At 63.0% G+C, this 113,769-nt stretch carries 107 protein-coding genes and 1 pseudogene (1 of these 108 only partly in view); 45 read left to right on the forward strand and 63 right to left on the reverse strand.

Going from position 1 to position 113,769, the window contains the following annotated elements:
• The first annotated feature begins 3 nt into the window (after positions 1-3).
• Positions 4-999 (forward strand): alpha/beta hydrolase, encoded by a 996-nt coding sequence (locus FHS49_RS02750; RefSeq protein ID WP_184014975.1) that lies wholly within the window; start codon positions 4-6, stop codon positions 997-999.
• A 158-nt stretch (positions 1,000-1,157) separates the two neighbouring features.
• Here FHS49_RS02750 and FHS49_RS02755 read toward each other — a convergent pair whose 3' ends face one another.
• From FHS49_RS02755 to FHS49_RS02765, 3 genes are all read right to left on the reverse strand, one after another.
• A complete protein-coding gene (locus tag FHS49_RS02755; RefSeq protein ID WP_184014977.1) occupies positions 1,158-2,270 on the reverse strand; it encodes an ATP phosphoribosyltransferase regulatory subunit in 1,113 nt (370 codons plus the stop codon).
• A gap of 172 nt (positions 2,271-2,442) precedes the next feature.
• Positions 2,443-4,026 (reverse strand): phosphoglycerate dehydrogenase, encoded by a 1,584-nt coding sequence (serA, locus tag FHS49_RS02760; RefSeq protein WP_184014979.1) that lies wholly within the window; start codon positions 4,024-4,026, stop codon positions 2,443-2,445.
• A gap of 105 nt (positions 4,027-4,131) precedes the next feature.
• Positions 4,132-5,265 carry a phosphoserine transaminase gene (locus FHS49_RS02765; protein WP_184014981.1) on the reverse strand — a complete coding sequence of 378 codons (1,134 nt, stop codon included), beginning with the start codon at positions 5,263-5,265 and terminating at the stop codon, positions 4,132-4,134.
• A 183-nt stretch (positions 5,266-5,448) separates the two neighbouring features.
• Here FHS49_RS02765 and FHS49_RS02770 point away from each other — a divergent pair, with 183 nt between their 5' ends.
• Together FHS49_RS02770 and FHS49_RS02775 are read left to right on the forward strand one after the other, a co-directional pair.
• Complete coding sequence (locus FHS49_RS02770) at positions 5,449-6,096, forward strand: extensin family protein (protein ID WP_246350223.1); 648 nt, start codon at positions 5,449-5,451, stop codon at positions 6,094-6,096.
• 38 nt (positions 6,097-6,134) lie between these two features.
• A complete protein-coding gene (locus FHS49_RS02775) occupies positions 6,135-7,001 on the forward strand; it encodes an LOG family protein (protein WP_184014985.1) in 867 nt (288 codons plus the stop codon).
• Positions 7,002-7,128: 127 nt separating this feature from the next.
• Here FHS49_RS02775 and FHS49_RS02780 read toward each other — a convergent pair whose 3' ends face one another.
• The 3 genes from FHS49_RS02780 to FHS49_RS02790 all read right to left on the reverse strand — a co-directional run bounded on the left by FHS49_RS02780 (position 7,129) and on the right by FHS49_RS02790 (position 8,786).
• Positions 7,129-7,449, reverse strand: coding sequence for a hypothetical protein (locus tag FHS49_RS02780; RefSeq protein ID WP_184014987.1), 321 nt, complete (start codon positions 7,447-7,449; stop codon positions 7,129-7,131).
• A 78-nt stretch (positions 7,450-7,527) separates the two neighbouring features.
• On the reverse strand, positions 7,528-8,136 hold the full coding sequence (locus tag FHS49_RS02785) for a GNAT family N-acetyltransferase (RefSeq protein WP_184015958.1): 609 nt from the start codon (positions 8,134-8,136) through the stop codon (positions 7,528-7,530).
• Positions 8,136-8,786, reverse strand: coding sequence for a c-type cytochrome (locus FHS49_RS02790; RefSeq protein ID WP_184014989.1), 651 nt, complete (start codon positions 8,784-8,786; stop codon positions 8,136-8,138). The genes FHS49_RS02785 and FHS49_RS02790 overlap by 1 nt, the downstream gene beginning before the upstream one ends.
• A gap of 116 nt (positions 8,787-8,902) precedes the next feature.
• Here FHS49_RS02790 and FHS49_RS02795 point away from each other — a divergent pair, with 116 nt between their 5' ends.
• On the forward strand, positions 8,903-9,790 hold the full coding sequence (locus FHS49_RS02795; RefSeq protein WP_184014991.1) for a prephenate dehydratase: 888 nt from the start codon (positions 8,903-8,905) through the stop codon (positions 9,788-9,790).
• 116 nt (positions 9,791-9,906) lie between these two features.
• Here FHS49_RS02795 and FHS49_RS02800 read toward each other — a convergent pair whose 3' ends face one another.
• The gene (locus tag FHS49_RS02800) at positions 9,907-10,749 is read right to left on the reverse strand and encodes a S1/P1 nuclease (protein ID WP_184014993.1); all 843 of its coding nucleotides are present in this window, start codon (positions 10,747-10,749) and stop codon (positions 9,907-9,909) included.
• Positions 10,750-10,781: 32 nt separating this feature from the next.
• Positions 10,782-11,735, reverse strand: a complete 954-nt coding sequence (locus FHS49_RS02805; RefSeq protein WP_246350226.1) for an isoaspartyl peptidase/L-asparaginase family protein — start codon at positions 11,733-11,735, stop codon at positions 10,782-10,784.
• 198 nt (positions 11,736-11,933) lie between these two features.
• Between FHS49_RS02805 and FHS49_RS02810 the strand changes: the two genes are divergently transcribed.
• Positions 11,934-13,049 (forward strand): DUF3089 domain-containing protein, encoded by a 1,116-nt coding sequence (locus tag FHS49_RS02810; protein WP_184014997.1) that lies wholly within the window; start codon positions 11,934-11,936, stop codon positions 13,047-13,049.
• 82 nt (positions 13,050-13,131) lie between these two features.
• Positions 13,132-14,745: an MFS transporter gene (locus tag FHS49_RS02815; RefSeq protein ID WP_184014999.1), complete on the forward strand. Its 1,614-nt coding sequence runs from the start codon at positions 13,132-13,134 to the stop codon at positions 14,743-14,745.
• On the opposite strand, the gene FHS49_RS02820 is transcribed toward FHS49_RS02815, so the two are convergent.
• Positions 14,684-15,913, reverse strand: coding sequence for an acyltransferase family protein (locus tag FHS49_RS02820; protein ID WP_221240343.1), 1,230 nt, complete (start codon positions 15,911-15,913; stop codon positions 14,684-14,686). The two genes, FHS49_RS02815 and FHS49_RS02820, sit on opposite strands and share 62 nt — an antisense overlap.
• 55 nt (positions 15,914-15,968) lie before the next feature.
• On the opposite strand from FHS49_RS02820, the gene ispG reads away from it, so the two are divergent.
• On the forward strand, positions 15,969-17,093 hold the full coding sequence (ispG, locus tag FHS49_RS02825; RefSeq protein ID WP_184015001.1) for a flavodoxin-dependent (E)-4-hydroxy-3-methylbut-2-enyl-diphosphate synthase: 1,125 nt from the start codon (positions 15,969-15,971) through the stop codon (positions 17,091-17,093).
• A gap of 4 nt (positions 17,094-17,097) precedes the next feature.
• On the opposite strand, the gene FHS49_RS02830 is transcribed toward ispG, so the two are convergent.
• Entirely contained in the window at positions 17,098-17,484 is a 387-nt protein-coding gene (locus FHS49_RS02830) for a PIN domain-containing protein (protein ID WP_184015003.1), read from the reverse strand.
• Positions 17,474-17,800: an AbrB/MazE/SpoVT family DNA-binding domain-containing protein gene (locus tag FHS49_RS02835; protein WP_246350228.1), complete on the reverse strand. Its 327-nt coding sequence runs from the start codon at positions 17,798-17,800 to the stop codon at positions 17,474-17,476. Before FHS49_RS02835 ends, FHS49_RS02830 begins: the two co-directional genes overlap by 11 nt.
• A gap of 23 nt (positions 17,801-17,823) precedes the next feature.
• On the opposite strand from FHS49_RS02835, the gene FHS49_RS02840 reads away from it, so the two are divergent.
• The 7 genes from FHS49_RS02840 to FHS49_RS02870 all read left to right on the forward strand — a co-directional run bounded on the left by FHS49_RS02840 (position 17,824) and on the right by FHS49_RS02870 (position 23,015).
• Positions 17,824-18,717 carry a DMT family transporter gene (locus FHS49_RS02840; protein ID WP_184015005.1) on the forward strand — a complete coding sequence of 298 codons (894 nt, stop codon included), beginning with the start codon at positions 17,824-17,826 and terminating at the stop codon, positions 18,715-18,717.
• The gene (locus FHS49_RS02845) at positions 18,714-19,196 is read left to right on the forward strand and encodes a GNAT family N-acetyltransferase (RefSeq protein WP_184015007.1); all 483 of its coding nucleotides are present in this window, start codon (positions 18,714-18,716) and stop codon (positions 19,194-19,196) included. The genes FHS49_RS02840 and FHS49_RS02845 overlap by 4 nt, the downstream gene beginning before the upstream one ends.
• On the forward strand, positions 19,193-19,555 hold the full coding sequence (locus FHS49_RS02850) for a TfoX/Sxy family protein (protein WP_184015009.1): 363 nt from the start codon (positions 19,193-19,195) through the stop codon (positions 19,553-19,555). Before FHS49_RS02845 ends, FHS49_RS02850 begins: the two co-directional genes overlap by 4 nt.
• 66 nt (positions 19,556-19,621) lie before the next feature.
• Positions 19,622-20,050, forward strand: coding sequence for a protein tyrosine phosphatase family protein (locus FHS49_RS02855; RefSeq protein WP_184015011.1), 429 nt, complete (start codon positions 19,622-19,624; stop codon positions 20,048-20,050).
• Positions 20,047-20,454, forward strand: coding sequence for a hypothetical protein (locus tag FHS49_RS02860; protein ID WP_184015013.1), 408 nt, complete (start codon positions 20,047-20,049; stop codon positions 20,452-20,454). Before FHS49_RS02855 ends, FHS49_RS02860 begins: the two co-directional genes overlap by 4 nt.
• A complete protein-coding gene (locus FHS49_RS02865; protein ID WP_184015015.1) occupies positions 20,447-21,394 on the forward strand; it encodes a sterol desaturase family protein in 948 nt (315 codons plus the stop codon). Before FHS49_RS02860 ends, FHS49_RS02865 begins: the two co-directional genes overlap by 8 nt.
• A 40-nt stretch (positions 21,395-21,434) precedes the next feature.
• Complete coding sequence (locus FHS49_RS02870) at positions 21,435-23,015, forward strand: GMC family oxidoreductase (RefSeq protein WP_184015017.1); 1,581 nt, start codon at positions 21,435-21,437, stop codon at positions 23,013-23,015.
• Between the two features lie 194 nt (positions 23,016-23,209).
• Here FHS49_RS02870 and FHS49_RS02875 read toward each other — a convergent pair whose 3' ends face one another.
• The 7 genes from FHS49_RS02875 to FHS49_RS02905 all read right to left on the reverse strand — a co-directional run bounded on the left by FHS49_RS02875 (position 23,210) and on the right by FHS49_RS02905 (position 28,348).
• Positions 23,210-24,673 carry an ammonium transporter gene (locus FHS49_RS02875; protein WP_184015019.1) on the reverse strand — a complete coding sequence of 488 codons (1,464 nt, stop codon included), beginning with the start codon at positions 24,671-24,673 and terminating at the stop codon, positions 23,210-23,212.
• Between the two features lie 14 nt (positions 24,674-24,687).
• Positions 24,688-25,026 carry a P-II family nitrogen regulator gene (locus tag FHS49_RS02880; RefSeq protein WP_184015021.1) on the reverse strand — a complete coding sequence of 113 codons (339 nt, stop codon included), beginning with the start codon at positions 25,024-25,026 and terminating at the stop codon, positions 24,688-24,690.
• A 184-nt stretch (positions 25,027-25,210) separates the two neighbouring features.
• Positions 25,211-25,411: a putative signal transducing protein gene (locus tag FHS49_RS02885; protein ID WP_184015023.1), complete on the reverse strand. Its 201-nt coding sequence runs from the start codon at positions 25,409-25,411 to the stop codon at positions 25,211-25,213.
• Positions 25,412-25,547: 136 nt separating this feature from the next.
• Positions 25,548-26,090: a DUF924 family protein gene (locus FHS49_RS02890; RefSeq protein WP_184015025.1), complete on the reverse strand. Its 543-nt coding sequence runs from the start codon at positions 26,088-26,090 to the stop codon at positions 25,548-25,550.
• Positions 26,087-27,511: a metalloprotease TldD gene (gene tldD / locus FHS49_RS02895; RefSeq protein ID WP_184015027.1), complete on the reverse strand. Its 1,425-nt coding sequence runs from the start codon at positions 27,509-27,511 to the stop codon at positions 26,087-26,089. Before tldD ends, FHS49_RS02890 begins: the two co-directional genes overlap by 4 nt.
• Before the next feature lie 48 nt (positions 27,512-27,559).
• Positions 27,560-27,757, reverse strand: coding sequence for a zinc-finger domain-containing protein (locus tag FHS49_RS02900; protein WP_184015029.1), 198 nt, complete (start codon positions 27,755-27,757; stop codon positions 27,560-27,562).
• A 51-nt stretch (positions 27,758-27,808) separates the two neighbouring features.
• Entirely contained in the window at positions 27,809-28,348 is a 540-nt protein-coding gene (locus FHS49_RS02905) for a DUF4402 domain-containing protein (protein ID WP_184015031.1), read from the reverse strand.
• A 333-nt stretch (positions 28,349-28,681) separates the two neighbouring features.
• Between FHS49_RS02905 and FHS49_RS02910 the strand changes: the two genes are divergently transcribed.
• A complete protein-coding gene (locus FHS49_RS02910; RefSeq protein WP_184015033.1) occupies positions 28,682-29,608 on the forward strand; it encodes an ABC transporter ATP-binding protein in 927 nt (308 codons plus the stop codon).
• Positions 29,609-29,751: 143 nt separating this feature from the next.
• A complete protein-coding gene (gene nadB, locus FHS49_RS02915; RefSeq protein ID WP_184015034.1) occupies positions 29,752-31,338 on the forward strand; it encodes an L-aspartate oxidase in 1,587 nt (528 codons plus the stop codon).
• Positions 31,339-31,368: 30 nt separating this feature from the next.
• Here nadB and FHS49_RS02920 read toward each other — a convergent pair whose 3' ends face one another.
• Together FHS49_RS02920 and FHS49_RS02925 are read right to left on the reverse strand one after the other, a co-directional pair.
• Complete coding sequence (locus FHS49_RS02920; RefSeq protein ID WP_184015036.1) at positions 31,369-32,016, reverse strand: CAP domain-containing protein; 648 nt, start codon at positions 32,014-32,016, stop codon at positions 31,369-31,371.
• Positions 32,003-32,878: an alpha/beta fold hydrolase gene (locus tag FHS49_RS02925; protein WP_184015038.1), complete on the reverse strand. Its 876-nt coding sequence runs from the start codon at positions 32,876-32,878 to the stop codon at positions 32,003-32,005. The genes FHS49_RS02920 and FHS49_RS02925 overlap by 14 nt, the downstream gene beginning before the upstream one ends.
• 202 nt (positions 32,879-33,080) lie before the next feature.
• Between FHS49_RS02925 and FHS49_RS02930 the strand changes: the two genes are divergently transcribed.
• Positions 33,081-34,313 carry a TCR/Tet family MFS transporter gene (locus tag FHS49_RS02930; RefSeq protein WP_184015040.1) on the forward strand — a complete coding sequence of 411 codons (1,233 nt, stop codon included), beginning with the start codon at positions 33,081-33,083 and terminating at the stop codon, positions 34,311-34,313.
• 13 nt (positions 34,314-34,326) lie between these two features.
• Here the strand turns inward: FHS49_RS02930 and FHS49_RS02935 are convergent, their stop codons facing one another.
• Complete coding sequence (locus FHS49_RS02935) at positions 34,327-35,190, reverse strand: alpha/beta fold hydrolase (protein ID WP_221240344.1); 864 nt, start codon at positions 35,188-35,190, stop codon at positions 34,327-34,329.
• Between the two features lie 113 nt (positions 35,191-35,303).
• On the opposite strand from FHS49_RS02935, the gene polA reads away from it, so the two are divergent.
• Positions 35,304-38,075: a DNA polymerase I gene (gene polA, locus FHS49_RS02940; RefSeq protein WP_184015042.1), complete on the forward strand. Its 2,772-nt coding sequence runs from the start codon at positions 35,304-35,306 to the stop codon at positions 38,073-38,075.
• Between the two features lie 40 nt (positions 38,076-38,115).
• A complete protein-coding gene (locus FHS49_RS02945) occupies positions 38,116-39,618 on the forward strand; it encodes a lipopolysaccharide biosynthesis protein (protein WP_184015044.1) in 1,503 nt (500 codons plus the stop codon).
• A 30-nt stretch (positions 39,619-39,648) separates the two neighbouring features.
• On the opposite strand, the gene purH is transcribed toward FHS49_RS02945, so the two are convergent.
• The 5 genes from purH to htpX form a co-directional block, all read right to left on the reverse strand.
• Positions 39,649-41,238, reverse strand: coding sequence for a bifunctional phosphoribosylaminoimidazolecarboxamide formyltransferase/IMP cyclohydrolase (purH, locus tag FHS49_RS02950; protein ID WP_184015046.1), 1,590 nt, complete (start codon positions 41,236-41,238; stop codon positions 39,649-39,651).
• 124 nt (positions 41,239-41,362) lie between these two features.
• Positions 41,363-43,096, reverse strand: coding sequence for a heparinase II/III family protein (locus tag FHS49_RS02955; RefSeq protein WP_184015048.1), 1,734 nt, complete (start codon positions 43,094-43,096; stop codon positions 41,363-41,365).
• Complete coding sequence (gene rpe / locus FHS49_RS02960) at positions 43,096-43,755, reverse strand: ribulose-phosphate 3-epimerase (protein ID WP_184015050.1); 660 nt, start codon at positions 43,753-43,755, stop codon at positions 43,096-43,098. Before rpe ends, FHS49_RS02955 begins: the two co-directional genes overlap by 1 nt.
• Before the next feature lie 56 nt (positions 43,756-43,811).
• Positions 43,812-45,095 (reverse strand): RsmB/NOP family class I SAM-dependent RNA methyltransferase, encoded by a 1,284-nt coding sequence (locus FHS49_RS02965; protein ID WP_184015052.1) that lies wholly within the window; start codon positions 45,093-45,095, stop codon positions 43,812-43,814.
• 11 nt (positions 45,096-45,106) lie between these two features.
• Entirely contained in the window at positions 45,107-46,045 is a 939-nt protein-coding gene (gene htpX / locus FHS49_RS02970) for a zinc metalloprotease HtpX (RefSeq protein ID WP_184015054.1), read from the reverse strand.
• Positions 46,046-46,110: 65 nt separating this feature from the next.
• Here htpX and FHS49_RS02975 point away from each other — a divergent pair, with 65 nt between their 5' ends.
• Positions 46,111-46,281, forward strand: a complete 171-nt coding sequence (locus FHS49_RS02975; RefSeq protein ID WP_184015056.1) for a DUF1674 domain-containing protein — start codon at positions 46,111-46,113, stop codon at positions 46,279-46,281.
• A 71-nt stretch (positions 46,282-46,352) separates the two neighbouring features.
• Positions 46,353-46,481, forward strand: coding sequence for a hypothetical protein (locus FHS49_RS19800; protein ID WP_281397020.1), 129 nt, complete (start codon positions 46,353-46,355; stop codon positions 46,479-46,481).
• A 36-nt stretch (positions 46,482-46,517) separates the two neighbouring features.
• On the opposite strand, the pseudogene astD reads toward FHS49_RS19800, so the two are convergent.
• The 4 genes and pseudogenes from astD to FHS49_RS02995 all read right to left on the reverse strand — a co-directional run.
• Positions 46,518-47,939: pseudogene (gene astD, locus FHS49_RS02980) on the reverse strand (succinylglutamate-semialdehyde dehydrogenase); the annotation flags it as partial.
• A gap of 21 nt (positions 47,940-47,960) precedes the next feature.
• Positions 47,961-49,184, reverse strand: a complete 1,224-nt coding sequence (locus FHS49_RS02985) for an aspartate aminotransferase family protein (protein WP_221240345.1) — start codon at positions 49,182-49,184, stop codon at positions 47,961-47,963.
• Positions 49,185-49,187: 3 nt separating this feature from the next.
• A complete protein-coding gene (locus FHS49_RS02990; protein ID WP_184015060.1) occupies positions 49,188-50,603 on the reverse strand; it encodes an FAD-binding oxidoreductase in 1,416 nt (471 codons plus the stop codon).
• Complete coding sequence (locus tag FHS49_RS02995) at positions 50,600-51,616, reverse strand: 2-oxoadipate dioxygenase/decarboxylase family protein (protein ID WP_184015062.1); 1,017 nt, start codon at positions 51,614-51,616, stop codon at positions 50,600-50,602. The genes FHS49_RS02990 and FHS49_RS02995 overlap by 4 nt, the downstream gene beginning before the upstream one ends.
• Positions 51,617-51,700: 84 nt before the next feature.
• On the opposite strand from FHS49_RS02995, the gene FHS49_RS03000 reads away from it, so the two are divergent.
• Genes FHS49_RS03000 through FHS49_RS03010 form a run of 3 tightly spaced genes read left to right on the forward strand, consistent with a single transcriptional unit; the run spans position 51,701 to position 55,887 of the window.
• A complete protein-coding gene (locus FHS49_RS03000) occupies positions 51,701-52,642 on the forward strand; it encodes a LysR substrate-binding domain-containing protein (RefSeq protein ID WP_184015064.1) in 942 nt (313 codons plus the stop codon).
• A 43-nt stretch (positions 52,643-52,685) separates the two neighbouring features.
• Positions 52,686-55,631, forward strand: coding sequence for a PAS domain-containing protein (locus tag FHS49_RS19530; protein ID WP_246350233.1), 2,946 nt, complete (start codon positions 52,686-52,688; stop codon positions 55,629-55,631).
• Between the two features lie 25 nt (positions 55,632-55,656).
• Positions 55,657-55,887, forward strand: coding sequence for a hypothetical protein (locus FHS49_RS03010; RefSeq protein WP_184015066.1), 231 nt, complete (start codon positions 55,657-55,659; stop codon positions 55,885-55,887).
• 7 nt (positions 55,888-55,894) lie between these two features.
• On the opposite strand, the gene FHS49_RS03015 is transcribed toward FHS49_RS03010, so the two are convergent.
• The 7 genes from FHS49_RS03015 to FHS49_RS03045 all read right to left on the reverse strand — a co-directional run bounded on the left by FHS49_RS03015 (position 55,895) and on the right by FHS49_RS03045 (position 65,630).
• On the reverse strand, positions 55,895-56,578 hold the full coding sequence (locus FHS49_RS03015) for a response regulator (protein ID WP_184015068.1): 684 nt from the start codon (positions 56,576-56,578) through the stop codon (positions 55,895-55,897).
• On the reverse strand, positions 56,575-59,235 hold the full coding sequence (locus FHS49_RS03020) for a DUF4118 domain-containing protein (protein ID WP_343052881.1): 2,661 nt from the start codon (positions 59,233-59,235) through the stop codon (positions 56,575-56,577). Before FHS49_RS03020 ends, FHS49_RS03015 begins: the two co-directional genes overlap by 4 nt.
• Positions 59,236-59,469: 234 nt before the next feature.
• Positions 59,470-60,048, reverse strand: coding sequence for a potassium-transporting ATPase subunit KdpC (kdpC, locus tag FHS49_RS03025; protein ID WP_184015070.1), 579 nt, complete (start codon positions 60,046-60,048; stop codon positions 59,470-59,472).
• A gap of 42 nt (positions 60,049-60,090) precedes the next feature.
• Entirely contained in the window at positions 60,091-62,118 is a 2,028-nt protein-coding gene (gene kdpB, locus FHS49_RS03030; RefSeq protein ID WP_184015073.1) for a potassium-transporting ATPase subunit KdpB, read from the reverse strand.
• A gap of 133 nt (positions 62,119-62,251) precedes the next feature.
• On the reverse strand, positions 62,252-63,952 hold the full coding sequence (gene kdpA / locus FHS49_RS03035; protein ID WP_184015075.1) for a potassium-transporting ATPase subunit KdpA: 1,701 nt from the start codon (positions 63,950-63,952) through the stop codon (positions 62,252-62,254).
• 17 nt (positions 63,953-63,969) lie between these two features.
• Positions 63,970-64,092: a K(+)-transporting ATPase subunit F gene (gene kdpF / locus FHS49_RS19955; protein ID WP_221240346.1), complete on the reverse strand. Its 123-nt coding sequence runs from the start codon at positions 64,090-64,092 to the stop codon at positions 63,970-63,972.
• Positions 64,093-64,247: 155 nt separating this feature from the next.
• Positions 64,248-65,630, reverse strand: a complete 1,383-nt coding sequence (locus FHS49_RS03045) for an aminotransferase-like domain-containing protein (protein ID WP_184015077.1) — start codon at positions 65,628-65,630, stop codon at positions 64,248-64,250.
• Between the two features lie 81 nt (positions 65,631-65,711).
• Here FHS49_RS03045 and FHS49_RS03050 point away from each other — a divergent pair, with 81 nt between their 5' ends.
• Both FHS49_RS03050 and FHS49_RS03055 read left to right on the forward strand, forming a co-directional pair.
• On the forward strand, positions 65,712-66,176 hold the full coding sequence (locus tag FHS49_RS03050; protein WP_246350236.1) for a DUF983 domain-containing protein: 465 nt from the start codon (positions 65,712-65,714) through the stop codon (positions 66,174-66,176).
• 140 nt (positions 66,177-66,316) lie between these two features.
• Entirely contained in the window at positions 66,317-66,439 is a 123-nt protein-coding gene (locus FHS49_RS03055) for an LPXTG cell wall anchor domain-containing protein (protein ID WP_184015079.1), read from the forward strand.
• Positions 66,440-66,509: 70 nt separating this feature from the next.
• Here the strand turns inward: FHS49_RS03055 and FHS49_RS19535 are convergent, their stop codons facing one another.
• The 3 genes from FHS49_RS19535 to FHS49_RS03070 all read right to left on the reverse strand — a co-directional run bounded on the left by FHS49_RS19535 (position 66,510) and on the right by FHS49_RS03070 (position 69,163).
• Positions 66,510-67,073 (reverse strand): DVUA0089 family protein, encoded by a 564-nt coding sequence (locus FHS49_RS19535; RefSeq protein ID WP_246350239.1) that lies wholly within the window; start codon positions 67,071-67,073, stop codon positions 66,510-66,512.
• A gap of 170 nt (positions 67,074-67,243) precedes the next feature.
• Positions 67,244-67,963, reverse strand: a complete 720-nt coding sequence (locus FHS49_RS03065) for a hypothetical protein (protein ID WP_184015081.1) — start codon at positions 67,961-67,963, stop codon at positions 67,244-67,246.
• A gap of 3 nt (positions 67,964-67,966) precedes the next feature.
• Positions 67,967-69,163 (reverse strand): toxic anion resistance protein, encoded by a 1,197-nt coding sequence (locus FHS49_RS03070; RefSeq protein WP_184015083.1) that lies wholly within the window; start codon positions 69,161-69,163, stop codon positions 67,967-67,969.
• A gap of 163 nt (positions 69,164-69,326) precedes the next feature.
• Between FHS49_RS03070 and typA the strand changes: the two genes are divergently transcribed.
• Positions 69,327-71,156, forward strand: a complete 1,830-nt coding sequence (gene typA, locus FHS49_RS03075) for a translational GTPase TypA (protein WP_184015086.1) — start codon at positions 69,327-69,329, stop codon at positions 71,154-71,156.
• A 9-nt stretch (positions 71,157-71,165) separates the two neighbouring features.
• On the opposite strand, the gene FHS49_RS03080 is transcribed toward typA, so the two are convergent.
• A complete protein-coding gene (locus FHS49_RS03080) occupies positions 71,166-71,471 on the reverse strand; it encodes a UBP-type zinc finger domain-containing protein (RefSeq protein WP_246350240.1) in 306 nt (101 codons plus the stop codon).
• Between the two features lie 49 nt (positions 71,472-71,520).
• On the opposite strand from FHS49_RS03080, the gene FHS49_RS03085 reads away from it, so the two are divergent.
• Positions 71,521-73,188, forward strand: coding sequence for an FAD-dependent oxidoreductase (locus tag FHS49_RS03085; RefSeq protein ID WP_184015088.1), 1,668 nt, complete (start codon positions 71,521-71,523; stop codon positions 73,186-73,188).
• Here the strand turns inward: FHS49_RS03085 and FHS49_RS03090 are convergent.
• From FHS49_RS03090 to FHS49_RS03100, 3 genes are all read right to left on the reverse strand, one after another.
• Positions 73,169-74,449: a sensor histidine kinase gene (locus FHS49_RS03090; protein WP_184015090.1), complete on the reverse strand. Its 1,281-nt coding sequence runs from the start codon at positions 74,447-74,449 to the stop codon at positions 73,169-73,171. The two genes, FHS49_RS03085 and FHS49_RS03090, sit on opposite strands and share 20 nt — an antisense overlap.
• Positions 74,449-75,159 (reverse strand): response regulator, encoded by a 711-nt coding sequence (locus FHS49_RS03095; RefSeq protein WP_184015092.1) that lies wholly within the window; start codon positions 75,157-75,159, stop codon positions 74,449-74,451. Before FHS49_RS03095 ends, FHS49_RS03090 begins: the two co-directional genes overlap by 1 nt.
• Positions 75,160-75,265: 106 nt before the next feature.
• Complete coding sequence (locus FHS49_RS03100) at positions 75,266-76,159, reverse strand: dioxygenase family protein (protein WP_184015094.1); 894 nt, start codon at positions 76,157-76,159, stop codon at positions 75,266-75,268.
• Positions 76,160-76,357: 198 nt separating this feature from the next.
• On the opposite strand from FHS49_RS03100, the gene FHS49_RS03105 reads away from it, so the two are divergent.
• The 5 genes from FHS49_RS03105 (at position 76,358) to FHS49_RS03125 (ending at position 78,842) form a co-directional block, all read left to right on the forward strand.
• Complete coding sequence (locus tag FHS49_RS03105; protein ID WP_184015096.1) at positions 76,358-76,738, forward strand: hypothetical protein; 381 nt, start codon at positions 76,358-76,360, stop codon at positions 76,736-76,738.
• Positions 76,739-76,789: 51 nt separating this feature from the next.
• Positions 76,790-77,179, forward strand: a complete 390-nt coding sequence (locus FHS49_RS03110) for a YbaN family protein (RefSeq protein WP_184015098.1) — start codon at positions 76,790-76,792, stop codon at positions 77,177-77,179.
• Positions 77,180-77,242: 63 nt separating this feature from the next.
• On the forward strand, positions 77,243-77,656 hold the full coding sequence (locus tag FHS49_RS03115) for a DUF350 domain-containing protein (protein WP_184015100.1): 414 nt from the start codon (positions 77,243-77,245) through the stop codon (positions 77,654-77,656).
• A gap of 4 nt (positions 77,657-77,660) precedes the next feature.
• Positions 77,661-78,521, forward strand: a complete 861-nt coding sequence (locus FHS49_RS03120; RefSeq protein ID WP_184015102.1) for a S1 family peptidase — start codon at positions 77,661-77,663, stop codon at positions 78,519-78,521.
• A 39-nt stretch (positions 78,522-78,560) separates the two neighbouring features.
• On the forward strand, positions 78,561-78,842 hold the full coding sequence (locus FHS49_RS03125; RefSeq protein WP_184015103.1) for a DUF3297 family protein: 282 nt from the start codon (positions 78,561-78,563) through the stop codon (positions 78,840-78,842).
• 103 nt (positions 78,843-78,945) lie between these two features.
• Here FHS49_RS03125 and FHS49_RS03130 read toward each other — a convergent pair whose 3' ends face one another.
• The 3 genes from FHS49_RS03130 to FHS49_RS03140 form a co-directional block, all read right to left on the reverse strand.
• A complete protein-coding gene (locus FHS49_RS03130; RefSeq protein ID WP_184015105.1) occupies positions 78,946-79,482 on the reverse strand; it encodes a CHAP domain-containing protein in 537 nt (178 codons plus the stop codon).
• Positions 79,483-79,619: 137 nt separating this feature from the next.
• On the reverse strand, positions 79,620-81,533 hold the full coding sequence (locus FHS49_RS03135; protein ID WP_184015107.1) for a M1 family metallopeptidase: 1,914 nt from the start codon (positions 81,531-81,533) through the stop codon (positions 79,620-79,622).
• A 132-nt stretch (positions 81,534-81,665) separates the two neighbouring features.
• Positions 81,666-82,385 carry a glutathione S-transferase family protein gene (locus FHS49_RS03140; RefSeq protein WP_184015109.1) on the reverse strand — a complete coding sequence of 240 codons (720 nt, stop codon included), beginning with the start codon at positions 82,383-82,385 and terminating at the stop codon, positions 81,666-81,668.
• Positions 82,386-82,450: 65 nt separating this feature from the next.
• On the opposite strand from FHS49_RS03140, the gene FHS49_RS03145 reads away from it, so the two are divergent.
• Positions 82,451-83,101, forward strand: coding sequence for an MOSC domain-containing protein (locus tag FHS49_RS03145; protein WP_184015111.1), 651 nt, complete (start codon positions 82,451-82,453; stop codon positions 83,099-83,101).
• Between the two features lie 5 nt (positions 83,102-83,106).
• Here the strand turns inward: FHS49_RS03145 and FHS49_RS03150 are convergent, their stop codons facing one another.
• From FHS49_RS03150 to FHS49_RS03180, 7 genes are all read right to left on the reverse strand, one after another.
• Positions 83,107-83,529, reverse strand: coding sequence for a type II toxin-antitoxin system VapC family toxin (locus tag FHS49_RS03150; protein ID WP_184015113.1), 423 nt, complete (start codon positions 83,527-83,529; stop codon positions 83,107-83,109).
• Entirely contained in the window at positions 83,526-83,768 is a 243-nt protein-coding gene (locus tag FHS49_RS03155) for a type II toxin-antitoxin system Phd/YefM family antitoxin (RefSeq protein WP_184015115.1), read from the reverse strand. Before FHS49_RS03155 ends, FHS49_RS03150 begins: the two co-directional genes overlap by 4 nt.
• A gap of 61 nt (positions 83,769-83,829) precedes the next feature.
• Entirely contained in the window at positions 83,830-85,851 is a 2,022-nt protein-coding gene (locus FHS49_RS03160; protein WP_184015117.1) for a 3-hydroxyacyl-CoA dehydrogenase NAD-binding domain-containing protein, read from the reverse strand.
• A gap of 16 nt (positions 85,852-85,867) precedes the next feature.
• On the reverse strand, positions 85,868-87,091 hold the full coding sequence (locus FHS49_RS03165; RefSeq protein ID WP_184015119.1) for a serine hydrolase domain-containing protein: 1,224 nt from the start codon (positions 87,089-87,091) through the stop codon (positions 85,868-85,870).
• A gap of 85 nt (positions 87,092-87,176) precedes the next feature.
• The gene (locus tag FHS49_RS03170; protein WP_184015121.1) at positions 87,177-87,980 is read right to left on the reverse strand and encodes an SDR family NAD(P)-dependent oxidoreductase; all 804 of its coding nucleotides are present in this window, start codon (positions 87,978-87,980) and stop codon (positions 87,177-87,179) included.
• Between the two features lie 68 nt (positions 87,981-88,048).
• Positions 88,049-89,116, reverse strand: a complete 1,068-nt coding sequence (locus FHS49_RS03175) for a phosphotransferase family protein (protein ID WP_184015123.1) — start codon at positions 89,114-89,116, stop codon at positions 88,049-88,051.
• Positions 89,116-90,393: an acyl-CoA dehydrogenase family protein gene (locus FHS49_RS03180; protein WP_184015125.1), complete on the reverse strand. Its 1,278-nt coding sequence runs from the start codon at positions 90,391-90,393 to the stop codon at positions 89,116-89,118. The genes FHS49_RS03175 and FHS49_RS03180 overlap by 1 nt, the downstream gene beginning before the upstream one ends.
• A gap of 261 nt (positions 90,394-90,654) precedes the next feature.
• Here FHS49_RS03180 and FHS49_RS03185 point away from each other — a divergent pair, with 261 nt between their 5' ends.
• The 4 genes from FHS49_RS03185 to FHS49_RS03200 all read left to right on the forward strand — a co-directional run bounded on the left by FHS49_RS03185 (position 90,655) and on the right by FHS49_RS03200 (position 95,147).
• Entirely contained in the window at positions 90,655-91,812 is a 1,158-nt protein-coding gene (locus tag FHS49_RS03185; protein ID WP_184015127.1) for an acyl-CoA dehydrogenase family protein, read from the forward strand.
• Positions 91,813-91,953: 141 nt separating this feature from the next.
• On the forward strand, positions 91,954-93,090 hold the full coding sequence (locus FHS49_RS03190; protein ID WP_184015130.1) for an acyl-CoA dehydrogenase family protein: 1,137 nt from the start codon (positions 91,954-91,956) through the stop codon (positions 93,088-93,090).
• On the forward strand, positions 93,091-94,233 hold the full coding sequence (locus FHS49_RS03195) for an acyl-CoA dehydrogenase family protein (protein WP_184015132.1): 1,143 nt from the start codon (positions 93,091-93,093) through the stop codon (positions 94,231-94,233).
• Positions 94,234-94,355: 122 nt separating this feature from the next.
• Positions 94,356-95,147 (forward strand): SDR family oxidoreductase, encoded by a 792-nt coding sequence (locus FHS49_RS03200; protein ID WP_184015134.1) that lies wholly within the window; start codon positions 94,356-94,358, stop codon positions 95,145-95,147.
• A gap of 131 nt (positions 95,148-95,278) precedes the next feature.
• On the opposite strand, the gene FHS49_RS03205 is transcribed toward FHS49_RS03200, so the two are convergent.
• Complete coding sequence (locus FHS49_RS03205; protein ID WP_184015136.1) at positions 95,279-95,668, reverse strand: PaaI family thioesterase; 390 nt, start codon at positions 95,666-95,668, stop codon at positions 95,279-95,281.
• Positions 95,665-96,090 carry a PaaI family thioesterase gene (locus tag FHS49_RS03210; protein WP_184015138.1) on the reverse strand — a complete coding sequence of 142 codons (426 nt, stop codon included), beginning with the start codon at positions 96,088-96,090 and terminating at the stop codon, positions 95,665-95,667. Before FHS49_RS03210 ends, FHS49_RS03205 begins: the two co-directional genes overlap by 4 nt.
• 138 nt (positions 96,091-96,228) lie before the next feature.
• On the opposite strand from FHS49_RS03210, the gene FHS49_RS03215 reads away from it, so the two are divergent.
• Positions 96,229-97,776: an acyl-CoA synthetase gene (locus tag FHS49_RS03215; protein ID WP_281397022.1), complete on the forward strand. Its 1,548-nt coding sequence runs from the start codon at positions 96,229-96,231 to the stop codon at positions 97,774-97,776.
• Complete coding sequence (locus FHS49_RS03220) at positions 97,773-98,561, forward strand: crotonase/enoyl-CoA hydratase family protein (RefSeq protein WP_184015142.1); 789 nt, start codon at positions 97,773-97,775, stop codon at positions 98,559-98,561. Before FHS49_RS03215 ends, FHS49_RS03220 begins: the two co-directional genes overlap by 4 nt.
• A gap of 626 nt (positions 98,562-99,187) precedes the next feature.
• Here the strand turns inward: FHS49_RS03220 and FHS49_RS03225 are convergent.
• The 3 genes from FHS49_RS03225 to purD all read right to left on the reverse strand — a co-directional run bounded on the left by FHS49_RS03225 (position 99,188) and on the right by purD (position 101,924).
• Positions 99,188-99,580 (reverse strand): ribonuclease HI family protein, encoded by a 393-nt coding sequence (locus tag FHS49_RS03225; RefSeq protein ID WP_343052897.1) that lies wholly within the window; start codon positions 99,578-99,580, stop codon positions 99,188-99,190.
• Positions 99,577-100,530, reverse strand: a complete 954-nt coding sequence (locus FHS49_RS19960) for a hypothetical protein (RefSeq protein ID WP_184015144.1) — start codon at positions 100,528-100,530, stop codon at positions 99,577-99,579. Before FHS49_RS19960 ends, FHS49_RS03225 begins: the two co-directional genes overlap by 4 nt.
• Before the next feature lie 116 nt (positions 100,531-100,646).
• Complete coding sequence (gene purD / locus FHS49_RS03235; protein WP_184015146.1) at positions 100,647-101,924, reverse strand: phosphoribosylamine--glycine ligase; 1,278 nt, start codon at positions 101,922-101,924, stop codon at positions 100,647-100,649.
• On the opposite strand from purD, the gene xseA reads away from it, so the two are divergent.
• From xseA to FHS49_RS03250, 3 genes are read left to right on the forward strand one after another with little or no spacing between them, the layout of a single operon-like run.
• Positions 101,923-103,299, forward strand: coding sequence for an exodeoxyribonuclease VII large subunit (gene xseA / locus FHS49_RS03240; RefSeq protein ID WP_184015148.1), 1,377 nt, complete (start codon positions 101,923-101,925; stop codon positions 103,297-103,299). The two genes, purD and xseA, sit on opposite strands and share 2 nt — an antisense overlap.
• Before the next feature lie 14 nt (positions 103,300-103,313).
• On the forward strand, positions 103,314-103,514 hold the full coding sequence (locus FHS49_RS03245; RefSeq protein ID WP_184015150.1) for a DUF2093 domain-containing protein: 201 nt from the start codon (positions 103,314-103,316) through the stop codon (positions 103,512-103,514).
• Positions 103,511-104,404 (forward strand): M23 family metallopeptidase, encoded by an 894-nt coding sequence (locus FHS49_RS03250; protein ID WP_184015152.1) that lies wholly within the window; start codon positions 103,511-103,513, stop codon positions 104,402-104,404. The genes FHS49_RS03245 and FHS49_RS03250 overlap by 4 nt, the downstream gene beginning before the upstream one ends.
• On the opposite strand, the gene FHS49_RS03255 is transcribed toward FHS49_RS03250, so the two are convergent.
• On the reverse strand, positions 104,401-104,901 hold the full coding sequence (locus FHS49_RS03255) for a hypothetical protein (protein WP_184015154.1): 501 nt from the start codon (positions 104,899-104,901) through the stop codon (positions 104,401-104,403). The two genes, FHS49_RS03250 and FHS49_RS03255, sit on opposite strands and share 4 nt — an antisense overlap.
• A 307-nt stretch (positions 104,902-105,208) precedes the next feature.
• Between FHS49_RS03255 and FHS49_RS03260 the strand changes: the two genes are divergently transcribed.
• Positions 105,209-108,349: a TonB-dependent receptor domain-containing protein gene (locus FHS49_RS03260; RefSeq protein WP_246350242.1), complete on the forward strand. Its 3,141-nt coding sequence runs from the start codon at positions 105,209-105,211 to the stop codon at positions 108,347-108,349.
• Positions 108,350-108,459: 110 nt separating this feature from the next.
• Here FHS49_RS03260 and FHS49_RS03265 read toward each other — a convergent pair whose 3' ends face one another.
• Positions 108,460-110,106, reverse strand: coding sequence for a tetratricopeptide repeat-containing sulfotransferase family protein (locus FHS49_RS03265; RefSeq protein ID WP_184015158.1), 1,647 nt, complete (start codon positions 110,104-110,106; stop codon positions 108,460-108,462).
• Between the two features lie 335 nt (positions 110,107-110,441).
• The gene (locus FHS49_RS03270; protein WP_246350244.1) at positions 110,442-111,500 is read right to left on the reverse strand and encodes a hypothetical protein; all 1,059 of its coding nucleotides are present in this window, start codon (positions 111,498-111,500) and stop codon (positions 110,442-110,444) included.
• A gap of 20 nt (positions 111,501-111,520) precedes the next feature.
• On the opposite strand from FHS49_RS03270, the gene FHS49_RS03275 reads away from it, so the two are divergent.
• Positions 111,521-112,813, forward strand: a complete 1,293-nt coding sequence (locus FHS49_RS03275; RefSeq protein WP_184015160.1) for an aspartyl/asparaginyl beta-hydroxylase domain-containing protein — start codon at positions 111,521-111,523, stop codon at positions 112,811-112,813.
• Here FHS49_RS03275 and FHS49_RS03280 read toward each other — a convergent pair.
• A protein-coding gene (locus FHS49_RS03280; RefSeq protein WP_184015162.1) for a hypothetical protein crosses the window boundary here: on the reverse strand, positions 112,803-113,769 show its 3' portion. 2 nt of this gene lie beyond the right edge of the window; the window shows 967 of its 969 coding nt (coding positions 3-969); only part of the start codon is in view: it crosses the right edge, with 1 base visible at position 113,769; the stop codon is at positions 112,803-112,805. The genes FHS49_RS03275 and FHS49_RS03280 overlap by 11 nt on opposite strands.

A 113,769-nucleotide genomic window follows, 5' to 3' on the forward strand; every position in this document is an offset into this window, starting at 1 on the left:
ACGATGATGCGTTTCATGTCGATGCTGATGGCGGCCGGGCTGGCCGCCTTGCTGGCCTGTTCCAATGGCGGCGCGGCTGCCGCCCCCAAGCGGCCTTGTCTGGCGGACGTAAAGAAACTTTGCGGCCTGTCGCGCGATCGCGAGAAGATCCGGGCATGTCTGATCGAGAAGCAGGATCAGTTGAGCCAAGGCTGCCGCGCGAAGATCAAGGAGATGCGCGGGGCAAAGGATGGCGCGGCGATCCCGGCGCAAAAGCAGCCTTATGGCAATGATCCCAAACAGATATCCTATGTCTATCCAGCCATGGTTGGCGGACGTCCACCCTTGATCGCCTTCATCCACGGCGGCGGCTGGATCCATGGCGATCCGGTCAACACGGTGTGGAACAAGCCTGCGCATTTCACCCAGGGCTATGCCTTCGCCTCGATCGGCTACCGGCTCTCGCCGCAGGTCTCGATAGAAGAAGAGGCGCGCGATGTGGCTGCGGCGATCGGCGCGCTGCGCCGCGATGCCAACCGGTTGGGTTTCGATCCAGACCGGATCATCCTGATGGGGCATAGCGCGGGCGCGCATCTGGCCGCGCTGGTCTCCACCGATTCGCGCTACCTCGGCAGCGATTTCGGCGCGGTGCGCGGCGTCGTGCTGCTGGATGGCGCGGGCTATGATGTGGCCAGCGTGATGAAGGGGCACGGGATCGAACAGCGCATCTATGCCCGCGCCTGGGGCAGGGACGAGGCGGAATGGGCGCGGCTCTCCCCGATCCATCATACCGCCGCACCCAATGCGCCGCATTGGGCAATCCTCTATGTTGGTAGCCGTGAGGAATCAGGCAATCAGAGCAAGGCGTTCGTGGCGGCATTGCAACAGGGCGGGGCGGACGCGGTGGTGACCGCGATTCCCGATACGACGCATGGACGGCTCAATCATGAACTGGGCACGGCAGGGGATTATGCAACGGACGTGGTGGATGCTTTCGTCAAAACCGTGGTCGCGGGCTAGGTTGGCAACGCTGCACGCAACGTGTTTGGTGCCTATTCCGTCGGACCACCCCCTGCCGTCATGCTGAACTTGTTTCAGCATCCATTCGTCCGTTGGGCCAATGGTCGCGACTTTGAAATGGACCCTGAAACAAGTTCAGGGTGACGGCCGTTTGATACCTATACCGGAACCGCCACGCCATCACGCAGCACATGCGAGCAGATCTGCGCTTCCGCGCTATCGCTTGCCGTCAACGCCGCAACAGTTACCCAGCCATCGGCGCGAATCTTGGCCGAAATCGCCGGATCGGTGCCAAAGGGGATGAACAGGCGCCGGCGTTCCCTGGCGCCGATGCCGGCGTCCACCAGCGGATCGCAATAAAGCGAAAAGCCGATCGCGGGTTCTTCGCGGCCGTCCTCATGCGCGATGGCATAGGATCCGCCGCGGCCGATCTCACCGCTGACGCCTGCTGCAAACAGCGAGAATCCGAACCAGCTCTGATATTCGAAGCCATGCCGTTCCGTGGGATCGAGCGTGAGCGTCACGCGGCCCTTCAGGGGCGCTGCGATCTGCTCCAGCGCATCGAGCCGGCTGGTGAGCGCACCGCCCATGTCGAAGGCCCGCAACCGCGCCAACGCCGTTTCAAAGGGTCCCGCGGCTTCCACGAGCGGCAGGAACGCCAGCGCGTCCTTTGCGGCAAGCCCGCCCGCATCCTTGGCGTCGAGCAATGTTTTGACGGCTTCGGTCTGTGCGGGGTCCATTGGCAATGGCCCGCCCGCCAGCGTATCGACCAGATCGGGCAACGTGAAATCCAGCGTGATCCCCGCAACGCCCGCGCGCTCTAGCGCCTCAATTGCGACCATGACGATCTCGCTGGCGGCGGCGACGCTATCAAGACCGATCAGTTCGGCACCCACCTGCATCAATTCGCGTTCGGGGCGGAGTTGGCTGGCCTTCAGCTTCAGGACCGGGCCGGCATAGGACAGCCGCACGGGGCGCGGATGATGCGCCATGCGCGTGGCGGCGATGCGGCCGACCTGTGCGGTAATGTCGGGCCGGAGCGCCAAAGTGCGCTGCGACAAAGGATCGACCACGCGGAGCAGATCCTGCGCCTTGGCCGATTTCAGGCGACCGACAAGGCCGGCCTCGAATTCGGCCAATGGCGGCGAAACGCGCTCGTAACCGTGCAGTGCGGCGGTATCGAGCACGCGCCGGACGAGGCGCGCGGAGGCGTCGGCCTGGGGCGGCAAGCGGTCACGAAAACCTTCGGGAAGGAGGCCTGGGGGAATCATGGCACGGTCCTTAACGGATTCGCGCGCGAAGTATAGAATGTGAAACCTCTGTCATTCCCGCGCACGCGGAAATCCCGCTTTTCCTTGCGTTATTCGAAGGAAAAAGAAGCAGGGTCCTCGCGCACGCGGATATTGACGGGTCGGGGTTTTTACGCCCCAACCCTGCATCCCATCAAAACTTCAGCGCTTTCACCTTCTTCACGCCGGGGAGCTTGCACACGCTCCACAGCAACGGCTCCGGCACGGGGCTGTCGACCGAGAGCAGCAGCGCGGCTTCGCCGCCTGCGCCCGCACTGCGGCGGCCCAGATGGAAGGTGCCGATGTTCACATCTGCTTCGCCCAAAGCAGAGCCGATGCGGCCGATGAAGCCGGGCGCGTCCTGATTGACGACATAGAGCATGTCGCCATCCAGATCGGCCTCGACCTTGATGCCGTGCAATTCGACCAGCCGGGGCTGACCATTGCCGAACAGCGTGCCCGCGACCGAGCGTTCGCCGGTTTCGGTGGTGACGGTCACGCGGAGTTGTGTGTGATAATCGCCCTCGCGGTCATGACGCACTTCGCGCACATCGAGCCCGCGCTCCTTGGCCAGGAACGGCGCGTTGACCATGTTCACCGTGTCCGAATAGACGCGCATCAACCCGGCCAGAACCGCGGCGGTGATCGGCTTGGGGTTCAGCTCTGCAGCCGCGCCTTCCACTTCGATCGCCACACCCTGGATTCCGGTGCCTTCAAGCTGCCCCACAAGGCTGCCCAGCTTTTCGGCCAGCGCCATATAGGGCTTGAGCTTGGGCGCTTCCTCCGCGGAGAGCGAAGGGACGTTCAGCGCATTGGTGACGCCGCCGGTCATCAGATAATCGGCCAATTGCTCGGCCACCTGAATGGCCACGTTCACCTGCGCCTCGCTGGTGGACGCGCCCAGATGGGGGGTGGAGATGAAGTTGGGCGTGTTGAACAGCGGAGACGCCTTGGCAGGTTCTTCCACGAACACGTCGAGCGCAGCACCGCCGACGTGTCCCGAATCGAGCGCTGCCTTCAAAGCCGCTTCATCGATCAGGCCACCGCGTGCGCAGTTGATGATGCGGACGCCCTTCTTGGTCTTCGCGATATTTTCGGCGGAGAGGATGTTGCGCGTCTGATCGGTGAGCGGCGTATGCAGCGTGATGAAATCAGCCTTGGCGAGCAATTCGTCCAGCGTGGCCTTTTCGACGCCCATCTCCACGGCCCGTTCGGCGGTGAGGAAGGGATCATAAGCGACGACCTTCATCTTCAGGCCGCGCGCGCGATCTGCCACGATCGAACCGATATTGCCCGCACCGATCAGGCCAAGCGTCTTGTTGGTCAGCTCCACGCCCATGAAGCGGTTCTTTTCCCACTTGCCGGCCTGGGTCGAAAGATCGGCCTCGGGCAATTGGCGGGCGAGCGCGAACATCAATGCGATGGCATGTTCGGCGGTTGTGATCGAATTGCCGAATGGCGTGTTCATCACGACCACGCCTTTGGCGGACGCCGCGGGGATATCGACATTGTCCACGCCGATGCCAGCGCGGCCGATGACCTTCAGATTGGTGGCGTGCTCAAGGATTTCCTTGGTCACCTTGGTAGAGGAGCGGATGGCGAGGCCGTCATATTCGCCGATGATCGCCATCAGTTCTTCCGGCGTCTTGCCGGTGATTTCGTCCACTTCGACACCGCGTTCGCGGAAGATCTGGGCGGCCTTGGGGTCCATCTTGTCGGAAATAAGCACTTTGGGCATGGGTATCGTCCTTTTGGGTGTCATTCCCGCGCAGGCGGGAATCCAGGCGATGTAAAAAGAAAAACTGGATCCCCGCTTTCGCGGGGATGACAGCAATCGGGGAAGTTAAGCGGCTTTCGCCTTGGCATAGGCCCAGTCGAGCCATGGGCCGAGCGCCACGACATCGGCTGTATCCACGGTCGCGCCGCACCAGATGCGAAGCCCAGCGGGGGCATCGCGGTAGCCCGCAATGTCATAGGCCGCATGTTCGCCTTCCAGCAGCGCGGCCATCTTCTTGATGAGCGCCTCATCAGCGCCGTCGACCGTCAGGCAGACGCTGGTCTTGGAGCGTGATGCCGGATCGGCCGCGAGATGGCCGAGCCAGTCGCGATCCGCGACGATCGTGTCGAGCGCGGCCGCATTGGCATCGCTGCGTGCGATCAGGCCGTCAGCGCCGCCGATCGACTTCGCCCATTCGAGCGCGAAGATCGCATCTTCCACGGCCAGCATGGACGGCGTGTTGATCGTCTCGCCCTTGAACACGCCCTCGGCGAGCTTGCCCTTGGAAACAAGGCGGAACACCTTGGGCAACGGCCATGCGGGGGTGTAGGTTTCGAGCCGTTCGACGGCGCGCGGGCCGAGGATGAGGACGCCATGACCGCCTTCGCCGCCCAGCACCTTCTGCCAGGAGAAGGTGGCGACATCGATCTTGTCCCAGGGAATCTCATAGGCAAAGACCGCGCTGGTCGCATCGGCAAAGGACAGACCTTCGCGGTCTTCGGGGATCCAATCGCCGTTGGGCGCGCGCACGCCAGACGTGGTGCCGTTCCAGGTGAAGAGAACGTCATTGGACCAGTCGACCGTGTCGAGATCGGGCAATTGGCCATAATCGGCGCGCAGCACGGTCGGGTCGATCTTGAGCTGCTTGACCGCATCGGTCACCCAGCCTTCGCCGAAGCTCTCCCAGGCGATGGCGGTGACGGGCTTGGCACCCAGCATCGTCCACATCGCCATTTCGAAGGCACCGGTATCCGAGCCGGGGACGATGCCGATACGATGCGTGTCGGGCAGCTTCAGCATCTCGCGCATCAGATCGATCGCATATTGCAGGCGCGTCTTGCCGATCTTCGACCGGTGTGAGCGGCCCATCACGTCGATGGCGAGTTTCTCGGGGGTCCAGCCGGGCGGCTTAGCGCAGGGGCCGGAAGAAAAATGGGGACGTGCAGGTTTTACGTCCGGAACGGGTAACAAGTCAGTCATGTAGTCTCTCCTCACAGAGAGCACGCGCGGCGTTGGGACCGCGTGGCCCGTCGCCGCCTCTAGAGATGTGGGCGCTCGTGTCAATCGCCCCGTCGCAAATGCGCGTGAGGGGGATTCCCGCCGGAATCGCCGCATGATATGGACGGACTCATGAATTTCCGGCGGGGAAAAATATTTTGGGCAATGCCGCTGATCGCAGCGCTGACGCTCTCCGCCTGCATCGGCGGCGGGGGTTCCGATCGCAAGCGCGTTGCACAGAAAAAGCCGAATGGTCAGAAACTGGTCTACGCTTCAGACTCGGCAACGCGGCAATGCCTGGCTGATCTGGGTGCTGCCAGGGTGAAATATAATTTCCTGCCCGAACGCGAATTTGGCGGCGGTTGTTCGGCGCTGCGCAGCGTCCAGCTTCTCGATATCGGCATTCCCGTCACCAATCTGGGCGCGATGCAATGCCCGCTGGCGCGCAATTTCGCGGCCTGGACGCGCTTTGCCGTGGCTCCTGCGGGGCGGCGGATATTGGGCAGCGAAGTGCTGAAGATCGAAACGATGGGCACCTATAGCTGCCGCAACATCGTCGGCTCATCCTCGGGCAAATTATCCCAGCACGCGCTGAGCAACGCCGTGGACGTATCTGCTTTCATCCTGGCGGACGGGCGGCGGGTTGCGGTTAAGGGCGGGTGGAAGGATGGGACGCAATCGGAGCGGAATTTCCTGCGCACCGTTCACACATCGGCCTGCAAGCGTTTCGGCATCGTGCTCAGCCCGGACTATAATTCCGCGCATCACGATCATTTTCACTTCGATATGGGCAAGGGACCATTTTGCCGCTGAGGGTTTCGCCTGCGGCTAAAACTTCCTAAATACGGTGGATGACAGAACAGAAAGTACCAAGCCGCGTTTTCGCGGGCGCCAAGCAGGAAGCCGAACAGGCCAAGCAGGCGGTTTCCACCCCCCAGACCCAGCATCCGGCCTATAAGCTCGCCTTCCAGGACAATGATTTCCTGCTGCGCGAGGATCTCCGCCCCGTGCGCTTTCAGCTTGAATTGCTGAAGCCCGAATTGCTGCTCGACGAAGCCAAGATCGCCTCGATGATGGTCTTCTATGGCTCGGCGCGCATTCCGGAACCCGCCAAGGCGCAGGTATTGCTCGACCTGGCGACCGATGAGCGTGGACGGAGGATCGCCGAAAGCCTGATCGCCAAATCCAAATATTATGATGTCGCGCGCGCGCTTGCGCAGATGGCCAGCCAGGCACCCCGCGATCTGGATGGATGGCGGCATTTCGTGGTCTGCTCGGGCGGTGGCCCGTCGATCATGGAAGCCGCCAATCGTGGCGCGGTGGACGTCGGTGCTGAAACGGTGGGCCTCAACATCGTGTTGCCGCACGAACAGGCACCCAATCCCTATGTCACGCCGTCGCTCAGCTTCCAATTCCACTATTTTGCGCTGAGGAAGATGCACTTCCTGCTGCGCGCCCGCGCGCTGGCGGTCTTCCCTGGCGGTTTCGGCACGTTCGACGAGACGTTCGAACTGCTGACCCTGATCCAGACGGGCAAGATCAAGCCCATCCCCGTGCTGATGTTCGGCCGCGAATTCTGGGAGAAGGTCGTGAATTTCGAGGCGCTCGCCGATGAAGGCGTGATCGCACACAAGGATCTGGAATTGTTTCACTTCGTGGAAACGGCGGAAGAGGCGTGGAAGATCGTGCAGGATTTCTATTCGGAAGGCGCCGTTTGAGGCTTTGTTGAAGCCTTGGCCTGCGCGTGTGTCGCGTCCAGTGACGTATTGCAGACGCACCATGACAATGAATTATGGTGACGCATTTGGCCAAATTCACCTGACCGTCTTTATAGCTGATTCGTCGCTAATTGCCGTCTGCATCGACCATGAACACCATTGGCTTGCCGCGTGATGCGGGTTCCCATCCTGCCAGCAAGGCAGCGCGAACGCCCCGGGAGACCAGGGCATCGTTGATCTGAAGCCTGCCCCGCTGCAATCCTTTCAACAAGCGCTTGGGCGGGGGAAATTCCAGCAATGCTGCGCGCTGCGTATCCGCCTCCCGCAACAAGACCGTCATGCCCTTCCAGCCATCGGCATCGGACCATTGCGGCTCTCGCTGCAATTCCCACTCATATTTGAGTCCATCTATTTCGACGATGCCGGCAAGGCTGTGCATATGAAGCATGTCGGCTGACCTAGCATAGGCATGATGGCAAACCATCATGCCGCGTTTTCATTGCGCGGGAATCAAAATCCGCCGGCGCTAAACCGCTTTCATCCAGAATTGCATCGGCTTTGGCGTTTCGTGCGCGTCGCCGATATCCTTCCACGCGAAATCGGTGGTCATGCCTTGCAGCGGCGCATAGCCGCGCTTGCGCCAGAAGGGGTCGAGCGGGGCATAGTCCATAGGACGGGCAGGGTGGTCCTCCGCGCGGATGACCGCGCAGAAGGCGACATGGCGGCGGCCAAGCGCACGGGCGTGCGCCTCGCGGCCATCGAAAAAGGCATGGCCCAGTCCCTTCCCGCGATAGGCGGGGAGCAAAACCGATTCGCCGCAATAGAGGATGTCGGTCAGATCATGCCCGCGCGCGTCGAAGGGCGCGGCAAAGGCCTGCGCGTGATCCTCCATCGGGGCTGCCGTGGCCGCGCCCACCAGCGTGTCGCCGTCGAATGCGCCGATCACCACGGCATCGCGGCTAGCTATATAGGCGTTCAGATAGGCGCGCTCATAGGCGGCATCCCCGTAATAGAGATAGGGAAAGGCGCGGAACACGCTGATCCGCAAGGCCGCCAGCGCGTCGATCGATCGCGCCAGCGCATGGCCGGTCAGCGTTTCGACGCGGATCGGCTCTCCTTGCGGAGAGCCTTTCATCAATGCGCGGCGGGTGCGGTTGCGTTTGCGGCCGGGGCCGCCGCATTGTCTGCCGGAGCCGCTGCGTTGGCCGGAGCCGCTGCGTTGTCAGCGGGCGCTGCTGCATCGGCTGCCGGCGCGGCCGAGGCCGCCGGCAACGGGATGTTGGAGCCCTGCGCGTTCATGTAAACCAGCAGATTGGCGCGATCTTCAGGCTTGGAGAGGCCCGCAAAGGTCATCTTGGTGCCTGGCGCGAACTTCTTGGGAGACGTCAGCCACGCATCCATCGACGCGAAATCCCAATTGCCGCCCTTGCCCGAAAGCGCGGGCGAGAAAGCGAAGCCGCCTTTGCCATGGCCGATTTCCTCGCCCATCGTGGCGTAGAGATTCGGGCCAATGCCGTTTGCACCACCTTGAGTGATCGTGTGGCAGGCCGTGCACTTCTTGAAGACTTCGGCACCCTTGGCTGCGTCCGCTGTCGGCAGCAGCGTCGCGATATCGACCTTCGCAGCAGCGCCACCGCCATCGGCCGGCGCGGCGTCAGCCACTTCGAAGCCGGGCTTTTCCGGCTCGTGAGCGGCGAAATACATCCCGCTGACGATCGAGGTTCCCAATGCGACGATGCCCGCCGCCAATACCCAACCCGCGATCGTGTTGAACTTGTCGTCCATGGAAGTCCCTTTGAAGCACGCTTTTCTATATTTCGGCTTCCCTTTAGGGGCGCATCGCCGCCATCGCAAGCCGCTGCTTGTGCGTTGCGAAGATACTGTTTAGCGCCGCTCGCCATATGGAAAATTATCCCGCCCCCGCCCGCCCGATCGTTCAGGCGATGATCGACGCCGCAGCCGCAGAACCGCAGCGCGCCGTGTCTTTTCAAGGCGCACCGGGCGCAAATTCCCATATCGCTGTAGAACAGGCCTTTCCGCAAGGCCTGGCTTTGCCGTGCTTCGGTTTCGAAGATGCGATCGATGCGGTGAAGGAAGGGCGGGCCGATTGCGCGCTGATTCCCATCGAAAATTCGCTGCATGGCCGCGTTGCGGACATGCACTTCCTGCTTCCCGAATCGGGTCTGGTGATCACTGGCGAGCATTTTCTGCCCATCCGCTACAGTCTGATGTCCAATGGGCCGCTTGAGGGGATCACCCAGGCGATCAGCCATCCGCAGGCGCTGGGGCAGTGTCGCAAATGGCTGCGTGCGCGGGGCATCATGCCGGTGCCTTATGCTGATACCGCGGGTGCGGCCGCTCTGGTTGCGGAAATGAACGATCCGACCGTGGCCGCTGTGGCGCCGCCACTGGCCGCGGGTCTCTACGGCCTTGATACGATCGCCGAGCATCTGGCCGATTCGGACGACAATATGACGCGATTCGTGGCGCTGGCGCGCGAAGCGCCGGATCGCGTGATCCATGGCACGCCGATGACGACCTTCATTTTCGAGGTGAAGAACGTCCCCGCCGCGCTTTACAAGGCAATGGGCGGCTTTGCGACCAATGGCGTCAACATGACCAAGCTGGAAAGCTATCAGCGCGGCGCAAGCTTCGCCGCAACCGAATTTTATGCGGATATCGAGGGTGCGCCGGGCGATCCAGCGGTGGATCGCGCCTTGGAGGAGCTGCACTTTCATTCCAAATGGGTGCGCCTGCTGGGCACATATCCCCAGGCGCGGGTGCGGTAAGGAGTATTTTCAAGGCCGTTCGGGCTGAGCCTGTCGAAGCCTCTCACTTTTGTGACCTGAAAGAAGGAAAGGGCTTCGACAGGCTCAGCCCGAACGGTGTTTGGGATAAAATCCCCTCAGCCCAAGGCCTCGTCCAGCATCCGTGCCAGCCGGATCCCGCCGCGCTCCACTTCCAGTCGCAGCGGCGCGATCAGGCTTTCGATCTTTTCGTTGGTCAGCATCGATCGGGCAGGCGGCGTGATGCTGCAGGGATCGCCGCCGTAGGCCATGCCATAAACGGAATCGCGCGCCACGGCCCAGCTTTCGCGGCTCCAATCCTCCACCGTGCCAGCCCCCATTTCGGCGCGTTCGGAGGGGGAATAGATACGCACTATGGAGGGCGGGGTGGAGATGGCGCGCTCGGCCAGATAGCCATCCCAGATGCTGTGCAGATTCATCCGCTCGGTCGAGAATGCGCCATAAGCCGCCTTGGCGCGATTGCCGCCCAGATCGCCTTTGTCTCCGGCGTGAAGCGGCTGATGCAGATCGCCCATGAAATGGATGAGGAAGGCCAGCGCCATCAGCCGTTCGCGTTCCGGCACCGTGCGGTCCTTCAGCAGCTTGGCGTTGCGCTCGATCTGGGCGGATACGCAATGGCCGTCCTTGCACGCCGCTTTCAGATCGAACGGCTTGCAGATGTCCACATTCTGATAATGCCAGGAATAGGCATAGCTGAAGCGCGGGCCGAGCTCCTTGATGCAATCGGCCCAATAGGCCGCCTTCTCGATCGTGTTGATCGGGCAGGTGGGCGTTTCCAGCAACGCGCCCTTGGCCAGCAGGCGGCGGATTGCGGCGCGCGTCTTGGGCGTCACCTGCTTATAGGCGATCTGTCCCACCGTCTCATGCCCATATTCCCACCAGGCCGAAGCGGGGGCGGGGATCAGGAGCAGGGCGGTGAGGAAAGCGAGGAGGCGTGTCATGTCGCGCGATTAGCGGAGATGGCCGGGCTTTCCTACTCTTCATCCCCATAGATCGCGATCTGCTTGCCACCGAGACTGGTGTTGCGGCCGCGATACATGCCGGGCGTGTTGAACGACCAATAAGCCGCGCCGTCCGGCCCGGTGACGATCACGCCGCCGGTCCCGCCCAGATCGCGCAATTCGGCCATCACATGATCGGCGGCCTGCTTGGGCGATTCGCCGGTGAAGCGGACGCGGGCACAGATTTCGTGCGCCACGCCCAGGCGGATGAAGAATTCGCCCGCGCCCGTGGCCGAGACGGCGCAGGCGCGATCGTCGGCATAGGTGCCCGCGCCGATGATCGGCGAATCCCCGATCCGGCCCCAGCGCTTGCCGGTCAGCCCGCCGGTCGATGTGGCGGCGGCGACATGTCCCTTGCGATCCACGGCGACCGCGCCGACCGTGCCATATTTCATATCCACATCATACCAGCCGACCTTTTTGGCCTTGAGTTCTTCAAGCTGGCGCTTGCGCTCCGGCGTGGCGAACCAGCTCGGGTCCACCTGTTCCAGCCCTTGCTCCACCGAAAAGATATCCGCGCCCTGGCGGCTGAGCAGGACATGCGGGCTTTTCTCCATGACGGCGCGCGCCAGGCTGACCGGATGCCGGGTGCGGGTTACCCCGGCGACCGCACCCGCGGCGCGCGTGGTGCCATCCATGATTGCGGCATCCAGTTCGTTCCCGCCTTCGTAGGTGAAGACCGCGCCGCGCCCCGCGTTGAAATGGGGATCATCTTCCAGCACCTGCACCGCGGCTTCCACCGCATCGACCGCGGAGCCGCCGTCAGCCAGAACCTTCGATCCCGCTTCCAGCGCGGAATCGAGGCCGGCCAAAGCCGCCTTTTCTTGTTCCGGCGTCAATTTTCCGGGGGCCATCGCGCCAGCGCCGCCATGGATCACGATCGTCCAGTCGGGGCGCTCGGCGGCGTCAGCGGGGGCAAGCGACATCAACAGGACTCCGGGGATGAACAAAAAACGCATGAGGGTTCTCGCGTTTGAGGATGCTGCCAATCTTATCAGCTTGGGCGGTGCGCGCCAGCCGGCAATGGGCAGGGTCGCCGGAGGGCAAGACGCGAAAATTATCGGCTGGCCAGCCCATGGAAAACTGTTAGCGTTCGCCTTGGTGGGGAAACAGGGAGCAGAACCATGCGTAAATCCTTGGCCGCAATTGCACTGTCATGCGCCATCGCCGCTTCGTCTTCGCAGGCGGGGATCATCGATGCGATGAAGATCATGAAGAATAACAAGCCCCCGGCGCAGCCGTTCGATGAGCGTCGTGCGCCGCCCCGGCCGAATTATCGAGATTTGAGCAATTGGGTTGCCTTGCCCAACACGCGCGACGAGGCCGATGTCGCGCCGCTCGGCGTGCAGCCGGGGGATCAGGCGCGCGCGGCAGTGGATGTTTTCTACGTTTATCCCACCGTGTTTTTCAGCCAGACCGACTGGAATGCCGATGTGAACGACGCCGCCTATCGCAAGCAGATTGAGGATACCACGATCCGCAGCCAGGCCAGTGTCTTCAACGCCTGCTGCAAGGTGTACGCCCCGCATTACCGGCAGATGACGCTGGGCGGCTATGTGAAATGGTCTGCCAATTCCGAAGCGGCGGTCGATCTGGCCTATCAGGATGTGCGCCGCGCTTTCGAATATTATCTCGACAATTATAACAACGGCCGTCCGTTCATCATCGCGGGGCACAGCCAGGGATCGCGCATCCTGCGGCGGCTGATCGAGGAGCGGATCGATGCCAAGCCGGTCGCCAAGCGGCTGGTGGTGGCTTATCTCATCGGCCACTGGATCGAGGCGGACTGGTATAGGGGGCTGCGCGACATCACGCCCTGCCAGACGGCCAGCGATGTGCGTTGCGTGATCAGCTACAGCAGCTTTGGCGAAGGCCGCAATGCCACATTCCAGCGGCTCACGCTGGGCAAGACCAGCAACTACACGCCGGAGACGATCAAGCGCCCCTATACCTGCATCAACCCGCTGAGCTGGACGACGGGAACGGGCAAAGCCGCCAAGTCACTCAATATGGGGGCTTGGGTTTACGGCCCCGGAACGCGTCCGCGCGCGCCCGATGTCGGCATGGTCTCGGCGCGCTGCAAGGATGGCGCGCTCTATGTTTCCAAGGCGGCCAAGATATATGAGGATCTGGTGATCCCCTTCGGCAATTATCACAATGTGGACTATAATCTGTTCTACATGAACATCCGGGAGAATGCGCTGACACGCGCCACCGCGTTCATGCGTCAGCCGCGTTGAAACCTGCCTTGCCTTGTCGTAACGACGCCGGGATTTCCGCACGCGCGGAGCGACAGAGATATGGAAAAAGCAGGGAGCGGGCATGACGGCGAAGGCGGACACACCAAAGCAGAACGAATGGCTCGTCATCCTGGCCTCATCGCTTGGCACTGTTTTCGAATGGTATGATTTCTATCTCTACGGCCTGCTCGCCACGATCATTTCCGCACAGTTTTTCTCGGGCGTCAATGAAACCACGGGCTTCATCTTCGCGCTGGCTGCATTCGCAGCGGGGTTTGCGGTGCGGCCGTTCGGCGCGCTCGTCTTCGGCCGGGTGGGCGATATGGTGGGGCGCAAGAATACCTTCCTGGTGACCATGGGGATCATGGGGCTGTCCACCTTCGCGGTCGGACTGTTGCCCAGCTACGCAGCGATCGGCGTGGCAGCGCCGGTTTTGCTGGTTTTTCTGCGGCTGTTGCAGGGGCTGGCGCTAGGCGGGGAATATGGTGGTGCCGCCACCTATGTCGCCGAACATGCGCCGGCGGGCAAACGCGGTTTCCATACCAGCTTCATCCAGACGACTGCAACGCTGGGGCTGTTCGCCGCCCTTCTGGTGGTGATCGGATGCCGCAGCATTTTGGGCGAGGCGGCCTTTGCCGATTGGGGCTGGCGCGTGCCTTTCATCGTCTCGATCCTGTTGCTGGGCGTGTCACTTTGGATCCGGATGCAGCTTGAGGAAAGCCCGGTCTTTGCGAAGATGAAGGCCGAGGGGAAAACCTCAAAGGCACCGCTTACTGAAGCGTTCGCGCGCTGGGGTAATTTGAAGATCGTGTTCATCGCGCTGTTCGGGGCGGTCGCGGGGCAGGCGGTGGTCTGGTATACCGGGCAGTTTTACGCGCTGTTTTTCCTGGAAAAAACTTTGAAAGTGGAGGGTGCGACCGCCAACATCCTGATCGCGATCGCGCTGGCCATCGCAACGCCCGCTTTCCTCTTCTTCGGCTGGCTGTCCGATCGGATCGGGCGCAAGCCGATCATCCTGGCGGGCTGTGCCATCGCTGCGCTCACCTATTTTCCGCTCTTCGAATCCTTGTCCAAGGCGGCCAACCCTGCGCTCTATGCTGCGCAGCAAAATGCGCCCGTCACCGTCATCGCGGACCCTGCAAGCTGCGCGTTTCAATTCGATCCCATCGGGCGCAACACCTTTGAGAGCTCGGGCTGCGATGTCGCCAAATCATTGCTGGCCAAGGCAGGCGTCAACTATGCCAATGCCGGCCATGCAGGCGATCCCGCCACGGTGACCATCGGCAATCGCACGCTGGCCTATAGTGGAGAGCCTGCTGCGTTTCGGGCGGCCATCAACGCCGGGCTGGTCGAGGCGGGCTATCCCGCCAAGGCCGATGCAGCACAGATCAACAAGCCGCTGGTCGTGCTGATCCTGACGATCCTCGTGTTGTATGTGACGATGGTTTATGGCCCGATCGCGGCCTTGCTCGTGGAGTTGTTCCCAGCGCGTATCCGCTACACCTCCATGTCGTTGCCTTATCATATCGGCAATGGCTGGTTCGGCGGCTTCCTGCCGACCACGGCCTTTGCGATGGTCGCGGCCACGGGCAATATCTATTACGGGCTTTGGTATCCGATCGGCATTGCCGCGCTCACCGTGGTGATCGGGCTGTTCCTGTTACCGGAGACGGCGAAGCGTCCATTGGACGAGTGAGCGCGCGCAGCCCGATCAAAGGCCGCAGCCAGCCGATGCGGCGGCCGATATCGTAGAACAGCCAGCAACTCGCTGCCGTGCCCGCCAGGATCGCTGCAAATTGGGCCAACGGAGAGAGCGATAGCGGCAGCAGCCACCAGCCGATCAGCACGATCGCGCTTTGGTGGATTATATAAAAGGGGAAGACGGCCTCGCTGAGCCGCGCGCGCCAGCGATGATCGCGATCGAGCATCGTATCGGCCAGCCGCAGCATCACCAGCGCCATGCCCCAGAGCATCGCCGCCTGGGCCGCGCGATTGAGCGCCATGGTCGCGTGCGGCGGGGTGCTGGTGCCGGGATAGGCGGTTTCTACCGCAGCAAGGACCAGATAAGCCACCAGCGAAAGCACCAGCGCGGGCCGCCAGAGGCGCGCGATCGCAAGCCATAAGGCGGGTGCCCCCGCAAGGCCGAAGCCAAACAGAAACATCGGCAGCAAAATGAAATCGCTCACCCAATCATTGAACAGCCCGTGCGATTCCCCGGTGGTGAAGGTCAGCCCGATGCGCATGGGGATCAGATAGAGCAAAGGCATCCAGAGCAGCCGCCAGCCCGTAGCCAGTCGATCGAACAGCCCTCCCAGCATCTGCCGTGCTTGGGCAGGGATCAGTACCAGTCCGGCGACGAGCAGCATCGTATACAGCCAGAGATAGAAAACGAACCACAGATGCTCCCACGCCGGCAGCGTCACGCCATGGAGAGGTGCGACGCGGAAATAATCGTGCAGCCAGAAGGACCAGAATCCGCTTTCATAGCCATGGTTGAATTGCAGCGTGACCCAGCTTTGCGGCGGGATGATGAATATCATTGCAAAGAGCAGCGGGATCAGCAGGCGCTTGCTTCGTTCGGCGGCGAAGATGTCGAGAAGGCCCGCTTTGGTGATCATAGCGCGCGCGGCATAGCCGGAGACGATGAACAGCACCCCCAGACGCCATGGCGATACGAACAGCATCGGATAAGATAACGCCTCGATCGGTGCGTCCGTCTTCACCAGCCAGCCGCCGGTGACGAACATCATGCCGATGTGATAGAGGATCAGCAGCGCGAACGCCCCGATGCGCAGCCAATCCAGCCCGAAATGACGTGGGATGGCGGGCGCGGCCTGCACAGGATGCTGACTATCGGTTGTCATCGAAGCCCGCTATACCGCGAGCGGATTACCCGAAGCCTAAGACAGAGTATATTCAATGTCCCTCCGCCCCTGGCGCGATATCGCGCGCCGCCAATCGCGTCAGATCATGGTCGGCAATGTGCCGGTGGGGGGCGATGCGCCTGTCACCGTGCAGACGATGACCAATACGCCAACCAGCGATCCCGGCGCGACGATCGACCAGATCCGCCGCTGCGAGGATGTGGGCGTGGATATCATCCGGGTCTCCTGTCCCGATGTGGAATCGACGGCGGCGCTGGGCCAGATCGTGCGGGCGGCCAAGGTGCCGATCGTGGCGGATATCCATTTTCACTATAAGCGTGCGCTGGAAGCTGCGGATGCCGGCGCGGCGTGTCTACGCATCAATCCGGGCAATATCGGCTCCTCTGCGCGCGTGGCCGAAGTGGTGCGCGCCGCCAAGGCCAATGGCTGCGCGATCCGCATCGGCGTGAATGGCGGTTCGCTGGAAAAGGATCTCCTCGAAAAATATGGCGAGCCTTGTCCGGAGGCGCTGGTGGAAAGCGCACTTGATCATATCAAGCTGCTCCAGGATCATGATTTCCACGAATATAAGGTCGCGGTGAAGGCCAGCGATCATTTCCTGGCGGTGGCTGCGTATCAGCAATTGGCCGATGCCGTCGATTGCCCGCTGCATTTGGGCATCACCGAAGCCGGGGGTTTCGTCGGCGGCACGGTGAAGTCCGCGATCGGCATCGGGTCTCTGCTCTGGTTCGGCATCGGCGATACGATCCGCGTCTCGCTCTCAGCCGAGCCGGAGGATGAAGTCCGCGTCGGCTATGAGATTCTCAAGACGCTGGGAATCCGCACCCGCGGCGTGCGCGTGGTCTCCTGCCCGAGCTGCGCGCGGCAGGGCTTCGACGTGATCCGCACCGTGCAGACGCTGGAAGAACGGCTGAAGCACATCTCCACTCCGCTTTCGCTCTCCATCCTGGGGTGCGTGGTCAATGGCCCCGGCGAAGCGCGTGAGACCGATATCGGCATCACCGGCGGTGGCAATGGCAAGCACATGGTCTATCTCTCGGGCGTGACCGATCACCATGTGCAGGATGAAAGCATGATCGATCACATCGTCAAGCTGGTGGAAGCCAAGGCCGCGGAGATCGAAGCGGAGACCACCGATACGCCGATCGCGGCGGAATAGGATTTCAGCGCAGGAGTTTGACCTGGGCTATGTGATTCAAATTTGCCCAAGCCCGATCGGTCGTCAGTGCAGTCGCGTTCAAGCGCGCGGTCAACGCCAGACATGCCCGATCACCGAGAGAAAGACCAAATTGACGAGAGGGCTCGCGCAACAGGCCGGTGTCGTGTGCATCACCCGCGCCAAAAGCTATCACATCCAGATCAAGTGTCGCGACAACGCTTTCGATAAGAGTGCGGTCCATATCGAGATCGCTGATTTTGGAAATAACCTCGGCCAGATTGACGGCACTTATACAACTTTCAGGCAGCGCCTGCATAACGATGTCTGAACCGGGTTCCGAACGGATGAGACAAATCAGTGCTGACGCGTCCAATACCCATTTATTGCTCACGCTTGGCTTCCGCACGACGCTCCGCGATAAGCTCGTCAGACAAGCAACGCTCAGGCGAATATTGTTTCATAATATCCTGAACACGCATCACGGCTTCGTCCAAAGAGCGGATCGTAACACCATTTTCGCCGTCCTCGACCACCAGTGTCTTACCGACGTCAAAGCCATATTTGCGTCTCAAGGCGGCAGGAAGCACGATCTTTCCTCCCTGTATAACACGGACATGAGCGCCCATTTCGAAACTCCCAAAGGGTACTGCCTTGCCCTCCATACCTAAAACGAATTTTGGTATCAACCAAACTGCTGACTTGGGCATTGTTCGTGGCTATCGCTTGCGCAATGAATGCCTCACAAAATACGCAAGCCTTCGCCGTTGCCACGCTTGGAATCGCCGTATTCTCAGCGATGGACGCCATCATGAAGGGGCTGTCGATCGAGATCGGCGCTTATAACGCGATGCTGTGGCGCTCGATTGCCGCAAGCGTGATCGGGGGCGGGCTGTTCCTCGCGTTGCGCAAGCCCTGGCCCGCCACGCCGGTGCTCAAACTCCATGTCGCGCGCGGAGTCACCGCGGCCATATCCGTTCTGATGTTTTTCTGGGGGCTGGCGCGCGTGCCGATCGCGCAAGGGGTGGCGCTGTCATTCGTTGCGCCGCTGGTGGCCTTGTATCTCGCGGCGGTCATCCTGAAGGAGGATGTCGGCAAGAATGCGATCATGGCCTCGATCATCGCTTTCACTGGCGTGATCGTGATCCTCGCCGGACAGGCGCAGGCCGATATGGGGCCGGACGCGTTTCGCGGCGCGATCGCGATCCTGATCGCGGCGGTCATTTACGCGCTCAGCCTGATCATTGCGCGGCGGCAATCCCTGGTGGCGGATCCCCTGGATGTGGCGTTTTTCAACAATGCGGTCGCCACGGTGCTCTTTCTGGTCGCAGCCCCCTGGCTGGCCTTCGTCCCCGCCGCCGAGCATGTGCCGAATCTGATCATCTCGGCTGTGTTCGCCTTCCTTTCGATGATGCTGCTCGCCTGGGCCTATGCGCGGGCCGAGGCGCAATATCTGTTGCCGGTGGAATATACAGCGTTCATCTGGGCCGCGTTGCTCGGCTGGCTTGTTTTTGGCGAGACGGTGTCCGTGCTTACGGTCATAGGTGCGTTGATGATCGTCGCCGGCTGCCTGCTCGCCGCGCGCCGCCGTCCCGAAGTGATTGCTCAAGCCGAGGTAGCTCTATGACCGTTTCCGTCCGCCGCGCCGTTCCCGGCGATGTTTCCCATATCCTGGATATGATCGTGGCGCTCGCGGTCTATGAGCAGGAGCCCGATGCCGTGAAGGCGACGGAAGATTCGCTCGGGCAAACACTGTTCGGACCTAATCCGCAGGTGTTCGTCCATATCGCCGAGCAGGATGGCAAGGCGATCGGCCTGGCGCTGTGGTTCCTCACTTATTCCACCTGGACGGGGCGGCCGAGCCTCTATCTGGAAGATCTGTTCGTGGCCGACAGCGCGCGGGGCGATGGCGTCGGCCGGATGCTGCTGGCCGCGCTTGCGAGGGAAGCCAAGGCGCTCGGATGTGCCCGGATGGATTGGGCGGTGCTGGATTGGAATGAGAAGGCGCGGGGCTTTTACATGCGGATCGGCGCGCACCATTCCACCGGATGGGAACCATGGCGGATCGAGGGCGAGGCCCTGGAGCGTCTGGCGGCCAATGGATGAGCGCTGATCCCGGCCTGATCGCCTGGGTGAGCGAAGCTCTGGAGCCGATGGGCCATGTTTCGATGCGCCGGATGATGGGCGGAGCCACGCTCTATCTGGATGGAATCGTCTTCGCGATCGTGGGTGACGATCGGCTGTGGTTGAAGGGCGATGCCGTATCGGACGCCCGATGGGATGCGGCGGGCTGCGCCAAATTCTCTTATGAGATGAAGGGCAAGATGGCCGTGATGAACTATCGCGCCGCGCCCGACGACGTTTATGACGATGCCGATGCGCTGCGCGAATGGTGCGCGCTTGCGCTGGAAGCCGGTTTGCGCGGTGCGGCAAAGAAGAAGCCGAAGGCGCGGGGCACAGATTGATCGGATTCCGGCTTTCGCGCGGATGGAGCACAGGTCTATAGGATTGCCGATACAGGGGAGTCCTTCATGTTCATTCGCATCGACGACAGCATTTCCGTTTCGCCGCAGATCACGCCCGCGCAGGTCGCCGAGGCCGCGGCTCAGGGCGTGGCGCTGATCGTCAACAACAGGCCGGACGAGGAAGAGGCCGGGCAGCCCATGGGCGCCGAGATCGAGGCTGCGGCCAATGCGGCGGGGATCGCCTATCGCGCCATTCCCGTCACGCATTCCGGTTTTTCGGCGCATCAATTGGCCGCGATGAACGAGGCGCTGGCGGCGGCGAACGGGCCGGTTCTGGCCTATTGCCGATCGGGCACGCGGTCCACCTATCTCTGGGCGTTGGCCCGTGCGCAGCAAGGCGATGCCCCTGATGATCTGGCCGCGAAGGCTGCGAACGCCGGCTATGATCTCGGCGGGATCAGGGGCATGATCGATTCGCTGGCCGGGGGCCGATGAACTGGATTTTGCTGGCGGGATCGCTGGCCGGCATTCTCGGTCTGGCGCTGGCCGCGCATTGGCTGGGACTGGGCAGTGATCCGCGGATCAGGGATGAGGATCATGCCCGCCGCCTGGCGCAAGAGGCGCATTGCGGCTTCGAGCCGGTGGATATTGCGGTGGATCGCGGCGGCTATGCGGCCTTGCTCAAGGATGCCGGCGAACGGCACATGCTGATCCGCGCGCATGGCAATCATTTCGTATCCCGCATGATCGAACCGCCCTTCTTCGGGCGTTTGAATCGCAGGATGCTCACGATCCGTCTGCCCGAACGCACCTTTGGCGAAGTGACGATGGATCTGGGCGATCGCGCCGCGATCTGGGCGAGCGGGCTGCGCCGCGCCGGAGGCATGAACGATGGCTGATCTGCCCAATCCCGTGGATTTCGCGGTGCCTGTGTTCATCCTGCTCGTGCTGGGCGAGATGGTCCTGGCGCGTTTCCGGGATCCCTCCCGCTACAATGCGAAAGATACACTCACCTCGCTGTCGCTGGGGCTGGGGAGCAGCATCGCAGGCGTGCTGAGCGCGGGTGCCATAGCCGCCATGGCCTTGTGGTTCTGGGATCATCGCTTGCTCGACATCCCTTATGCCTGGTGGGCCTGGCCGCTGTGTTTCGTGCTGGACGATCTGGCTTATTATGCCTTCCATCGGGCGGCGCACCGGGTGCGCTGGTTTTGGGCGAGCCATGTCATCCATCATTCCAGCCAGCATTATAATCTGTCGACCGCGCTGCGGCAGACATGGACCGGGTTTTTCAGCCTCGCCTTCCTCTTTCGCCTGCCCTTGTTCCTGATCGGCTTTCCGCCCGCCATGGTGCTCTTCTGCGCCGGACTGAACTTGATTTATCAATTCTGGATCCACACCGAGGCGATCCGCCGGATGCCGCGCTGGTTCGAAGCGGTGATGAACACGCCATCTCATCACCGCGTCCATCATGCCACCAATCCGCGCTATCTGGATCGTAACTATGCGGGCGTATTCATCATATGGGATAGGGTGTTCGGCAGCTTCACGCCCGAACTGGATGAAGACAAGCCGCGCTATGGCATCGTGAAAAATCTGGGCAGCTTCAATCTGCTCTGGGCCGCCTTTCACGAATGGATCGGGATCGCGAGGGATGTGTGGCGCGCGCCGGGGCTGGAAAACAAGCTGGGCTACATGTTTTCCCCGCCGGGATGGAGCCATGACGGTTCGCGCGAGTCCAGTGAAACGATCCGCGCGCGCTGGGCCGCACGCGAAGCGGCGCGCCGCGCGCCAGGCGACGCGGAAACCGCCTTGCCCCCATCCGAAATGACGTTAACGTAAACCCAGGCCGCCGCGAGACGGCCGGGGCGGGAGCGGATGGATGGACGAGGTCGATATCGTCGTAATCGGTGGCGGGTCTGGCGGCAGCGCTGCGGCCGGTCGGCTGGCCGCGGACGGGCGCTATAGCATCGCGCTGCTGGAGGCGGGCGGCTCCAACGACAATTTCCGCGTCAAGGCGCCGGGCATGATGCCCTTCATCGGCGATGCCGCGAACTGGCGATTCGAGACCGTGCCGCAAAAAGGGCTGAACGGCCGCGCCGGCTATCAGCCGCGCGGGCGTGGCCTTGGCGGTTCGAGCGCGATCAATGCGATGCTTTATATCCGTGGTTGCGCTTGGGACTATGATCATTGGGCGGCGCTGGGATGCACCGGATGGTCCTATGCCGACGTGCTCCCCGTGTTCCGGCGATGCGAGGATAATGAGCGCGGCGCGGATGACTATCATGGGGAGGGCGGGCCGCTCTCCGTGAGCGATCAGCATAGCCCCAATCCCGGCAGCCTCGCCTTTGTGGAATCGGCCGCTGCGCTCCAGTTTCCCCGCAATGGTGATTTCAACGGTGCGCAATTAGAGGGCGTGGGCGTTTATCAGGTGACTCAGAAGCGCGGCGAGCGCTGGTCGGCGGCGCGCGCGTATCTGGAGCCGAATCGCCGGGCCATCGATATCCGCACCGATGCGCGGGTCGAACGCATTCTGTTTGAAGCGGGCCGCGCGGTGGGCGTGGCTTATGTTCAGGGCGAAATGCGCAAGGTCGTCCGCGCGCGGCGCGCGGTGATCGTGGCAGGCGGCAGCTTCGGTTCGCCGCAGACTCTGATGTTGTCCGGCATCGGCCCGGCGGCGCATCTGCGCGATCACGGTATCTCGGTGATCGCCGACAGCCCGGCGGTGGGTGCGGATCTTCAGGATCATATCGATTTTGTGGCCGGCTATGAAACGGATGGCGCGCCGTTCATCGGAACCACATTGGCGGGCAGTTGGGCGATGGGAAAAGGGCTGATCCAGTGGCTGCGCCACCGCACCGGCCCCTTCACCACGCCTTATGCCGAAAGCGGCGGCTTTGCGAAGACGCGCCCCGATCTGGAGAGGCCCGATGTGCAATTCCATTTCGTGCCCGCGCTGCTGGAAAACCATGGGCGGGACAAGGTGAAGGGACACGGCTTTTCCTGCCATGTCTGCGTGCTGCGCCCGGAAAGCCGAGGCACCGTGCGGCTTGGCTCGCCCGATCCTGCAGCGCCGCCGGTCATCGATCCGGCGTTTCTCAGCGATGATCGCGATGTGCAGACGCTGCTGGCTGGGGTGAAGCTGATGCGGCGCATCCTCGAAACGCCGCCGCTCTCGGATTATCGCGGCAGGGATCGTCATATGGCGGGGGTGCAGGACGATGCGGCGATGATCGAGATCATCCGCAATCGGGCAGACACGGTCTATCATCCGGTCGGCACCTGCCGGATGGGTGCTGACGCCGGGTCCGTGGTCGATCCGCACCTGCGCGTGCGCGGAGTGGAGGGGCTTTATGTGGCGGATGCGTCGATCATGCCGCGGCTCGTGTCTGGCAACACTAATGCGCCCTCGATCATGATCGGCGAACGCTGCGCCGATTTCGTGAAGGGTGATCTGGCTTAGCGGCGCATTTCCGTTTGCCCCGAGCGAAGTCGACGGACGTGATGCCAAGGCCCGACATCCCTCGACTTCGCTCGGGACAAAAGGTTCTTCCCTATCCTGCATCAAAGAAAAAAGGGCTGGTGCGTCGCCACACCAGCCCAGTCGGTTCGCAGGAGGAACCCAGGTGGGGGGCGGCCTTGGCCGCCCCCGATCCGTCAGTAATTGTAGGCGCGTTCGCCATGTTCCGCGAGGTCGAGGCCTTCCTGTTCGACTTCGACGGTGGGGCGGAGGCCAATCGTGTATTTGAGCGCGAGGAACAGAACCAGCGAGACGGTTCCGGTCCACAGCACCGTGGTGCCAACGGCCCAGATCTGGGTCATGACCTGCGCACCCATGTCATACACGCCAGCCTTGGCGACAGGCGCGGTATAGTCGATCCAGCCCTGACCACCGAAGTCCGGATTGGCCACAACGCCGGTGCCGATCGCGCCGATGATCCCGCCCACGCAGTGGATGCCGAACACGTCGAGCGTGTCGTCATATTTCAGCGCATTCTTGACCGTGGTGACGAACACGAAGCAGACACCCGACGCAACCGCGCCTAGGATGATCGCGGTGCCGGGGTGGGCAAAGCCCGCTGCCGGCGTGATGGCGACGAGGCCGGCAACGACGCCCGATGCAGCGCCGAGCAACGAAGGCTTCTTGTGCACGATCTGCTCGATCACGGCCCAGGTGACGCCGGCCGCCGCGGTGGCGGTGAAGGTGTTGATGAAGGCGAGTGCGCCAAAGGCATTGGCTTCGAGACCCGAGCCGGCGTTGAAACCGAACCAGCCGATCCAGAGCAAGGATGCACCGATCATGGTCATCACCAGCGAGTGCGGCGGCATGGGCTCAGACTTGTAGCCGATGCGCGGACCGATCACGAGGCAGCCTACAAGGCCGGCGATGCCCGCATTGATGTGAACCACGGTGCCACCAGCGAAATCGAGCGCGCCCCAGCCATACAGCAGGCCCATATCGGTGGGCGCTGCATACAGGAAGTCTGGGCCAGCCCAATACCATACCATGTGTGCGATCGGGAAATAGGCGAGCGTCAGCCATGCCACCGTGAAGATGATCAGCGGGGTGAATTTCACACGCTCTGCAAACGCCCCGACGATCAGCGCCGGCGTGATGCAGGCGAAGGTCATCTGGAAGATCACGAACACATATTCAGGCAGATAGACGCCGTTGGAGAAGGTCGCGGCGAAGGTCGACGGATCGACGCCCTTCAGAAACGCCTTGTCCAGCCCGCCGAACAGGCTCGGGAAGGGCGATCCGGTCGAGGTGAAGGCCATCGAATAGCCCCAGCCGAACCAGACGAGTGCGGCAACGCAGACGATGGTGAGAACCTGCATCAACACAGAGAGCATGTTCTTGGTGCGGACAAGGCCGCCGTAGAAGAGCGCGAGTGCGGGCACGGACATCATCAGCACGAAGGCCGAAGCGACCAGCATCCAGGCGACATCGCCCTTGTTGACCATATCGGCGGTTGGCGTGAAGGCCGCGGCTGCGGCAGGCGCAGCTTCCGCCACGGCGTCGACCGCATTCGCGGCGACATTCGCCCAGGCGGACGAAGCAGCGATGAGAGAGGCGCCGAGCGCCCCTGCAACCGCTGCGATTTTCTTTGAAATCGTCATTGTTCCCCCTTTTCTCAAAGCGCGGTTTCGTCGGTTTCGCCCGTGCGGATGCGAACCGCCTGGCTCACGTCCAGCACGAAGATCTTGCCGTCGCCGATGGCGCCGGTGTTGGCGGCGGCCTGAACGGCTTCCACCACGCGGTTCGCGAGATCAGAGGCGCATACGACCTCGATCTTGATCTTGGGAACCATGTTCGTGCTGTATTCGGCACCGCGATAGATTTCGGTTTGCCCCTTTTGCCGCCCGAAGCCCTTGACTTCGGAGACGGTCATCCCGGCGACCCCAAGCTCGGAGAGGGCTTCACGCACCTCGTCCAGCTTGAACGGTTTGATGATGGCTATGACGAGTTTCATTCGGCCCCCTTATTGCGTTGTCCGATCGGGACATTTGTCCGCCACGATCAAGAGCAAGGGGTGTGCCAGAATCCGGAGTCGCCCGGATTCCGCCGCGGTGCACAAATTTCTGTCCGCGTGATGAGAGGGTGAGGGTCTAATTATTGTGCAGACGCAAATGAATGCCTATTTTCCAGGCAGCCTTTCAGCTTTGCGCAAGAATATTCTGCGCGGCATCAAAATCTTCGTCCGCCACCATCAGACGCACGGGCGTCAGGAAGCCCAGGCCGAGCCCGCCCATGCCGCCGTCGAACAGCATTGCCTCTATCCCTTCGGAAAGAAGCTGCAGCCGCGCGAGGTCTGCGCCGATGCGATCGGAAAATTCGGCGACGGGGACGAGGGACATGAACACTCTATAAACTGATCCCTCGCCAGATCCAATTTCCGTTCCGGCTGAGCCTGTCGAAGCCCTTTTCTTTCTTATGGATCGTAAGGCAGGAAGAGGCTTCGACAGGCTCAGCCCGAACGGCTGGCGGCGGCAATTACCAGCCCGCGCCTTCCTCGGCTGCCTCTTCCTCGCCCGGCCGCATGGCGCGGCCCAAGATGCCGTTGCGATGGGGAAAGCGGTGAAAGCGCTTGATCACCTCATGATGCTTTTTCGCGAAATCCAGCGAGTCCGCTTTGCCGAGCGCGGTGAAGAGCAGGATCGAGCGCTCCTGATCGTCCATATCCTCGCTATGCTGGAACGGCATATAGAGAAAGCTGCGTTCGTCTTCGCTCAGCGTATCATCGAAATCCTTGTCGAGCGCCCCGCGCGCGATCGCCAGCGCCAGGGGATCGGTGGCGAACGCCTCGGCGCTGTCGCGAAACAGATTGCGCGAGAATTGATCGAACAGGATCACGCCCGCCAGCGCCTCTTTCGCCGAACCCAGGAAACTGTCCGGCGTGCGCTCGCGCCAATCCTCCCGCAGATCGCCGAAGCGCGCCCGGATCGCCGCATCCGTCTCGTCCGACCGCACCCACCAGCGATCCGGCCCGATCTTGTCGAACCAGAAGTGGAGGATGGCCTGCGCTTCCGGGCTCAAGCCGCAGTGCCACCCACTGTGAGCGCGTTGATCAGCAGTGTGGGTTGACCCACACCCGCCGGCACCGATTGCCCCGCCTTGCCGCACATGCCCACGCCTTCATCCAGCGCGAAATCATTGCCGATGCCGGTGACCTTGGTCAGCACGCTCGGGCCATCGCCGATCAGCGTGGCACCCTTGATCGGCGCGCCCAGCTTGCCATTTTCGATCTTATAGGCCTCGGTGCAGGAGAAGACGAACTTGCCCGACACGATATCGACCTGCCCGCCGCCGAAGCTCTTCGCGAAGATGCCGTTCTTCACACGGAACAGCATCTCGGCGGGATCATCATGGCCGCCCTTCATGAAGGTGTTGGTCATGCGCGGCATCGGGGCATGGGCATAGGATTGGCGGCGGCCGTTGCCGGTGGGCTCCACCCCCATCAGGCGGGCGTTGAGCCGGTCCTGCATATAGCCCTTCAAGATACCGTCCTCGATCAGGATCGTCTCGCCCGTGGGCGTGCCTTCATCGTCGATCGAGAGAGAACCGCGCCGTGCCCCGATCGATCCGTCGTCGACCACGGTGACGCCCGCCGCCGCCACGCGTTCCCCGATTCGGCCGGAAAAGGCGCTGGTGCCCTTGCGGTTGAAATCGCCTTCCAGGCCGTGGCCGATCGCTTCATGCAGCAGGATGCCCGGCCAGCCGGGGCCGAGCAGCACGGTCGTCTCGCCCGCAGGCGCGGCAACCGCTTCCAGATTGACCAGCGCCTGTGCCAGCGCCTCGTCGATCGCGCGGTTCCAGGTGGCGGGTTCGAACAATTGATCATAGAGATAGCGGCCGCCCATGCCGAAATTGCCCGTCTCGCGCCGGCCATTCTGTTCGGCGACGATGCTCACGTTCAGGCGGACCAAGGGGCGCACGTCCATTCCCGAATAGCCATCGGCGCGGACGATCTCCACCACCGTCCAGGATGCGGACAGGCCGACGGAGACCTGCGCCACGCGTGGATCGCGCGCGCGGGCGGCAGCGTCGATCGCCTCGCACAATGCAACCTTCTTGGCGAAGGGGATCAGGCCCATGGGATCGTCGGCGGTGTAGAGGTGCCGGTTGTTGCCGCGCGGGGGTGGGGCGGGCTCGCCCTTGGCGGGATCGAGCAAGGTCAGCGTCTCGGCCGCGCGGCGGATGGCGGCGGCGCTGAGTTCATTGGCATGGGCAAAGCCGGTGGTCTCGCCCGATACGCCGCGCAGGCCGAAACCCGATTCGCTGGAATAGTCCGCTGTCTTCAGGCGGCCGTCATCGAAACCGAAGCTCTCGGACGCGGCATATTGAAGATACAGTTCGCCATCGTCGCAGCGCTTCAGCGCTTCGGCGGTCAGCTTTTTGGCGGTATCGGGATCGAGCCCGTCGGCGCGATAGAGAAAGGAGCGGGGATCTGTTTGCATACCCCCGATATAGGGGCAGAATCCGTGATGTGCACCCCGGTCCGGCGCTTATCCGGCCGGATGATCCGCCGGCCCGCCGATCAGAATGAACCGGCGATCGCAATAGCCGCAATCGGCAAAGCCCTTCTCGTCAATTTCGAGCCACACGCGCGGATGACCAAGCGCTGCGCCGCCGGGGATTTCGCTCGCGCCGTCACAGGCGACACGGCTGGTGTTCACGCGGGTGGTTTCGGGAGCGTTTGTCATGATGAGGCGCTTAGCAAGCGCGCATGGGCCGCGCAATCCGGCGCGTGCGGATCAGAGATAGTTTACCGTGAGCGTGAAATTGCCCGAATAAGCGCCAGGAAGCTGGTTCGCACCCACGTTCAGCGTGCCACCGACGCGAAACGTCTGCAGCCCTGTGCCGGGAAACAGGCGAATGCCGGTGCCGCCTTCCACGTTGAGCGTGCTCGTCATGCTGCCGCCGCCCGCGCGGGTGAGTGTCGGCGCTGCGCTGATCCCCACCACAACCAGGATGCCGATCGCCGCCGCGCCCACGAATTGCGCGCCATTGGGCGTGCCGCCGATCGCCGTGACCCCGCCCGCGGTGGTTCGCGCGCCGGTGGTCGGGTTGATCGTCACGGTGCCCGGCGTGCCCCCCACCGCGACATCGCCGAAATCGAGATCGGCGGTCTTCAACAGCGATAGCGGCTTCACCGTGATGACCACCGCATCGCCATTGCCGGTCTTGGCGAAACCATGGCCGGGCAGCCCGATCAGCGCGATCAGGCAGGCGCTGCGCAAGGCGAGGCCAGACCAGTCGATCGCTTTATTTGCAAGAGTGTCGGTGAATGCCATGCGATGATCCTGCTCTTCCATTGCTTAACAAGCGGTTCCCTTGCCGGGAATCCGTTTCAAAACGCGCGTGGAGCTTGTCATGATGGCATGTGGCGCGAGGGGGCGGCTGCGAGACCGTCCCCCCACTTGTCCCCCCGATGCGCCGCTTATGCGTTGCATGGTCGGGAGCGTTGGCAGGCCCCACACCCGCCGCCGCTCATAAGACCGTCTCTGGTCCCCACCTCAAAGGCTCTACGGGCCTCCGCTGAAAGCATGATGAAAGGCTATGGTTAATCAAAGCTAAACATCCGTCTACGGCTTTGCGCGAACGCGGCAACCGTCTATGCGGACGGGATGACTGAAGCCGCGATCGAAATCCAGGGAATCGAGAAAACCTACGCCGGGGGGAAGCGCGCGCTGGAAGGCGTGAGTTTCGATGTGCCGCGCGGCCAGATATTCGGGCTGCTCGGGCCAAATGGCGCGGGGAAGTCCACGCTGATCAATATCCTGGCCGGTCTGGTGAACAAGACCGCGGGCCGTGCCTCGATCTGGGGTTTCGATATCGACGCCAATCCGCGCAACGCCAAGGCGTCGATCGGCATCGTCAATCAGGAGATATTGTTCGATCCTTTCTTTACGCCGTTCGAGACGCTGGAGAATCAGGCCGGGCTTTATGGCGTGCCCAAGGCGAAGCGCCGGACGATGGACCTGCTGAAGGCGGTGCGCCTGGAAGACAAGGCCAATGCCTATGCGCGCACGCTCTCCGGCGGCATGAAGCGCCGCCTGATGGTGGCCAAGGCTTTGGTCCATGCGCCGCCCGTGCTGGTGCTGGACGAGCCGACCGCGGGCGTGGATATCGAATTGCGCCAGCAGCTCTGGTCCTATGTCCGCGAACTCAATGCGCAGGGCGTGACCGTGGTGCTCACCACGCATTATCTGGAGGAAGCCGAGGAATTGTGTGATCGCATCGCGATTATCAATCACGGCAAATTGATCGCCAACCAACCCACGCGCGCATTGGTCGGCATGGCGCAGGAAAAGGTGGTCGAGGTCACGGTGGACCGCGATATCGCATTGACCCCGGTCAATGCCTGTTTCCAGAAGATCGAGCAAAAGGGCGACCGCGTGCTGGCGATCACCTATCAGAAGGACAAGGTGAACGCAGGCCAGGTGCTCGCCGCCGTCCAGGCCGATGGCTTCGGCATCATCGACGTGGTGACGCGCGAAGCCGATCTGGAGGATGTGTTCCTGAACCTGACGCGCGCCAGCAATGCGGCATAAGCGGTGACATTCTGCTCCCTTCCACGCTTTCGTGGAGGGGCTGGGGGTGGCTCTTCTTTATTTCTCCGCGACCCAGAAGAAGAACCCACCCCCAGCCCCGCCCGGAAGGCCGGAAGGGGAGTATTGGACGGATGTGAAGATCGATGAGTAGCCACCATTACGACATCCTGATCATCGGCTCCGGTGCAGCCGGGCTGACGGCGGCGCTCAATCTGGCGGGCCGGTTCAAGGTGGCGGTGCTGGCCAAGGGCGGGCTTTCCGAAGGCGCGACGGGCTGGGCGCAGGGCGGGATCGCCGCGGTGCTGGAGCCGGGCGATACGTTCGAAAGCCATATCGAGGATACGATGGTGGCAGGCGCCGGCCTCAACAACCGCGCGACCGTCGAATTCGTGGTGGAGAATGCGCCGCGCGCGATCGAGCGGCTGGCCGAGCTGGGTGTGCCGTTTAACGCGGGCGGCACCGAACGCTGGCATCTGACGCGTGAAGGCGGGCACAGCCATCGCCGCATCGTGCATGTGGACGACGCCACCGGCTGGGCAGTGCAACAGGCACTCGAGAAGGCGGCGTTCGCCAATCCCAACATCACGCTGATCCCCGACATGGCGGTGATCGATCTGGTCACCAGCCGCCACGGCGAGCGCTTTTCCGGCGATGGTCATGTGTGGGGCGCTTATGCCTGCAACCGCAAGACCGGCCGGGTGGAGACCTTCACCGCGCGCGCCACGATCCTGGCGACGGGCGGGGCGGGGCGCACCTATCTTTATTCCACAGCCCCGCGCGGCGCGACCGGGGACGGCATCGCGATGGCGTGGCGCGCGGGTTGTCGCGTGTCCAACATGGAATTCATGCAATTCCATCCCACCTGTCTTTACAATCTGGAGGTCAAGAATTTCCTGATCACCGAGGCCGTGCGCGGCGAGGGCGGGTTGCTGAAAATCCCCACCACGGGCGAGCGTTTCATGCCGCGCTTCGATCCGCGCGAGGAACTGGCTCCGCGCGATGTGGTGGCGCGCGCGATCGATCATGAGATCAAACGGCTGGGTCTGGATTATGTCCATCTCGACATCAGCCACAAACCACCTGCATTCGTGATGGAGCATTTCCCCAATATCTATGCGCGGCTGCTGGAATTGGGCACGGATATTACCAAGGAGCCGATCCCGGTAGTCCCCGCGCAGCATTACACCTGCGGCGGCGTGATCATCGATCTGGACGGATGCACCGATCTGCCCGGACTTTACGCCGCCGGCGAGGTCACCGAATCCGGGCTGCACGGCGCCAATCGCCTGGCCTCCAACTCGCTGCTGGAATGCTTCGTGTTCGGTGAGGCTGCGGCCAGGCATATCGCGGCGCATTGGGATGGCCTGCCTCTGCCCCCGGCCATCCGGCCCTGGGATGAAAGCCGCGTCACCGATTCCGATGAAGAGGTGATCGTGCAGCATAATTGGCGCGAAATCCGCCGGTTCATGTGGGATTATGTCGGCATCGTGCGCACCACCAAGCGGCTTGAGCGCGCGCAGCATCGCGTGGCGCTGCTGCGGCAGGAAGTGGACGATTATTACGGCAATTTCCGCGTGACACCCGATCTGATCGAGCTGCGCAATCTGATCGAAGTCGCCAGCCTGATCGTCCGCTCCGCGCTGCGCCGCAAGGAAAGCCGCGGGCTGCATTACACGACGGACTATCCCGATACGCTGCTGACCGCGGATGATACGGTGCTGGTGCCTTGAACCGACCGTCATTCTGAACGCGTTTCAGGATCAATCCCCCCGCGGCGGTCCCTGGGCTGTTCCATCCGCCCGCTCGGCGAGATCGATTGCGCACATCCGTCGGTAATTCGGGTGCGGGCCGCACACCGCACCGGCATAATTCCAGCGCGGGCTGAACAGCATCTTGCGATGCCCGCGGCCCTTCACATTGTCGTCGATGATGAGCTGGCGCACGGCGTCGGTCGCGGTTTCGGGGCCGTAGGTGAGCGATTCGGTCATGTAGATATCCCCGCCGCGCCGCTTGAGGCGCTGGCCGGGATTGAGCCCATCGCTGCCGATATGACCCACGCGGCCGCTGCGCCCCTGGTCGCGCACATGATCGCCGGCGGACCCGTCCAGCAGCGCGCTGCGTTTGAGCGGTGGTAATGCGGGCTGGCGTTCGAGGAAGCGGATCGCCTCATCCACCGCGGACACCCCCTCATAGGTGCGCAGTCCATTGTCCTGATCGGGAAAGATCACGGAATTGCCCTGATAGAGTTCGCGATAGGCCCGCAATTCATCGGCATAGGCCTGGGGATCGGCGCGGACGAAATTGATCTCGTCGATCACGCTGTCACCCGTGACGCGGTCGCGCTGGGCGTGACCGGTTGCGGGCATGGCGGCAAGGCACAGCGCCAGCAGGATATCAGCGCGGCGCAAGGAAAGACCTCACAGCGCCCTGAAACGCGCTTGGCTGATCGACCATGATCATATGGCCGCTATTGGCGACCGGAACGAGCTTTGCCTGTTTCGCGCCCGCATAGGCGGTCCGGTAAGTGCGCGTCATCGCCGCCGGATCGGTCGTCTGAGTCCGGGTCTGCGTGGCATAGACCACGGTGAGCGGCGCTGTGATCTTTGGCAGGTCCGGTGTAAGATCCGTGAGCGCCAGTTCATGCAGCGCGCGCGCGGTTACCCCGCTGTCGCTCCGTCGCTTGGGATCACTCTGCATCCCGAACAGGCTGACGACCGATTCGAACAGGCGCTGCCCCTCCGGCGTATCGGTCATGTTGCGCAGACCATCGGCAAGCGGACGGATGCTCTGCGCATCATAGCCGACGATCCCGGCAGGGGCCGGCAGCATATCCACGATCATCGCCCTGCCTATCCGCGCCGGATAACGGGTTGCGACCATCAGCGCGATCGTGCCACCCATGGAATGGCCGATAATGGCGGGCCGGATCAGCCGCGTAGCGGCGATGTAGCGGGCGATATCTTCGGCGGCTGGCTTTGCGATATCGCCCTTGGCGTTGCCGCCCGCCGCCACGCCGTCGAAACCGGCGATCTGCACGAGGTGATAGCGATAGCCGGGCACGGCATTGATCGTGCTGCGCCACACAGCGCGCGACGAATCCACACCGTGGATCAGGATCACGTCCGGCCCGCTGCCCTGCACCGTCACTGAAAGCCGGGTGGAAGCAAAGGGTGCGGCTGATGCGGCAGCGGGCAATAGCGCAAAGGCACCCATCGCGACCGCAGTCTCCAGCAACCTGCGCCGCGGCATCGTCGAATTTCGATATGTCATCACCGGCCTCATGCACCGATCAGTTTAACCGTGGCTGAAGAGGATGCGGATTCTTCGCGTATGTTTCTTCAGAGCCGCTCAGTTGCGCGTCCCAAAGCATGAGCGGCTTTGGTTTTGAGAGCGAGCGGCCGGCTTGAGTATCAACGGTTTTGATTTCGAGTGCGATGCTTTAGAATCCACGGCCCTGCGGAGTATAGCCACGATGTTTCCATCCCTCCGGCGGCGCGATGCGGCGATTGCCTTCATCCTCGTGACCGCCGCGCTCGATATCATGTCGATGGGCATCGTCATCCCCGTTCTGCCCTCGCTGATCGAGGAGTTTGCGGGATCGAACGCCAGCGCAGGCGTGTGGAACGGCATCTTCGTCGCGCTCTGGGCGGCGATGCAGTTCGTGTGTTCACCGATCATCGGCTCTCTCTCCGATCGCTACGGGCGGCGCCCCGTAATCCTGATCTCCACGATCGGGCTGGCGGCGGATTTCGTGTTGATGGCGCTTGCGCCCAATCTCTGGTGGCTGGCGGTGGGGCGGATGATCGGCGGGATCACCTCGTCCAGCTTCACCACCATCTATGCCTATATGGCGGATATTACGGAGCCGGATCAGCGCGCGCGCGCCTATGGCCTGATCGGCGCGGCGTTCAGCGGCGGTTTCGTGGCGGGGCCGTTGATCGGCGGTGTGCTGGGAGAAATTTCGCCACGCGCGCCGTTCTGGGCCGCTGCGGTGCTGTCCGCACTGGCTTTCCTTTATGGCTGGCTGGTGTTGCCCGAATCGCTCGGTCCCGAAAAGCGCATGGCCTTTTCATGGCACCGCGCCAATCCGTTCGGAGCGCTGCGCCTGTTGCGCTCCCACAGCGAACTGGCGGGCCTCGCGATCGTCAATTTCCTGCTCTATTTCGCGCATCACGTCTTTTCCGCGGTGTTCGTGCTCTATGCCGGCTATCGTTATGGCTGGAGCCCGCTGGAAGTGGGCGTGCTGCTGGCGGGCGTGGGCGCGCTCGACATGATCACGCAGGGTGTGCTGGTCGGCCCGATCACGCAGCGACTGGGCGATCGGCGGACGATGGTCTTTGGCCTGTTCGGCGGCGCGATCGGCCTCACCAGCATGGGTCTTGCGCCCAGCGGATGGCTGTTTGCCGCCGCGATGCTGCCCAATGCGCTATGGGGATTGGCGATGCCGACGATCCAGTCGCTGATGACGCGGCATGTCTCCGAAAGCGAGCAGGGGCAATTGCAGGGCGCGAACAACAGCGTGGCGAGCATCGCGGGCGTCGCATCGCCGCTTTTCTTCGGCTTGGTGTATTCCATGTCCGTGGGCACCACGCCTGAACTGCCGCATCCCGGCACGGCCTTCTTCATGGCCGCTGCCATCCTGCTGGTGGGTGCCGTGATCGGACGCGTTGTGTCCCGTCGCGCGGCCAGGAAGGAGCAAATCTAGACTAGGGGCCTTTTTACCCCAGAAACGCCTTCACCTCGCTCTGAAAGCGGGCGGGCTGATCCCACATGATGAAATGGGCGCTATCCGGGATGCGCTTGGTCACCGCGCCTTTCAGGGGGGTGAAGGCCATCGCGTAATAGGCATCCATCTGCGCATCGCTGATCGGCACGCCGAGCGGCGCCACGTATAGCACCGTGGTGGGCACGGCGATGCGCGCGATATCGGCGGACAGATCCGTGACGATCAACTCGTGAAACGCGCGCGCCGACACGTCCGGATCGCTCTTCACCGAATCCTCGATCGCGCCGGGGCGCATGGCCTCGGTGCGGATCATGCCGGAAATCGTCGCTTCGGCCTGCTTGCGGCGTGCAGCCGGGTCCGCCGCCTTCATCTGCGCCAGCATCGCATCGGCCATCGGCTTTATGCTTTCGGCGGTCGTGCCCGGCGGGCCGAACATCGCGCCCATGAAGGGCATCATATCCACCACCATGATTTTCGATACGAGGCCGGGATGCCGCCCCGCCACCATCATCGCCATCGATCCGCCCATGGAATGCCCGATGAGCGCCGGGGCTTTCAGTCCCGCTTCCTCAATGTAGCGCGCAATCTCTTCCGCGGCGGGCGCGGCGACGGGGCCGTTCAGCGCGCCGTCGGTGGGCTGCCCGGCGAATCCCGAAAGCTGGACGAGATGATAGCGATGCCCCGGAACCGCCGCGATCAGCTCTTGCCACACGCGCGGGGACGAGCCGAGGCCCGGGATCAGGATCACATCGCTGCCCTTGCCCTCCACGGTCACGGTGATCCGGTCCGATGCAAAGGGGGTCTTGGCGATGGCGCTGGCGGGCGTCAGCAAGGCGGCGAGGATCCCGATCATCATGATGATCTGAGTGCGGCAATTCATGCGCGACTTTCCAATATGTTGTCCGGTTTTCCGGATTAGCCCCCCATTGGAGGTTTGTCACCGCCGCCGCTTGCGCTAGACCGCGTTCGATGTCCGCTCAGAACCACCTCTATCTCGTCGACGGCTCCGGCTATATCTTCCGCGCCTATCATCGCCTGCCACCGCTCACCAATATTCGGGGCGAACCGGTCGGCGCGGTCTATGGCTATACCACGATGCTGTGGAAGCTCGCGGATGCGCTGCACAAGGAGGATGGGCCGACGCATCTGGCGGTGATTCTCGACAAGGGATCGCACACGTTCCGCAACGATCTCTATGATAAATACAAGGCACAGCGCCCGCCGGCACCCGAAGATCTGGTGCCGCAATTCCCGATGATCCGCGATGCCACGCGCGCTTTTTCGCTGCCGTGCATCGAAGAGGCGGGTTTCGAGGCGGATGATCTCATCGCATCCTATGCCAAGGCCGCGCTGACGCAGGGCTGGCTGGTGACGATCGTCTCTTCGGACAAGGATCTGATGCAGTTGATCGAGCCGGGTCTCGATATGCTGGATACGATGAAGAATGAGCGGCTGGGGCCGGATCATGTGATCGCCAAATTCGGCGTGCCCCCGGAAAAGCTGGGCGAAGTGCTCGCGTTGATGGGGGACAGCGTGGACAATGTGCCCGGCGTGCCGGGCATCGGGCCGAAGACCGCGGCCAAGCTCATCGCCGAATTCGGGGATCTGGAGGCGGTGCTCGCGGCAGCCCCGGCGATGAAGCCGTCGAAGATGCGCGACAATCTGATCGAACATGCGGAGATGGCGCGGCTGTCACGCGTTCTGGTCACGCTGAAAGATGATGTGCCGCTGCCCGATACACTCGAAGAGTTGCACATGAAGGGCATTCCCGAGGCACCGCTGCGCGAATTCCTGGAGCATCACGGGTTCAAGTCGCTGCTGCTGAAGCTGGGCGCGGTCGCGGATGCGCCCGTGGAGATTCCGGCCTCCTCCGCAGCCTTGCTCCCCGCCGATCCGCCCTGCGATCATTCGAAATATCAGACCGTCACCGATATCGAGCAGCTCAATCTGTGGGTTGGCGCGGCGACGCAGCAGGGCTGGGTCGCGATCGATACAGAGACGGACAGCCTGGACGCCACGCGCGCCCGGCTGGTGGGCGTCAGCCTGTGCGTCGCGCCCAATATGGCCTGCTATATCCCGCTCGGCCATGGCGGGAATGATCTGTTGTCCGAAGTGCCTGTGCAGATTCCGATGGATCAGGCGATTGCCGCGCTGAAGCCCATGCTCGCCGATCCGGCGGTGCTCAAGATCGGGCATAATCTGAAATATGACATGACCGTGCTGGCACGGCACGGGATCACCGTTGCGCCTTATGACGATACGATCGTGATCAGCTTCAATCTGGATGCGGGCCTGCATGGTCATGGTATGGATGAACTGGCCGCCACGCATCTCGATCATAGCTGCATCGCGTTCAAGGATGTGGTGGGCACGGGCAAATCGCAGCGCGGGTTTCATGAGGTCGCGCTGAATGACGCCACGCGCTACGCCGCCGAGGATGCGGATGTCACGCTCAGGCTGTGGCGTCGGTTGAAGCCGCGGCTTGCGCTTGAGGGCGCGACCAGGATTTACGAGATGGTCGATCGGCCCTTGGTGCCCGTGATCGCGGCGATGGAGCGCGCGGGCGTGAAGGTGGACCGTGAGGAACTCTCCCGCCTGTCCGCCGAATTCGCCGGGCAGATGGAAACGCTGGAAAAGCAGATTCATGCTCTGGCCGGGGAACCATTCACGATCGGCAGCCCCAAGCAGCTTGGCGATATCCTGTTCGAGAAAATGGGGCTGAAGGGCGGCCGCAAGGGCAAGTCCGGCGTCTATTCGACGGACGTGAACGAGCTTGAGCGCATCGCCGCGAGCAAGGATATCAGCCCCGGCGTCGAAATGGCGCGCAAGGTGCTTGACTGGCGTCAGCTCGCCAAGCTCAAATCCACCTATACCGATGCGCTGCAGCAGCAGATCAGCCCGGAGACGGGCCGGGTCCACACCAGCTACAGCCTGACGGGCGCGCAGACCGGGCGGTTGTCGTCCACCGATCCGAACCTGCAGAACATTCCGATCCGCACCGAGATGGGTCGCCGCATTCGCCACGCCTTTGTTGCCGAACCCGGCAACGTCATCCTCGCGGCGGATTACAGCCAGATCGAATTGCGTCTGGCCGCGCATATGGCGGATGTGCCGCAATTGCGCGAAGCCTTCCTGCGCGGCGACGACATCCACAACATGACCGCGCAAGAACTGTTCGGCGAAGTGAATCGCGATACCCGTGGCCGCGCCAAGACGATCAATTTCGCCATCCTCTACGGCATCTCGCGCTGGGGTCTGGCGGGGCGGCTGGAGATCAGTGCGGACGAGGCGCAGGCCATGATCGATCGCTATTTCGATCGCTTCCCCGGCATCCGCAACTATATCCATGAAACGCTGAACACGGTGAAGGAAACGGGATTCACCACCACGCTGTTCGGCCGCAAGACGCATTTCTCCCGCATCAAATCCGCCATACAGCATGAGCGGCAGGGCGCGGAGCGCGCCGCGATCAATGCGCCGATCCAGGGGACCAGTGCAGACATCATCAAGCGCGCGATGGTCCGCATGATGCCCGCACTGGCCGAGGCTGGCCTGCCGAACGTCCGGATGTTGATGCAGGTGCATGACGAACTGGTGTTCGAGCTGCCGGAGGGCGATGTGGATGCTGCGAAGCCCGTCATAGAGAGGGTGATGGCGACCGCGGCCGAGCCGCTTGTCACACTCTCGGTGCCATTGGGTGTCGAGATCGGGACCGATAAAAGCTGGGGCGCGGCACATTGAAGGCCGGGATTTGACCACCAGCCAAAAGCGGGGGGGAACAATGGCCACAGCGGCCGCAGGAGAAGACGATATCGCGGCGCTCGCCAAAGGCGGACGCACGAACTTCTTCGGCTTCCTGCTGCGCCTGCTGGCGCGTATCCCGTTCCTGTTCATTGCCGGGCGGCTCTACGGTGCCGATGAGCTGGGGCGGTTTGCGCTCGCCATCCTCGTCATCGAATTTGCCGCGCAATTGGCGACGCTCGGGCTGAAGCGCGGGCTTGCCCAGCAACTTTCGAAGAATGAGCGGCCGCATGTGCATATCGTGTGGGATGGGCTGCTGATCGCCGGCATTGCTTCGGCCATCGCGGCGGCCATCCTCGCCGCGCTGCCGGAAATCATGTTTCCCAATAGCGGGATCAACGGGCTTGAGCAGCTTTTGCCGCTGTCCATCGTCGGCATCGCCTGGTCCGATGTGTCGCTGGCCGCGCTCGCCTATCGCCACAATGTCGCTGCCACGGTGCGCGCGCGCGCGGTGATCGAGCCCTGGACGATCAGCATCGCGGCGGGTCTGCTCTATTTCTATTCGGAACGGGATGGGCTGATCCTCGCCTATGCGCTCTCGATGCTCGCCGCCTTCCTGGCCTCGATCATCCCCTTCATCCGGGAATATGGATGGCCCAGGGATTGGCATCCGGCCCCCGCCGCCCTGTTCGCGCTCACCCGCCGCAATGTCCCACTCGCTGCCGCCGATGCGATCGAATGGGGCACGCGCAATGTGGATCGCTTCATCCTCGGTCTGTTTTTCGCGCCCTCGATCGTCGGCATCTATTGGGTCGCGCAGCAGATCGTGACGCTGCCGCAAAAATTGAAGACGAGTTTCGATCCCATTCTCGGTCCGGTCATCACGCAGAATCTGGAAGCCGGCAACACGGCGGCAGTGGCGGCGCAGGTCCGTCAGGTGGGGTTCTGGATCATCGCGGCGCAGGCGGGGATCGCGCTGGCGCTTGCGATCCCCGGCGAGGCGGTAATGGGGCTGGCGGGCAAGGAATTCGTGGCCGGCACGGGCGCGCTCGCATTTCTGCTCGCGGCCGAAGTGGTCGCGGCCACCGCGGTCGTTTCCGAATCCGCACTCATCTATATCGCGCGGCATCGCAATCTGATGATCTCGCTCGCCACGATCGCGGTCCAGATCCTGTTGAGCTTTGCGTTTATCCTGGGGATGCAGGAACTGAAACTGCCCGTCGCCCTGCAGGCGATCGGCCCCGCGCTTGCTTTGCCCATCGCGCTCGGTTTCGCCTCGATCGTGAAGGCGCGGCTGCTCTCCCGATTGCTCGGCGCGCCGGTGTCACCCTTGCGCTGGGCGCTGGTCTGGGCGGTCGCGGTGGGCGGCGCGGTCGGCTATCTCTTCACCCTGCTCCCGCGCTCGTTCGAATGGCTGGAACTGGGGTTGGGCCTGCCCGTGATCCTGCTGAGCTATGGCACCGTGATCTGGCTCAAGGGCTTTACCAAGGACGATCGGGTGCTGTTTCGCAAGAAGAGCCAAGAGGTTGAGGCGGACGATTGATCCGCCTCTCTTTCTCTCTCCACGCGCCAATCAATGCCGGAAGTGGCGCATTCCGGTGAACACCATCGCAAGGCCGGCTTCATCGGCTGCGGCGATCACCTCATCATCGCGGATGGAGCCGCCGGGCTGGATCACCGCCGTGGCACCGGCCTCGACTGCGGCCAGAAGACCGTCGGCAAAGGGGAAGAACGCATCGGAGGCGACCGCCGAACCGATCGTGCGCGCTTCGCTCCACCCCGCTTTTTCGGCGGCATCCTTGGCCTTCCATGCAGCGATGCGCGCGGATTCCAGACGGTTCATCTGGCCCGCGCCCACGCCCGCGGTCGCGCCGCCCTTGGCATAGACGATCGCGTTGGATTTCACATGCTTGGCCACGGTCCAGGCGAACAGGCAATCGTCCAATTCCTGTTCGGTCGGGGCACGCTTGGTCACCTGCTTCAGATCGGCGCGCGTGATGCGGCCATTGTCGCGGGATTGGACGAGATAGCCGCCAGCGATGCTCTTCACATTCAGGCCCGGTCGCGTGGCATCGGGCAATTCGCCCGTCAGCAGCAGCCGCAGATTCTTCTTCTTGGCGAAGATCGCCTTGGCTTCGTCGCTGGCGCCCGGCGCGGCGACCACTTCGGTGAAAATGCCGCTCATCGCCTCTGCCGTTGCGGCGTCCAGCGGGCGGTTCACTGCGATGATCCCGCCGAACGCGGAAACCGAATCGCAGGCCAGCGCCGCCTGATACGCCTCGAGCAAGGTTTCGCCCGTCGCCACGCCACAAGGGTTGGCGTGTTTCACGATCACCACGGTGGGCGGACCGTCGCGAAATTCGCTCACCAGCTCGAGCGCGGCATCGGCATCGTTATAATTGTTATAGCTCAGCGCCTTGCCCTGAAGCTGCTCGGCCTGTGCGATGCCGCGTGTGTGCGGCCCGGACGGGATATAAAGCGCAGCCTGTTGATGCGGATTCTCGCCATAGCGCAATTCGTCGCCCTTCACGGCGGTCAGCGCGAGCAGATCGGGGAAAGCCTGCTGCTGGTCGGAAAGCTGGAACCACTGGCTGATCATCGCATCATAAGCGGCAGTGGCTGAATAGGCCTTGGCGGCGAGGCGCTTGCGGAAGGGGTAATCGGTCGCGCCATTGTTCGAGTCGAGCGCGGCGATCAGTTCGGTATAATCCGATGGATCGGTGACGATCGCGACATGCGCGTGGTTCTTGGCGGCCGAGCGCACCATGGAGGGGCCGCCGATATCGATATTCTCGATGATCTCGTCGCGTTCCGCGCCTTTGGCCACGGTCTGGGCGAAGGGATAGAGATTGACGACCACCAGATCGATCGGAAGGATCGCATGGTCTTCCATCGACGCCAGATGCTCTGCATTGTCGCGCACCGCGAGTAGGCCGCCATGCACCTTGGGGTGCAGCGTCTTGACGCGGCCGTCCATCATCTCGGGAAAGCCGGTGAGATCGGAGATATCCGATACGGTGAGGCCCGCGTCGCGCAGTGCCTTGGCAGTGCCGCCGGTCGATACCAGTTCCACGCCGTGCTTCGCCAGCGCCTGGCCCAAGGCGGTCAGGCCGGTCTTGTCCGATACGGACAGGAGGGCGCGGGTGATCTTCACTTCGGTCATGTCATTCCTTCTGACTTACAAGAACCGTTCGGGCTGAGCCTGTCGAAGCCTTTTCCTTCTTGCAGATACAAGGAAGTGAATGGCTTCGACAGGCTCAGCCCGAACGGATGTTGAACTTGAAACTCTAACTCGCGCGCTTCAGCACCCAGCCTATGGTCGTGCCGCCGGCCGCGCATTCGCCTTTCACGGCCAATTGAAGCGTCGGGCGGGGCCGGCCTTCGGCATCCACCCACAGGCTTTCCTCGATGCTCAAAGTGCCGCCGCGGCAGCGGAATTGCCAGAGCGGCCCCTGCGCGATCCGCAGCAGCGCGCCCATGCCGTCTGCGGTGGGCGAAGCCTCCACACCCGGCGCGAGATGGAAGCGCACCGCGAGCGCGGCATCCTGCGCCTTGCGCCGCCCGATTGCCGGCAACAGCATATCCTCACCGCGGATTTCGCGGCCCGAGGATGCCAGAGCAAGCGTGCGACGGTGCGTGAAGCCGAAACGGCGAACATAGCCATCATGGCTCGCCTCGATCCGGCTGCCGGTTTCCAGCTCCTGCCGGTGCAGTTCGATCTCGGACACGCCCTTGCCCAGCGTGCCATCGGGATGCAGCGCGGTGCTGTTGCTGTCGGCAATGATCAGCGTCGAATGCGCGGCGGTGGAGCGCAGCCCTTGCGCCAGCGCCGGCGGCACCAGCGCGCTGGTCTCACGCGATCCGCCGCAGCTCACCACCAGCCGATGCGGTCCGTCCGACATTTCGAACGCCAGCGTGGAAGCACATCCGCCCACATTGAGGCGGCTCACCGGCGGCGGTGCGGCATCGAGAATGACGACGCTCTGCCCCGCGACCATCCGCTGATAACCCCAATCACGCGCCTGGCGCAGCGGGCGGGTGCGGATGCCGGTGGCTTCCACCAGCGCCTCGATCCGGTCCGGCGGGATCGGCGCGCTGCCCTGCCAGCTCGCCAGACCGCCATCGCCATGGGTTACCGCGAGCAACGCGGGCACGGCCATCGCGATCCCGGCGGCGACAGGATCCGGCATGTCCTGCCGCCGCGCCGCATAGACGTTGCGGAGCATCGCCAGCAGCATCACCGCTTCATATTGGCCGGAGGGAGACCGGCAGATCACGCCGCCATCGCTGCTCATTCCGGTTTGCAGCGCACGCTTCAATCCGCTTTCGGCTTCGCCCTGGCGGGTGTCGGACGGGATCAGCAGCCCCGCCGCGGTCAGCCCGGCCCAGGCGGCGATCCGCGGCACGCCCTGTTCGGCCTTATCCGCCCCGCGATCCAGGTGGCGTGCGCCACGGGCCAGCGCATTGAGCACGGAAGAGCGATAGACCAGATCGGCGTTTGAGAGGATCAGCGGCGCATGGGCGGTCCAGAACAGGATCCGCTTGCCCCAGAGCGAGGGCCGCCACGCCAGATCGCTCACCTGCTGCGCATGGGCAGCAATCCATTTGCGCATCACCGCTTCGGCGATTGGCGCGCCCTGCTGCCGCGTGGCGACGGTGGAAAGATCGCGCAGCCAGGCGAAACTGTGGATATAATCCGCCATGCCGGGCGAGGGCGCAAAGGCTCTGAAATCGAGCGTATCGAGCGCCAGCGTCTCGCCGCGATACAGAAAATGCCCATCGAGCAGCGCCTGGCCGGCGCGCATGTCACCCGGAATGGGATCATCGGGCACCGCGAGCAATTTCAGCGGGTAACGCCCCTTCAGGCGGAAGGCATGGAGCGGCGAGCGCCAGCTCAATCTGTGAAATGAGGCGGTCAGCCGCTCGGCGAGCGAGAGTCCCTTGTCGCCCCCGTGGCGCACCAGTCGCTTGCCTTGCTCGATGCCGTCGGCGGCTGCATCCAGAGGCGATTTGATGCTCATCAGCCTCGGAGCGCGGCGATATTGCTGGCGTAATGATCGGGGCCGCCCTTGAAGGTGGCGCTGCCCGCGACCAGCACGTCCGCCCCCGCGGCGATGGCGCGCGGCGCGGTGTTCACGTCGATCCCGCCATCCACTTCGAGCCGGATATCCTTGCCCGTCTTGTCGATCATCTTGCGGATCGCCTCGATCTTGCGGAGCTGGCTTTCGATGAAGCTCTGGCCGCCGAAACCGGGGTTCACGCTCATCACCAGCACCAGATCGATATCCTCGATCAGATAATCGAGCATCTTGGCCGGGGTGGCAGGATTGAGTGAGACGCCCGCCATCTTGCCCAGCGCCTTTATATTCTGGATCGTGCGGTGTGTGTGCGGGCCAGCCTCGGGGTGCACGGTAATGATATCCGCCCCCGCCTCGGCAAAGGCCTCCAGATAAAGATCGACCGGCGAGATCATCAGATGCACGTCGAAAACCTTGGTCGTGTGCGGGCGGAGCGCCTTCACCACGGCGGGGCCGATCGTGATATTGGGCACGAAATGCCCGTCCATCACATCGACATGGATCCAGTCGCAGCCTGCCGCGTCGATGGCGCGCACCTCTTCACCGAGCTTGGCGAAATCCGCCGAAAGGATCGATGGCGCAATGCGAATGGCGTGAGTCATAGGCAATGGGCCTTAACCATGCGCCGGGATGCGGGCAAGGCGATGCGAGGCCGATTTCAATGCTTTCTGACGATCCGGGCAATAAAGAAGCCGTCCAGCCCGCCTTCATCCATCAACATGCCGGGCAGCGTGCGCAGGAAGCGGGCACCGGGCGTGATCAGACGCTCGCTAATCTCGTCGGGGCGGGGCGGCAGGATATCGAGATCGGTTCGGCCCTCCAGCAGCGATTCGATCTGCTTTTCGCCCTCTTCCGGCTCCAGCGAGCAGGTGGCGTAAATTAGCGTGCCGCCGGGCGTGAGCCAATCGACCGCACGGGTGAGAAGCGCGGTCTGCAACGCCGCCATCTCGTTAATGTCACGCGCACCGATCCGATGCAGCACATCGGGATGGCGGCGGAAAATGCCAGTGGCACTGCACGGCGCATCGAGCAGGATCGCTTCCACCGGACCATCCGGTTGCCATTCCAGCGCATCGCCCTGGAGAATATCGAGCAAAAGACCTGTGCGTTCGGCATTTTCGGCCACGCGCTCAAGCCGCGATGCGCTGCGATCGAGTGCGGTGACCGCCCAGCCAGCGGCTGCGAGCTGGAGCGATTTGCCGCCCGGCGCAGCGCACAGATCCAGCACGCGGCGGCCATTGCCGGCACCAAGCAGACGCGCGGGGAGCGATGCGGCCAGATCCTGCACCCACCAGCGGCCTTCGGCGAAGCCAGGCAGGCTGGCGACAGGCGCTGGATCGATCAGGCGGACATGGCCGGGCATCAGGCTGACGCCGCCCAGTTCCTCCACCCAGCCATCGGTCTCGGCCGGATCGGCAAGCGTGAGATCCAGGGGCGGTGGTGCGGCGATCGCACGTCGCGCGGATTCAGCCACCACATCGCCCCAATGCGCCCGAAACCGCGAATCGGCATAAGCGGGCAGGGTGGGCGGATCAGGCAGGCTGACGCCCTTGCGCATCAGCGTGCCATAAACGCCGTGAACCAGCTTGCGCGGCCCGCCATCCACCAGCGGCAATGTCGTCGCGATGGCGGCGTGAGGCGGCGTGCCCAGCGCAAGCGCCTGCACCAGCGCGATGCGCAGCGCGGCGCGCGCCTTGGCATCATCCGGCAGTGGCTTGGCCGTGGCGCTGTCGATCAGCGCATCCAGATCGGGCAGATGGCGCAGCGTCTCCGCGGCTATCGCGTGAACCAATGCGCGATCATCGCCGCGCGCGATCCCCTGCGTCGCGCCATGCAGCGCGGTTTCCAGCGGCTGGCCGCGGCGGAGCACGGCATCGAGGAGCTTGAGGGCGGCCTTGCGCGCGGGCAGGCCGGGGGTGGGGGCGGTGTTTTGGTCGGCCATGGCCGCCGCTGCTAGTCTCTCCGGCCGTGCGGGTCCAGTGCGCTCCCGCGTTTGCGGGGCGCTGGTGTGACGGGCCTCCCCGCCGAAAGCGCCGAAGGGCGGGCTGGCGCGCGCATCGACGGTGCGCCCATCTTCAGCGCCATCGCCTCCAGCGCGTCGATGCGCTTCTCTGTGGCGGGGTGGGTGGAAAACATCTCGCTGATATGAACGGGCACGATGTAAAGCTGAGCGGCCGCGGGATTGCGCGCTACCACATGATTGGGAATGCGTGCCGCGCCATGGGCCAGCTTGGCGAGCGCCGAGGCCAGCGCTCGCGGGTTGCCCGAAATCTCCGCGCCGCCGCGATCCGCCCCATATTCGCGCGTGCGGCTGATCGCCATCTGCACGATCATCGCAGCGAAGGGGGCCACGATCACCGCCAGGATGGTGGCGATCATGTTGCCGCGATTGTCGTTCGATCGGAAGAACATCCCGAAATTGGCGAGCATGGAGATGGCACCGGCGATCGTCGCCACCATTGTCATCACCAGCGTATCGCGGTGTTTCACATGCGCCAGCTCATGCGCCATCACCGCGGCAATCTCGTCGCGGGTCAGGAGGCCGAGCAAGCCGGTGGTGGCGGCGACGGCGGCGTTTTCGGGATTGCGTCCGGTAGCAAAGGCGTTGGGATGCGGATCTTCGACGATATAGACGCGCGGCATCGGCAGGTCTGCGCGTGTAGCCAGTTCCTGCACCAGGCCCACGAACGCCGGTTCGGTGCGCGCATCCACTTCGCGCGCGCGGTGCATCCGCAAAACGATCTTGTCCGCATTCCAATAGGTGAACAGGTTCATGCCCGCGGCCATCGCCAGGGCGATCACGGCGCCGCCACCGCCGCCCAGCGTATAGCCCAGCGCCATGAACAGCGCGGTCAACGCCGCCAGCAGCATGGTCGTCTTCAGTCCGTTCACTTCCGCTTGCTCCTTCAATCCCCGATGTGGGATAGCTTGTGCCCGCTTCAATATAGGAAATGCAGATGAATGGCCGCCGTCCAGCGCATGTGAAGCCGCCAGCCTATCTTTCAAAGAACCCGCCGGTTCCCGAACCCGCGCCCGTGGCAGACCGGGACGCGAGCGAAGATCCGCTGGGGCGCAATCCCGTTCGCTACGGAGATTGGGAATTAAAGGGGATCGCCGTCGATTTCTGATGATGCGCTGCAGCAACGAATCCGGGTTGCTTTTCGGTCTTTTGACGTCATCCTTCTGAAATATAAAAAATATGAAGGAAGGTCAGGTCACGATGCGCGCAATAAAATTTCTCAAGAGCAAATCTGATTGTATTTTGATGCTGTCGTTCGCCACCATTTGCTGGGCAACCCTGCTCTGGTCCCTGATGGGCAAGCTCTGACGATTTTTTGGCTTGCCCGCGTGGTTTAAGCCGCGGTCAGATCAGTCTCTTCTCATAATCCGATGACAGATCGGCCAATTGCGCCGCCTCAAAACTCGCCATCGGATACGCGCAATAATCCGCCGCATAATAGGCGCTCGGGCGATGATTGCCCGAATCACCGGTGCCGCCAAAGGGCATGTTCGAAGCAGCTCCCGTGGTCGGACGGTTCCAATTGACCACCCCCGCGCGGATCCGGCGCGAAAATAGATCCCAAAGATCCGAGTCCCCGCTCACCAATCCGGCAGACAGGCCGAACCGCGTCGCATTGGCCGCAGCAATCGCCTGATCGAAACGCTCCACCCGGTTGATCTGGATCACAGGCGCGAAGATCTCCTCATCGGGCGCTGCGATCCCCGTCACGTCCAGCATGGCGGGAGAAACGAAGGCCGGCCCCCGTTCCAGCCGCGTGAACGGCAAGATCGTCCGCGCGCCCATCGCCTCCAGCGCCCGAACGCTGCGCTCCGCGCTGTCAGCGGCGGCAGAGCCGATCAGCGGCCCCATAAAGGGCTCAGCTTCGTCATCCCACGCCCCGATGCGCAGCTTCGTCGCGGTCGCTGCGATTGCCTCCACGATCTGATCGCCTATCCGACCAGTCGGCACGATCATGCGACGCGCGCAGGAACAGCGCTGCCCGGTGGTGATGAAGGCGGAAAGGATCGCGACAGAGGCCGCCTGGGCGGGGCTGTCCCACGCGATCAGCGGATTATTGCCGCCCAGCTCCAGCGCCAGGATCACATCGGGCCGCTCGGCGAAGGCGCGGCGGAAATACGCGCCCGCGGCGGCCGATCCGGTGAAGAGCAGTCCGTCGATCTCGCCTTCCACCAGCGCCGCGCCGGTGGCCCGCCCGCCCTGAACCAGCGTGAGCACATCATCGGGCAGCCCGGCCTTCGACCATGCGGCGGCCATCCGCTCGCCCGTAAGCGGCGTCAGTTCGGAGGGTTTGAACACCACGCAATTGCCCGCCAGCAAGGCGGGCACGATATGGCCATTGGGCAGATGCCCCGGAAAATTATACGGCCCCAGCACGGCCATCACGCCATGGGGGCGGTGACGCAAAGTCGCCTGGCCGAAGGGCATTGCTGCGTCACGCGCGCCCGCACGTTCGGCTTGCGCCTGGATGGAAATCTCCACCTTGCCGATCATTGCCGCAATCTCGGTGCGGGTTTCCCACAGGGGCTTTCCCGTTTCGCGCGCAATCGCCTCTGCGAACGCCTCGGTCTCTTCCTTCAGCACCGCGGCGAAGCGGCGCGCGATCGCGATGCGCTCGTCCAACGGCGTATCCGCCCAGCCTGGAAAAGCCGCGCGCGCACCCGCGATCGCGGCGGCGCATTCGCGCGGGCTGGCTTCCGCGCCTTCCCAGATGGCTTCGCCGGTGGCGGGATCGATCGACTGGAATTGGGTCATGGTTTTCCCTGCATGATATCGGCCCCGAGGCGGTTATTGAACGGCATCGGCCAAGACTGAGGTTTGTGTCAATTGGGCCTCTGCGCGCGCGGTCGCAAGGGTCGCCTCGAACCGCACCAGCGCCTCACGGGCTTCATCCTCCGACATGATCAGTGCGGGCAACAGGCGCACGCAATTGTCCCCGCCGCCCGCCACCAGCAGGCGATGCGCGCGTGCCAACGCCATGAATGCGCGATTGTTGCTGACCAGCTTCACGCCGACCAACAGCCCCTTGCCACGCACGTCCACCACCAGATCGGGATAGCGTGCAGCGATGGCGTTCAGACCGGTGGAGAGGATATCCGCGATGACGCGGACGTGCGCCATCATGGGCGCTGTCGCAATCTCGTCGAATGCCGCAATGGCCACCGCCATCGCCAGCGGATTGCCGCCGAAGGTGGATCCATGCACGCCGACCACCATGCCGCTGGCCGCGTGTGCGGTGGCCAGACAGGCGCCCACCGGGAATCCGCCGCCCAGTGCCTTGGCGATCGCCATGATATCGGGTGCGGCCTCTTCGAACCACTGATGCGCGAAAAGCCTGCCCGTGCGCCCCATGCCGCTCTGCACTTCGTCATGGATCAGCAGCACGCCATGCGCGGTACATGTAGCGCGGATCGCGCGAAGCTGTTCGCCGGAAAAGGCGCGCGCGCCGCCTTCGCCCTGAACCGGCTCCAGGATGACAGCGGCGGTGGTGGGCGATGCGATATGCTTGGCGAGCGTCTCCATGTCGCCGAAGCGCACCTGGATATAGCCGGGCAGGCGCGGGCCGAAGCCTTCCACATAGGACGGATTGCCCGCCGCGTTGATCGCGGCATAGGTGCGGCCGTGGAAGGATCCGTCGAAACCGATGATGTCGATCCGCTCCGGCGCGCCATTGGCGGCATGATATTTTCGCGCGGTCTTCAGCGCGCATTCCACCGCCTCGGAACCCGAATTGGCGAAGAAGGCGACATCGGCGAAGCAGGATGCGGTCAGCCTTTCCGCCAAGGCCTCCTGCTCCGGAATCCGGAAGATATTGGACACATGCCAGAGCTTGCCCGCCTGCGCGGTCAGTGCGGCGACCAGCGTGGGATGGGCATGGCCGAGCGCATCGGTGGCGATCCCGCCCACGCAATCGAGATAGGCTTCGCCATCATCGCCATGAAGCCACACCCCCTCGCCATGCGTGAAGGCCAAAGGTGCGCGGTTGTAAACGGACATCAAGGGACTGGTCATGGTTCAGGCTCCAGCAGGGTGGTGGGTGCCGCCGAAGGATATGCGGCCAAGGGGGTAAGGGGCGATCAGCGCCTGCACATCGCCGGCAAGGCTGCGGAGCGCCGGGGGCACGAGCGCATCATAATGCGCGGCATTGCGCGGCCCGATGCCATGTTCGGCGCTGAAGCTGCCGCCGAATTGCGACACGACCGTTTCGAAGATCGCGGTGCGCACGGCACCCGCCAAGCCGAGCGGGATGGGGCCGCGCGCGTCGGGCCAGACCATATTGAAGTGCAGCCCGCCGTCGCCGATATGACCGAAATCGCAGATCATCAGCGCCGGCCAGCGCGAAGCGACCAGTTGGGTGAGTGCCGCGCGCAGGGGGAACAGGTCACCGCGGCGCACGGAAATATCGCAGGCGATCACGCTGCCCGCTGCCCGCAGGCCTTCGGGGACGGCGTGGCGCAACGCCCACAGGCCATTGCGGCGGTCCATGGCGATTTCCCCCACGCGATCCGCAAAGGGCGCGATCGCGTGCGCCATCATGTCTTCAAGCGCGCTGTCGTCGAGGCTCGCCATGCCGGCCAATTCGATCAGCGCGGCAAAGGGCGGCAGTGTGGCAAAGGGCATCGTCACGCGCGGCACATGATCCAGCGCCAGCCGCATCGCGGTGCCTGAAATGCCCTCGAATGCTGCCAGCAAGGGGCCGCAGCATTGCTCCATCTGCAGCAGCAGATCGAGCGCCAGCGCGGGGTCATCGGGCAGGCCGACCAGCGCGGTGACGCGCGATGCGGGCAACGGCTGGAGCGCAACTGTGGCGCGGGTGACGACGCCCAGCGCGCCGGCCGATCCCGCGAAAATCTGCTTCAGATCGATCCCGGCATTGTCTTTCCACAAGCCATGGCCGAATTGCGCCACGGTGCCCTTGCCATCGGCCAGCACCACTTCCAGCCCCAGCAAATTGCGGCGCACATCGCCATAACGCAGGAAGCGCGCACCGCCGGTGTTGGTCGCCACCATGCCGCCGATCGACGGATCCGCGCCCAGATCGATCGGAAAGGTGAGGCCGTCGTCCGCGGCGGCGGCGTTTAGCGTGGAGAGACGCACGCCTGCATCGCAATCGGCGCTGCGGTTCGCCGCGTCGATCCGCGGGGGGCGGTTCAGCCGGTCGAGGCTGAGAATGATCTGCGTGGCACCATTGTCCGCCAGCCCGCCACCGGTCAGCCCTGTGCGCGCGCCCTGCGGCACCAGGCATAAACCCCGCTCCGCGGCCAGCCGCATCAGCGCTGAGACCTCCGCCGTCGATCCGGGACGCGCCACCGCGCGGGCTGCTCCGTCGGCCTGACGTCCGTCGCTCTGATAGGGCACCATATCAGGGGCATCGGTCAGCAGGTTTGCCGCGCCGACCAGCGCCGCCACGGCATCCAGCGTGGCGATCATGCCGCCTCGGTCATCGCGAAGATGCCCTGCGCATTGCCGCTGTCGAACGTCAGATCGAGCTTGCCCGTGGCGGGGTCACGCGCGCGGGTAATGAATTCATAGAAAGAGCCGGGCACCCTCCTGGTGATGTCCGGTCCGCCCGGCACCCCAAAGGCACGTTCGACCGGATCGGCGCGGAACGCGGTTTGGCGCACGCCGCCATTGGCGGAGACCTCAATCTTGTCCTTGATCGGGCGACCGATCCGGCGCTGCGCCTCGGCGACGGCATCCACATTGGCCACGCGGTCGGTGGCGTGGTTGAACGCATTGCCTTCGGTGGCGATCCAGGCGGCTTCGGGGGATTCGGCGAGCAGCAGATCATAATCGGTCAGCATCGGCCGTTCGTGGTGACGGGCGAATGCGCCGGCGAGCACGGGCAACAGGGAGCACGCCCGATCGCGCGCGATACGGCGATCATCCATCAGCGCCGCCAGCGCGACCTTTGCCTGCCCGTTGATCGGATCCGCCGCAGTGCCGAACACCCGCGTCGCCGCTTGCTGGAAGGCCGGGGAGAAGCGATCCACATGAAGCTCGCTCACGAAGAACTGCGGGATCGCCTCGGGCAGATCGCGATGCGCATAGGCATAACCCGTCATCTTCAGCGCCGGCAAGGGATAGACCCCGTTCACGGCATAGCCGAGCGGGGCGAGCAGCCGGTCAAAACGGCCATGGCCATCCTGCGCCTGGCCATTGCCGAACGCGATTGTGCGCAGTGCGCCGTGATCGAACAGGATGCGCGATCCGGCCGCGTGCCGATCTTCCACATAGGATGCGCCGGTGGGAACGCGACGCAGCAGATCATCCACCAGCAGCAGATTGAGCGCGATTGCAATCTCTGCGCGTGATGGCGCGTTAGCGGCGAGCGCGCTGCGCTCGATCGGCGTCGCGATGCGCGCGATCAGCCAATCCGCGCGCTTCTGGCCCAGAACGCCAGCAACCAGTGACGCCGCGTCGCAGGAATGAGGAACCGTCATATGTAATTCCCTTCGGCGCTGCATTTGCGTCGAATTAATGTATATGACAAACGACAAGCCTTCATCGATTCATGAGGAATGAGAATGAATGATGCGGCCCGCAAATTGCTGCCGCCGCCCATGGCGCTGCAAAGCCTGGCGGCGGCGATCCGCCTCGGCAGCTTCTCTGCGGCCGGCGCTGAGGTGGGGCTGACGCAAAGCGCGGTCAGTCGCCAGATCGCCTTGCTTGAGGATTGGCTGCAGCGTCCGCTATTCGAGCGGACCGGACGGCGCGTCGAGCCGACCGCGGAGGGCCGCGCTTATGCCGCCGCGATCATGCCCGCGCTCGAGGTGATCCGTCGCGCCACCGCACAGGCCATCGCGCACCGCACCGGGCGGGAGTTCACGATCGCGACGCTGCCCAGCTTCGGGATGCGCTGGCTCGCGCCCCGCCTGCCGCGACTGACCGAGCGTTATCCCGATCTCACCGTAAATTTCGTCGCGCGCTCGATCCCGTTTCCGCTGGCCGCTGAGGGGTTCGACGCGGCGATCCATTTCGGTCAGCCGGATTGGCCCGATGTGGCGCATGATCTGCTGTTCCGCGAACAGGCGATCCCGGTTTGCGCGCCATCGATGCTGGCCGCGCATCCCGTGAATGCGCCCCGCGATCTGCTCGATTGGCCGCTGCTGGCGCAAAGCTCGCGCACGGATGCCTGGGCGAAATGGTTTGCCAATGCCGGCCTCGCCGCGCCGCGGCGCGCGCCGGCCGGTCATTTCGAACATTTCCTGATGCTGGCCCAGGCTGCTGCAGCGGGGGCGGGGGCCGCGCTGATTCCCAGTTTTCTGATCGGCCCCGAGCTGGCGGCGGGGAGCCTGGTCTGCCCGATCGACCGCGCGCTATCGGGCGAGGAGGCCTATTATCTGGTCTATCCCCATGATCGGCTGGGCAATCCGCACTTTCGCTATCTGCGCGATCGCATCCTTGAGGAAGCACATGACGGGATGGCGGACGGATCGGGTAACGCTGGCAATGCCGTGAACCGGTGATAATCCGCACGGCACGAATTCGCGGTTGAAGTGTTGAGATGGCATGAGCGATATTTTGGGCGAGGCATTTCCGGGGACAAGCGCGATGAGCGCGGCGATGCGGGAGAAGGATTGGGCGGCAACGCCCTTGGGCGCCCCCGAACATTGGCCGGATACCCTCAAAATCCCGCTGCGGATGATGCTCACCTCGCGTTTTGAGATGTGGCTGGGTTGGGGAGCGGATCTCGCCTTCTTCTACAATGATGCCTACGCGCCCACGCTGGGTGGCAAACATCCCGATGCGCTGGGCCGGCCGGTCGCCGACGTCTGGAAAGAAATCTACGCGGACGTCAAAGGCCGGTTCGACGCGGTGATGCACGAAGGCGTATCGACATGGGATGAGGCGCTGCTGCTGTTTCTGGAGCGCAACGGCTATGTGGAGGAGACCTACCACACATTCTCCTACAGTCCGCTAAAGGGTGCTGCCGGTGAGAATGCAGGGCTGATCTGTGTCGTCAGCGAGGAAACCGAACGTGTCATCAGCGAAAGACGGCTGAAGCTGTTGAGTGAATTGTCGACCGCCCTGTTGCCGGCGCGCACACGCGAAGCCGTGATGACCGCCCTCGGCACCGCTTTGCGGCATAATGACCGGGATTTTCCTTTCGGCATGGTGCGGCTGTTCGACGATGCTGATTTCCAGGCGTCGCCGCCGATCGGGGATGGCCAGGATGTCACGGGTTACGCCTGGCCACTTGATCGGGCGCGTGCCGAAAAGGCGGGGTTCGTCATTGCACTGGAAGGCCTTTCTGCCGAGCCGCTGCCCAAAGGCGCGTGGGATGTTGCGCCGCGCGAAGCGCTGGTCGTCCCGATCATCAAGACCGGGCAGGATATGCCGGCCGGTGCGCTTGTGCTGGGCATCAATCCCTATCGCCGCATGGACCAGGCCACATTGGATTTCGCCCAGCTTATCGCCGGGCAGGTCGCGGGCGCGCTGGCCACGGCGGACGCGCTGCGCAGCGAAGCCGCGGAGATGGAAAGACTGCGCGATCTTTTCGCGCAATCCCCCTCGTTCATCGCCGTTTTGAAGGGGCCGGACCATCGGTTTGAGTTCGTCAATCCCAGCTATCTCCAGTTGATCGCGCATCGCGATGTGATCGGGCTGAATGTAAGGGAAGGATTGCCCGAGCTTGAGGGGCAGGGTTTTTACGAGCTGCTCGATTCGGCCTATGAAACGGGCGAGTCTTTCGTCGGCCAGTCCATGCCGATCACCATTCAGCGTACCCCGGACGATGAACCAGCGCTGCGGTTGCTGGATTTCGTCTATCAGCCCATGCGCGACGGCGATGGCAATGTCATCGGGATGCTTGTCGAAGGGATAGACGTCACTTCGGCGCATGATGCGGTGGCGGCGCTGCGCGAAAGCGAGGCGCAATTCAGGACGCTGGCCGAGGCGATGGCCAATCACGTCTGGACCGCGCGGCCGGATGGCCAGTTGGACTGGTTCAACGGGCGCACGCTTCGTTATAGCGGCCTCGATATGAATGCGCTGAGCGGCCCGGGCTGGATGAGGATCGTCCATCCCGATGATCGGGATATCGCGCAGGAAAAATGGACCGACTCGATCCAGACTGGGCAGGATTATGAAGCCGAATTCCGGATCAGGAATGCCGAAGGCGTCTATCGCTGGCATATTGCGCGCGCGGTCGCGCTGAAGCGGGACGAAGGGGCGATCAGCCACTGGATCGGCACCAATACCGATATCGATGATCAGAAATCGTCGGCGCAGGCGCTGTCCGAACTGAACGCGACGCTTGAGCAACAGGTGGTCGAGCGCACGGACCGTTTGATGCAGGCCGAAGAGGCGCTGCGGCAAAGCCAGAAGATGGAAGCCGTCGGCCAGCTTACCGGCGGCATCGCACATGATTTCAATAATCTGCTGGCAGGGATCATGGGCAATCTGGAATTGCTCAGCCTGCGCATCTCGCAAGGGCGGCTGGATGCGATCCCGCGTCATGTGGATAATGCGCAGGAGGCGGCAAAGCGCGCGGCGGCGCTGACGCAGCGCCTGCTGGCCTTCTCCCGCCGCCAGACGCTCGATCCGCGCCCGGTCAACGTCAACCGTCTGGTAGGTGGGATGGAAGATCTGATTCGGCGCACCGTGGGGCCGGCCATCGAGATCGAAGTGGTCGGCGCGGGCGGCATATGGCCGACGCTGGTGGATGCCTATCAGCTTGAAAATGCGCTGCTGAACCTGTGTATCAATGCGCGCGACGCAATGCCGGATGGCGGGCGGCTGACGATCGAAACCGCGAACAAATGGCTGGATGACCGCTCGGCGCAGGAGCGCGATCTGCCGCCGGGCCAATATCTGTCGCTCTGCGTGACGGACACCGGCACGGGCATGAGCCGCGACGTGATCGAGCGGGCGTTCGATCCTTTCTTCACGACCAAGCCGCTGGGCGAGGGGACGGGGCTTGGGCTGTCGATGATCTACGGCTTTGCTCGCCAGTCCGGCGGGCAGGTCCGCATCTATTCCGAGGTGGGAGAGGGTACCACCATGTGCCTCTATCTGCCCCGCCACATGGGGGAGATGCCGGAGGTCGAACCCGGTGCTTCCAGTGCGTCCCTTCCGGCCATGGCGCACGGAGAGACAGTGCTGGTGGTGGACGATGAAGCCTCAGTGCGCGGCCTCGTGACGGAAATATTGAAGGACGCCGGCTATCATGTGCTTGAGGCCGATGACGGGCCTTCCGGGCTTAAATTGCTCCAATCGAACATGCGCATCGATCTTTTGATCACCGACGTCGGTTTGCCGGGTGGGATGAACGGTCGTCAAGTAGCGGATGCGGGGCGGCAGTTCCGCCCCGATCTCAAGATCCTGTTCATCACCGGCTATGCCGAGAATGCTGCCTTGCGCAATGGCCATCTGGGGCATGGCATGGAGGTCGTGACCAAACCCTTTGCGATCGAAACGCTGAGCAACAAGATCAGGGATATGATCGACAGATAGGCAGGGATGCTTAAACGGGGCGGCCATGACAGCCAGCAACCTTCTCGATCTTTTCATCACCACGCTCGCGCGCAATGTCGGCGGAGATCGACGGCGCTGGCGTGCCGCCGTGGGCGACGTGCGCATCTACAGCATGGCAACCCATCCGCATTGCAACTGGTCCGTCACGCCATCCGGCTCCATCGCGGAAATGGCCGCGGTGGAGCGTCTTGCCGACGATCTGCGCGGCCGCCATCCGATCGTGGAGCGCGGCTGACTGGCCCTCAATGTTCCGCGAGCATCCGATAGCCCACACCGGGTTCATTGCGGATAAGTGATGGTCTCGCGGGATCGGCTTCGAGTTTGAGCCGGAGCGCGCGGATGGCGACGCGGAGATATTCCACGTCTTCGAGATGGGCCTTGCCCCACACCGTGCCGAGCAGATGGCTGTGGGTGAGCACCCGCCCCGCGTGACGCGCCAATTCCGCCAGAAGATCGAACTCCTTGGGCGTAAAGTGCAGCTCGGCACCGGCGCGTCGGACGAGGTGTGCATCCACATCGATCTCGATCTCGCCGATCACGAGGCGACTGCGCTGGCCGATGGCGGCGCTCTGATGACGCAGGCTCGTGCGGACGCGGGCGAGCAATTCCTCGGTGTCGAACGGCTTTGTGATGTAATCGTCCGCGCCCAGATCAAGCGCCGCCACCTTTTCTCCGCTATCATCGCGCGCCGTCAGCACGATGACGGCGAGCCCCAGTGGCTTGATCAGCGGGATCAACTCAAGCCCGTCGCGATCGGGCAGGCCCAGATCGAGCAGGACGAGATCGGGAAGGCGCTGCGCCTCGATCATCGCGGCTTTGGCATCCCCCGTCTCGATCACCACATAACCCCCGCGTTCAAGCGCGCGGCAGACCAGGCGACGGATGGCGGGTTCGTCGTCCACCACAAGGATGCGCGGTGCGCTCATGCGTCTAAGATCACCAGCGCGGCTTCGGGGAAGGTGATCGTGAAGCGCGCACCCGGCTTGTCCTCGCGGTTGGCGGCCTCGACGCTCAGACCCAGCGCCTGCGAAAAGCCCTTGACGATGGCAAGCCCAAGCCCGGTACCGCCGGTGCGGTCCGAACCCTCCAGCCGCGCGAACGTCTCGAACACCTGGCGTTCGCGGCCCGGCGGCAGGCCGGGTCCCTCGTCGATCACCGAAAGCGCGATGCCATCGGTCGTCCGTTTCGCCTCCAGCCGCACGACCGAACCCGGCGTGCCGAATTTCGCGGCATTGTCCAGCAGGTTGATCAATATGTGATGGAGCAGATTAGGATCGGTGCGCACCAACGGCAGATTGGGCGGCACGCCCAGATGGATCGGGCGACCGGCCAGCGCGAGCTTCACATCATGGACCGCAGACGCGACCGCATCTGTCAGATCCACCGGCTCCACTTTAGGCGCGAGCGCGCCGGCCTCGATCCGCGTCATATCCACCAGATCATCGAAAAAGCGGGAGAGGCGGCGGGCTTCGGCGCGGATCGTGGTGACGAGTTCGTAATTGTCGTCATCAGGCTTCAGCGCCTCTGCGGCGGCGGTGACCGCGGTGAGCGGCGTGCGCAGATCATGGCCGATGGAGGACAGCAGGGTGGAGCGGAGCTGATCGCGTTCGCGCAGGGCGGACACCTGCCGCATCTCCCCCTCCAGCCGCAGCCTTTCATGCGCGAGCGCGGCTTGGTCTACCAGGCTCATGAACAGCACTGCGCGATCGGCGGGCATGGGATCACGCGCATCGCCCCGCGCCACGCCGAGGACCGCGAGCGTGCCAAGCGAGGTGCGCAGCGGCTGGAACTGCCACTCAGAGGCAGTGAGCGTATCCGTGCCGCGCCCTGCGGCCTCCCCGCGCTCAAACACCCAGTCGATCGCGGCATTGTCGATCGTGCCTAGTCGATTTTCAGGCGGGAACGCCCCTGCAAGCTGGACGAGGCCGTCAACGCGCGTGAGCAGCACGGTATCCACATCGAGCAGGCGGCCGATTTCCGCGCATACCGCGTGCGCGGTCTCGGCCTCGTCCGAAAGCTGACCCAGCGTGCTGGCAAAGCCGGCGATGGCGGCATTCTCGCGTGCGCTGCGGGCACCGAGCAGCGCCTGTGCGCGAACGCGCCCCGCAAGCTGACTGGTGACGATCGCGACGCCGATCAGGATCAGCATTGTCAGGATATTGCGCGGATCGGTGATCGTGAAAGTGTGGATCGGCGGCAGGAAGAAGAAATTATACGCCAGGCCCGAGGCCAATCCCGCCACCAGACCCTGACGCAGGCCATAGATGGTGCCCGCCGCGATGACTGGCAGCAGATAGAGCAGATCGATCGCCTGAAAGCCGATCCACGGCTCCAGCGCCCGGCCGAGCAGGGTGACGGCGGCGACCACGCCGATCGTATAGAGATAATCCTGCCACCGGCCCCAGCCCGAAGCGAGATTCGGTCCGCGCTTCTCAGCCCTGCCGCCCTGCCCCATATCGGGGAGCACATGCACGGCCAGTCCTTCGCTGCCGCGCACGATCCGGTCCACCACCGATCCATGGCGCAGCTCGAACCACCAGCTTCGCTGCGATTTGCCGATGACGAGCTGGGTCGCGCGCATGTCGTGCACCTGATCGAGCAGCCCTTCCATCACCGATCGTGCGGGAATGGTCACGATCGTGGCCCCCAGGCTGGCGGCGAGGCCGAGCGAGGCGGCGAGGCGTTCACGCTCGGGATCGGTAAACCGCGCCTCACGCGGGGTTTCCACATGCAGCGCTGTCCAGGGTGCCTTCAGCGCATCGGCCAGGCGCTTGGCGGCGCGCACCAGATTGTCCGATCCGGCAAGCTCGCTCACCGCGACCAAGATGCGCTCTCCGGCAGCGAAGGTGCCCGCCAGTGCGTGCGCCCGCAGATGTTCGAGCATCTGGGTGTCCACAGCCTGCGCCGCGCGGCGCAGCGCCAGTTCGCGCAAGGCGGAGAGATTGGATTTGGAAAAGAAATGATGCAGCGCGCGGCTGGCTTCTTCGGGCACATAGACTTTGCCGTCCTTCAGCCGCTCGATCAGCTCGTCGGGGGGCAGATCGACGATCTCTATCTCCGCCTCGTCGATCAGCGCATCAGGCACGGTCTCGCGCACGCGGACATGGGTGAAGCTGGCCACCACATCGTTCAGGCTTTCGAGATGCTGGATATTGACGGTGGAATAGACGTCAATCCCGGCGTCCAGCAATTCCTCAATATCCTGCCAGCGCTTGGGATGGCGACTCTCGGGCGCATTGGTATGAGCGAGTTCATCCACCAGCACGAGCTGCGGCTTCCGCGCCAGAATGGCGTCCAGGTCCATCTCAGTCAGCGTGCGCCCATGATAAGCGACTTCGCGGCGCGGCACGATTTCCAGCGGCGAGACGAGCGCCTCGGTCTCAGCGCGGCCATGCGTCTCGACCACGCCGATCACGACATCCACGCCCGCGCGCAGCCTCTGGGCACCATCCTCGAGCATCTCATAGGTCTTGCCGACGCCCGGCGAAGCACCGAGAAAGATCTTGAGCGTCCCCCGCGCCTCACGCGCGGCGTGGCGCAGGAGCGCTTCAGGGGACGGGCGATGGGGTTCGCGACTCTTCACCGTGCTGGCGTAGCGGGAATTGAGAGGGTGAGGAATACACGCTGTTCCTCCGTCATCATCCCCGCCTGTGCGGGGATGATGCAGCGGCAATTGGAGCTGCAACCAATTCCGTTTGTCCCAAGCAGCCGTCGAGCATCGCCGAAGGGGCGTGTCGAGGGATCAGCATTGGCTCTGTCTCGACACGGTCTCTCGGCTTCGCTCGATCCCTACTCGACACCAACGGGTAGGGTGAAATCATGGTCGCATACGGTCCAGCGCCCGATTGAGCATCAGCACATTGACGCGGGGTTCGCCGATCAGGCCGAGCAGCGGCTGTTCCACTGAAGCCTTGGCCAGCGCCATCACCCGGTCCGCAGGCAGTTCGCGGGCCTCAGCGATGCGGGGTACCTGAAGAAAGGTCGCCTCGGGGCTGATATGGGGGTCAAGCCCCGAGGCGGAAGTCGTGACGAGGTCGGCGGGAAGATCCCCGGTCACACCGCTTTCGCGGATCCGAGCGATGTCGGCCTGGGTGCGCTCGATCAGCGCTTTGGCATTGGGCGCGAGGTTCGAGCCCGAGGACGCCGCGGCATCATAGCCGTCACCTGTGGCCGAGGGGCGGCCGTGAAAATAGCGGGTGCTCGTGAAACTCTGTCCGATCAGGGCGGACCCCACCACTTTTCCCCGCTCCAGAATAAGGCTGCCATTGGCCCGAGTCGGAAAGAGCACCTTTCCGATCCCGGTCATCGCCAGCGGATAGGCCAGGCCAAGCAAGAGGGCGAAAGCGATCAGCAACATCAGGGCCGGGCGCAGCGCGGTTTTCAGGTCTTCGGTCATGATCCATATTTCCTTTATAGAGGGTGCGGGGCGGCCGTGGTCTCAAGCCAGGCCAAGGCCGCTGACGGCCATGTCGATGATCTTGATGCCGACGAAAGGCGCCACGAGACCGCCAAGACCGTAGATGGAGAGATTGCGGGAGAGCAGGGCACCCGCGCTGGCGGGCCGGTATTTCACGCCTTTCAGCGCAAGCGGGACGAGCGCGGGGATGATCAGCGCATTGAAGATGATCGCGGAGAGAATCGCGCTGTCCGGGCTGGAAAGACCCATCACGTTGAGCACGCCGAGCCCCGGATAGAGCACCACGAAGATCGCCGGCAGGATCGCGAAATATTTGGCCACATCATTGGCGATGGAGAAGGTGGTCAGGCTCCCGCGCGTCATGAGCAATTGCTTGCCCAGGCCGACGATCTCGATGAGCTTGGTCGGATCATTATCCAGATCGACCATATTGCCCGCCTCGCGCGCGGCCTGCGTGCCGGTGTTCATCGCGACGCCGACATCCGATTGGGCCAGGGCGGGGGCGTCATTGGTGCCGTCTCCGCACATGGCGACCAATTTGCCGCCCGCCTGTTCCTTGCGGATCAGGTCGAGCTTCTGTTCGGGCGTGGCCTCGGCAAGGAAGTCGTCGACACCCGCCTCGGCGGCGATGGCGGCGGCGGTGAGCTGATTGTCACCCGTGATCATCACGGTGCGGATGCCCATGCGGCGCAGTTCGGCGAAACGCTCGCGGACGCCGGCCTTGATCACATCCTTCAGGTGAACCGCGCCGAGCAGACGGTCGCCATCGGCCACGGCGAGCGGGGTGCCGCCCGAACGTGCGATGTCCTCGGTGCAGCGGCGCAGTGCCGCGACTGCATCCTTGTTCGCCCGATCGCCCAGCAGACGGAGCACGGCATCGACGGCCCCCTTGCGGAGCTGGCGAATGCCGATGTCTACGCCGCTCACCCGCGTTTGCGCGGTGAACGGGATGGTGATCGCCTCGGCCGGTGCCGGCGCGCCTTCACCCGCCAATGCCACGATCGAGCGACCTTCGGGGGTTTCGTCGGCCACGCTGGCGAGCCGCGCGGCCTCGATCAGTTCGCGTTCGGATATGCCGGGCAACGTGATGAAGGCGGTCGCCTGACGGTCTCCGATGGTGATCGTGCCGGTCTTGTCCAGCAGCAGCGTATCCACGTCGCCTGCAGCTTCCACCGCACGACCCGATTTGGCGAGCACGTTGAAGCGCACCAGCCGGTCCATGCCCGCAATGCCGATGGCGGAGAGCAAGGCGGAGATGGTGGTGGGGATCAGCGTGACGAACAAGGCGACCAGCACGGGGACGGCGATCATGCCGCCCGCATAATGGGCGAAAGCTGGCAATGTGCCCACTGCGATCAGGAAGATGATGGTGAGGCCCACCAGCAGGATCGTCAGCGCGATCTCATTGGGGGTCTTCTGGCGGCTGGCACCTTCGACCAGAGCGATCATGCGATCGAGGAAACCCTGACCCGGCCCCGCCGTGATCTTTACCTTGATGCTGTCCGAGATGACGCGCGTGCCCGCGGTGACGGCGGAGCGGTCGCCGCCCGCTTCGCGGATCACCGGCGCGCTTTCGCCCGTGATCGCCGCTTCATTGACCGAGGCGACGCCCCAGACCACTTCGCCATCCGCCGGGATCAGATCGCCGGTTTCCACCAGCACGATTTCTTCGACCGAAAGCTGCCCTGCGGGGATGATTTCATAGGTCTCCCCCACGCCCAGCATCCGCTTGGCCATGAGTTCGGCCTTGGTGGCGCGAAGCGATGCCGCCTGTGCCTTGCCACGGCCCTCGGCCAGCGCCTCGGCGAAATTGCCGAACAGCACGGTCAGCCACAGCCACAAGACGAGTTGCCCCTGGAAAAGGCCTTTGCCGGGCTCTGAACCCGCGATCGTGCCGAACCACAAGGCGGTGGAAAGCGTGGCGACCACGGCGGTGGTGAACATCACCGGATTGCGGACCAAGGTCCGTGGATCCAGCTTGACGCAGCTCCCCTTGATCGCGGCGATCACGAGATCGCGGGAGAAGAGCGATTGAGCCTGTTGGGCCATTATATCTGACTCCGAAAATGCGCTTCCGTCATCCCCGCGCGGGCGGAGATCCATACGCTCGACCCGTGCCGGATAGAGGGAGGGTTATGGATTCCCGCCTGCGCGGGAATGACGAGGAGGAGGGGTTGAAATCTCACTGGACGAAGCCGGCCATCAGAGCCGCCTGATCGGCACCCGGCCCCAGGGCCAGCGCCGGGAGGAAGGTGAGCCCGCCCACGATCAGGATGATCGCGGTGAGCAGCCCGATCCAGAGCGCGCCGGTGGTGGGGAAGGAGCCCGCGCCCTCCGGCGTATGGCGTTTGGCGGCGAGGCTCCCCGCGATGGCGAGCACGGGGATGATCACGAAGAACCGGCCGATGAACATGCCCAGTGCCAGCAGGCCGTTATAAAAGGGCGTGTTGGCGGTGAGGCCGCCGAAGGCGCTGCCGTTATTGGCGGCGGCGCTGGTGAAGGCGTAGAGAATCTCGGTAAAGCCGTGCGGCCCCATGTTAAGACGTCCCGCCAGCCCCGCATCCGTGACGCTGGCCAATGCGGTCAGGCCAAGGATGGCGAGCGGGAGCGAGGCGATGGCGAGCACCGCCAGCTTCACCTCTCGTGCCTCGATCTTCTTGCCGACATATTCGGGCGTGCGGCCCACCATCAGCCCGGCGACGAACACCGCCAGCAGACAGTAAAGCAACATGCCATAAAGGCCTGCGCCCACCCCGCCGATGATCAGTTCGCCTAGGTGCATGTTGAACAGCGGCATCAGGCTGCCCAGCGGCATGAAGCTATCGTGCATCGCAATCACCGCGCCGCAGGAGGCCGCTGTGGTGACGACGGCGAAGAGCGTACTGGCGACGATTCCGAAGCGGACGTCCTTGCCCTCCATATTGCCGAGCGTGTCGGACACGCCGAGGTGCGTGATCAGCGGATTGCCGCCCGCTTCGGCCCAATAGGTGATGGCGACGCCCACGGTGAACAGCAGCAGCATGGTGCCGAGGATCGCCCAGCCCTGCCGCGTGTTGCCGACAGCCTTGCCGAAGGTCCAGGTGAGGCCCGCGCCGATCGCGAAGATGCTGAGCATCTGGATGAAATTGGTGAGCGCGGTCGGATTTTCGAACGGGTGCGCCGAATTGACGTTGAAGAAGCCGCCGCCATTGGTGCCGAGCATCTTGATCGCAAGCTGCGATGCTACGGGGCCGAGCGCCAGCGTTTGCTTCGCGCCTTCCAGCGTGGTGGCGTCGACCGATGCGGCGAAGGTCTGTGGCACGCCGAGCGCGATGTAGACGATCGTCAGGATGATGCTGAGCGGCAGCAGCAGATAAAGCGTGGCGCGGGTCATATCTGCCCAGAAATTGCCAATGCCCTTGGTATCGCGCCGCGCGAAGCCGCGGATCAGCGCGAAAGCCACCGCGATGCCGGTGCCGGCCGAAAGGAAATTCTGCACGGTCAGCGCGAACATCTGGCTGAAGTGCGACAGCGTGGTTTCACCGCCATAGCTTTGCCAATTGGTGTTGGTGACGAAGCTGATCGCGGTGTTGAACGCCAGATCGGACGAAACCGCGCCAAAACCTTGCGGATTGAAAGGCAGCACGCCCTGAAGGCGTAGCACCGCATAGAGCAGCGCGACGCCGAACAGATTGAACAGCAGAAGCGCGATCGCATAGCCGCGCCAGCTTTGATCGCGCGCGGGATCGACGCCGCCGATCCGGTAAAACCCGCGCTCGACCGGGCCGAGCAGCGGCATCGGTCGCCCGTCATAAAGCGCAAACAGAAAGGCGCCCATCGGCCGCGCAATGGCGGCGATGAGCGCGATGAAGAGGATGATGAACATCCAGCCTTGAACCGTCATGGCTGCGGCACCTTTTTCTAAAATTTTTCGGGAGCGAAGAGCGCGGCGAGCAGATAGATCAGCAGGCCGGACGCGGTGATCGCGCCAAGGGTGAGTGCGAGCATGATGGGGTTCTCAGACCGCGTCGAGCAGGCGCACATAGGCAAAGCCGGTCAGCCAGAGGCCGCCCACGCCCAAAATCCACATCAAATCAGTCATATGCGCCTCCAATGGTCAGGGGCGCTTTGGACCATGGATCGGCGTTAGGGTTCGAGAGGGAAGGCGATGGTGCGGAATAAGGAAAGCGTAAAGACGCTCAGACGAGGGTGCTGGTCCCCGGCGCCCCGCCCAGCATCGCATCGAGCAGAGCGAGCGTCCGCGCCAGCCGTTCGCGCGATATGCCGCCGCCGATCGAAATACGCACGGCATGTCCGTCATCGTCGGGATCGGCGGAAAAGGCGCTGGATGAAACGATCGAGAGACCCGCCGGCCGGAGCGCGTGAATCAGCGGCGCGGCCCTTAAATCATCGGGCAGGGGCAGCCACAGATGATAGCCCTCGGGATGCGCATGATAGGCCCGCGCACCCAATATGGAGCGGGCGATCGCTTGCCGGGCGATGGCTTCGGCGCGGACTTCGGCGGTGAGCGTTGCGAGGCTGCCATCCTTGATCCAGAGACTGGCGAGTGCGGCGTTGAGCGGCGGCACCATGATCGCGCTTTCATGGAGATCGGTGGTCACGCGCAGTGCGTCGCGGATGGAAGGTGCGCGCAGATAGGCGACGCGCAGCGCGGGCGAGATGATCTTGGAGAGGCTGGCGATATGCCAGGTCAGTTCGGGCGCGAAATGCGCCATCGGCGGGAGTGGCGCGATGGGGAGCAACCCATAGGCGTCATCCTCGATGATCGCGATGCCATGCGTGCGCGCCACGGCGGCGATGGCGCGACGGCGCGCCGCGCTCATGGTGGCGGTCGTGGGATTGTCATTGGTCGGCACGGTGTAGAGCGCGTGCACCCGTCCAGCGCAGCAGGCGGCGGCCAAGGCGTCGGGATCGAGGCCTTCAGCATCGGATGCGATGACCTGGACGATCAATCCGTGACGGCCCGCCAGCGAGAGCAGGCCGGGGTAAACGAAACGCGTCGTGCCGATCACATCGCCCGGCGAAAGGATCGTGCCGAGGATCGCGTGGAGCGCATTCTGTCCGCCGCTGGCCAGCGTCACATCGTCTTCGCACGCCGCAATGCCACGCGCGGCCAGCATCGCCGCGCCTGCCGCCCGATCGCCCTGCGCACCGCCGCTGGGTTGATATTGAAGGCGTCCCGCTGCGCCGGTGCCTGTAAGGAGATCGGCAAGGCCCGCCCGCATCCGCGCCGCCAGCGTGCCGCCGAGGGGTTCGGGCGGCAGGTTCATGCCCGTATCGGTCAGCACCGCACCGACCGACTCCGCCTGCGTTCCCGTGCCCGATCGAACGAAGCTGCCGCGCCGCCCGCCGCCTTCGATCAGGCCGATGCGGCGCACTTCATTATAGGCCTTGGTCACGGTTGTGAGGTCAACGTCCAGCGCTTCCGCCAGCCTGCGCTGCGGTGGCAGGCGGTCTCCGGGTTTCAGCACGCCGGCCTCGATGTCACGCGACAGTGCCGACGCGATCGCCAGATATTTGGCACCTGCGCCGTCGGTCAGATCAGGCTGCCAGTTTTGCATGGGCTATCCTTGACATTGTATGGCTGTAAATACCATACATAAAAGACGATGATGCGCAAGCCGAGTCGGCGCGTATCCAGCATGGCGGAAGCAGCGATCATGGAAAATATGCAGGACACCCCGGCAGAATGGCCCAAACTCGATCCGGTGAAGACGGGTATCAGGGGCCACTGCCCGCGTTGTGGCGAAGGGCGGCTGTTCAAGGGGTTGCTGACGCTGCGCGCGCAATGCGACCATTGCGGACTGAGCTATGCCTTTGCCGATCCTGCGGACGGCCCGGCCTTTTTCGTGATCTGCTTTGGCTGCGTGCCCGCCGTGATATTCGCGCTGATGATCGAGATCGTGTGGCATCCAGCTTTCTGGGTGCATCTGATCACCTCGCTGCCCTTCCTGATCGTCACCTGCACCTTGCCGCTGCGCCCGTTGAAGGGCTGGCTGATCTGCAGCCAATATTTCTACAAGGCGCGTGAGGGGCGGCTTGCCGAGCCTTGGCATCCTTATGGTCCCGACAAACCGGCGGTGACATCGCTGCCGCATCCCTGGTGATGCGCCATGCCGGCGCGCGCCTCTATCCCTGTGTGAAAATCGCTCAAGTCACGTCGCAATTCTGTCTCCATTTGGGAACATCGCCGCTATAGATGCGTTGTGGGGCCATGGCCCCGAGTATCGGGCGTAAGCGGGACATTATGGAAACAAACGATATTATCGGCTTTGCGATTCTGGGTGTTTTGCTCGCGGCGAGTTACTGGTTTTACCGTCGCTACAAGAAGCGTCGCGCACGCTGGATCGCACATCACTACCGCCATTGATGATGGATAACAGACATGAAAACGCCGCCGACCTCGCGGCCGGCGGCGCTCCCAATCAGTCTATCTGATCTTATGCGTAGGTGACGGTGACCTTGGGTGCGCGACGACGCATCCCGGCACCAACCAGGCCGAAGCCGGCAATCATCATCGCCCAGGTGGCAGGCTCGGGAACCGCGCCGCCGATTGTGACATCGGTGCTTGAACGGAAGGTCGTGGTATAATCCAGGTTGAAAATATCAGGTGTGCTGGCGATGCCAGTACGGGCTTCATCCATGGTCAATTCGAATGCGCCAACCGCGAGAATGTAGCTGCCGGAAGCCAAATTGGCGAAATCGAGGCGGGGATAGGTGCCGATGGTATCGTCAGCGACGCCGAGAAATGCGCCGGTCAGTCCGCCGATAGGTGAGCCGTTGTTCGCAAAGAGGCGTACCATGGGATCGAGCAGGGGAAGATAGCTGGGCTCTTCAAAAAAGCGGCCTTCTGTGAAAATCGAAAGCGCACCGCCAGCGTGGCTGAACGTGATGTAATCGACCTTATTAGCTTTCACGGTGCCATCCACCGAAACAACCGCAGCGGCAGGCGCGGCATAGATCGCGCTTGCAGCCAACAGGCTGGCCAGAACCATCTTTTTCATAAAACTCCCCTATCTGAAAATTCAGAAGTGAGCGTTAAGAAATCATTAATGTCCTCGCAAGGGGACAAAATTTACAAACTGTTCCGAAATAGAACGTATGATTTCGCGTGCGTCACGATCATGCTCCGCAGCAACAATTTGGAAATGTCATTTTCGCGCGAATCGGTGCTTCAGCCCGTTACGCCATCCGTGTCGCGATATTTGAGCTGCAGGAACTTCTCTTGCGTGGCCAGCTTGTCGAGATCGCCCGCGGCGATATTGCGGGTCATCGTCGCGATTTCCTCATCGATCAGCTTCAGGCCGTCGACGAGTTGCTGATCGGGCGTCATGCCGCTGCTCTGCACCTCGCGGCGCAATGGTTCCGGCACGCGCTTATAGCCGTTCACCAGCTCGGGCAGATGTTCCGACAGGATCTTGCGGACTTCCACCGCGACGGGCTCGCGTGGATCGAGCGTCTGGAGCTGGGGCGAGAGCGTTTCCAGGCGCACACCGATGCCGTCCAGCAGATTGGCAGCGGGGGCGGGCAAAGCGCGCCGCTGCTGGGCGAGCCAGACTTCGGTCTGCGCCGGCAGCAGCTTGAGATCGGTCTGGACCAGCGTTTCCTCATTCGCTTCCGGATAATGCGGCCAGATCAGCAATCCTGCGGTGGCCAGAATAAGTGCCCCGCCCGCCAGCATCACACCGGTGCCGCCCAATGGACCGATGAACAGCCCGAATGCGCCTCCACCGACGATGATCGCGCCCGCCGCCAATGCGGCCCGGCCCAGCTTTTGCAGAAAAAACGCCCGACGCCGCTGCCGTGCGCGAAACGCCATGCGCTGCGCCTGGGGAGACAGTCGCCCCAGTAGCGATCCGGCGCGTTCGATCGCGCGATCGACATCGGTGACCATGGCTTAGGCTTCGAGCGACGTGAGCGGAGACGGGCTGCTCAGCTTGGCCTGCGATGCGCCTTCGGCCCGCGCGATATAGCCGCGCGATTTTTCGACCTCGCTGGAAAGCGTGTTGACCGTTGTCTTCATGGATTCGAGCGCCTTCAGCTTGAACGCGTCGATATTGTCCATCGTGTCATAGATATTCTGAAACGCGCGCTGGAGCGTTTCCAGCGGGATCGTGCTCGCGGCCGCCTGCTCATGAATCTGGGCGGTCTGCGATTTCAGCAATTCGCCCGTGCTGTCGATGATCTTGGCGGTCGTGGTGTTGAGCGCGGTGATCTGTTCCAGCACCAATTTCTGGTTGGTCAGCGCCTGCGCCACGGTCACTGCGGTGCGCAGCGCCCCAACGGTGGTGGTGGACGCGCGATCGACGCCCTTCACCAGTTCCACATTGTTCTTCTTGACCAGATCAAGCGCCAGATAGCCCTGCACCGTCACCGCCATCTGCGTCAGCAGGTCGGTCGTGCGCTGGCGGACATAGAAAAGCGCGGTTTCCTTGATCGCCTTGGCCTTGGCCGGATCGGTCGATTCCAGTTCGAGCGCTTTTTCCTCAAGCCGCGCGTCCATCGTCTTGGAGATATGGATCATCTGTTCCAGCCGGCCCATCGCCGCCCACAGATTCTGGCGCTCTACCGCGATCGCGGCATTGTCCTTGAGCAGTTCGTCCTTGCCTGACGCCAGCCGGGTCAGGATCGAGGAGATGTGGCTTTGCGACGATTTGTAGCCATCGAAATAATTGCGCATCTTGTTGCCGAAGGGGATGATCCCGAACAGTTTCTTGGGCGCGAGCAGATTGCCCTGACGGCCCGGATCGAGATCTTCTATCGTGCGCCGCAATTCGGCCAGATCAGTGCCGACCCCTGTTTCCTGATCCATCGCCTTGACCGGGCGATCGAGAAACCGGTTGGATTGCCCCGCAGCGTCCGCGATTTCCTTGCGGCCCATATTGGTGAGTTGGTCCACGCGCGCCCCGAATTCAGGGCTGTTGGCGTCCTGCGCCACCAGATCGGCGATAAAGCCGTCCACCTTTTCTTCGAGCTTGCTTTTCTGCTCATCCTGCAGCGGCACCAGGCCCGACGCTTTTTCGGGTGCCACCACCGGCACGGGATCGGGCGCGGTCAGCTTCAATTCGTCCGCAACCAATGTTTCGGTCGTCATTCGTATCCTCCGGTCCCTTGCCTGGACAAGATGGAGGGAAATGCCGTGTTATTCAAGCATGACGGCCCGATAAGCGCGCAAGCTGCATTCCGGGCCTTCCCGCATCGCAACAAATCGGCTATGGGCGCGGCCAACCTATTTTCTCCTAGCATCAGGATATCCAATGAGCCTCCGCAATGTGGCCATCATCGCGCACGTCGATCATGGCAAAACCACGCTGGTCGATCAGCTTTTCCGCCAATCGGGCACGTTCCGCGACAATCAGCGGATCGAAGAACGCGCGATGGATTCGAACGATCTCGAAAAAGAACGCGGCATCACGATTCTCGCCAAGTGCACGTCGATCGAATGGGACAATGGTGCCGGTGAAACCACGCGCATCAATATCGTCGATACGCCGGGTCACGCCGATTTCGGCGGCGAAGTGGAACGCATCCTGTCAATGGTCGATGGCGTGATCCTGCTGGTCGATGCCTCGGAAGGCGCGATGCCGCAGACCAAGTTCGTCACCGGCAAGGCGCTGGCGCTGGGCCTCAAGCCCATCGTCGTAGTCAACAAGGTCGATCGTCCCGATGAGCGTATCCAGGAAGTGCTGGACGAAGTGTTCGATCTGTTCGTCAGCCTCGAAGCGAGCGACGAGCAACTCGATTTCCCCGTGCTTTATGCGTCGGGCCGCAATGGCTATGCAGGCCCCGATCCCGATGCGCGCGAAGGCACGCTGCAGCCGCTGTTCGAGCAGATCGTGGCGCATGTGCCCGCGCCTTCGGCCGATCCCGATGGCCCGTTCAAATTTCTCGTGACTCTTTTGGATCGCGACAACTTCCTCGGCCGCATCCTCACCGGCCTGGTCTTCTCCGGTTCGGTCAAGACCAACCAGGCGATCCATGCGCTCGATCCGGACGGCAATGTGGTCGAAACCGGTCGCGCCTCCAAGATCATGGCGTTCCGCGGGCTTGAGCGCGTTCCCGTCGATGTGGCCAATGCGGGTGACATCATTTCGATCGCCGGTCTCACCGTCGCCACCGTGGCCAATACGATCGCTGATACCTCGGTGTCCGAGCCGCTTCATGCGCAGCCGATCGATCCGCCCACGCTGTCCATGCGTTTCGCGGTGAACGATTCGCCGATGGCAGGCCGCGAGGGCACCAAAGTGACCAGCCGCATGATCCGTGATCGTCTGGCGCGCGAAGCCGAATCGAACGTCGCCATCAAGGTGACCGAGAGCGACGACAAGGACAGCTTCGAAGTCGCCGGCCGTGGCGAGCTTCAGCTTGGCGTTCTGATCGAGACGATGCGCCGTGAAGGGTTCGAACTGGGCATCAGCCGTCCGCGTGTGCTGTTCCGTGGTGAGGGTTCGTCGCGCGAAGAGCCTTATGAAACCGTCGTGATCGACGTGGACGAGGAATATTCGGGCACCGTCGTCGAGAAGATGTCGATCCGCAAGGCCGAGATGACCGACATGCGCCCCTCGGGCGGCGGCAAGACCCGCATCACCTTCAGCGCGCCCTCGCGCGGGCTGATCGGCTATCATGGCGAATTCCTGTCCGACACGCGCGGCACGGGCATTATGAACCGGCTGTTCGAGAAATACGGTCCCTACAAGGGCAATATCGAAGGTCGCCAAAATGGCGTGCTGATCTCCAATGGCATGGGCGAAGCCAATTCATACGCGCTCGGTCCGCTCGAAGAGCGCGGTATCCTGATGGTCGCCCATGGTGAGGCGCTGTATGAAGGCATGATCATCGGCGAGAATGCCAAGACCGGCGATCTCGAAGTCAATCCGATGAAGTCCAAGCAGCTCACCAACTTCCGCGCCAGCGGCAAGGACGACGCCATTCGTCTGACTCCGCCCTGGAAGATGACGCTGGAGCAGGCCATCGCCTATATCGACGATGACGAGCTGGTCGAAGTGACGCCCAAGACGATCCGTCTGCGCAAGCGCCATCTCGATCCCAACGAGCGCAAAAAGGCGAGCCGCGCCAAGGCGGCCTGATCTTCGACTTCAGTAACGCCACCCCGGCGGGTGTGGCGTTACGTTGTCTCCCAGATCGATCATCGCTTCATCGACATAGCACCAGCCCCAGTTTTCAGGCGGGTCATAGCTTTCCATGACCGGATGGTCGGTGTCGTGGAAATGTGCGGTGGCGTGCTTGCCGGGGGATTGATCGCAGCAGCCGACATGGCCGCACACGCGGCAGATGCGGAGATGAACCCAGCGGCCGCCATGGGCGAGGCATTCGGCGCAGCCGTCTGATTGCGGCTCCACGTCGGCGAATTGATCGAGATGGCTGCATCCGGTCATCATCATAAGTTCGCTGAACAGTTGCCGGATTGCAAGCATCGCCTAGGCTGGGGATATGGCCGACCCCGAATCAATCCCGCTCGATCCCAGCGATCCGCTCGCACGTGAAGCGCAGACCTTTCCGCTGCTGCCGGGCGAGATGATCGAACGGATGCGCGCGTTCGGCGTGGAAGGCCTGGTGTCCGACGGCCAATATCTGTTCCACAGAGGCGATCGGACCGGCGCATTCTTCGTGGTGCTGGAAGGTGGCGTCGATGTGTTCGATCATGATGATTGCGGCCAGGTCCGGCTGGTCGTGGCGCACAGGGCAGGGCAGTTCACCGGCGAAATCAACATGTTCAACGATCGCAAGACCCTGGTCAGCGGCCGCGCGTCGGGCGACACGCAGGTGCTTCGGATCGAGCGCAACGCCTTTCGTCGCCTGATTTCCGCCGAACCCGATATCGGCGAATTGGTGCTTCGCGCGTTCATCCTGCGGCGCGTCGCGTTGCTGGCGCACGGTACGGGGGGCGTCACGCTGGTGGGTCCGGGGCATTCGGCGCAGATGGTGCGGCTGAACGGCTTTCTCACCCGCAATGCCTATCCGCACCGCACGATCGATACCGAAGTGGATGACGATGCGGAGAGTTTTCTCGCGCATTTCGGCGTCGGCACGGACGAACTGCCCGTGGTCATTTGCGATGGCAAGGTGCTGCGCAATCCAAGCAACCATGCGCTGGCCGATTGCATCGGCATCGCCATCCATATCGATCCCGATCATGTGCATGATGTGGCGGTGGTGGGTGCCGGGCCGGCGGGACTTGCGGCGGCGGTCTATGCAGCATCCGAAGGGCTGTCGACCGTGGTGATCGAGGGGACGGCGCCTGGTGGCCAAGCGGCAACCAGCTCCAAGATCGAAAATTATCTGGGTTTTCCCACGGGGATTTCCGGCCAGGCGCTGGCCGGCCGTGCGCAGGTGCAGGCGCAGAAATTCGGGGCGAGGCTGGCGGTGTCGCGCGATGTGACCGCGCTTCATTGCGATGCCCAGCCTTATGGCCTCACGCTGGCGGACGGGGCGACGCTGAAGGCCAACGTGATCGTCGTCGCCACCGGCGCACGCTATCGCAAGCTGGATCTCCCCGATTATGAGACATTCGAGGGCGCGGGCATCCATTATGCGGCGACCGCGATGGAGGCCGGGCTATGCGCCGCCCAGCCGGTGATCGTCGTGGGCGGCGGCAATTCGGCGGGGCAGGCCGCGATGTTCCTTTCCCGTGCCGCGTCGCATGTTCACATATTGGTGCGCTCGGCCGGGCTGGCGGAAACCATGTCTAATTATCTGGTGGAGCGGATCGAAGCGTCGGACCGGATCACGCTCCATCCCTATAGCGAAGTGACCGCGCTGCATGGCGATGCCTCGTTGGAGGCCGTCACATGGACCGACAGACACACGGGCGCGGAGACGCGGCAGGCGGTCGGCGCATTGTTCGTGATGATCGGCGCGCAGCCCAATACCGATTGGCTCGCCGGCTGCGTCGATCTGGACGAGGCCGGCTTCGTCTGCACCGGCGGCCCGGTTTCGCCTTATGCCACCACGCGTCCCGGCATCTTCGCGGTGGGCGATGTGCGATCCGGATCGGTGAAGCGCGTGGCTTCGGGCGTGGGCGAAGGCTCGGTGGTGGTACAGGCGATCCACCGTTTTCTGGAAGAGCATCGCGCGACCGTCACCTCAGCGGCAGGCTGACTGTCAGCCGTGCGCCGCCTTGCGGGCGGTTTTGCGCCGCGATCGAGCCGCCATGGGCTTCGACGACGTTGCGGGCGATGGCAAGGCCAAGGCCGATGCCGCCTGTCTCGCGGCTGCGTGACGGCTCGGCGCGCACGAAGGGATCGAACAGCGATTGGGCCAGCGCCGGCGGGATGCCGGGGCCGTCATCGTCGATCGTGACGATGACATGGCCGTCGCGCGCCGTCGCGGTCAGCGATGCGGACTGCCCATAGCGCAGCGCGTTTTCCAGGAGATTGGTGAAGAGGCGTCGGAGCGCCCCATCGTCACCCGTCATGGGGAGCGGCGTGGCGATCGACTGCGCGACGGGGCCGACCGTGGCGTTCATGCCATCGGCCAATGCAGCCAGCAGCGGTGCCAGATCGAGCGGCGCTGGGGCGCGAGTTTCGCCGCGTGCGAACTCAAGCACGCTCATGATCATGCCGCGCATTTCCTCGATATCGGCCAGCGCGCGTATGCGGTCCGCCGCCGGGAGCGCCTCGATCCGAAAGGCCAGGCGGGTGAGCGGCGTGCCCAGATCATGCGTGATCGCCGCCAGCATGGCGGTGCGCTGCGCCACATGATCGACCAGCCGCGCGCGCATGGCATTGAGCGCACCTGCCACGCGGCGGACCTCCGGCGGTCCTTCGATTTCGACCGGCAGGCTGCGGTGGCTCGCGCTCACGGCGTCCGCAGCATCGGCCAGCCTGCTGAGCGGACGGGTGATGGCGCGGGCGATGAACCAGCCCAATATGGTCAGAAGGATCAGGGCTCCGACCAGTGAGGCCAGCGTGATGCGATGCCAATTGGTAAGCCAGGGGCGGGGGCTGTTCACGGCGACGGTCCAGCCCGCCGGCCCGCGGACGGCAATCGTGAAATCGCTCATCAGGCGCGGGCCTTCGCCGCCCGGCCGCGGCGCGCGCCATCCGGAAGACCAGGCCACGACCTGCGATGGTGCTACGCCAAGCACCCGCGCAACGGTCTGCTCGGTGATCGGATCGCGCGCCTGCTCGGCGGAGGGCTGAGGCAGCGCCGGCATTTGGCGCAGGATAGCCTTGGGGCCGGGGCCGCGAACGGGACGCCCGGCCAGTGCCGCGGCCACCTCCTCGGCACGGTATGGCATGGGGAAAGGCGGCGGACCGTTGAAGGTGATGGCAAAGCTGACCAGCGCGGTGGCAAGCACGGATGCCGCAACCAGAAGCACGATCCGCCATGTGATCGCCGGGGCATGGGTGGTGCGCATCAGGATCGCGTGACGGTGGGCGTGAAGAGATAGCCTTCGTTGCGCAACGTGCGGATCAGTTCCTCCTCCCCCTCGCGCACCAATTTACGGCGCAGGCGGCTGATCTGCACGTCGATCGCACGATCGAACGGTTCGGCATCGAAGCCGCGCGACGATTCCAGCAACATGTCCCGCGTCAGCACGCGTCGCGGGCGTTCGGCAAAGGCGAGCAGCAGGCGGAATTCGCCGCTGGTGAGCATGATCGGTTCGCCAGCGGGATCGGTTAGCGTGCGTCCTTCGGGATCGAGCGCCCAGCCGGCAAAGCGGAGGCTGGACGGCGCATGGGCGCTGACCGCGGTCCCCGCGCGCCGACGCAACACCGCGCGGATGCGGGCGAGCAATTCCCTGGGATTGCATGGCTTGGGCAGATAATCGTCGGCGCCCATTTCCAGGCCGACGATCCGATCGGTATCGGTCCCCATCACGGACAGCAGGATCACCGCGGGCAGGCGCGCGGGGCCAAGCGCACGCAGGATCGTCAGCCCGTCTTCGCCCGGCATCATCAGATCAAGCACGATGAGATCGAACCGCGTTTCGGCGATGGCCGCACGCAGCGCTTGGCCATCCGCCGCCAGCGTGACGAGATAACCGTGGCTGGTCAGGAAATCGCCAATGACCTCCCGGATGCCGGGATCATCATCCACGACGAGGATGTGGGTATTCATATCCATGATCGTGCAGGGCATATCCTGTCGAAGCGTTGTCATAAGTCTGTAGCCCCCGGTGAAATCCGCCGCAATGTCCCGCCCTCCCCAGGGCCGGACACGGCAGCGCCTGTCAGGTCGTGATGCCGATCGTCGCGATCGCGGTAAGACCGGTGGTGATGTCGCCCGTGATCGCAGGAGTCATGGCGGCGATCTGGGCGGCGCTGTTATTGCCAAACACATTGTCCGACGCGATCGACACTGCGGCAAAGCGGCTGACGCTGGTGCCGTAGCCGGTCGCCCCTGTGTAAACACTGGTGCAGGTGGCGGCGGGCATGGCAAGCTGCGAGGTGAGCAAAGCGTAGCGGCCCGCGGTGGCGTTCGCGATGCTTGAAAACACTTCGAAGTGCATGTGCGGAAAGCGGCCCGCATAACAGGCCGGAAAAATCGTGGTGAAGGTCACCTGGCCATTGGCGTCGGTCACCTGCACGCCGCGCAGGTAGCTTTGGCCCGGTATGTCATAGAGCGAATAATTGCCGTCCCGGTCGCAATGCCAGAGATAGACGGCATAGCCCGCCAGCGCTGCGCAACTGGCGTTGACGTTCACCACGGTGAGCGTGATCGTGAGCAGCACGCCGGGTGCCGCGGTCGAACCGTTTACGAAGCTGGTGCGGATATCGCTGCGGATCACGCCGCTGACCGCCAGCACATTGGAAGTCGATCCGCTCGCTGTGTTCGATCCATCGGCGGGATAGGGGCCGGCGGTTTCGGCTGGGTCCGCAATGCAGGTGGCCGTCGGGGTTGGGGTTGGTGTCGGCGTTGGCGTTGGCGTTGGTGTGGGAGTAGGCGTCGGCGTGGTCACGATCCCGCCGGTGCTCCCGCTCGAATCGCCACCGCATCCGGCCAGCAACGCCACCGTGCCCGCCGAAGCGAACAATCCCAGCGCCCGGCGTCGCCCTATCAACTGGCGTTCTATCACGCGCAGATCATTGGCAAGGCCAAGATCATGATCTTCGATTATGCTCATCCCAGGTCTCCCCTATTTGATTGAGCACCATAACGGCGCGATCGAACCCAGGGATTTCGGCACATTGCAGCCATGTTTCATCGCTTTTAGCGGTTCAGGCGCTGAACTTTGAATGAATTGCCCATTCCCGGCCGGTTCAGCATCAGCGCGCTAATGTCCTTTCATACCCGCTCCAGATGGCGGGACAGGAGACAGACGATGACCAACTTTTTCTTGAAGGCAGCAGGAGCTATGGCGCTGGGTGCGGCGGCGCTGGGCGCGGTCGCCACCCCTGCGGAGGCGCGGCGCGGCTGGCATGACCGTGGTCGGGATCATACGGGCACCGCGATCGTCGCGGGCGTCGCCGGTCTGGCCATCGGCGCGGCGCTCGCTTCGAACCGGGATCGCTATGAAGACCGCTATTATTATCGGGGCGGACCGCGCTATCGCGATCGCTATTATGACTATGACCGTCCCCGGTATCGCAACAATCGTGATTATCGAAGCTACCGTGATTATCGCGGCTATCGCGATTGCCGGACCCGCAAGGTCTATGATCCCTATCTCGATCGCCGGGTGAAAGTGCGTTACTGCCGCTAATATGAATAGGCCCAATTGCGATCCATTCGCATTGGGCCTATCTCATGCGGGATGAAGCCATTTTCCCAGCCGCTGCGCCTGCTCTGGTTGATGGGCGGCCTCCTCTGCGTGGCGCTGGGCGTGATCGGCGCATTCCTACCGCTGATGCCCACCACCATTTTCCTCATTCTGGCGGCTTTTTGCTTTGCGCGCTCCTCACCCCGGCTTGAGGCGCGGCTGCTGGAGCATCCGCGTTTCGGGCCGACGCTGCGCGCGTGGCGCGCCAATGGTGCGATCGCGCGTGGCGGCAAGGTGGCAGCCTGCACGGGGATGATCGTCGGTTTCGCGATTTTCTGGTTCACAGCGCATCCCGCCCCTTGGATGGCTGCGGCCGCTGCGCTGATGCTGGCGGGGTGTTCCGCGTTCGTGCTCAGCCGCCCTGCGCCGCCGGCGGCCAACTGAGGCTTGCCCGCCGTCGCCGCTGCGCATAGCACTGGCGCTTCATGTCTCTAGGAAGCGCATTCGATGGAACCCGTCCTGCAAAGCCTGATGTCGGGCCTGCCCTATTTCCTGCTCCACCTCACGGTATCGATCGCGGTGTTCCTGGTCGCGCTTTCCATCTATCTCTGGTTGACCCCGCATCGCGAGATGGCGCTGATCCGCCAAGGGAATCAATCGGCGGCGATCTCGCTGGGTGGCGCGGCGATCGGGCTGGGCATTCCCATGGCGATCTGCCTGCAAAGCGCGATCAACGTGTGGGATATCGTGATCTGGGGGGCGGTGACGCTGATCATCCAGGTGATCGCTTTTCGCGTGGTCGATCTGGTGCTGCACGATCTGCCCAAGCGGATCGAGCATGACGAGAAATCGGCCGCGATGTTTCTGGCTGCGATGAAGATCTCCATCGCTCTGCTCAACGCCGCCGCCGTTTCGGGCTGAACCCATGGCGCAAAGGCGCGGCGGCTGCTTTTTCTTCCTGCTGGTGATCTTCATCGGCGCAGCGATGGTCGTTGAAGACGAAGCCCCTTCCAATAATTGGCAGGCCAATCCGCGGCGTCCGGACTTAGCACAGGGCCATGGCGCGCCGCTGCCCGGCGTGGAGCCTGTCCCGGAATCGCAGATATTTCCCGCCACGCTCCCCGAATTCGGCATCGCGGACAGAGGCCGCCCGCAGGATAGCCAGGGCACTGGCTTTGCCGTGTCTCCGGATGGCATATGGCTCACGGCCGAGCATGTGGTGACCGGTTGCGATCGTGTGGGGCTGGCGACCGGGCCGAACAGTGCGGAGCGGGTGGGCCAGATCTTCGAAAGCCGGGTAAGCGATGCCGCGGCGATCGCGGGTGGCGCGCGCACCGCCACCACGCTGGCTCTCTCCCCCGTGATGCCGCGCGAGGGGGATGACGGTTATCACATGGGCTTTCCCTCCGGTCAGCCCGCGGTGGTGCACAGCCGCTTCATGGGGCGCGGCAATGCGGTGCATCCCGGTCGCAGCGAGCCCGTGCTGGCCTGGGCGGAGATCGAGCGGTTTCCGGATTTCGAACATGGCCTCGGCGGGATCAGCGGCGGGCCGACGCTGGACGTGCGCGGACGGGTGATCGGGATCAATTCGGCCGCGGGCGAACGGCGGGGCCGCGTGCTGACCACCGTGCCGGAAGCGGCGTCCGGCCTTTTGCAGGCGGCGCGCCTTCAAAGCGTCAGCCAACCACCGGGGCCGATCGCGAATGCCGCTGCTGCTGTGGCGCGGTTTCAGAATTTGATCGTGAGCGGTGCCATCCGGCAGGTCTATTGCGACGTGAACGAATGAGCGCTAGGCCGCGCGGCGAAACAGACATGTGAGATGATGATGACCGACACCCCTCCCGACCGCTTGGCGATCGATCCCGACAGCCCGTTCCACGATGCGGATTTGCTCGCACGCGGCATCGGCATCCGCTTCAAAGGTGTCGTGAAGACCAATGTGGAGGAATATTGTCTCTCCGAAGGCTGGATCCGCGTTCAGGCCGGCAAGACGCTGGACCGCAAGGGCAAGCCGCTGACGCTCAAGCTGGCGGGGCCGGTGGAAGCGTGGTTCGAGGATGCGGCGGGTGAGAGCGCTGCCGAGGCTGAAAGCTCTAACGAGGACTAGCCCAAACGCCGTTTGTCCCGAGCGCAGTCGAGGGACGTGGTGACAGTTCCCACGTCCCTCGACTGCGCTCGGGACAAACGGGATTAATCTGACTGCGGGTAACTTACTTCCGCAGCAGCGTGGCGTGCGATCCCGCGCCGCCGCCAGCCGAAGCGATCAGCAGCGGCTTTTCCTGTTCCGGCTGATCGGCATAGATGAAGCCGTAAAGCGGATAGCTGGTCATGCCCAGATCGCCGATCGGGCCGTACCAGACCTTCACCTGGCTCCAGTCGCCCGCTGCAGACACGTCGATCGCGCGCACGTCGCGTTCGATCTGCCCGCCGCGCGACCAATTCGCGTGGGTGAGCAGCACTTCGCGGTCCGAAACGATCTGGCTGACCATCGCGACATGGCCGACGCGCATCTTGGCGTGTGCCTTGAAGGCCATCACGGCCCCGATCTTGGGCGTGGTGCCGCGCGCATAATGGCCATCGGCCTGGCCCCACCAGGTATTCGCATTGCCACGAATCTGAATGCCGGAGATTTCGCGCGCATAGGGCGCGCACTGCCAATATTGGGCGGCTGCAGGGGCCATCGATGCGAACATCATGCCCAGCGCCATGATCGAGCCGAAAATGGCTCGCGTAACCCGAATTGTCATGAAATTCCCCGTGCGACCGTTCAACCTGTCTAAGCTGCTGCATCGCAGCATGGGAAGGGCGTCACGTTAACAACGGTTCATCTATGCGATGATCCGTTGGGAGTCCGGGGTGAGGCGCTTCTAACGCGTGATGGCGCTCATGGGTTCCATCCCAAAGTCTTATCCACCGTGGTCGCGGTCACAGAATGATAGCCCGGCCGCGCCTTGGTATAGATGCTTTTGGCCAGCGGCATTCCCCATGGGCCTTGCGCCTGCAGCGCCTTGAACAGCGGATCGACGAACTTGCGGCGGCCCATGCTGGTCAAAAACTGATCGGCGGACGCGGCGGCGGGCGGATAGCGATTGCCGATCGCCAGCATCAGCCAGGCGAAGCGGATCTCGCTATTGCCGGAGGATGAGAGTTTCCACGCGATATCCAATTCCGCCAGCTTGGGCGCTGGCAGCGTGCGTGGCAGCGTGTTGAGGAAGCGCTGATATTGCTGCGTAGACCAGGCTTGATTGGGGATCGCGCTGGCAGAACCACCGCCGGCAAATGCCTTTGCGGCGGCATCGACCTGCACGAAAGCCGAAGATGTCACATGCACCGCATTCTTGGGCAGACCAGGCTGATAAACCCAGGCGTCGAGCCCGATCTTGTCCTCAAGCGCCTTGTCACCCTTGAACAGATGCGCGCGCATGTCCGCCAGCAACCCCGCGCTGGTCTGCGGCTGGAAGGCGAAGCGATCGAAATAGCTGCGCAGATAGGCATCCCAGCGTTCGCGGCCCACGGCCTGTTCGATCGTGCGGAGGAAAACCGCGCCCTTTTCATAGGCGATGTCGGTCATGCCATCATCGGGATCGCGGCCCTTCAGGTCCAGATGCAGCCGCGAATCCGGCGCACCCCAGCCGCCCGCATCGGTGGCGGCGGTCTGCATGTCGCTCCAGCCGAGATCGGCGAGCATGGCCGCGCGTTCCTTGCCTTCCATCGCCTCCATGATCCGGTTTTCGAAATAGACGGTGAAGCCCTCGTTCAGCCAGAAATCATTCCATGTCGCGTTGGTCACCAGATTGCCCGACCAGCTATGCGCCAGTTCGTGCGCGATCAGGCTGACGAGCGATTTATCCCCGGCGAGCACGGTGGGCGTCACGAAGGTGAGCCGTGGATTCTCCATCCCGCCGAAGGGGAAGCTGGGTGGCAGGACGAGCAGATCATAGCGGCCCCAGCGATAGGGGCCGTAAAGCGATTCCGCGGTGCTGACGAATGTCTCCAGATTGGCGAATTCCGCTGCGCTCTTCTCCAGCATCGAAGGTTCGGTCCACACGCCGGTGCGCGGGCCGATCTTCTTGAATGCCAGATCGCCCACCGCAATCGCGATCAGGTAGGGGGCGACAGGCTTGTCTTCCTTGAAGCGGAAGATGCGCCCGCCGTCGCTTTCCTCGCCATCGGGGGTGAGCATTTCCGCGCTCATCACGGCTTTCAGTTCCTCCGGCACGGTGATCGTCGCGTCCCAGGTCTGGCGGATGCCGGGGCTGTCCTGCGTTGGGATCCAGGTGCGGTTGAGCGTCGCCTGGCCCTGGCTGAAAAGATAGGGCGATGTCTTGCCCGCGGTCTGCGCCGGGCTCAGCCATTGCAGCGCCGCCGCACCCGGGGCGGAGGCATAATGCACCACGATATGCTGCGTCCCGCCAAGTTGCACGGTCAGCGGCGCGCCCAGGATCGGATCAGCCTTGCCGATCGCGAAGGGCAATTGGCGGCCTTCCTTGTCGGTCACCTGGCTGACGACGAGCCCCTTGTCGTCGAGCACCACCTGCTTGGCATCCTTCGCCACGTCGAGATCGAGCGCGGCGGTGCCCTCCATGATCTTCCTGTCGAAATCGACCGTCAGATCGAGCGAGACATGGCGCACCCGCGCTTCCTGCGGCCTGGCATAGCTGTGCAGATCTTGCGCTTCATCGCTGATCAGCACCGTGGAGGTCTGCGGCGCTGATGTGTTCTGCTCCTGCTTGGGGCCGCCGCAGGCGGCAAGCGTGCAGCACAGCAGGGCGGGGGCGAAAAGGGAGCGGAGTTTCATGCGGTTGCGGCCCGTATAGCGTCGCGCCCCTATGCGGGCGTCTCAAGGATAGGCCGGAAACTAGAGCAGGATCGCGGGGGAGGGAAGGGCAGCGCACATCCGTCTGCCCATCCGCCCCCTCGCATCAGCGGATTATGTCCGCGCTTTCTGACCAAACAGCATGGCGCGGGCCTTTTTTGCCTCTTCGGTATCGGCTTCCAGCGGCTTGCGAAGATCTTCGCCAACGGCTTTGCCGTTCGCAAAGCCCGCGCGGGTGCCGCAGCGATCGATCCAGGCCGCCACGTTGGGAAAATCGGCAATGTCCTGACCGAAGCGCTCCGCCGAAATCGCCCAGGGCCAGATCGCGAAATCGGCAATGGAAAGATCGCCCGCCACGAAATCCCGATCTGCCAGACGCTTGTCCAGCACGCCGAACAGACGGTTCATCTCATTGGTGTAGCGATTCCTGCCATAAACCAGTTTCTCGTCATCGGGCTCGATCGCGGGCGCATAATGACGGAAATGATTGGCCTGCCCCGCCATCGGGCCAAAGCCGCCCATCTGCCACATCAGCCAGCTTTCGACCTCCGCCTGATCGCGCGCATCCTTGCCGCCGAAAAGCCCGGTCTTGCGCGCCAGATATTGCAGGATCGCACCGCTTTCGAAGATGGAGATGGGCTGTCCCCCCGGTCCATCGGAATCGACCAACGCGGGCATCCGGTTGTTCGGGCTGATCTTGAGGAAATCGGGTTGGAACTGTTCGCCGGCCCCGATATTTACCGGGTGAACGGTATAGGGCAGGCCCATTTCCTCCAGGGCGATCGTGATCTTGTGGCCATTGGGCGTGGGCCAATAATAAAGGTCGATCGACATGGGGACTCCTTCTGCGCGAAGGCTAGGATATAGGTCATGTCGAGGGACATGCTAAGGGGGCGACCATGGCTTTTACGATCGATGCGGTGCTGACCGGCAAAGCTGTCCGCTATACGGATACGGGCGAGCGCAGCGCGATTGCCAAGACGCCCATCGATGACGCGCTGGCTGTCGGTTTTCTGGGGCTGGAGGGGGATGAGCAGGCTGATCTGAGCGTGCATGGCGGTTCGGATAAGGCGATCCATCATTATCCGCGCGATCATTATGGTTTCTGGCAGGAAGCGCTCGATGGCCACGCCCTGCTCGGCGCGCCCGGCGCGTTCGGAGAGAATATCTCGACGCTGGGCATGAGCGAGGATGAGATGTGCATTGGCGATCGCTTCCGGCTGGGCACCGCCTTGGTCGAGATCAGCCAGGGCCGCCAGCCTTGCTGGAAGCTGGGCCACCGTTTCGATATCGCCAAAGTGCCCGCGATGGTCGTGCAGACGCGGCGGAGCGGCTGGTATTATCGCGTGATCGCGCCTGGCGCGGTCGCGGCGGGCGACACGCTTGATCTGGTCGAACGGCGCTATCCCGAATGGAGCGTGTCACGGGTCTTCGCCCTGCTGATCGGCGGCGGCGCCAAGAAAGACCCCGCCGCCACCCGCGCCCTTGCAACGCTACCGCCGCTGGCGGAGACGTGGAAGGCGAGGGCGGGGAAATTGGTGGGAAGCTGACGGCCCTAAATCAGATGCGCCGTTACGCCGATTGAAGTCGCAGCCTGCGCCTGCAATTTGTCCAGCGTGACAAGCTCTGCCGCCGCTTCACGCGCAACAGCCAGATGGAGCGCATCGCCTGCCCTAAGGCCGCTTTCTTGCCGATCGACGATCCTGGCGGCATTTTCGAAATGAACGCGCGTCAGCGGCATAAGGCGGAGCGCGCCGCCCAACAGCGCGAAAAATGCAGTCAGCGCAGCCGCGCGGTGGACGTCCTCGATCTGGCCGGTGCGCAGCTTGATCGAAAGGGCCGAGGAAAATTCGGTTACCGTCCAGTCGCTGGTCGCAAGGCTGGATGGGTGCGCGGATAACCAGCTTTCCACCTCATTGGATTGAACCTCCGGCGTCAGCAGCGCCACCAGGACCGACGTATCCAGATAATGCGTCAATAGCGCTCGCCATCGCGGACAGTGCGCATGAAATCGCCCGCGGATACCGGCTGCACCGGCATGGTGTCCCTTAGCTGGCGCAAGGCGACGAAGTCGATCGGATCACGCACGCCCTCTATGGGAACCAGCCGGGCCACAGGCCTTCCGCGCCGTGTGATGACAAGCTGTTCGCCCGCCTCCACGCGATCGACAAGTCCGCTCAAATGCGCCTTGGCATCGGCGAGAGAAATGCTACCCATAACGCCTCCTGACCAATTACATGGTCATGTAGCACGTCCCTCGTCTCGCTGCAATCCAGCCTCAGTTGAACCGCCCCTTCGTCGCTGCCTTTTCCTTCAGCAGTGGCGCGATATCGAAGCCGTGTTTTTCCAGGCCCGCGACGATCTTGTCATTGCCTTCCAGGTCCGCCCAGAACATCGGGCCGCCGCGGTAGATCGGCCAGCCGTAACCGTAGATCCACACCACATCGATATCCGACGCGCGCTGCGCCATCTTTTCTTCCAGGATCAGCGCGCCTTCGTTGACCATCGTATAAAGCGTGCGTTCGATGATTTCCTGATCGCTGATCTCGCGCTTCACCGCGCCAGCCTTGGCCGAGAAGTCGTCGATGATCGCCTGCACCTCGGGACTGGGCGAAGGATTGCGCTTTTCATCATAATCATAAAAGCCCTTGCCGGTCTTCTGGCCCCAGCGGCCAACCGCGCACAGCGCATCGCGGACATTCTCGATTCTGGACGGATCGCGATGCCAGCCGATATCCACGCCCGCCAGATCGCTCATCTGGAACGGCCCCATGGGCATACCGAAATCCATATGGACCTTGTCGATCTGCTGTGGCGTCGCGCCTTCCATCAGCAGTTTCATGGCCTCGATCTGGCGCGGCTTGAGCATCCGATTGCCGATAAAGCCGTCACACACACCCGCGACGACCGCAACTTTCTTGATCTTCTTGGCGACCGCCATGGCCGTGGCGAGCACATCATCCGCGGTCTTCGCGCCGCGCACCACTTCGAGCAATTTCATCACATTGGCAGGCGAGAAGAAGTGCAGGCCGAGCACATCCTGCGGCCGGCTGGTGGCGGCGGCGATCTCGTTTACGTCGAGATAGCTGGTGTTGGACGCGAGGATCGCGCCGGGTTTGGCGATGGTGTCGAGCTTGCCGAACACCTCTTTCTTCACGTCCATATTCTCGAAAATGGCTTCGATGATCAGGTCGCAATCGGCCAGATCTTCGATGTTCAGCGTGGGCGTGAGCAGGCCCATCGCCTGTTCCACGGCTTCGGGCTTGATCCGGCCCTTGGCGGCGCTGGCTTCGTAATTCTTGCGGACCACGCCGGTGCCGCGATCGAGCGCGGCCTGCTCCTGCTCCACGATGGTCACCGGTATGCCGGCACTGAGGAAATTCATCGAAATGCCGCCGCCCATCGTGCCCGCGCCGATCACGCCGACCTTCCTGATGTCGCGCAGCGTGATGCCCTCGGCGATCCCGTCGATCTTGCTGGCCTTGCGTTCGGCGAAGAAGATGTGCCGCTGTGCCGCCGATTGCGCCCCGAACATCAGCTTGGTGAATTGTTCGCGCTCGAACGCCATGCCTTCGGCGAACGGCAGGCGGGTGGCGGCCTCGACGCAGGCGATGTTGGCGGCGGGCGCTTCAAAGCCGCGAAATTTCTTCGCATTCGCCTTGGCGAATGCCTCGATCGACGCCGGATCGCCCTTGACGGGCATCTCGCTCGACTTGCGCGGCCCCCTGGAGATCGCGTCCTGCGCAAAGGCGATGGCATCGGCTGCCAGCGTGTCGTCACCCGCGATCTTGTCGACCAGGCCGAGCGCTTCGGCCTTGGCGGCGCTGATCGGTGTGCCGGTGGCGCACATCTCGACGGCGGCTTCGATCCCCGCCACGCGCGGCAGACGCTGCGTGCCGCCCGCACCGGGCAAGAGGCCGAGCTTCACTTCGGGCACGCCAAGCTGCGCGGAGGCGACCGCGACACGGTAATGACAGGCGAGCGCGGTTTCGAGCCCACCGCCGAGCGCCGTGCCATGGATCGCGGCGACCACTGGCTTGGGGCAATTCTCGATGAAATCGACCAATTCGGGCAACCAGGGATCGACCGGCGGCTTGCCGAATTCGGTGATATCCGCGCCCGCAAAGAAGGTGCGTCCATCGCAGCGGATGACAACCGCTTTCACGCTGTCATCGTCCATCGCTTGCTGAATGCCGGCCTGCAGACCGATGCGCACGGCAGCGCCCAGCGCATTGACCGGGGGATTGTTCGAAATGATGACGAGCACGTCGCCCTGGCGTTCGGTGGTGACTACAGACATTGTCTCTTCTCCTGATTCAATCGGCCAAGGCCGCGTAAAGCATCGTCTTGATTTCCCGCCGCACCGGATAGGTGCTGGAAGGCATAAGCTGGGTCATGAACAGCATGATGATCTCTTCATGGGGATCGACGAAAAAGGCGGTGGAAAACATGCCGCCCCAATAGAAATCGCCAATGGACCCCGGGATCATGGTCGCCGCGGAATCGATCGTTGTGGCGAAACCGAGACCGAAGCCCGCGCCCGCATTCTCCGCTTCGCTGAACAGCGCGGTGGAATGTTGCGTCAGATCACCGCCGCCGGGCAGATGGTTCGCGGTCATCAGGTCGAGCGTCTTGCGGCTGAGGATCCGCGCACCATCCAGTTCGCCCTCGTTCAGCAGCATCCGGCAGAAGCGATGATAATCACTCAATGTGGAGGCCATGCCGCCGCCACCCGAGAGCTGTTGCGGTTTTTTCGCCCAGGCGGTGGTGGCGCCGGGATCCCACAATTTCATCTTCGCGACCGGATCGAAAACCTGGCAATCGGGCACGCGCGCGATCTTGCTGTCCGGAATCTGGAAATGCGTGTCGTCCATGCCCAGCGGGCGGGTGATCCGCGCGGCGATCACCTCGTCCAGCGGCGTGCCTTCGATGCGCTGGATCACGGCACCAAGGATATCAGTGGCGATCGAATAATTCCAGGAACTGCCGGGATCGAATTGCAGCGGAATATACGCGAGCAGCGCGATCAGCTCTTCCAGATCGGGGCCACTGAACGCTTCCAGTCTGGCCTTGCGATAGGCCGCGTCGATCGGCGTGCGCTCCTGAAAACTATAGGTGAAGCCCGCGGTGTGCCGCAGCAGATCGATCATCCGCATCGGCTGGGTGCAGGGGCGGCTGACGAACGGTGTATTGCCGCCGCCCGCCACGAACACGCCCAATTTGTTCCATTCGGGAATGATCTTCGTGACCGGATCGGACAGCGCGATCTTGCCCTCTTCCACCAACTGCATGAACGCCACCGAGGTGATCGGCTTGGTCATGGAGGCGATGCGGAAAATGGCGTCTTGCTTAAGCGCTTCGCCGGGCCGCGCTTCGCCCTGCACCGAAAGATGCGCGATCTCGTCACCCCGCCCGATGAGCACAGCGGCATGGGGCAGTAGGCCGGGATCGAGATATTTCGCCTTCAGATGCGCCGGGATGCGGGCCAGTCGCTCGGGCGAAAAGCCGAGCTCCGCGGGGTCGGAGACGGTGAGAGTCATCTCAAAACTCCGTTCGTGTCGAGCAAAGTCGAGACACCTCTGGTCGCAATGTCCTTCGTTCGGGACAAACGGGCGTGGGGAGAAATCACGCTGCGGTTTTCCCCGTTTCCTGCCGCGTGACGGGGTGCGAACTCGATAGCCCGCCATCCACCACGATCGCCTGTCCATTCACATAGCTGGATTCATCGGACGCCAGGAACAGCGCGACATGCGCGATTTCCTCCGGCTGGCCGGCGCGGTGCAGCGGATTGAGACGGCCGATCTTTTCCTCCACGCCCTTTTCGCGGGCATATTCGAACGCGCGCTCGGTCATGCCCGTCTCGATCAGGCCGGGGCAGATGGCGTTGACGCGCACGCCCGTGCCCGAAAGCTGCTGGGCGGCGGTCTGCACCAGATTGATCACCCCCGCCTTGCTGGCGGAATAGGCCGGGCCGCCCGCACCCGAGCGCAATCCAGCGACGCTGGCGGTGCAGATGATGGAGCCGGAGGCGCGCTTCATGATCTCCTGCCCCGCATGTTTGATGATCAGAAAGGGACCGATCAGATTGACCTGCAAGATCTGCTGCCAATCATCCATGCTCTGATCGAAGATTCCGGGCAGCCCGCCCGAGATGCCCGCATTGGCATAAGCGATGTCTATCCCGCCATAGGAGCCACGCGCGGCCTCCACCATCTTGGCCACATCGTCTTCGCGGCCCGCATTCATCTGCAGCGCATTGACCGTGCCGCCATCCTCGCGAATCATCTTGGCGGTTTCATGCACGCTCTCGGCCTTGTCGCCGATCACGAGACGGGCGCCGTGTCGCGCAAACAGCAATGCGGTGGCGCGGCCAATCCCCGAACCCGCGCCTGTGATGATCGCGCTCTTGCCCTCTAGTCTCGAAGCCATGTCCACATCCTCAGATTGTCTGGCCGCCATCGATAGCGATGGTCCGCCCGGTAAGGAAGGTCGATGCGTCAGGCACCGGCTTTCACCGCGAATTCCCATGCCGATTTGGCCAGCCCGTGCACCCGCGCCGCGGTCGCCTCGGCCTGCGCGCTGGATGCGGTGCCGTCCACGATCCGTTTCTTGATGCCCTGGACGATGCCGGTCAGGCGAAAGAGATTGTAGCTGAAATACCAGTTGAGATCGGGCACGCCGCTGCGGCCGGTCGCCGCGCAATAGCGTGTCACCGTCTCTTCCAGCGACGGAATGCCGAGCGATTCCAGGTCGAGGCCGCCGATGCCCGATCGGCCTTCCGGCTCGGTGACCCAATTCATCAGATAATAAGAAAAATCGGCCAGTGGATCGCCGAGTGTAGAAAGCTCCCAATCCAGCACGGCGCGCACCCTGGGCTCGGCGGCGTCGAAGATCATATTGTCGATCCGGTAATCCCCGTGAACGATGGACGTCCGATCCTGCGCAGGCACGGTGCGCGGCAGCCATGCGATCAACCGCTCGACATCGGGCATGAACTCGGTCTCGGACGCGCGATATTGCTTGGTCCAGCGGCCCACCTGCCGCTCGAAATAATTGCCGGGCTTGCCATAGTCGCCCAGTCCCACAGCGTCGTGATCCACGGTGTGCAGCGCGGCCAGCGTATCGGTCATCCCATGATAGAGTCCGCGCCGTTCTTCGGGGGCCATGCCGGGGAGCGATCCGTCCCAAAGATTGCGACCTTCGACCATGGCCATCACGTAAAACATGGATCCGATCACGTGATCGTCCGCGCACAGGCCATAAGGCCGCGCGACGGGGAAGCCGGTGGGATGCAGCGCCGCGATCAGCCGATATTCGCGGTCCACCGCATGGGCGGAGGGCAGCAGCGCGCCAAAGGGCTTGCGCCGCAACACATAGGCACCGCTGGCGGCGTCGATCCGATAGGTCGGATTGCTTTGCCCGCCCTTGAATTTGGACAGATGGATCGGCCCTGCAAAGCCGGTGACATGGGCCGTCATCCACGCGGTCAGCGCGGTCTCATCGAGCCGGTCCCTTTCGGGGACTTCGGTGGTGCCCACCATGTCTTTGTCTGCAGCGGCGACCATCAGCGCCCCGCAGCCGCCCGGGCGGCAGCAATGGCTTCGCGCCCGCCGTGTCTGCCGAACTCCATCCGCGCGATCGAGCGATTGTGCACCTCGTCCGGCCCGTCCGCCAGCCTGAGCGTGCGGATGCCGGCATAGGCCTTGGCCAGATCGAAATCCTCGGACACGCCCGCGCCGCCATGCGCCTGGATCGCATCGTCGATGATGCGCAGCGCCATGCGGGGGGCGGAGACCTTGATCATCGCGATCTCGCCCTGCGCGCCCTTGTTGCCCGCTTTGTCCATCATGTCCGCCGCCTTCAGGCAGAGCAGCCGGTTCAGTTCGATATCGATCCGGGCTTCGGCGATCCTTTGCTCCCACACGCTCTGTTCGGCGAGCACCTTGCCGAAGGCGACACGGGACAACAGGCGCTTGGCCATCGCGTCGATCGCCGATTCCGCCACACCGATCGTGCGCATACAATGATGGATGCGCCCCGGCCCCAGCCGTCCCTGCGCGATCTCGAACCCGCGGCCTTCGCCCAGCAGCATATTGTCCACCGGAACACGCACGTCCTTCAGCTCGATTTCCATATGGCCATGCGGCGCGTCGTCATAGCCGAACACCGGCAGATGGCGCAGGATGTTCACCCCCGGCGCGTCCAGTTCCATCAGGATCATCGATTGCTGCGCATGGCGTTGTGCCTCGAAATCGGTCTTGCCCATCACGATCGCGATCTTGCAGCGCGGATCGCCCGCGCCCGAAGACCACCATTTGACGCCGTTCAGCACATAATGATTGCCATCCCGTTCGATTCGCGTCTCGATATTGGTCGCGTCGGAAGAGGCGACGGCGGGTTCGGTCATCAGAAAGGCGGAGCGGATCTCCCCATCCATCAGCGGCTTGAGCCAGCGATCTTTCTGATCGCGCGTGCCATAGCGGTGAAGCACCTCCATATTGCCGGTGTCCGGGGCGGAACAGTTGAAGGCTTCGGAGGCCCAGCTAATCCGGCCCATCTCCTCGGCGCAGAGCGCATATTCCAGATTGGTGAGGCCGGGGCCGTCGAATGCAAAGCTGTCGTCCACATGCACCCGGCCCGATGTGGGGGGCATGAAGAGATTCCAGATGCCGGCCGCCTTGGCCTTGGCCTTGGCCTCTTCGACCACGGGCAGCACTTTCCAGCGCCCGCCCTCGCGCTGCTGCGCATGATAATCCGCATCATGCGGCCGGACATGGTTTTCGACGAAGGCGCGCACGCGGTCTCGCCAGTGGCTTTGCCGTTCGGTGAGGGTGAAATCCATGTCCGTCTCCATACCGTCTTCATGATCGAGATTTGCGAAAGCCGATTTAGGGCGCTTTGTGAACCCCTGAAATCATCTGCAAAGCGGGCATTTCGTCCTTGCCGTTACGGCTTGCGGGGTTCGCGTCGTTATTGATATCTCCCGTTTCGGCTTTCCCGGGTCAGGCTTGCCCCCATGAGGCAAGCACGGGCTTGAACAGTGCGGCGGTCAAGCATACTGACTGTTCGAAACACTGTTCCACCCGCCCTCTCCGGAGTCGATATGAGCGATCTTGAAACCTTCCGTGCGGAAACGCGAGTCTGGCTTGAGGCCAATTGCCCGCCCGAGATGCGCGAGCCTGTCCGCGACGAGACCGATGCCTGTTGGGGTGGTCGCAATCCCACCTATAAATCGCCCGCGCAGAAATTGTGGATGGATCGGATGGCCGAAAAGGGGTGGACGGTGCCCGATTGGCCCAAACCCTATGGCGGCGGTGGCCTGTCTCCGGCGGAATCCAAGATATTGCGTGAGGAGATGGCCAAGCTCGGCTGTCGCAGCCCCTTGTCCAGCTTCGGCATCTGGATGCTTGGCCCGGCGCTGCTGAAATTCGGGACCGAAGCGCAAAAGATCCATTATCTGAACCAGATCGCCAAGGGCGAAATCCGCTGGTGCCAGGGTTATTCGGAGCCCGGTTCTGGATCGGATCTGGTATCCCTCCAGACTTTTGGCGAGGATAAGGGCGATCACTGGATCGTTAATGGCCAGAAGATCTGGACCAGCTATGCCGACAAGGCGGACTGGATCTTCTGCCTGGTCCGCACGGACAAGCATGACAAATATAAGGGCATCAGCTTCCTGCTGTTCGATATGGCAACGCCCGGCGTCACCACGAAGCCCATCAAGCTCATCTCCGGCAATTCGCCGTTCTGCGAGACCTTCTTCGATAACGTCCCCGTGCCCAAGGATCAGATCGTCGGAGAATTGAACCGCGGCTGGGATGTGGCGAAATATCTGCTGGGGCATGAGCGGGAGATGATCTCCGGCGCAGGCAATGCGCCCGTCGGTTCGCTGGGCGCGCTGCACAAGGAATTGATGGCGCAGGATCCGCTGCTGCGTGCGGAAATGGCGAAGTTGGATGTCGATACGCTGGCCTTCCGCGCGATGGGCGAAAAGTTCATCGACGAAATGAAGGCGGGCAAGGGCCATCCCGCCCAGCCCAATATGATGAAATATTTCGGTACCGAACTGAACAAGCGCCGCGCCGAGCTGGTGATGGCGGCGGGCGGATCGGACGCGCTCGAATGGGAAAGCGACGGGTCGGGCGGTGGCGCCAAGCCGCGCCAGTGGCTGCGCACCAAGGCCAATTCGATCGAGGGCGGCACCAGCGAGGTGATGCTGAACGTGATCGCCAAACGCATCCTCGATCTGCCGGGAGCCTGACAACTATAGCCCTCTCCCCTTCAGGGGAGAGGGTTGGGAGAGGGGGCGGTCGGTCACCTCTCAAACTTTGAAAACATTGGGCCGGGCGGCGGACTCCCCCTCTCCCCGGCCCTCTCCCCTGAAGGGGAGAGGGAGATAGAAATGCCACTGTATTACGATGACGATCAGGCCATGCTGCGGGACAGTGCTTCGGCATTCATGAAGACCGAAGCGCCGACCACGCATTTCCGCGAATTTCGCGACAGGAATTGCAGCGATGGTTTCTCCCACGATCTATGGAAGCAATTCGCCGAAATGGGCTTCTCCGGCATGTTGATTCCGGAAGATCAGGGTGGGCTTGGCATGGGGCATGTCGAGGCCGGTATCGTGCTCGAAGAGATCGGCCGCAATCTGTCTCCTTCGCCTTTCCTCACGACCTCGGTCATAGGCGTCGAGGCGCTGAAGGCCGCCGACGCCGCGACGCGCGGAAAATGGCTTCCGGGCATCATCGCGGGCGAAACGGTGATCGGCATCGCGGTGGACGAAGGCGCGAAGCACCGGCCCGAACAGATCGCGATGACGGCGGAGCGTTCGGGCAACGGCTTCCGCCTCACGGGCAAAAAGCAGTTCGTGGTGCAGGGTGCTGCGGCGGACCTGCTGATCGTCGCGGCGCGCACTGCGGGCGCGCCGGGGGAGACGGACGGGCTGACGCTGTTCGCGGTGGACAAGGATGCGGCCCATCTCTCGATGGAGGCGGCGCGTCTGGTCGATTCCAGCATGGGCGCGCATGTGAATTTCGATGGCGTGGAGGTGGATGCCGATGCCGTGATCGGCGATGTCGACAATGGCTGGGCGGTGCTGACCAGGATGCTCGATGCAGGCCGGATCGGCGCGGCGTCCGAAGCGATCGGCGTGGGCGCGGCAGCGATGGATATGACGGTGGATTATCTCAAGCAGCGCAAGCAATTCGGCCGGTTGATCGGTGAATTTCAGGCGCTGCAGCACCGTGCGGCGCATCTCTATGCGGAAATGGAGGTTGCCCGGGCGGCTGTGCTGAAGGCGCAGCAACTGCTCGATGCCGGTGATCCCAAGGCCGAATTGATGATCGCAGTGGCCAAGGCCAAGGCCGGGCAGGCGGTGAGTCTGGCGGTGAAGGAAGGCGTACAGATGCACGGCGGAATCGGGATGACCGACGAATATGATATCGGGCTTTACATGAAGCGCGATCGGGCGCTGGCGGAGTTCCTGGGGGATGCGAATTTCCATGCAGACCGCGTGGCGCGGCTGCAGGGTTATTGAATGGCATTAGACCCCGAAACCTTTGATGCGCTGATCGAGACGATCCGCCGCTTCGTCACCGAACGACTGCGCCCGCTCGAGGCGCAGGTGGGCGAGGAGGACGAACTCCCCGCGGCTCTGATCGAGGAGATGAGGCAGCTCGGCCTGTTCGGGCTTTCTATCCCGGAGGACTATGGCGGGCTTGGCCTGTCGATGGTCGAGGAACTGAAGATCGCCTTCGAATTCGGGCGCACCTCGCCCGCGATGCGGTCCGCCTTCGGCACCAATGTGGGCATCGGCAGCCAGGGGCTGGTGATGTCGGGCACGCCCGAGCAGAAAGAGAAATGGCTCCCGCGCATCGCCACTGGGGAGATCATCACCAGCTTCGCGCTCACCGAACCCGATGTCGGATCGGACAGCGCCGCTGTGAAGCTCCGCGCGGTCCGTGACGGCAATGTCTGGAAACTCTCGGGCACCAAGCGCTATATCACCAATGCGGACAAGGCTTCGCTCTTCACGGTGATGGCGCGCACGGGCGGGGCGGGCGCACATGGCGTCTCCGCCTTCCTCGTCCCCGCCGATCTGCCGGGCCTCACCATCGGCATCCCCGAACGCAAGATGGGTCAGCAGGGCGCGCATGTCTGCGACGTCAATTTCGATGACGTGCCCGTGCCTGCGGAGAATATGCTGGGCGCGGAGGGCGATGGTTTCAAGGTGGCGATGCGCGTGCTCGATCGCGGGCGGCTTCATATCTCGGGCGTCTGCGTCGGCGTGGCGGAGCGGCTAATTGCGGACAGCGTGGCCTATGCCGTGGAGCGCAAGCAATTCGGCAAGCCGATCGCGGAGCATCAACTGATCCAGGCGATGATCGCCGATTCCAAGACCGAGGCGCTGGCCGCGCGCGCCTTCGTGCTGGATGTGGCGGCGAAGAAGGATGCGGGCGAAAACACCACGATGGAGGCCGCAGCGGTAAAGCTCTTCGCCTCCGAAATGGTCGGCCGGGTGGCCGATCGCGCGGTGCAGATCTTCGGCGGCGCGGGCTATATTGCGGATTACGGGATCGAACGCTTCTACCGCGACGTGCGCCTGTTCCGCATCTATGAAGGCACCACACAGATACAGCAGCTTGTCGTCGCCCGCGAGACGATCAGGCGGGGAGGATGAATTTAGCCCTCTCCCCTTCAGGGGAGAGGGTTGGGAGAGGGGAATATCATGTCATGAGGGCCGGCGCATGAGGACACTCCCCCTCTCCCCGGCCCTCTCCCCTGAAGGGGAGAGGGAGATATATGGATACCAGTAAACTCTTCAGCCTCGAAGGCCGCGTCGCGCTCGTCACGGGGGGATCGCGCAATATCGGCAAATGGATCGCGCAAGGATTCATAGCCCAGGGCGCGAAGGTCTATATCTCGTCGCGCAAGGCCGATGTGTGCTTCGCCACCGCGCACGAATTGGGGCCGAACTGCATTGCCTTGCCGCAGGACGTGTCCACCGTGGGCGGTTGCCGGGATCTGGCGGCGGCCTTTTCCGAGCTGGAGCCGAAGCTCGATATCCTCGTCAACAATGCGGGGGCGGCCTGGGGCGAGGCGTTCGAGACCTTCCCCGAAAGCGGGTGGGACAAGGTGATGGATTTGAACGTCAAATCACCCTTCTTCCTGACCCAGGCGCTGCACGGCGTGCTGAAAGCCGCGGCCAGCGCAGAGCGGCCGGGCAAGGTGATCAATATCACCTCGATCGATGGCCAGCGGCTCAATCCATGGGAAACCTACAGCTATCAGGCCTCAAAATCCGCGCTGATCTTCCTCACCAAGCGGATGGCCGCGCGGCTGATCACCGATCATATCAACGTCACCTCGATCGCGCCGGGTGCTTTCCCATCGGACATGAACAAGGCTGCGCGCGATCATGGCGATGGCGTGGCGAAGCGCATCCCGGCAGGTCGCATCGGCCGGGAGGAGGATATGGCCGCCGCCGCAATCTATCTCGCCTCGCGCGCAGGGGATTATGTCGTGGGGGAGACGCTCACGGTGGATGGCGGGATGGTGAACGCCAATATCGGGGGCGAGAGCATCGATCCTTGAGGACGATATCGGAAGCCAGCCCCTAAAAACCGTTTGTCCCGAGCGCAGTCGAGGGACGTGGGAATTGTCACCACATCCCTCGACTGCGCTCGGGACAAACGGCGAGGGGGAGAGGTCTGCGGGTGACGCGCCTATTCCCCCCTTACGATCAAGATATTCATCCGGGCCGCCGCGATCGGCTTGCTGCGGTCATCCTGCCAGGCGATCGCTTCCACGTTCGCGATGCGCGTGCCGACGCGGGTGACGATGCCCACCGCGCGGGTTTCCTTGTCCCGCCCGCCGCGCATGAAATCCACGGTGATGTTGATCGGCTTCAGCCGCGGCTTGGCTTGGCCTTCGAACTCTGCATAAAGCGCGCTGACTGCGGCCATTTCCAGCATCCCGGCAATCGCGCCGCCATGCACGAAGCCCGGCCGGCCCAGCACATCGTCGGAAAAGGGCATCAGCAGAACGGGCGCATTATTCTCCCACCCATCGGGGGAGAGGCCCAGCACATCGGCATAAGGCGGCAGCGCGATCATGAAAGCGGCCCGGTGAACATATAAGTGCCCGCCACATGCGCCACCGGATCGTCCGGATCGCCATCATGCGCATGGCCGCGCACGAAGGCGATGTTGCGCGTGATGCGATAGCATTGCCCGCGCCCGATCACGGTCTTGCCCGGCATGGCGGGGCGGAGATAATCGACGCGCAGGTCAAGCGTCGCCTGTTCGATGAACACCCCGCTCTTCGTCCAGATCGAGAGGCTGGTGGCGAGGTCCATCAGCGTGATGATCGGCCCGGAAGCCAAGATGCCCGTATCGGGGTCCGCGCTCAATTTCGCATCATAGGGCAAGGCGACTTCCACCCAATCCTCGCCCGAACCGTGGAACTGGATGCCCAATTTTCCGCCATGGCCATAATGGCGCACGGCTTGGTAGAAACGGGCGGGATCGAACGTCATGCGGCTGGCCGTAGCTGGAGACTGATTAGACGGCAATCGCACCACATGCGGGGGTGACATTGCCTGCGGCCTGTGTAGGATGACGTTTACGGAAAGGGCAAGCGCATTCAGACTTGCCCGCCGCATCGGAGAGCCAGCTTGAGCCATCCCAGCCACCACGCCCGCACTATGCCGGATAAACCCGCGATCATCATGGGCGGCACGGGGGAGACGATCAGCTATCGCACGCTCGACGCGCGCTCCAATCAGGGCGCGCATCTGTTCCGCAGCATCGGTCTGGAACGCGGCGATACGGTCGCCTTGCTGATGGACAATCACCCGCGCTATTTCGAACTGGTCTGGGCGGCGCAGCGCTCGGGACTCTTCTACGTCTGCATCTCCTGCCGCCTGACGCTGCCGGAAACCGACTATATCGTGCGGGATAGCGGCGCGAAGGCGCTGGTGGTGTCAGAAGGCGTGGGCGCGATTGCGGAGGGTTTGCCCGCGCTGTTTCCCGATCTGCCCTTGTTCATGATCGGCGTGACCACGCCCGGCACTCGCGACTGGATCGCCGAAGCCGCCGCCCAGCCCGAAACCCCGATTGCGGACGAGACCGCGGGGACGGACATGCTCTATTCCTCCGGCACCACGGGGCGGCCCAAGGGCGTTCGAGTCGCTTTGCCCGAGGATCGCAGCATCGATGCCACAAATGTGCTGGTCCAGATCGCGCAGGGCGTGTTCGGCTTTACGCGGGACGATCGCTATCTCTCGCCCGCCCCGCTCTATCATGCCGCCCCGCTGCGCTGGTGCCTCACGGTGCAGCGGCTGGGCGGCACGGTCGTGGTGATGGAGCATTTCGATCCCGAATCGGCGCTGCGCCTGATCGAGACATACCGGATCGAGACCAGCCAATGGGTACCGACGCATTTCATCCGGATGCTCAAACTGCCGCAAGAAACGCGTGCACGCTATGACGTCTCGTCGCTCCGTTCCGCCATCCATGCCGCCGCGCCATGCCCGGTGCCGATCAAACAGGCGATGATCGATTGGTGGGGGCCGGTGCTGGAGGAATATTATGCCGGGTCCGAAGGCAATGGCATGACGATGATCCGGTCCGCCGATTGGCTGGCGCATCCCGGATCGGTCGGCCGCGCCGTGCTGGGCACGCTCCATATCTGCGATGATGAGGGCGCTGAACTGCCGCCGCGCGCAGAGGGCATGGTCTATTTCGAAGGCGGCGTGCCGTTCGAATATCACAATGATCCCGCCAGGACGGCCGAGGCGAAGAATGCGCAGGGCTGGACGACGCTGGGCGATGTCGGCTGGGTGGATGAAGAGGGTTATCTGTATCTCACCGATCGCAAGAGCTTCATGATCATCTCCGGCGGCGTGAACGTCTATCCGCAGGAGATCGAGAACCATCTGATCACGCATCCCAAGGTGGCGGACGTTGCGGTGATCGGCGCGCCCTGCCCGGATATGGGGGAACGGGTGGTGGCGATCGTGCAGCCGATGGACATGAAGGACGCGGGCGATGCGCTGGCGCAAGACCTGACCGCCTGGTGCCGACAGAGCCTTTCGGGCGTCAAGATCCCCCGGCAGATCGATTTCCTGGCGGAATTGCCGCGCGCGCCCACCGGAAAATTATACAAAAGGCTGCTGCGCGACCAATATGCGCGCGACGCCGAAGGCAGGAAATGCCCATGAACGATCGCGTGACCCTCTCCTTCGATGCCGGCGTGGCCGATGTTCGGTTGAACCGCGCGGACAAGATGAATGCGCTCGATCCCGCGATGTTCGCAGGAATTGCGGACGCCATCGCCCAATTGACCGCAATGCCCGGTTTGCGCGCCGTGGTGTTGTCCGGCGCGGGCCGCGCCTTTTCCGCCGGTCTGGATATGGCCAGCATGGCGGCGGGCGGCGCGAGCGCGGGCGTGGATCTGATGACGCGCACCCACGGACTCGCCAATGATTTCCAGCATGTCGCCTGGGGCTGGCGCACGCTGCCCGTGCCCGTGATCGCCGCGGTGCACGGTCTGGCCTTTGGCGGCGGCTTCCAGATCATGTCCGGCGCGGACATCCGCATCGCCCACCCCGCCACGCGCCTGTCGATCATGGAGATGAAATGGGGGCTGGTGCCCGATATGGGCGGCATCGCTTTGTGGCGCACTCTGGTGCGCGACGATGTGCTGCGCGAACTGACTTATACCAACAGGGAATTTACCGGGGCGGAGGCACTGTCGCTGGGCTTCGTGACCCGGCTGGCCGACGATCCCCATGCCGAAGCGCTGGCCCTGGCGAGGGAGATCGCCAGCAAGAACCCGCACGCGATCCGCGGCGCGAAGCGGCTGTATAATGACGCAGCGGATCAGGATGCGGCAGCCGCGCTGCTGGCCGAAAGCGCTGAGCAGAAAGCGGTGATCCGCACACCCAACCAGATCGAGGCGGTGATGGCGAATATGGAGAAAAGGACACCGGGGTTCTTGGATTGAGGGCGGGTGTCAAAGAGCGCCAGGCGTGTGCACATCCACATCCAGGATCTAAGGCCACCTACCACGGTAAGGACTATCGCTGATGGAATTGCGGGGCGAAAAAGGCCAATAGCTAGCGCAAACCCTTTCGTAGAATGATCGGTTGAACAATTGGCGGAATGGCACAGCCCATCCTGTTGAGATTTTGGTCTATCGGCCATCGATTCCGAATTGCACGCTCGTCCAGTAGGTGGACCAAGCGCCCTGTAAAGTATCGCGCGCGCTTCGCCCGAGATCAATCCCCACTTAGTTTGATATTCCACTGGAAAAATATAGCCAGACCATCTTTCGCCGGAGCACATGACCTCATCCCCAAACAGCGATAACCACAATTCAAAATCGAGACCTTCTGTGCCGGAAATCGACAGGCTACTTCCACCGGGGCAATTCATCCCACTCATGTTCCAGGCTGAAGCGTTCAGCTAATCCCAAAAATAAATTTCAAGTGCGCTCTATCGGTGGCTCATTCCAGCTATGTTGCCTTTCACACCGATCCATATGTCCAGCACAATCTGAAGCCTTCTGTCTGGAAGCAGCGATGCCAAACCGCTCTACCGATGTCGGCGAATGGTCGAAACAACACATCATCACAAGCCGTTCCGGATGCGCTCCAGCGCGATACCGGCCAGATTGTGCGATCGGCGGATATGCTTGATCCGGATGCGGGCGAACGGGGCCGCCAGGATCCTGAAAGCATCATGATGCGCTTGAAGTTCCGGGCTGCGGCATTTCCACACACCCTTGGCCTGGTTCACGATCAGCGCTGAATCGCCGACGAGTTCGATATCGTCCGCGGCCAGGTTTCGCGCGATTTCGAGGGCGTGGAGCAAAGCCAGCCATTCGGCGTCATTATTGGTGCCGTGGCCCGCCGCAGGGTCGTGATAGGTGATGCCGCGCGCGACGACGGCGGTTTCCAGCGGCCCCGGATTGGGGCGGCAACCGCCGTCGAAGAAGAGCTTCAGGCCGGAATTGCGGGTCAGTTCTCGCTATCCAGCTTTCCGAATTTTGCCTCGAAGCTCTTGATATCGCCCTTGGCGAGATAGCCGGCCTGTTCGATCCAGTGATCGCGCGTGATGCGTCCCTTGAAGGTGCCGAGCTGTGCATCGACACGCTCGATATCGGCGGGCTTCCAGGCAGCGATCTGCGCGAAGCTGCTGACGCCGAGGCCGTTGAGCAGCGTCACTAATTTGGGACCGACGCCCTTCAATTGAAGCAGGCTGTCTGGCTTGGCGGGTGCCTTGACCGCGGGCTTGGGTGCCGCCTTGGCTTTCGCGGGCACGGCGGCCTTCGGCGCTGCCGCGGGTTTGGCCGGCGCAGCCTTGGCAGGCACGGCTTTGGCCGGAACCTTCGCCGCGGGCGTTTTGGTGACGGCGAGCTTCTTCGCAGGCACTGCCTTTGGTGCAGCCGCGGGCGCTTTGCTCACCACGGGCTTGGGTGCCGCCGCTTTGGCGACCGTCGTTTTTTTGTCGGGTGCGGGTGCTTTGGCGGCAGGTGATTGCTTGACGGGCGTCTTTACGGGCGCCGTCTTTGCAGGCGCTTTGACGGGCGCGGCCTTGGCTTTGGGCGCCGGCTCGATCGGCGGCGTTGCCTTCACGGGGGCCGGTTTGACGACCGGCTTTTTCGCGACCGGCTTGGGCGTTGCAGCCTTTTTGGTGGACGCCGGCGCGGCTACGGTTTTCGACACCGTCGCGGGCGGCGCGCTCACGAAAGCGGCGGGCGCGGGTGTAACAGGAACCGGATCGGCCTTTGCGGGCGCTGGCGGAATGCTGACGACAGGTGCGGGTTCGGCAAGCGCCTTGGCGGCAGGCGCGGCCTCGGGCTTCGTCGGAGTCTTGGCGACATCCTGCGGCGATGTGGACCGTCCCCAGACCCACCAGATGAATGCCACCCCGATGACAATCGCGATTACAATCCAGATCCAGTTTTCCATACCGCTTCCCCTGTATGTCAGGCGCCCACAAAGCGGCGCGGCGGGAAGCCTATCGAATCGGCATGGGGTGTCCAGTCCGAATTGATTTCAGGCGGTTTCCTGGCGTCCCACGGCGGTCACATTTTTTCGCGGGCAATTTCGCGCCAGCCAATATCGCGGCGGCAGAAGCCGGTGGGGAAATCGAGCGTATCGACCGCACGATAGGCCGCGGCCTGCGCTTCGGTGACGCTGGTGCCGCTGGCCGTGACGTTCAGCACGCGGCCACCGTTTGCAACAAGCGCGCCGTCGTTCAGTGCGGTGCCGGCGTGGAAGATCCGCGCGCCGGTGGCTTCGGCTTGCGCTACGCCGCCGATCGCGCCGCCTTTTTGCGGCACCGCTGGATAACCGTTCGCGGCCATCACCACGGTCAGCGCATAGCCCGGCCGGAGCTTTGCCGCGGCGCGCCCGGCGAGTTTGCCCTCAGCCGTCGCGCGCAGCAGTTCGAGCAGATCATCCTCAAGCCGCATCATCAGCACCTGGCATTCGGGATCGCCGAAGCGGGCATTATATTCGATCAGCTTCGGCCCTTGATCGGTCAGCATCAGCCCGGCAAAGAGCACGCCCGAATAGGGAATGCCTTCCGCCGCCAAGGTTGCGACCGTGGGGCGGATGATCTGGTCCATCACCTCGGCTTCGAGCGCGGCAGTCAGCACGGGGGCGGGGCTGTAGGCACCCATCCCGCCGGTGTTCGGCCCGACATCGCCTTCGCCGACGCGCTTGTGATCCTGCGCCGAACCGAAGGGAATGACGTTCACGCCATCGGACAGCGCGAAGAAGCTCGCTTCCTCGCCGGTCATGAATTCCTCGATCACCACTTCAGCGCCTGCCGCGCCGAAGCCGCCGCCGAACATGTCGGCGATGGCCTCTTCGGCTTCTGCGCGGGTTTCGGCGATGATCACGCCCTTGCCCGCCGCCAGGCCATCGGCCTTGATCACCACGGGCAGCCCGAAGCCGGGCAGCGCGGCGAGCGCATCGGCGGCGCTGGCGGTGCGGACATAGCCTGCCGTGGGGATATTGGCGCGTGCGCACAGATCCTTGGTGAAGCCCTTGGAGCCTTCGAGTTGAGCCGGAGCCTTGTCCGGACCGAACACGGCAATCCCGCGCGCGCGCAGACTGTCGCCCAGTCCGTCCACCAATGGTGCCTCGGGGCCGATCACCACCAGCGCGATCTCCTTGTCCGCGCAGAAAGCCGCGACCGCATCGTGATCCGTCACGTCCAGCGCCACCAGTTCGGCATGGTCTGCAATTCCCGGATTGCCGGGCGCTGCGAACAGGCTATCTAGCAGCGGCGATTGCGCCAGCTTCCAGGCAAGCGCATGTTCGCGGCCACCCGAGCCAAGCAGCAGGACATTCATGAACGACTTCCCCGATCCCGATTTCGATCCGCGGCTGTTAGCCGAGGACGTGCCGGGGGACAACGCGCCCGCACTCTCCGTCTCCGAATTATCCGGCGCGCTGAAGCGGATGGTGGAGGGCAATTTCTCCCATGTCCGTCTGCGTGGAGAGATTTCGGGCTATAAGCGCGCCGCTTCGGGTCACGCCTATCTGGCGCTGAAGGATGACAAGGCGGTGATCGATGCGATCATCTGGAAGGGGCAGGCGTCGCAAATCCCCTTCGTGCCCGAAGACGGGATCGAGGTGATCGCCACCGGGCGGCTGACCACTTATCCCGGCCGCTCCAAATATCAGATCGTGATCGAACGGCTGGAGCTGGCAGGCGCGGGCGCGCTGATGATGCTGCTCGAAAAGCTGAAGGCGAAGCTGGGCGCAGAAGGATTGTTCGATCCCGCACGCAAAATGCCCTTGCCTTATCTGCCGCAGGTGATCGGCGTGGTGACATCGCCCACGGGCGCGGTGATCCGCGATATCCTGCATCGGCTGGCCGATCGCTGCCCGACGCGGGTGATCGTGTGGCCCGTGATCGTGCAGGGGCAGGGGTCTGACGCGCAGATCGCGGCGGCAGTCAACGGGTTCAGCGCGATGGCGGCTGGCGGTCCGGTGCCGCGTCCCGATCTCGTCATCGTCGCGCGGGGCGGCGGGTCGATCGAGGATCTCTGGTCGTTCAACGAAGAGGTGGTGGTGCGCGCCGTCGCCGATTGCACGATCCCGGTCATTTCTGCAGTCGGGCATGAGACGGATACCACGCTCTGCGATTATGCCGCCGATGTCCGTGCGCCGACGCCGACCGCAGCGGCAGAGATCGCGGTGCCGGTCCGTGCGGACCTGATCGCGCATCTGGGCGAGCAGGGGCTGCGGATGGCGCGGTGCGCGCATCGCTATCGGGAGCGGGGCGCTGAACAGTTGAAGGCGCTCGCGCGGCATCTGCCAAAGCCCGCGCAATTGCTCGATCCGCAGCGCCAGCGCACCGACGATCTGGGCGAACGGCTCCGCCGCGGCCTGGGTCACAGGCTGTCCGAAGCGCGCGGCGAATTGGCAGGCGCGAGTGGCGCCTTGCGGCCGGGCTTACTGTCAAACCGGCTGGTGCGGGATCGCGAGCGGGTGGAGCGTCTGTGGCGCGTCGCGGCCTCGCTCAATCCCAGCAATGTGCTCAAGCGCGGCTATGCGATGGTCGAAAAGCGCGGCGGCGGCGTGATCACCAGCGCGGCGCAAGCACGCGCCGCAATCGCCCTGACGCTCCGTTTCGAAGATGGTGCGGTGGACGCGCGCCTTGAGCGCAGCAGCGGCAAGCCCTATACTGACGTCAAAGGCGATCAACCGACGCTGCTTTGAAGAAGATTGAAACCATGTTGATGTCGCACGCGGGCCGTCCCGCCAAACTCCATTATATGGCCAATGGCTTCCGGATGCTCTCGTCCGGCGATCATGTGGTGTGCGTGGTGTCTGGTGAACGGATACCCCTCGAGCAGTTGCGTTACTGGAGCGTGGAAAAGCAGGAGCCCTATGCGAGCGCGGAGATTTCGACGCGCGCCGCACTCGGCGCATGAGATCTGCCATCATCGTGGCGCTGGGCGGCGTGGCGCTGGCAAGTTGCGTTCCGCCCGAAACGCCGCCGCCCGTGATCGCGCCGACCCCGCCGCCCACGATCCTGCGCGATGTCGGCCCGCCCAAGCGGCTGCATTTCACCTTTGAGGGCGGGCTCACCCGCGGCGGCGTGGTCATCGGATCGGCACCGAGCGATACCGCGCGGCTGACGCTGGACGGCCGTCCGGTGGAGATCGCGGCGGACGGGCGTTTCGTGATCGCATTCGGCCGCGATGGCGCGCCGACCGCGCGTGTGGTCGCTACGCTCGAAGACGGTCGCGCCGTCACCGAAACGCTGACGATCACGCCGCGCACCTGGATTCTCGAAAATCTCCGCTCGCTGCCCAAGACGCCGCTGCCCAGCGCCGCCTTCGAGACATTGCGCGAACCCGAACTCGCCGCGATGTCCGCCACGCGCAGCATGAAAACGACCAGTGACGGCTGGCGTCAGCGTTTCCAATGGCCAGTCACGGGCCGCATTTCCGGATGGTTCGGATCGCAGCGCATCTATCGCGGCGAAAAGGGCAATTTCCACAATGGCGTGGATGTGGCCGTGCCCACCGGCACCCCGCTTGCCGCTCCGGCGGATGGCGTCATCCTGCTCGCGACGGACCGCCCCTATACGATTGAGGGCAATATGGTGATGATCGCGCATGGCATGGGGCTGGTCAGCACCTTCCTCCACCTCTCCCGCATCCAGGTGAAGACCGGCGATGCAGTCCGCCGCGGCCAAATCCTCGGCGCGACGGGAGCCACAGGCCGCGCCACCGGCCCGCACATGCACTGGGGGATGCGCTGGAATGACGAGCGCATCGATCCGGAACTGCTGGCGGGGCCGATGGCGGGGCGTTAGTTTACCCGCATCGCGCGGATGGCCTTGCCATTGGCAATCTTCATGAAATAGCCGCCAAGCGCGCCTGCCTTGATTGTGACCGCCTGGCCCGCCCGCGGGGGAAAAGGCATGGCCTCCGTGGTTTGCCAGGTGGCGCCCTCGGGGGTGCGGATGGCCCATTTATCGTGGCCCGCACCCTGCACCTGAGTGATGGTTGTTTCGATCTGCGAAAATTCGGGTTCGTCATCGCCATCCTTGCCGCTGAAAAACGGCAGTTTGGGCAGGCTGAAGCCAAATAGCGACCGCTTGGTATTCTTGATGTCTTCGCGGTCGAGCACGACGAGATCTTTGGATTCCGTAGCGTCCGATATCTTGGCGCTGGTCTGGTCGAAACAAATCAGCCTTTGCCCGGCGTCTGAAATCGTGCGGCAGGAAACCAGATCGGAAAGCAATTGCGGAGGCTTCGACTGATCCTTGGCCGCGACCGGAATGCCATGCAAAAGAAGAGTGATAGTCATTATCAATAATGGCCGCGGGGTGAGTGTCACTTCAAACAATCCTCTTCAGCGATTCGTGTGCCCCGGACGCTAATGCAAGTGACTGAAAAACGGGAACTGCTTTTACTGCAGGAATGGGTAGCTCGGAAATCACTGTGGCAGATTTACTACAGGATGGCTGAAATAAAGTGTCTGTATGTTGCAGCGCATTGCGTAGGCGCAACATGAAACTCTAAGCAATGCAACATGACGGGCCGAGCCCGCTACGTGAAAACCGCTTTCACGAAAATTCAACCGGGCCATGCGCCGGTTTACAAGGGGACGAATAATGAGAAATCAATTCAAACTTAGGTTGCTGGCATCCAGTCTCCTAATCGGAGCCGCCTCGCTTGCAGCGCCCGCTTTCGCGCAGGTTGCTGACGATCAGGCACCCGAAGACGCAGGCCAGGAAATCGTCGTCACCGGCAGCCTGATCAGCAATCCCAACCTCGTCGCTTCGAGCCCTGTCTCGGTGATCGGTTCGGACGAAATCAACCTTCGTCAGAGCAATAACGCGGAAGAAATTCTGCGCGATCTGCCGGGCGCAGTGCCCAGCATCGGCTCGGCTGTGAACAACGGCAATAACGGTGCATCTTTTGCCGATCTTCGCGGCCTAGGCAACTTCCGCAACGTCGTTCTGCTTGATGGCAGCCGCATCGCCCCTTCGAGCACGGTTGGCCGCGTCGATCTCAACAACATTCCGCTCTCGTTGATCGAGCGCGTCGATACGCTGACGGGCGGTGCTGCCACTACTTACGGCGCGGATGCTGTTTCGGGCGTGATCAACTTCATCACCCGACAGGACTTTTCCGGTATTGAGGCTGCAGTCTCTAACCAGATCACCGAAGAGGGTGATGGTGCCTATTTTCGCGCTGATCTCACAATCGGTGCCAATTTTGACGATGGCCGCGGTAACGCGGTGCTGTCCGTCGGCTATCAGCAGTCTGATCCTGTGTATCAGGGCGCACGCAAAATTTCGCAGAATAACTACACGTCGACATCGGGCGCTCGCGGCGGCTCAGGTACCACGGTCCCGGGTCGCTTCACCTTGCCGGGCGCGTATAATTCAATCGTACCTGAAACAGGGGCGCTGCGTCCCTATGTTGGCGCGCGCGACGGCTTCAACTTCAATCCGTACAACGTCTTTCAGACGCCATTTGAGCGGTTCAATATCTATGGCGCTGGCCGCTATGAAGTGTCTGACAATATAGAAGTCTATGCGCGTGGGATGTTCTCCAAAAACTCGGTAAACACGATCATTGCGCCTTCAGGCGTCTTTGGTCAGTTGTTGACCATTCCAGTGAGCAATCCATATCTGCCTGTGGCTGCACGCAATCAGTTCTGCGCCAATAACGATTTCGATTTCAATACGCCGGGCATCCAGACGCTCACGCAAGCGCAGTGTGACTTGGCTGCGACAGCTACTAGCGCAACTGACCCAAATTTCCGGGCTTTTACCACTACAGTAGGTCGTCGCACGACCGAAGTTGGGCCGCGTCTCTCCGAGTTTGTGACGCAGCATTTCGATTATCGCGCGGGTGCGAAGATTGGCGTTACAGATTCAATTTCACTTGATCTTTCGGGTGCCTATGGTGAATCGGAAAATCGTCAGACGCAATCTAACTATGTGCTGATCTCACGCCTTCGCACCGCGGTTTACACCACTAGCACGACCACCTGTAATCTGGGTGCTTCACCGACGGTTCCCAATCCCAACCCTGCGCTTCCGCCTCTTGCTAACTCGGGCGCAGGAACCAATGCGGGCACAGGCTGCGTCCCCGTCAACATCTTTGGGGCCGATGGCTCTATTCTGCCAAATCAGGTGCCTTATCTGACGGCAGCGGCTGGTACGTCTCAGGAAACCACGCTTGCACAGGCTCGTGCTTTGCTGAGCGGTGATTTCGGTTTCACCATTCCGTCGGCGAGCGAGCCGATCGGCTTCGCCCTTGGTGCCGAATATCGCAAATATACGGCGCGCCAGACGGCCGACAGCCTTTCGCAAACCGCTGGTGAACTCGGCGGTGCAGGTGGTGCGGTGCCTAATTTCTCGGGCGGCTATGACGTGCGTGAATTCTATGGCGAAGTCATCGCACCGATCATTTCCGATAAGCCGTTTTTCCAGAGCCTCACGCTCGAAGCCGGCATCCGCTATTCGGATTACAAGGTTAAGGCGGCCGGAAGCCCAAGTTACAACACGACCACCTACAAGGCTGGTGGCAGTTGGGAACCGGTTGATGGTTTCAAGGTTCGCGGTAACTATCAGCGTGCAGTTCGCGCACCCAACATTGCGGAGTTGTTCTCGCCATCCAACACCGGCTTGACCAACTTGGCGGTTGACCCATGCCGCGGCACAAATGCAGCAACCATTGTGGGGAACGCAGCATACAACCCGAATTTGGTCGCTGTGTGTCTTGCTCAAGGTGCTCCTGCATCGACCATCGGCGCGATAACCAATCCGACCGCAGCTCAGGCTAACGCCACCACTGCCGGCGGTACCTACCTGCGTCCCGAAACTTCGGACAGCTACACCATTGGCGTAGTGTTTCAGCCTGACTTCGTGCCAGGGCTGTCTGTCACAGTCGATTATTACAACATCAAGATCAAGAAGGCGATCTCGCAACCGACGCCTGGTGATCTGGTAACCGGCTGTTTTGGAGACAATGCCGGAACCTTGGCTAACGTAAATAATCCAATTTGTGCACTTTTCGGGCGTAATCCTGTAACCGGTGGTCTTGATGGGGATCCAGCATCTACTGTGGGTTTGATTTTCCCATCATCGAATGCCGGTCGGATCTTGACCGACGGTATCGATCTGGGCGTCAACTATCGTCGCGACCTCGGCTTCGCCAAGCTGAGCCTGAGCTTCAACGGTAACTGGACACATCGTTCGGAATTCCAGTCGCTAGTCTCCGGAGCGCTTATCCCGCCGGGCTATCCCGGTGCTGGCGGTCCGCTGCCCGTCACCGATCCGCGTGAATGCACCGGCCTCTATAGCCCGAACTGCGGTTCGCCTGGTTCGGCAGGTCCGTCGTCCGCGGCAGGGTCGCTCCAGCCGGAGTTCACTTGGAACCAGCGCACCACGCTGACCTTCGGTGACATTGATGTGTCGCTACTGTGGCGTCATCTGAGCAGCATGAAGGCTGAGGATGGTGTCGTGGCCTTCGCTGGCACAATTGGCGCAGGCGTATTGGCAGGTAAGGAAGTCGATTTTGGAAGGATCAAAGCCTATGATTACTTTGATCTGGCAACTCGAGCAGGTATCTCGGAAAATCTGGACCTTACGTTCACGGTGACCAATCTGTTCAACAAGGCACCCCCTATCGTCGGTGGCACAATTGGTTCGACCTCGTTCAACAGCGGCAACACCTATCCGTCGACATACGACGCGCTGGGCCGTCGCTTCGCAGTGGGTGCACGTCTCAAGTTCTGAGGCTGGTCATTCGCAAAAATTCGGGGGCGAGCCGCAAGGCTCGCCCCCTTTTTTTCAGGATAAAATCGGCGAGACATGCGCCCGGCCTTCGTGACCGAAACGATCGAGATTTACGTGTCCGACCCGAACCGCGCGACCCACGGAGCCAGGATTCCCTGTACCGGCTTCAGCGCACTGGCATAACGCCGCCATTGCCCGCCGCCATTATACAATCCCTTGCGCACCTGCGTCTCGCTGGCAGTGCGCACGCCACGCGCCTTTGCCGTGCGGTCAAAGTTCAGGAACGAATCGGTCCATTCAAGCCCGACGAAAGCGGCCAGCGCGCGAACGGTCGGTTCGAATTCAGTGACAAGCTGGCTGTAGCGAACGTCGTGATAGGCGAGCGGCAAATTTTCCATGCAGCGATCGATCAACGTCAGAAGCGCGTCATAATGGCGTGCGGTCTCGATCAGATCGCTGAACGCCCAGGCCGCGGCACCGGGAGTGAAATTGATGCGGAAGCAACTCAGAATCACGTCGCGGGGGTCCCTGCGCATGATCACGATCCGGGCGTCGGGAAACAGGCGTGCGATGATCGGCAGCTTGATCCCGTTGAACGGGTTCATATCCACCAGAACCTTGCCGTCAACCGCCCCGCCGAGTTGCGTTACACGGTCCCAATAGGCCGCGCGCAATCGGTCGACCAGGACGGGATCGAGCGCATCGAGATCTGGCATCGTGCCGTCATTCGATAGCAGCGCCGCATCAACATCGACGAATGTATCGCGCTCCTCGAGCGCCACGACATTCGGCGCACCGGCGAGCACGTTCTCGATCAGGGTGGTGCCGGATCGGGGATAACCCAGCAAAAATACATGCATCGCGGCGGCCTCCGGAATCGGTGGGCGGGCTATCAGGGCTGGCAATGCACCTATGCTTTCGACTTGCTCGGTAATTCTTTCGATAAACGACCGGTGCGAAGGACGGTCCTCCGTCGGCGCGAGCATGGCCCGGTTCGCATTGCGAAAGCTGCGTTGCGCGTTTTCATAGCTCGCGAATGCTTCCTCGGTGCGATTTTGCCGGTCGAGTGCATCGCCCATCAAGGTGAGCGCCCGCGTCCGGTCTTCGGACAATTGGGTGTTCAGCAAAGGCTCGAGCAGCGCCGCCGCAGAGACGCCATCCTTCCGTTCGATCGCCAATATGGCCAGAGCGCATGTCGCGGCCGGCTCATGCGGATCCAGCGCAAGCGCGCGTTTCGCATGTGTCTGGCTAGTCTCGGCATCTCCGCGCCGCGCCGCGGAATCGGCGAGTTTCCCCCATGCCGGCGCCAGATTGGCGTCGATCGCCAGCGCGCGCTCATAGCTCGATACCGCCTCATGCTCCAGGCGCAGCGCATCGAGCACATAGCCGCGCTCCAGCCAGGCGGCCGCATGGCGCGGTTCTGCCGCAACGACGCGATCGAGCACGGCCAGGGCTTCCTCCTGAAAGCCCTGCTTCCGCATCACCGCGCCGATCGATCCGAGGATCAGCACGTCTCCGGGCGAGAGCAACAACGCCCGCTGCAGCAGTGCATGAGCGCCGGCAAAATCCCCGGCTTCCTCTTTCTGCCAGGCGACAAGATTGAGTATCAGCGGATCAGATTGGCCAGCGGCGAGAATGGACGTGGCGATCTGCGCCGCGAGCCCGATATCCCCGCCGGCCAACGCCTGCTCAAGACGTGTCCTCTGGAGATTGGCGCCACCTTTCGAGTGGCGCGGATTGCCGACTTTTCTTGACATGATTGTGAGACGATCCTTATCATCACTTCAGCACAACACTATACTTTCTTTCATTCTTCAGGAGGCTTCGTCGTGCTTGGATTATTGGCACTGGCGCTTCTCGCCGCATCGCCCTCGACTGATCCTGCCGCGCCCGAATCTGCGGCTGAAAAGGCGTCGGACGCGCAAGACAAGGTGATTTGCAAGCGCTTCCTGGAAACCGGATCGCTGGTAAAAGGGTATCGAAGCTGCAAGACCAAGCGCGAATGGGAGCGGGAGCGCGAGAATCTTCGCGCGCGCGGACCGGGCAGTAATTCTTGTCGTGACGCCGCCAATGGCGGAGCAGGGTGTTCTCCTTAAGTTAAAAGCGCGCCCGGTGGGGTGAGGGATACGCCAGCGTTCGCCGCCACGGCCGTGGCCCAGATGATCACCTTGTCGATCTCGTCGGCATGTATTTTCGCGGCGTCGCGATGTTCGACCGCGCGGTCGGCTGAATCAAAGACGTCTCCGGATTTTGAGTGCGTTCTGAAGGCCGGCCCCGCTACGATTTCTTCCACGGCGGCCTTGTCGAGCGGGCGACCAAACAGCTTCGCCATCAAAGCGATGGCCGCCGCCGGCTCTGCCATCAGGGTTGCGCTGTCCAATGTGCGGACGCGAGCCTCGCCAAATCTTTCGACCAGGGACGCAAACATTTTCTGATGCGCCAGCCAGCAAACCGCTGCAGCCTGAAGGTCTGTATGACCCACGTAATCGCGCGGCGCGAAACCCAGATCGATTACCTTGTCGTCCAGCATTCCGGTCAGCAATGTTCTCACCCAGAGCCGGCCGTCAATCCCCTTTTTCGCGATTGACCCCAGAAATGTTGGAAGCGGCGCGTAAAGCAGGATCGCACAAGATTCGGGTCTTAGGGTCAGCATCGCGAAGGCAAGGCTGTTGACGATGGTGGACGGCTTTACGACCACGGCCTCTCCTGGCGCGAACGGCCGCGCCAGCATAGCGAGCATATCGTCGAGCACTTCCGCCATGTCCGGTCCCTTGCCGCCGCGGCGGCGCCAGCCCACGATATCATTGAGGATCACGGGCTCCTTCAGGCCCATGCCCCAGCCCGGCCGATCCATGGCCCGCGCCAACAGTGTCGAACAGCAATAAGCCGAATGAAAGATGAAATGGAGGCGCGCGCCCGGAGGCGTTGCAGCAATGGCGTCCTTGCGCCGGACGACAAACGGATGGTGCCCGGCGGGCAGGTAATCGTCGGTCAGAAACGTGGCTGTGCGGTGCGTATCCCGCGAAACGGGCAGAAAATGGACGGCATCCTGTTCCGGGTCATAGCGATGGGCAAGCCAACCGGCATCGGCCATCGTCGCGGCAAGTGAAGGTGGCGGCGTCGGGCCGGTATCGCGTTGTATCGTTGTCATTGCAGCGTTATGCAGTGGAGATGGATCAGCCGCAAATCCAGAAGATGCTCACGGCCGCCGTTCAGGAGCGGCGCGCCGGCCGGAACGACGCGGCGATCAAGCTATTTCGGGATGTGGTTGTGCAGGACGGGGCGCAGCCGCAGGCGCTAAACGCGCTGGGATTGCATGCAATCGCTCAAGAGAATTTCGGGGAGGCGGTTTCGCTGCTGCGTCGCGCCATTGCTGCGGATCCCGATGCTCCAGAACTCTGGATGAACCTGGCGCGGGCGTATCGCGAATGCCGCGATGACGCGGCCGAGGAAGAGGCGCTCCGCGGCGCACTTTCGATCGACCAGCGCCATTTCATGGCCCTGGTGCGCATGGCCGAATTGTTCGAGCGGCGCGGTGATGGATCGTCCGCGGCCGAACGCTGGAGCGGCGTCCTGGCGATGGCACCGCTGATCGAGGAGCGCCCCGCCGCGCTTGAGATCATGCTGGATCACGCACGCGATTATGTCGCACACTGGCGGGATGGGTTTGCGAACACGATTGATCGGAAGCTGGCCGAGGCGCGGGCCGCCATGCCCTCTGCCGATCTGCGTCGTTTCGATGCGTGTATCGATCACGCGCTGGGCCGCCGCCAGATTTACATCAATCAATGTGCGGGGATGCACTTTCCATTCCTCCCTGCCGACGAATTCTTTGCGCGCGAACATTTTGCCTGGTTTGAAACTTTAGAGGCACAAGCGGATGTGATCCGTGCGGAACTGGAGGTGATGCTGGCCGATGATGCGGCTGCGATAAGGCCCTATGTCGCGATGGAGCCCGGTACGCCCGCCAACAAATGGTCGTCGCTGGATCATTCTCTGGAATGGGGCGCGATACATCTGTGGAAGGATGGAAAGCGTGATGACGCCGTTTGCGCACGCGTGCCCCGCACCGCGGCAATAGTCGAGGCGCTGCCCTTGTCGGATTTGCCCGGGCGGACGCCGACGGTGTTCTTTTCGTTGCTCCGGCAGGGCGCACACCTTCCCGCGCATACCGGGGTGAGCAATGTTCGCACGATCATCCACTTACCGTTGATCGTTCCACCGGACTGCCGCTTTCGCGTCGGAGGCGAAACGAGACACTGGAAGGCCGGCGAAGCTTGGGCATTTGACGACACGATCGAGCATGAAGCGTGGAACGGATCGGATGCGATGCGCGCAATCCTGATCTTCGATGTTTGGAATCCTTACATAACCTCAGTGGAGCGCGATCTGCTGCGGCAATTTTACCTCGCTTCAGCAGACGAGACCGGCGCGCCCGCCAGCGCGATCAGAGTTAGCGAATAAGGGCTGACGTTAAGAGCGCGTCTGGCAGCGATGCGGTTGCCATATTGCGAACGAGCCAAGCCTCCGCCTGCTTGAATTCCGGCGCACTTCCCCGCGCGACCTCGGCCCGCCGTGCAACCCGCGCGGCATTGTCGAATGCGATTTCGGGATTTTTGGAATAGGTCGAAAACAACGGACCGGCGACCGATCGTTCGATCGCCTGATCTGGAATGGGGATGCCCAGATGCAGTGCTGCCATCTTGCTCACACGTTCCGGTTCTGCAAAAAAACGCTCCGCGTCCAGCGCGCGCGCATTGGGCATCAGCGAAAGTACCTCGGCGAAGATGTCTATTTGCGCGCGCCAGAGCGCAGCCGCTCGCTCTGCATCAGTCAGTGCGGAGAGGTCGCCAAGATAATGCGCCAGGTTCGCGGTGACATTGCGCAGCCAATTGCGGTGATTGTCGGTGCGCAGGATTGCGAGAAGATATTCGCGCAACGGCAGGTAAAGCAGGATGATATGCGCGGCGGGGGCGGCCGCCGCCAACTGCGGCAGCAGAAAGTTGACAGGCACATTCGCCTTGATCAGTGTGGGTGCGTCGGCACGGTAGCGCTTGCTGATCATCGCAGTGACGATAGTCAGCCGCTGTGCGTCGGGGCGGATTGCGGTTTGCCGCAGCGCCAAAGGCTCGCGCAGGACAAGACTGGCCTCGGGCTCATCGAGCGCGCGTGCTAGCAGGGTCGAGCCGCAATGGGCCATGTGAAAGATCCAGGCTGCCGGCAGCGATGTACGCGGCATACTGGTCAGGGTGGCCAGGGGCAATCTCATCGATTGATCGGCGGCCGGCGAAATGCGCCCGTCCAGAAAGATCGAGCGATGATAGGCCGCGCGGTCCATGGGCATGAACAATGCCGCATTGTCTTCGAACGAATGAAGAAAATGGTCGGGCGAAGCGAAGAGATCGTCAAGCGTCAGAGGC

Origin of the sequence: Sphingobium boeckii (assembly GCF_014199215.1) — a bacterium.
Lineage (GTDB): Bacteria > Pseudomonadota > Alphaproteobacteria > Sphingomonadales > Sphingomonadaceae > Sphingobium_A > Sphingobium_A boeckii.

Coding starts and splice junctions, on each gene's coding strand:
- FHS49_RS02750 (WP_184014975.1), top strand. CDS start 4: ATGATGCGTTTCATGTCGATGCTGATGGCGGCCGGGCTGGCCGCCTTG.
- FHS49_RS02755 (WP_184014977.1), bottom strand. CDS start 2,270: ATGATTCCCCCAGGCCTCCTTCCCGAAGGTTTTCGTGACCGCTTGCCG.
- serA (WP_184014979.1), bottom strand. CDS start 4,026: ATGCCCAAAGTGCTTATTTCCGACAAGATGGACCCCAAGGCCGCCCAG.
- FHS49_RS02765 (WP_184014981.1), bottom strand. CDS start 5,265: ATGACTGACTTGTTACCCGTTCCGGACGTAAAACCTGCACGTCCCCAT.
- FHS49_RS02770 (WP_246350223.1), top strand. CDS start 5,449: ATGCCGCTGATCGCAGCGCTGACGCTCTCCGCCTGCATCGGCGGCGGG.
- FHS49_RS02775 (WP_184014985.1), top strand. CDS start 6,135: ATGACAGAACAGAAAGTACCAAGCCGCGTTTTCGCGGGCGCCAAGCAG.
- FHS49_RS02780 (WP_184014987.1), bottom strand. CDS start 7,449: ATGCTTCATATGCACAGCCTTGCCGGCATCGTCGAAATAGATGGACTC.
- FHS49_RS02785 (WP_184015958.1), bottom strand. CDS start 8,136: ATGAAAGGCTCTCCGCAAGGAGAGCCGATCCGCGTCGAAACGCTGACC.
- FHS49_RS02790 (WP_184014989.1), bottom strand. CDS start 8,786: ATGGACGACAAGTTCAACACGATCGCGGGTTGGGTATTGGCGGCGGGC.
- FHS49_RS02795 (WP_184014991.1), top strand. CDS start 8,903: ATGGAAAATTATCCCGCCCCCGCCCGCCCGATCGTTCAGGCGATGATC.
- FHS49_RS02800 (WP_184014993.1), bottom strand. CDS start 10,749: ATGACACGCCTCCTCGCTTTCCTCACCGCCCTGCTCCTGATCCCCGCC.
- FHS49_RS02805 (WP_246350226.1), bottom strand. CDS start 11,735: ATGTCGCTTGCCCCCGCTGACGCCGCCGAGCGCCCCGACTGGACGATC.
- FHS49_RS02810 (WP_184014997.1), top strand. CDS start 11,934: ATGCGTAAATCCTTGGCCGCAATTGCACTGTCATGCGCCATCGCCGCT.
- FHS49_RS02815 (WP_184014999.1), top strand. CDS start 13,132: ATGACGGCGAAGGCGGACACACCAAAGCAGAACGAATGGCTCGTCATC.
- FHS49_RS02820 (WP_221240343.1), bottom strand. CDS start 15,913: ATGACAACCGATAGTCAGCATCCTGTGCAGGCCGCGCCCGCCATCCCA.
- ispG (WP_184015001.1), top strand. CDS start 15,969: ATGTCCCTCCGCCCCTGGCGCGATATCGCGCGCCGCCAATCGCGTCAG.
- FHS49_RS02835 (WP_246350228.1), bottom strand. CDS start 17,800: ATGCCCAAGTCAGCAGTTTGGTTGATACCAAAATTCGTTTTAGGTATG.
- FHS49_RS02840 (WP_184015005.1), top strand. CDS start 17,824: ATGAATGCCTCACAAAATACGCAAGCCTTCGCCGTTGCCACGCTTGGA.
- FHS49_RS02845 (WP_184015007.1), top strand. CDS start 18,714: ATGACCGTTTCCGTCCGCCGCGCCGTTCCCGGCGATGTTTCCCATATC.
- FHS49_RS02850 (WP_184015009.1), top strand. CDS start 19,193: ATGAGCGCTGATCCCGGCCTGATCGCCTGGGTGAGCGAAGCTCTGGAG.
- FHS49_RS02855 (WP_184015011.1), top strand. CDS start 19,622: ATGTTCATTCGCATCGACGACAGCATTTCCGTTTCGCCGCAGATCACG.
- FHS49_RS02860 (WP_184015013.1), top strand. CDS start 20,047: ATGAACTGGATTTTGCTGGCGGGATCGCTGGCCGGCATTCTCGGTCTG.
- FHS49_RS02865 (WP_184015015.1), top strand. CDS start 20,447: ATGGCTGATCTGCCCAATCCCGTGGATTTCGCGGTGCCTGTGTTCATC.
- FHS49_RS02870 (WP_184015017.1), top strand. CDS start 21,435: ATGGACGAGGTCGATATCGTCGTAATCGGTGGCGGGTCTGGCGGCAGC.
- FHS49_RS02875 (WP_184015019.1), bottom strand. CDS start 24,673: ATGACGATTTCAAAGAAAATCGCAGCGGTTGCAGGGGCGCTCGGCGCC.
- FHS49_RS02880 (WP_184015021.1), bottom strand. CDS start 25,026: ATGAAACTCGTCATAGCCATCATCAAACCGTTCAAGCTGGACGAGGTG.
- FHS49_RS02885 (WP_184015023.1), bottom strand. CDS start 25,411: ATGTCCCTCGTCCCCGTCGCCGAATTTTCCGATCGCATCGGCGCAGAC.
- tldD (WP_184015027.1), bottom strand. CDS start 27,511: ATGCAAACAGATCCCCGCTCCTTTCTCTATCGCGCCGACGGGCTCGAT.
- FHS49_RS02900 (WP_184015029.1), bottom strand. CDS start 27,757: ATGACAAACGCTCCCGAAACCACCCGCGTGAACACCAGCCGTGTCGCC.
- FHS49_RS02905 (WP_184015031.1), bottom strand. CDS start 28,348: ATGGCATTCACCGACACTCTTGCAAATAAAGCGATCGACTGGTCTGGC.
- FHS49_RS02910 (WP_184015033.1), top strand. CDS start 28,682: ATGACTGAAGCCGCGATCGAAATCCAGGGAATCGAGAAAACCTACGCC.
- nadB (WP_184015034.1), top strand. CDS start 29,752: ATGAGTAGCCACCATTACGACATCCTGATCATCGGCTCCGGTGCAGCC.
- FHS49_RS02925 (WP_184015038.1), bottom strand. CDS start 32,878: ATGACATATCGAAATTCGACGATGCCGCGGCGCAGGTTGCTGGAGACT.
- FHS49_RS02930 (WP_184015040.1), top strand. CDS start 33,081: ATGTTTCCATCCCTCCGGCGGCGCGATGCGGCGATTGCCTTCATCCTC.
- FHS49_RS02935 (WP_221240344.1), bottom strand. CDS start 35,190: ATGATGATCGGGATCCTCGCCGCCTTGCTGACGCCCGCCAGCGCCATC.
- polA (WP_184015042.1), top strand. CDS start 35,304: ATGTCCGCTCAGAACCACCTCTATCTCGTCGACGGCTCCGGCTATATC.
- FHS49_RS02945 (WP_184015044.1), top strand. CDS start 38,116: ATGGCCACAGCGGCCGCAGGAGAAGACGATATCGCGGCGCTCGCCAAA.
- purH (WP_184015046.1), bottom strand. CDS start 41,238: ATGACCGAAGTGAAGATCACCCGCGCCCTCCTGTCCGTATCGGACAAG.
- FHS49_RS02955 (WP_184015048.1), bottom strand. CDS start 43,096: ATGAGCATCAAATCGCCTCTGGATGCAGCCGCCGACGGCATCGAGCAA.
- rpe (WP_184015050.1), bottom strand. CDS start 43,755: ATGACTCACGCCATTCGCATTGCGCCATCGATCCTTTCGGCGGATTTC.
- FHS49_RS02965 (WP_184015052.1), bottom strand. CDS start 45,095: ATGGCCGACCAAAACACCGCCCCCACCCCCGGCCTGCCCGCGCGCAAG.
- FHS49_RS02975 (WP_184015056.1), top strand. CDS start 46,111: ATGAATGGCCGCCGTCCAGCGCATGTGAAGCCGCCAGCCTATCTTTCA.
- FHS49_RS19800 (WP_281397020.1), top strand. CDS start 46,353: ATGAAGGAAGGTCAGGTCACGATGCGCGCAATAAAATTTCTCAAGAGC.
- FHS49_RS02985 (WP_221240345.1), bottom strand. CDS start 49,184: ATGACCAGTCCCTTGATGTCCGTTTACAACCGCGCACCTTTGGCCTTC.
- FHS49_RS02990 (WP_184015060.1), bottom strand. CDS start 50,603: ATGATCGCCACGCTGGATGCCGTGGCGGCGCTGGTCGGCGCGGCAAAC.
- FHS49_RS02995 (WP_184015062.1), bottom strand. CDS start 51,616: ATGACGGTTCCTCATTCCTGCGACGCGGCGTCACTGGTTGCTGGCGTT.
- FHS49_RS03000 (WP_184015064.1), top strand. CDS start 51,701: ATGAATGATGCGGCCCGCAAATTGCTGCCGCCGCCCATGGCGCTGCAA.
- FHS49_RS19530 (WP_246350233.1), top strand. CDS start 52,686: ATGAGCGATATTTTGGGCGAGGCATTTCCGGGGACAAGCGCGATGAGC.
- FHS49_RS03010 (WP_184015066.1), top strand. CDS start 55,657: ATGACAGCCAGCAACCTTCTCGATCTTTTCATCACCACGCTCGCGCGC.
- FHS49_RS03015 (WP_184015068.1), bottom strand. CDS start 56,578: ATGAGCGCACCGCGCATCCTTGTGGTGGACGACGAACCCGCCATCCGT.
- kdpC (WP_184015070.1), bottom strand. CDS start 60,048: ATGACCGAAGACCTGAAAACCGCGCTGCGCCCGGCCCTGATGTTGCTG.
- kdpB (WP_184015073.1), bottom strand. CDS start 62,118: ATGGCCCAACAGGCTCAATCGCTCTTCTCCCGCGATCTCGTGATCGCC.
- kdpA (WP_184015075.1), bottom strand. CDS start 63,952: ATGACGGTTCAAGGCTGGATGTTCATCATCCTCTTCATCGCGCTCATC.
- kdpF (WP_221240346.1), bottom strand. CDS start 64,092: ATGTGCGCCTGCTCGACGCGGTCTGAGAACCCCATCATGCTCGCACTC.
- FHS49_RS03045 (WP_184015077.1), bottom strand. CDS start 65,630: ATGCAAAACTGGCAGCCTGATCTGACCGACGGCGCAGGTGCCAAATAT.
- FHS49_RS03050 (WP_246350236.1), top strand. CDS start 65,712: ATGGCGGAAGCAGCGATCATGGAAAATATGCAGGACACCCCGGCAGAA.
- FHS49_RS03055 (WP_184015079.1), top strand. CDS start 66,317: ATGGAAACAAACGATATTATCGGCTTTGCGATTCTGGGTGTTTTGCTC.
- FHS49_RS19535 (WP_246350239.1), bottom strand. CDS start 67,073: ATGAAAAAGATGGTTCTGGCCAGCCTGTTGGCTGCAAGCGCGATCTAT.
- FHS49_RS03065 (WP_184015081.1), bottom strand. CDS start 67,963: ATGGTCACCGATGTCGATCGCGCGATCGAACGCGCCGGATCGCTACTG.
- FHS49_RS03070 (WP_184015083.1), bottom strand. CDS start 69,163: ATGACGACCGAAACATTGGTTGCGGACGAATTGAAGCTGACCGCGCCC.
- typA (WP_184015086.1), top strand. CDS start 69,327: ATGAGCCTCCGCAATGTGGCCATCATCGCGCACGTCGATCATGGCAAA.
- FHS49_RS03080 (WP_246350240.1), bottom strand. CDS start 71,471: ATGATGATGACCGGATGCAGCCATCTCGATCAATTCGCCGACGTGGAG.
- FHS49_RS03085 (WP_184015088.1), top strand. CDS start 71,521: ATGGCCGACCCCGAATCAATCCCGCTCGATCCCAGCGATCCGCTCGCA.
- FHS49_RS03090 (WP_184015090.1), bottom strand. CDS start 74,449: ATGCGCACCACCCATGCCCCGGCGATCACATGGCGGATCGTGCTTCTG.
- FHS49_RS03095 (WP_184015092.1), bottom strand. CDS start 75,159: ATGGATATGAATACCCACATCCTCGTCGTGGATGATGATCCCGGCATC.
- FHS49_RS03100 (WP_184015094.1), bottom strand. CDS start 76,159: ATGAGCATAATCGAAGATCATGATCTTGGCCTTGCCAATGATCTGCGC.
- FHS49_RS03105 (WP_184015096.1), top strand. CDS start 76,358: ATGACCAACTTTTTCTTGAAGGCAGCAGGAGCTATGGCGCTGGGTGCG.
- FHS49_RS03110 (WP_184015098.1), top strand. CDS start 76,790: ATGAAGCCATTTTCCCAGCCGCTGCGCCTGCTCTGGTTGATGGGCGGC.
- FHS49_RS03115 (WP_184015100.1), top strand. CDS start 77,243: ATGGAACCCGTCCTGCAAAGCCTGATGTCGGGCCTGCCCTATTTCCTG.
- FHS49_RS03120 (WP_184015102.1), top strand. CDS start 77,661: ATGGCGCAAAGGCGCGGCGGCTGCTTTTTCTTCCTGCTGGTGATCTTC.
- FHS49_RS03125 (WP_184015103.1), top strand. CDS start 78,561: ATGACCGACACCCCTCCCGACCGCTTGGCGATCGATCCCGACAGCCCG.
- FHS49_RS03130 (WP_184015105.1), bottom strand. CDS start 79,482: ATGACAATTCGGGTTACGCGAGCCATTTTCGGCTCGATCATGGCGCTG.
- FHS49_RS03135 (WP_184015107.1), bottom strand. CDS start 81,533: ATGAAACTCCGCTCCCTTTTCGCCCCCGCCCTGCTGTGCTGCACGCTT.
- FHS49_RS03140 (WP_184015109.1), bottom strand. CDS start 82,385: ATGTCGATCGACCTTTATTATTGGCCCACGCCCAATGGCCACAAGATC.
- FHS49_RS03145 (WP_184015111.1), top strand. CDS start 82,451: ATGGCTTTTACGATCGATGCGGTGCTGACCGGCAAAGCTGTCCGCTAT.
- FHS49_RS03155 (WP_184015115.1), bottom strand. CDS start 83,768: ATGGGTAGCATTTCTCTCGCCGATGCCAAGGCGCATTTGAGCGGACTT.
- FHS49_RS03160 (WP_184015117.1), bottom strand. CDS start 85,851: ATGTCTGTAGTCACCACCGAACGCCAGGGCGACGTGCTCGTCATCATT.
- FHS49_RS03165 (WP_184015119.1), bottom strand. CDS start 87,091: ATGACTCTCACCGTCTCCGACCCCGCGGAGCTCGGCTTTTCGCCCGAG.
- FHS49_RS03170 (WP_184015121.1), bottom strand. CDS start 87,980: ATGGCTTCGAGACTAGAGGGCAAGAGCGCGATCATCACAGGCGCGGGT.
- FHS49_RS03175 (WP_184015123.1), bottom strand. CDS start 89,116: ATGGTCGCCGCTGCAGACAAAGACATGGTGGGCACCACCGAAGTCCCC.
- FHS49_RS03180 (WP_184015125.1), bottom strand. CDS start 90,393: ATGGATTTCACCCTCACCGAACGGCAAAGCCACTGGCGAGACCGCGTG.
- FHS49_RS03185 (WP_184015127.1), top strand. CDS start 90,655: ATGAGCGATCTTGAAACCTTCCGTGCGGAAACGCGAGTCTGGCTTGAG.
- FHS49_RS03190 (WP_184015130.1), top strand. CDS start 91,954: ATGCCACTGTATTACGATGACGATCAGGCCATGCTGCGGGACAGTGCT.
- FHS49_RS03195 (WP_184015132.1), top strand. CDS start 93,091: ATGGCATTAGACCCCGAAACCTTTGATGCGCTGATCGAGACGATCCGC.
- FHS49_RS03200 (WP_184015134.1), top strand. CDS start 94,356: ATGGATACCAGTAAACTCTTCAGCCTCGAAGGCCGCGTCGCGCTCGTC.
- FHS49_RS03205 (WP_184015136.1), bottom strand. CDS start 95,668: ATGATCGCGCTGCCGCCTTATGCCGATGTGCTGGGCCTCTCCCCCGAT.
- FHS49_RS03210 (WP_184015138.1), bottom strand. CDS start 96,090: ATGACGTTCGATCCCGCCCGTTTCTACCAAGCCGTGCGCCATTATGGC.
- FHS49_RS03220 (WP_184015142.1), top strand. CDS start 97,773: ATGAACGATCGCGTGACCCTCTCCTTCGATGCCGGCGTGGCCGATGTT.
- FHS49_RS19960 (WP_184015144.1), bottom strand. CDS start 100,530: ATGGAAAACTGGATCTGGATTGTAATCGCGATTGTCATCGGGGTGGCA.
- xseA (WP_184015148.1), top strand. CDS start 101,923: ATGAACGACTTCCCCGATCCCGATTTCGATCCGCGGCTGTTAGCCGAG.
- purD (WP_184015146.1), bottom strand. CDS start 101,924: ATGAATGTCCTGCTGCTTGGCTCGGGTGGCCGCGAACATGCGCTTGCC.
- FHS49_RS03245 (WP_184015150.1), top strand. CDS start 103,314: ATGTTGATGTCGCACGCGGGCCGTCCCGCCAAACTCCATTATATGGCC.
- FHS49_RS03250 (WP_184015152.1), top strand. CDS start 103,511: ATGAGATCTGCCATCATCGTGGCGCTGGGCGGCGTGGCGCTGGCAAGT.
- FHS49_RS03255 (WP_184015154.1), bottom strand. CDS start 104,901: ATGACTATCACTCTTCTTTTGCATGGCATTCCGGTCGCGGCCAAGGAT.
- FHS49_RS03260 (WP_246350242.1), top strand. CDS start 105,209: ATGAGAAATCAATTCAAACTTAGGTTGCTGGCATCCAGTCTCCTAATC.
- FHS49_RS03265 (WP_184015158.1), bottom strand. CDS start 110,106: ATGTCAAGAAAAGTCGGCAATCCGCGCCACTCGAAAGGTGGCGCCAAT.
- FHS49_RS03270 (WP_246350244.1), bottom strand. CDS start 111,500: ATGACAACGATACAACGCGATACCGGCCCGACGCCGCCACCTTCACTT.
- FHS49_RS03275 (WP_184015160.1), top strand. CDS start 111,521: ATGGATCAGCCGCAAATCCAGAAGATGCTCACGGCCGCCGTTCAGGAG.